A 112,141-nucleotide genomic window follows, 5' to 3' on the forward strand; every position below is an offset into this window, starting at 1 on the left:
GCAAGGCCTACGGAGGCGCCTACATCGTCATGGACTCCCAGTCCATCGGGGCCGACCTCACCTACGCCTGGCCCACCAACGAGATCGCGGTGATGGGCGCCGAGGGCGCGGCCAACGTCATCTTCCGCCGCCAGATCGCGGACGCCGAGGACCCCGAGGCCATGCGCGCCCGCATGGTCAAGGAGTACAAGGCCGAGCTGATGCACCCCTACTACGCGGCCGAGCGCGGCCTGGTCGACGACGTGATCGACCCCGCCGAGACCCGCGAGGTGCTCATCGCCTCGCTCGCCATGCTCCGCAACAAGCACGCCGACCTGCCGTCCCGCAAGCACGGCAACCCCCCGCAGTAGTCGCCCCGCAGCGGCGCGATCCGCCGCACGGTCCCTGACAGCTGCTGAGAAGACGGAGACACCCACCATGAGCCTCACCCCCGCCGAGTCCGTCCTGCGCGTCGAGAAGGGCCACGCGGCCCCCGAGGAGCTGGCGGCCATCACCGCCGTCCTGATGGCCCGTGCCGCCGCCCAGCCGGCCGCCCCCGCCCACCGGGGCCGCGACACCGCCGGCTGGCGCCGCCTGGAGCGCACCCCGGGCTTCCGCGCCCCGCACAGCTGGCAGGACTGACCACCCCGGCCGGACGTCACGCGAAGGGCCCCGCACTCCTCGGGAGTGCGGGGCCCTTTCGCGTACGGGACCGGCGGGGGGTCTAGCGCAGGCGTGCCATCAGGGCGTGCTCGACGAGCGTGATGAGCGCGCTCTTGGCGTCCGCGCGGTGGCGGGCGTCCGTCGTCAGGATCGGGGTGTCCGGTCCGATCTGGAGCGCTTCGCGGACCTCGTCGGGGGTGTAGGGCTGGTGTCCGTCGAAGCCGTTGAGGGCGATGACGAAGGGCAGCCCGCTGTTCTCGAAGTAGTCGACGGCCGGGAAGCAGTCGGCGAGACGGCGGGTGTCGACGAGGACGACGGCGCCGATGGCGCCGCGGACCAGGTCGTCCCACATGAACCAGAAGCGGTCCTGCCCGGGCGTCCCGAACAGGTACAGGATCAGGTCCTGGTCCAGGGTGATACGTCCGAAGTCCATGGCCACCGTCGTGGTGGTCTTGTCCCCGGTGTGGGTCAGGTCGTCGATGCCCGCCGAGGCGGACGTCATCACGGCTTCGGTGCGCAGCGGGTTGATCTCCGAGACGGCACCGACAAACGTGGTCTTACCCACGCCGAAGCCCCCTGCCACCACGATCTTCGCCGAGGTAGTGGAGCGGGCCGCTCCGCCGCTAGAGCTTGCGAAGTCCACTGAGCACCCTTTCGAGCAGTGTCACATCTGGCTGGCCGCCGGCGGCCTCGTCGCCGCCGGGCTGATGGATAGCGACGAGTCCGGCCTCGGCCAGGTCGGCGACGAGGATCCGGGCAACGCCGAGGGGGATCGAGAGAAGGGCCGAGATCTCGGCGACCGACTTGATCTCGATGCAGAGCCGGCAGATCCGCTGGTGCTCGGGCAACTGCCCTTGCAGCCGGGCCGGATCGGCCGTCGTGCTGACCAGTGCCTCGATGGCGAGCTGGTAACGCGGTCGGGTCCGGCCGCCGGTCATGGCGTACGGACGGACCAGCGGGTTGTGCGCTGCGGGCTTGGCGGGCTCGGGAGCCCGCCGCTGCTGCACCGGCTGGATGCGCTGCTGCTGGGACGTGTCGTGCCGCTGCTGCGGTTGCTGCGGCCATCCCTGGCCCGGCTGCTGCTGGGGCCACTCGGGCCCCGGGCCGCCGGGCACACCGTGCTGCTGGTGCTCCTGCTGCTGATATGGCTGATACTGCCCGGAACCCTGACCACCGGATGCGGCAGGGAAGCCGAAACGGTTGTCACCGTGCTCACCCGGAACCCTCTGGTCACCGTTGTATGAGTGCCCGCTTGTGGGTGCTGCCACGTTTCCTCCTCCGACTGCCGGTCGCCGATCCCAGTGGGGCCGCGCCACCGCACTTTATGGCGCGGTGGCGAGAAACGCACTGTCTGTCTACTAGTTAAGAAGACTTCCCTGAAGTTCGGCGCGGAGGTCCGGAGTCAGGACACTGCCCGCACGGTCCACCAGAAGGGCCATTTCGTACCCAACCAGACCGATATCGGCGTCCGGGTGGGCCAGAACGGCCAGCGAGGATCCGTCGGAGATGGACATGATGAAGAGGAATCCCCGCTCCATCTCCACAACTGTCTGATTCACGGCGCCGCCCTCGAAGATCCGCGAGGCGCCCGCGGTCAGCGACGTCAGACCGGAGGCGACGGCCGCCAGCTGGTCGGCGCGGTCGCGCGGGAAACCTTCGGACATCGCCAGCAGGAGTCCGTCGGCGGAGACCACCACCGTGTGCGACACCCCGGGGGTGTTGTCCACGAAATTGGTGATCAACCAGTTGAGATTCTGCGCCGCCTGGCTCATCGGGCTCACACTAACGCTCCTGGTTGTAGGTGGTACTGGTGTCCGACCCCGCGCTGCGTCCCCGCTGGATCCCCCGCCGCAGGTTGCTCAACCTGCCGCGGACGTCCTCGGGAGCGCGGGAGACCTGTGGGCCGCCCTGCTGGGTCTGCTCCGCCGTGCCCTCGACCAGGTTGGCCTTGGGTACGCGCCGGGGGAGACCGGAGGGGGTGATTCCGCCCGCCTTCGGCTCACGGAGCTTCTCGGCCCGCTCCCAGCGCTCGTCGTTCGTCGAGCGCCAGTCGTCGGAGCCGTCCCCGTCCGCCTGCGGGTCCTGCCGCTGTTCCTGCTGCGGGCCGGGCCGCTGGGCCGGAGCGGGCTGGTCGGTGCCGCGGCCGCCGGGACCGGGCTGCCAGTGCTGCTGACCGCCGCGGCGCGGCAGACCGGCTTCGGTCAGCTCGTGGCCGACGTTCGGGGTGGGTCCCGGACGGTCGAAGCCTACGCGCTCCGAAGACTCCGCGGGCGTGCTCGGAGCAGATTCCGCTTCGGCCTGGGCGATCGGCTCATAACCGTGTCGGAAACCGTCCTGAACAGGCCAGTCGTCCTGGTGGGACGGGTCCGCCGAGGCCGGGTACGCGTCGGCGTACTGACCCTGCTGACCCTCCGGGACCGCATATGCCGATTCCGCGTAGCCGTCCTGCGGCTGCTGTGCCTGCTGGTCCTGCTGCGGGTAGCCGTCCCCGGCGCCGTACTGCTGCTCGTACGATCCCTGGTACTGCTGCGGCTGCTGCTGCCCGTACTGGTCCTGGCCGTACTGCCCTTCGGCGTAGCCCTGCTGCGGATGCCGCTGGTCGCCGTACGGGTCGCCCGCGTACGACTCCGGTGCGTAGCCCTGCTGTTCCTGGGCGTTGTCCGGGAAGGGGCCGCCGGCGGCCGTCTGGGCCTCCAGGGCCGCCCTGCGCTCCTCGCGCATCAGCGAACGGTTGACCGGGTCCAGCTGACTCGGGTCCGCCGGGGTCTCGTAGCGCGAGTCGTCGAAGCCGAGCTCCGCCGCCGTACGCATCGGGGCCTGCTGCGGAGCCGGATCGAAGGCCGACTGCTGCTCGGGGATGATCGAGGAGACGGTGAAGTCGTCCTGGGCGCCCTGCGGATCGCCACCGCCACCGTGGGTGATGACGTCCGGCAGCATGATCAGCGAGGTGGTTCCGGCCTGTTCGCCCGAGGGACGCAGCTGGACCCGGATCCCGTGCCGGTCGGCCAGCCGGCCGACCACGAACAGGCCCATGCGCTGGGACACCGCGGCGTCCACGGTCGGCGGGTTGGCCAGCTTGTGGTTGATGTCGGCGAAGTCCTCGGCGGTGAGGCCGATTCCCTTGTCGTGGATCTCGACCATGACGCGGCCGTCGGGCAGCCGGGTCGCGGTGACCTTGACCTTGGTCTGCGGCGAGGAGAACGTGGTGGCGTTCTCCAGCAGCTCGGCGAGCAGGTGCACGAGGTCGGTCACGGCCCGGCCGTGGATCTCGGCCTCGGGGACGCCGGAGAGCTGGATGCGCTCGTAGGACTCCACCTCGGAGGAGGCGGCCCGCAGGACGTCCACCAGCGGCACCGGCTGGTCCCAGCGGCGGCCGGGCTCCTCGCCGGCGAGGACGAGGAGGTTCTCGCCGTTGCGGCGCATACGGGTCGCCAGGTGGTCCAGCTTGAAGAGGCTCTCCAGCTGGTCCGGGTCGGCCTCGTTGTTCTCCAGGTCGGTGATGAGGGTCAGCTGGCCCTCGATGAGCGACTGGTTGCGGCGCGAGAGGTTCGTGAAGATCGCGTTGACGTTGCCCCGCAGCATGGCCTGCTCGGCGGCGAGCCGGACGGCCTCGCGGTGCACCTGGTCGAAGGCGCGGGCGACCTCGCCGATCTCGTCCTGGGTGGTGATCGGGATCGGCTGCACCCGGGTGTCGACCCGGCCCGGGTCGGTACGCGAGAGCTGGTCGACGAGGGAGGGCAGACGCTGCTCGGCGATGCCGAAGGCGGCGGTACGCAGCTGGCGCATCGAGCGGCTCATCTGGCGGGCCATGAGCCCGGCCAGGATGAACGCGGCCAGCAGGGCGATGACGACGATGAGGCCGTCGACGATGGCGTCGGTCTTGGCGTCGGACGAGATGTTCGCCGCCTCGTTCACCGCCTTGGTGACCAGCTCGTCCTCGACGGTGGCGTACCCCTCGAACTTCGCGGTCGCCGCGGCCATCCAGGTCTCGGGCGTGATGCCCTTCTTCGCCAGCTCCGAGGGGTCCTGCCCCTTGCCGATCTCCTGGGCCATGCCGTCGAAGACCGAGCCGTCGATGCTCGGCGGCGCCACGAAGGGCTGGCCCGCGGCCTCGGCCTGCTCCTTGGCGGCCTTCAGCTGCTTGGCGCCCTCGGCGGCCTTGCCGGCCATGACCTGCTTGAGGCGGTCGACGTCGGCCTGGGTGCCACCGGAGTTGAACTCGCCGAGCGCGATCTGCTCCAGGTAGTTGTACGAGCCGAAGGCCTTGACCTGGGCGTCGTAGACGTCGGGCTTCTTGCTCGGGCGCACCAGGAGGTGCATGCCGATCGAGCGCTGAAGCGATTCTGCAGCCTTGGACAGCTCGATCGCGTAGACCGTCCGGCCGTAGCTGGTGATGTTGCCGGTGCCGAGGCCGAGCTCGTTGGAGAACTCCATCAGCGAGTGCTGGACCTGGACGTAGCCCTCTTCGGTCTTCACCGGGTCCAGGGCCTGCGAATAGGCGGCCTTGCGCAGCTCGGGAAGCTTGGGCTCCTCGCCCTTGAAGAGCTTCAGGCGGCGCTCCAGGCCGGGCTTGGACGGCATGTCCTTCACCGCGTCGTCGAACTTCCGCGCCGCCTCGTCCGTGGTGGCCCGGGCCTGCTCGACCACATCGGCGTCACGGTCGCCCGAGAGCAGCGGCTGGGCGGTGAGGTCCCGCTCGTTCAGCAGCGCCTGCCCGTAGTCGGACGCGGCGCGCACGACGACGGCGATCTTCTCGGCCTCCTGGGCCTCGCCCCACGTGTCGATGGAGCCCTTCACCTGGAAGCCGCCCATGACCAGGCCGACCAGCACCGGGATCAGGAGGATCGCGTTCAGCCGGGTGGCCACCCGCCAGTTGCGCGGGGACAGCCGACTGGCGCTGCCCGCAGCCGCGGACTCCGGGTCGGACACATCCGCAGGGGACGCCGCAGCGCGCGGCGGCGGGGTGAAGTTGCCCCGCTCGGGCTGCGCCGCGGAGCCCTCGTTGCTTCGCCTCACTCGACCAACAACCTCTCGGCGTCGGCACCTACGTTGTGCCGGATTATTTCGTTCAGGGCCGTACTACTGGGGAGTTCGTCGAATTGCAGCATGGGGACCGGCCCCGTTCCAAACACTCGGAATCGTTGATTCCGAGTGGCCCAGACCTCAGATAAATCGGGCATAAAGAGCGAGCCCCGTCAAAAGGCGGGGCTCATGTGAGCGCAGTGGCACCGAACGGATGCATCGGGTGGCGGTGCGGAGTCAATTCTCTGTCGAAACGTTATGAACGCGGGGGCGGATCGTGTCAAACGACACAGGCCGCCCCCGCGTGACTACTGCAACTTCCGTATACCGATATCGACTTGTGCCTGGTGGGGGAACTACTTCAGGCGTGCCATCAGAGCGTGCTCGACCAGCGTGATCAGGCCGCTCTTGGCGTCCGCGCGGTGCCGGGCGTCCGTGGTGATGATGGGCGCGTCGGGCCCGATCTGGAGCGCTTCGCGGACCTCGTCGGGGGTGTAGGGCTGGTGTCCGTCGAAGCCGTTGAGGGCGATGACGAAGGGCAGCCCGCTGTTCTCGAAGTAGTCGACGGCCGGGAAGCAGTCGGCGAGACGGCGGGTGTCGACGAGGACGACGGCGCCGATCGCGCCGCGGACCAGGTCGTCCCACATGAACCAGAAGCGGTCCTGACCGGGCGTACCGAAGAGGTACAGGATCAGGTCCTGGTCGAGCGTGATGCGGCCGAAGTCCATGGCGACGGTGGTCGTCGTCTTGTCCCCGGTGTGGGTCAGGTCGTCGATGCCCGCGGACGCCGACGTCATGACGGCCTCGGTGCGCAGCGGATTGATCTCCGACACGGCCCCGACGAACGTGGTCTTGCCCACGCCGAAGCCGCCCGCCACCACGATCTTCGCCGAGGTGGTGGCGCGGCCCGTACCGCCGTTAGAGCTTGCGAAGTCCACTGAGCACCCTTTCGAGCAGTGTCACATCCGGCGCGCCGCCGGCCTCTCCGTTGCCCGGCTGGTGGATGGCCACCATGCCGGCTTCCGCCAGGTCCGCCACCAGGATCCGGGCGACGCCGAGCGGCATCGACAGCAGCGCCGACACCTCCGCCACCGACTTGACCTCACGGCAGAGGTGGCAGATCCGCTGGTGCTCGGGGAGCAGGGTCCCCAGATGAGCGGGGTCTGCCGTCGTGCTGACCAGTGCCTCTATCGCGAGCTGATAGCGCGGCCGGGTCCGGCCGCCGGTCATGGCGTAGGGGCGAACCAGCGGCTGGTCGCCTTCCCCGTCGTACGACGCGTGGTGCAGTGCGCCGTACGGATCGGGTGAGGCGGGTGGCGGGGTCATGAATCCTCCGGGCGTGACAGCAGGTTCTCGGCTTGCCGTCTGCAAGGGGCCGGTGAGGGGACTAAAGCGGCCTGTCGGGTGAGGGTTGTGGGCATTACCTGGGGGGATCTTGTCGTGAATCCGCTGGATGGCCGTCTAGTGGAGCAGACTGCCTTGGAGCTCGGCGCGGAGATCGGGCGTGAGGACGGTGCCGGCACGGTCGACCAGGAGGGCCATTTCGTACCCGACCAGACCGATGTCGGCGTCCGGGTGGGCCAGAACGGCGAGCGACGAGCCGTCGGAGATGGACATGAGGAAGAGGAATCCCCGCTCCATCTCCACGACCGTCTGACTGACGGCGCCGCCCTCGAAGATCCGGGACGCACCCGCGGTCAGCGAGGTGAGACCCGACGCGACAGCGGCGAGCTGGTCGGCGCGGTCGCGCGGAAATCCTTCGGACATCGCCAGCAGCAGGCCATCCGCGGAGACCACCACCGTGTGGGACACCCCTGGGGTGTTGTCCACGAAGTTGGTGATCAGCCAGTTCAGATTCTGCGCGGCCTGACTCATGGGGCTCAACTAACGCTCCTGCTGGTGAGTGGGGCCGAGATGGAAACTGCCGGTCTGCGAGCCGTTGTTGTTGGCCTGCCGACCCTGCTGGATGCCCCGGCGGAGATTGGTCAGACGACCGCGCACGTCATCGGGCGCGCGCGAAACCTGAGGTCCGGACTGGTGATTCTGCTGCTGTGCGGTCCCCGGAACCAAATTGGCGCGGGGAACACGGCGAGGCAGCCCGGAAGTGGTGACCCCGCCGGCGGCGGGCTTCTTGACCCGCTCGGCCTGGCGTACGAGTTCGTCGTTGGGCGAGGCCCGCCACGAGCTGGTGACCGACGCGTCGTCCGAACCGCGCTGAGGCAGCGGCGGAACCGGCACCCCGGTGGGATCCGGAGCGGCCGGCGCCTGAGGTTCGGCGGGCGGCTGCTGACCGCCCTGGCCCGGACCGTGGAACCAGTTCGTCTCCAGCGTGTCGTACAGCGGCGTACGCCCGTCCCCGGGCCCGGCCGGCGGCAGGGCCTCCGGCTGCTGGGGCTGCTGAGGGAGCGCCGGGCGGTACGGCGCCTCGCCCGCCGGGGAGGCGGACGGACGCGGCGCGCCGAAGTCGTCGCCGCGCGACGCGGGCGGCTGGTGCCCCTGGCCCTGCTGGGGCTGGTGCGGGACACCGAAGTCCGGCCGGGCGAACTGTGCGGTGCTCGCCGGGTCCTGCCCCTGCGGAGCCTGCTGCGGGTACGAGCGGTCCTGCACGCCCCCCTGGCCCGGGAAGTCGGGCCGGGCGAACTCGGAGGTGGCCCCGGGACCCTGGCGGTCGTCGGCGGGCCGCTGGTTCGGCGGAGCGTTGAACGACGGGTCCTGGCCGGGGCCCGACGGACGGGCGAACTGCCCGGTCGCGTCGTGCTCCTCGTGACCGCGGGGTGCGTCGGCGCCCCAGCTGGTGGTGGCGGGACGCTGCGGCTGCGGGTTGCCCCCGGGCAGCTCGGCGCGCGGCCCACCGGGCGGCGGCAGCTGACGGCCGGGGCCGCCGGGCTGCTGGAAACCGCCCTGCTCCTGGCGGCCCTGGGGCTGCTGCGCCCCGGGACCCTGCTGGTCAGCCTGGCCGGGCTGGTTCGGCCGGCCGTTCTGGCCGCCCTGGCCCTGCTGGTTCTGCCAGCCGGAGGGAGCCTGCTGGTTCTGCGGGGCGAACTGGCCCTGGCGGCCGTTCTGCCCGGGGGACGCCGGAGCGCCGTGCCCGAACAGGTTGGGCTGGGCACCGTCACCGCGGCCGGGCACGTCGCCCTGCGGGCCGCGGGCGCCGAGCCGGGCGCTGTTGCCGAAGGCGCCCGCGAGGCCGCCGCCCTGGCGCTGCGGAGCCGGGCCCTGGCCCGGGAAGTCCTGGCCGGAGCCGCCGTTGTTCGGCTGGCCGCCGCCCTGCTGGTCCTGCGGCCGGCCCGCCGAGCCGTCCCGGGACGGCAGCGCCGCCCGGGGACCGGTGCCGGCGCCGACCTGGCCGCGCTGACCGCCGCCGAGGCTCTTGGCGCCCGGACCGCCCGGACCGCTGCCGAGGCCGGCACGCTGGGCGTTGCCCGCACCGTTGCCGTTGCCGTTGCCCGCGAGCAGACCGCCCGGGGCGCCGGGCTGCTGACCGGAGCCCTGCTTGGACGGCGGCTGCTTGCCACCGTGCGCGACGTCGACGGGCAGCATGACCAGCGCGGTCGTACCGCCGGAGTCGGAGGGGCGCAGCTGGATCCGGATGCCGTGACGCAGCGACAGCCGGCCGACCACGAACAGACCCATGCGGCGGGAGACGGAGACGTCCACCGTCGGCGGCTGCGCGAGCCGCTCGTTGATCGCCGCGAGGTCCTCGGGGGAGAGGCCGATGCCGGTGTCGTGGATCTCGACCAGGACGCGGCCGTCGGGCAGCGCGTGACCGGTGACCTTGACCTTCGTCTGCGGCGAGGAGAACGACGTGGCGTTCTCCAGCAGCTCGGCGAGCAGGTGCACGAGGTCGTTGACGACGCGTCCCGCGACCTCGGTGGCGGGCACCGCGGACAGTTCGATGCGCTCGTACTGCTCCACCTCGGACGCGGCGGCGCGGAGCACGTCGACCAGCGGGACGGGGCGGGTCCACCGGCGGCCCGGCTCCTCGCCCGCGAGGACGAGGAGGTTCTCGCCGTTCCGGCGCATACGGGTCGCGAGGTGGTCGAGCTTGAAGAGCGAGGACAGCTGGTCCGGGTCGGCCTCGCGCGACTCCAGCTCGGAGATGAGCGAGAGCTGGCGCTGGATGAGGCCCTGGGAGCGGCGCGAGAGGTTGGTGAACATCGCGTTGACGTTGCCCCGGAGGAGGGCCTGCTCGGCGGCGAGGCGGACGGCCTCGCGGTGCACGTCGTCGAAGGCCGCGGCCACCTGGCCGATCTCGTCCCGGGAGTGCACGCCGACCGACTCGACGGAGGTGTCGACGTCCTGCGGGTCGGTCTCGGAGAGCTGCTTGACGAGCTCGGGCAGCCGGTCCTGGGCGACGCGGGTGGCGGTGTCCTGGAGACGGCGCAAGGACCGGATCATGGAGCGGGCCACCACGAAGGCGCCGACGAGCGAGACGCCGAGCACGATGAAGATGACCACACCGTTGACGATCGCGTCGCGCTGGGAGGCCTGGCGCAGCTCGCGGGCCTTGGCCTCCATGTCGCTCAGGAGGGTGGCCTCGATCGTCTCCATGGCCTTGATCTTGATGGTGCTCTGGTCGTACCAGTCCAGGTACGACCGGACCTGCTTGCCCTCGATCCCGTTCGTGGTGTCCAGGATCCGCTTGGCGTACATGTTCCCGGCGTTGATCTCCGGGTTGCCGTTCTCCAGGGGCCCCATGAGCTCTTCGGCGCCCTGCCCGGTCGTCGCGTAGATCTGCTTGAACGACTTGAGGGCGCGGGACTCCTTGGCGAGCGCGTTGGAGCCGAACTGCCGGTCGTTCTGGTTCAGGTGCGGTTCCTTGACCGAACCGCCGGGCAGCGCCGCGGCGATGATCGCGCGCTGGACGGAGGCGTACTCCTTGGCGGAGGAGAACGCCGCCAGGGCCCGGGTCCGCTTGATCATGTCCGGGTTGCTGGTCGCCTGCGCCATGTCCTGCGAGAGGCTCAGCAGCGAGGTGATCAGCTGGCTGTACTGGTCGATCGTGTTGAGACTCGGTGCGCCTTCCTCGTACGCCGTCTTGCGGATCGTACGGATGGTGCCGAGCTGGGAGGCGATCGACGAGATGCTCGCGTGGATGCTCTCCAGCGACTCGTCGCCCTCGGAGTCACCGATCGTGTCGGTCTCGTCGAGGAAGGCGTTCTTGGCGCGGTCGGTCTTGTCCCGGGGCCCGGTGACCTTGTAGTCGGTGGGCTTGGACTTGTTCGACAGCGGACCGGCCGACTGGTCGCGTTCCACCTGAAGAGCATGGGCGAGCGAGGTCGCCTGCTTGGTCATCTTCGTCAGCAGCTGCATGTGCTCCAGCTGCTGCATGTCGGTCATCGACTCCTGGATCCGCAGACCGCCCAGGCTGGTCGCGGCGACCACCGGGAGGGCGAGGAGCGAGACCAGTCGCGTACTGATGCGCCAGTTACGGAGCGCTATTCGCGAGCCCGTGTCGACAGGGCCCCGCGGCTGTGCGGCCGTGTCCGGCTCCGCACCGCTCGTCGTGGAGCCCGGGCGCTGCGCACGGTCGCTGTTGTCGCCGGCAGCGGCCGGCCCGGGGTTCTGGGCGTGCTGGGGCGAGGAACCGCGGTCGGTCCCGCCGCGCGGCTCCTGTTCCGCCGGAGCGCTGCCATCCCTCTTGAAACGTCCCTGCACTAGCGTCGCAACCTCTGGACCAGGCGTCCCGCCCGCGTGTGCGGACAGGACGGTGTCGGCGTCGTGGGGCGCTGGACGCGCCCCATGGTGGTCGTGTGAGTGACCGGCGTACTTCCCCCTCCCGCCGCCACTCGGCGCTGCGTTGCGCCCCTGCGCGCCGGCCTGAAACCCGCGGCGGTGCGTGGAATTTCAGCACAGTGCAGGATCTCCAACAAGGCCCATGTACCGGGCTGTGACCTGCGTGACACGTTGTGATGAACGAGTAACAAGCAGTGGAGAGTGATCGTGGGTAAAGCGGACTATTGCGGAGGATTTGCCTAGGGGTGGGGGGTGTCCCAGTCGCGATGATCAGGAGCGGAATGGTGGATTCAGTGATGCAATGTCCGTTTCCGGGACCGCGATCCGCCGCCCGAAATGAGTCAATTGTCGATTAGTTCGTGAGCAAACTCACATGATGATCGTCGCCTCATCCCGGCTCCGGCGGGGAATCGGATGTTTAGCCTGACGCTTTACAGGGATGGCGAATCCGACAAGCCGGCGCCGCGACGAGCGACGCCCTCACCGACAGGGTCCTGACGGCAGATGAAGACGACGACGATGTTCCGCAACATTGCCAACCCCCGGCGCACCACGCTGGCGCACCTCAAGGACGCCGAAGCGCTGCAGACGCCGTTCCTGCCGGAGCACGCCGCCGACCTGCCCAACGTCACGGCCAACCCGCGCCGCACGATCCTCATGGAAGCCCCGGTCGCGGCCGCGCAGTAGGTCACCGGGCCATGCGCGAGGCTGCGCCCCCTCACGGCGTCGACGCCTCGCCCGGCCCGGACCGCCCCGTCGCGCCGTCCGGCACGCACGCTCGCGGCGTCGGCCGAACGCCCTGGTAGCTCCGCTGCGAGGGCCTCCGGCCGCCCTGCGATCGGACGCACGGGACGACGCTCCTTATCGGGGCGATCCGGGCCGGTCGAGGCGCTAGCCTGGAGCGTCAGTCTTCAGCCAGCCAGCAAGTGAGGGGCGACAGCATCCCGTGCGCATCGCCAGGTTCTCCATCGACGGCAATGTCGCCTTCGGCGCCGTCGAGGGGCAGGGCACCGTGGAATCCGGTGACCTCGTCCTCGACATCATCAAGGGCATCCCGTACGCCGACTTCGAGCTCTCGGGCACCAAGGTCCCGCTGAACAAGGTCCGGCTGCTGCCCCCCGTGCTCCCCAACAAGGTCGTGGCCATCGGCCGCAACTACGCGGAGCACGCCGCCGAACTCGGCCACGAGGTCCCCGAAGCGCCGATCACCTTCTTCAAGCCCACCACCTCGGTGATCGGCTCCGGCGACGCGATCGAGTACCCCTCCTTCTCCGAAGAGCTGCACCACGAGGCCGAGCTGGCCGTGGTCATCGGCCGCATGTGCCGCGAGGTCCCCCGCGAACGCGTGCGTGACGTCATCCTCGGCTACACCTGCGCCAACGACGTCACCGCCCGCGACGTGCAGAAGCGCGAGAAGCAGTGGGCCCGCGCCAAGGGCTTCGACACCTCCTGCCCGCTGGGCCCCTGGGTGGAGACCGACGTGGACCCCCACGACCTCACCATCCAGGCGACGGTCAACGGCGAGCAGCGGCAGCTCGGCCGCACCAGCGACATGGTCCGCTCCATCGAGGACCTGGTCGTCCACATCACGGAGGCCATGACCCTCCTCCCGGGCGACGTCATCCTCACGGGCACCCCCGCAGGGGTCGGACCCCTGCACGTCGGCGACGAGGTCGCCGTCACCATCGAAGGCATCGGCACTCTCACCAACAAGGTGATCAAGCGTGGCTAACGCATCAGTACGCGTCCGTTTCTGTCCCTCCCCGACCGGCAACCCCCACGTGGGCCTGGTCCGGACGGCCCTGTTCAACTGGGCCTTCGCCCGGCACCACCAGGGCACCCTGGTCTTCCGGATCGAGGACACCGACGCCGCGCGCGACTCCGAGGAGTCCTACCAGCAGCTGCTCGACTCGATGCGCTGGCTGGGCCTGGACTGGGACGAGGGCCCCGAGATCGGCGGACCGCACGCCCCCTACCGCCAGTCGCAGCGGATGGACCTGTACAAGGACGTCGCCGAGAAGCTCCTCGCCGCCGGGTACGCCTACCCCTGCTACTGCACCACCGAGGAGCTGGACACCCGCCGCGACGCCGCCCGCGCCGCCGGGAAGCCCTCCGGCTACGACGGCCACTGCCGCGACCTCACCGCCGAGCAGAAGGCGGCGTACGAGGCCGGGGGCCGCACCTCGATCGTCCGCTTCCGGATGCCCGACGAGGCCATCACCTTCACCGACCTCGTCCGCGGCGAGATCACCGTCCAGCCGGAGAACGTCCCCGACTACGGCATCGTCCGTGCCAACGGGGCGCCGCTCTACACCCTGGTCAACCCGGTCGACGACGCGCTGATGGAGATCACCCACGTCCTGCGCGGCGAGGACCTGCTCTCCTCCACCCCGCGCCAGATCGCCCTCTACCGGGCGCTCATCGAGCTGGGCATCGCCAAGGACACCCCCGCCTTCGGCCACCTGCCGTACGTCATGGGCGAGGGCAACAAGAAGCTGTCCAAGCGCGACCCGCAGGCCTCCCTCAACCTCTACCGGGAGCGCGGCTTCCTCCCCGAGGGACTGCTGAACTACCTCTCGCTGCTCGGCTGGTCGATCGCCGAGGACCGCGACATCTTCTCGATGGACGAGCTGATCGCCGCCTTCGACATCGGGGACGTCAACGCGAACCCGGCCCGCTTCGACCTCAAGAAGGCCGAGCACATCAACGCCGAGCACATCCGCATGCTCGACGTGAAGACCTTCACCGAGGCCTGCGGCCCCTGGCTGAAGGCCCCTTTCGCACCCTGGGCCCCCGAGGCCTTCGACGCGGAGAAGTGGACCCGGATCGCCCCGTACGCCCAGACCCGGGTCACCGTGCTCTCCGACATCACCGACAACGTCGACTTCCTCTTCCTCGACGAGCCGGTGGAGGACGAGGCCTCCTGGACCAAGGCCATGAAGGGCGATCCGGTGGCCCTGCTCACGACCGCCCGCGCCAACCTGGAGGCGGCCGACTGGAGCGACCCCGAGTCGCTGAAGAACGCCGTCCTGACCGCCGGTGAGGCCCACGGCCTCAAGCTCGGCAAGGCCCAGGCCCCGGTCCGCGTCGCCGTCACCGGCCGCACGGTCGGCCTGCCGCTCTTCGAGTCCCTGGAGATCCTGGGCCGCGAGAAGAGCCTGGCCCGGGTGGACGCCGCGCTGGCGAAGCTGGCCGGGTAACCGGACCGGACACCTCCGAGGAGGGCCGCAGCCGACCGGCTGCGGCCCTCCTCGTTTGCCCTCCGCCGCGGCCCGCCGACGGCTACCGTGAGATCCATGCCGATCCGCGCCGTGCTCTGGGACATCGACGACACGATCTTCGACTACGCGGGCGCCGACCGCACCGGCATGCGGCTCCACCTGGAGGGCGTGGGACTGCCCGAGGCGTACGCGTCGGTCGACGAGGCCCTCGACGCCTGGAAGGCGATCACCGTCCGGCACTGGGCGCGCGTCGCCGCCGGGGAGACCGACTTCCTCGGGCAGCGCCGGGACCGCGTGCGGGAGTTCCTCTCGCGGGCCCTGACGGACGCCGAGGCCGACGACTGGTTCGCCGGCCATGTGACCCACTACGAGGCCGCCTGGTCGCTCTTCCCGGACGTGTTGCCGGCCCTGGACCGCCTGGTGCCCGACTACCGGCACGCGATCCTCTCCAACTCCAGCACCGGTCACCAGCACCGCAAGCTCACCGCGCTCGGCGTCCGGGATCGCTTCGAGGCGATGGTCTGCGCCGTCGAACTCGGCATCTCCAAGCCGGAGGCCGGCGCCTTCCACGCGGCCTGCGAGGCGCTCGCGCTGGATCCGCACGAAGTGGCGTACGTGGGCGACGAGCCGGACATCGACGCGAGCGGCGCCGTCGCCGCCGGGCTCACCGGCATCTGGCTCGACCGGCAGGGCAGGGGCGGACGCTCCGATCTCGTGCGGATCACCGGGCTCGACCAGCTGCCGGGGCTGCTGGCAGGCGATACCCGTTTTGGAGCGCCGGACACCTTCGGGTAATGTTCTTTCTGCGCCGCCCGAGCGGGCCGAAAGATCCGGCCGGGAAGCGCAGACAGAAGTGAAGCCCCCGCCAGGGGTTGCATTTCAGTGGGCTATGGTGTAATTGGCAACACTACGGTTTCTGGTACCGTCATTCTAGGTTCGAGTCCTGGTAGCCCAGCGCAGTACAGCAAGACCAGCAGTATCCAGCAGGACAAGCCCCCGTTGTGTAGCGGCCTAGCACGCTGCCCTCTCACGGCAGTAGCGCCGGTTCGAATCCGGTCGGGGGTACAGATCCTTCCCGCGAGAACATCATGGGTCGCACCCATCGCTCTCGATGCAGGATCGCTAGGGCCCCCGTTGTGTAGCGGCCTAGCACGCTGCCCTCTCACGGCAGTAGCGCCGGTTCGAATCCGGTCGGGGGTACTTGTCTCACCATGGGCTATGGTGTAATTGGCAACACTACGGTTTCTGGTACCGTCATTCTAGGTTCGAGTCCTGGTAGCCCAGCGCAAGTCAGCAGTAACCACGCCCCCGTTGTGTAGCGGCCTAGCACGCTGCCCTCTCACGGCAGTAGCGCCGGTTCGAATCCGGTCGGGGGTACAACAGAGCAGTACGGAAAGGCCCTTCACCTCAATGAAGGGCCTTCTTCGTTGTCACAAGCCGTACCGGCGGGCCGACTCCTCGCTCTGCGCCAGCCGCCGCAGGGACATCAGCAGCGGCTCGTACAGCACCGCCGACGCGACGGCCTTCTCGACCTGCTCGGCCTCCGAGTCGTACGTCTCCATCTCGTCCAGATCGTGCACCGCGGCCTGCTCCATGATCCGGGCCTGCCGGGTCAAGTAGCCGATGTCACACGGATATCCGAGCCGTACGAGCGTGGCCACGGACGCGACCAGCGACCGGTGGACCGGGGAGAGGTCGCCCAGCTCCAGGACGGTCGACCACCCCAACTCCGTGAGCAGCTCGGTCACATGGGCGCGGGCGAGGGCGGTCTCCGGGGCGTCCTCGTCCGGTGACGGACCGTGCGGCAGGGCCCACAGCGCCGCCCCCAGACGGATCGTGCGGCCCAGCGACTCGTCGTCGACATGGGTGAGCACCTCGCGGGCCGTCGCCACCGGGAGCCGCCCCACCTGGATCAGCGCCCGGACCAGCCGGAGCCGCCGCAGATGGCCCTCGTCGTACTCCGCCTGCGTCGCGCTCACCCGCAGCCCGGCCGGCAGCAGCCCCTCCCGCAGGTAGTACTTGATCGTCGCCGTGGAGACACCGCTCCGCTCACTGAGTTCCGAGAGTCGCATCCGCCGCACCTTCCCTTGCGCCCCGCCTTGGGCAGTGACACTATCCCACCATTGGATAGCGCCACTCTCCAACGAATCGGGGTACGACATGTTCGCGAAACCGATACCGGGCCGGATGACGGCGGCGGCCGAGGGCGACGCCGTCGTCCTGCTGATCGGGATGCGCATCAACCACTTCCGGGGCGTGCACCACTGGCTGCCGGTCCTCGCGGCGATGCTGCGGATGCTGCGGGAGCTGGGCAGGAACAAGGACCGGGGGCTGCTCGGCTGCACGCTGCTCACCGGCTCGCCCCGCACGTACCACGTCGTCCAGTACTGGGAGTCGAAGGAGAAGCTGTACGCCTACGCGGCGGCTCCCGACATGTTCCACCGCAAGGCCTGGGCGATCGTCAATCGCAAGGAGAAGAAGTCCCGGCAGCACGTGGGGTTGTGGCACGAGACCTACGTGGTGCCCGAGGGCGGCTACGAGTGCATCTACGCCGACATGCCGGCCTCCGGTCTGGCCGCGGCCACCGGGGTGCTGCCGATCGCCGCGCGGGGCCGCCGGGGTGCGGACCGGCTCGCTCACCGGTCCTCCGCGCGGCGGTCCGGCTGAAAGAAGGCTGCGGGTAAGGAACCGGGTGAAGAAGAGGGCCGCCACGACGCTGGAGCGGCCTGCTGGAGAGGGGAGGGGGAGTGCGGTGGCGGGCGGGGTCAGCCGCTGCGGCGCAGGGCCTCGGTCAGCCGTGCCGCCGAGTCGATGACCGCCTGGGCGTGCATCCGGCCCGGGTGGCGGGTCAGCCGCTCGATGGGCCCGGAGATCGAGACCGCGGCGACCACCCGGTTCGACGGGCCGCGCACCGGGGCCGAGACCGAGGCGACGCCCGGCTCCCGCTCGCCGATGGACTGGGCCCAGCCCCGCCGCCGTACGCCGGAGAGCGCCGTCGCCGTGAACCGGGCCCCCTGGAGGCCCCGGTGCAGGCGCTCCGGCTCCTCCCAGGCCATCAGGATCTGGGCGGAGGAGCCCGCCTTCATCGTGAGCGTGGAGCCGACCGGCACCGTGTCCCGGAGTCCGGACAGCCGTTCCGCCGCCGCCACGCAGATGCGCATGTCGCCCTGCCGGCGGTAGAGCTGCGCGCTCTCGCCGGTGATGTCGCGCAGGTGGGTGAGCACCGGTCCGGCCGTGGCCAGCAGGCGGTCCTCGCCCGCCGCGGCTGCCAGTTCCGACAGCCGGGGGCCGAGAATGAACCGGCCCTGCATATCCCTCGCCACCATCCGGTGGTGTTCCAGTGCCACGGCCAGTCGATGGGCCGTGGGCCGTGCGAGCCCGGTCGCCGCGACCAGCCCGGCGAGGGTGGCCGGACCGGACTCCAGGGCGCTCAATACCAGAGCTGCCTTGTCGAGAACGCCGACGCCGCTAGAGTTGTCCATACGACGATACTCCCGTCTCACTCTGTGAAACGCAAGTTCAATTTCCGGCGGAAGTTGCGAACCTGTGGGGGCGGCCGCACAACGGCTCGTAGCCACCGCCCCGCACGGGGGTCCGGACGGAGGCGCACCGATCTCTAGTTGGGCCGGCGAAGACGCCGGCCGGAGGGAAAGCGATGGGTAGGACACTCGCGGAGAAGGTCTGGGACGACCATGTCGTCCGGCGCGCGGAGGGCGAGCCCGACCTCCTCTTCATCGATCTGCACCTGCTGCACGAGGTGACCAGCCCGCAGGCCTTCGACGGACTGCGGCAGGCCGGACGTCCGGTGCGGCGCCTCGACCTCACCATCGCCACCGAGGACCACAACACCCCGACCCTCGACATCGACAAGCCGATCGCCGACCCCGTCTCGCGCGCCCAGCTGGAGACGCTGCGCAAGAACTGCGCGGAGTTCGGCGTCCGGCTGCACCCGCTGGGCGACGTCGAGCAGGGCGTCGTGCACGTGGTCGGCCCGCAGCTGGGGCTGACCCAGCCCGGCACCACCGTGGTCTGCGGCGACTCCCACACCTCCACGCACGGCGCGTTCGGGGCGCTGGCGTTCGGCATCGGCACCAGCCAGGTCGAGCACGTCCTGGCCACGCAGACACTGCCGATGGCCCGCCCGAAGACCATGGCCATCACGGTCGAGGGCGAACTGCCCGACGAGGTCACCGCGAAGGACCTGATCCTGGCGATCATCGCCCGGATCGGCACCGGCGGCGGTCAGGGCTACATCCTCGAATACCGCGGCTCCGCCATCGAGAAGCTCTCGATGGAGGCCCGGATGACCATCTGCAACATGTCGATCGAGGCCGGCGCCCGCGCGGGCATGATCGCCCCCGACGCCACCACCTTCGACTACCTCAAGGGCCGCGACCACGCCCCCGAGGGTGAGGAGTGGGACGCCGCCGTCGCGTACTGGAAGACCCTGCGCACGGACGACGACGCGGTGTTCGACGCCGAGGTCGTCATCGACGCCGCCGAACTCGCCCCGTTCGTCACCTGGGGCACCAACCCCGGCCAGGGCGCGCCGCTGTCGGCGAGCGTCCCCGACCCGGCTTCGTACGAGGACGCCTCGGAGCGCCACGCCGCCGAAAAGGCCCTGGAGTACATGGGGTTGACCGCCGGACAGCCACTGCGCGAGATCAACGTCGACACCGTCTTCGTAGGTTCGTGCACCAACGGCCGCATCGAGGACCTGCGCAACGCCGCCGCGATCCTGGACGGCCGCAAAGTCGCCGACGGCGTACGCATGCTGGTCGTCCCCGGCTCGGTGCGGGTCGCCCTCCAGGCCGTTTCCGAGGGCCTGGACAAGGTCTTCACCGAGGCCGGCGCCGAATGGCGGCACGCCGGCTGCTCGATGTGCCTCGGCATGAACCCCGACCAGCTGGCCCCCGGCGAGCGCTCCGCCTCCACCTCGAACCGCAACTTCGAGGGCAGGCAGGGCAAGGGCGGCCGCACCCACCTGGTCTCGCCCCAGGTCGCCGCCGCCACCGCGGTGCTGGGCCATCTGGCCTCGCCCGCCGACCTGTCCGACGCCCGTACCCCCGCCGGAGTCCGATAGCCATGGAAGCCTTCACCACGCACACCGGCCGGGTCGTCCCGCTGCGCCGCAGCAACGTCGACACCGACCAGATCATCCCCGCCCACTGGCTGAAGAAGGTCACCCGCGACGGGTTCGAGGACGGCCTCTTCGAAGCCTGGCGCAAGGACGAGAACTTCGTCCTCAACCGCCCCGAGCGCCAGGGCGCCTCCGTCCTGGTCGCCGGCCCCGACTTCGGTACCGGCTCCTCCCGCGAACACGCGGTCTGGGCCCTGCAGAACTACGGCTTCAAGACGGTCATCTCCTCCCGCTTCGCCGACATCTTCCGGGGCAACTCGCTGAAGAACGGCCTGCTCACGGTGGTTCTGGAGCAGAAGGTCGTCGACGCCCTCTGGGAGCTGACGGAGGCCGACCCGACCGCCGAGGTGACCGTCGACCTGGAGGCCCGGCAGGTCCGCGCCGAGGGCGTCACCGCCGGCTTCGAGCTGGATGAGAACGCCCGCTGGCGGCTGCTGAACGGCCTCGACGACATCAGCCTCACCCTTCAGAACGAAGCGGACATCGCCGCGTACGAGGCGTCCAGGCCCACCTTCAAGCCGCGTACCATTGCCGCCTGAGCAGCGCTTTTCCAGGACTGCGCCCCCTGCCTCCCGGCAGGGGGCGCAGTCGCTTGTTGAGACCCCGTCGGGCGACAACTCGCCCCAGATGGCACAATCGGTGCATGGAACGCGACAGCCAACTCAAGCTCTATGGCCAAGTCGCCGACCAACTGAAGGAAGCGCACGCGAAGGTGCGTGCACTGCAAGTCCCGGAGGGCGTACGGATGGCGCTGACCCGGAAGCTGTTGGTCGTCACGGCCGCGGCGAAGCACGATCTCCCGGACGCGGCAAGGCGTCTGGACCGGTTGATGAAGGACCTCGATGAGGGCCGATTCCCCGAAGGTGACTGACACGTGGAACTGCGCATCGGTCGACTTCGTTGCGGCACTAGGGTGATTAGCCCGTTTCGTGTTTGATTTGCGGTATATATCTGCCTAACGTGCGAAAAAGCTTGAACACTTTCGTTCTGGCAATGTCTCCGAAGGGGAAGACGTGAACAAGGCGCAGCTCGTAGAAGCGATTGCCGACAAGGTCGGCGGCCGTCAGCAGGCCGCGGACGCCGTCGACGCGGTGCTCGACGCGATCGTCCGTGCCGTTGTCGCCGGGGACCGTGTCTCGGTCACCGGCTTCGGTTCGTTCGAGAAGGTCGACCGCCCCGCCCGGTACGCCCGCAACCCGCAGACGGGTGAGCGCGTCCGGGTCAAGAAGACCTCGGTGCCCCGCTTCCGCGCGGGCCAGGGGTTCAAGGACCTGGTGAGCGGCTCGAAGAAGCTCCCCAAGAACGACGTGGCCGTCAAGAAGGCCCCCAAGGGCAGCCTCTCGGGCGGATCTTCCGCCGCCCGTACGACGGTGAAGGCCGCCGCCGCCAAGAAGTCGGCCGCCAAGAAGGCCACCGCGAAGAAGGCGACCGCCAAGAAGACGACGGCGGCGAAGACCACCGCCGCGAAGAAGACCACGGCCAAGAAGACGACCGCGACGGCGAAGAAGACGTCCGCGGCCGCGAAGAAGGCCACCCCGGCCAAGAAGGCCACGGCCACCGCCAAGAAGACCGCGCCCGCCAAGAAGGCCACGGCGAAGAAGGCGCCCGCGAAGAAGACCACGGCGCGCAAGACCACGGCCAAGAAGGCCACCGCACGCAAGAAGTGAGCCCCGGGCATCCGCCCGCCTCTCACAACGCGCCGGGCCGGGCTCCCCCACTGGGGGAGCCCGGCCCGCGGGCTGTCCGGACCCGTCCGGCCGGTGAACCCCTACTAGAACGTCTGCAACGTCACCAGGGTGATCCGCAGGGCCGCCCCCTCGCCCTCACCCTCGATGCGCACCCGCTGCCCCGGGCGCAACAGCAGCAGACCGCCCGCGTCGAAGGCCGCGGCGTCGAACTCCACCGGGGTGCCGTCGTCCAGCAGCACACTGCCGCCACGGGTCTCGGGGTCGTACGTGTACGAGGTCGCCTGCATGGGGCGCAGCCTATCGGTCACGGGCGAAGGCGGGCACGGCCGCGAGCCGCGCCGTGTGCGGCCCCACCCCCAGGGCCAGGGCGACCCGCAGGTCCTCGCCCGTGTCCACGTCCCGGCGCACCGAGTCGACACCGGACAGCGCTATTTCCACCGCCCCCGACGCCCGATGCCGTGACCCGGACGGACCCCCGAAAGCCGGACGGAATTCCGCACCGCTCGCCGCGGCCAGAAATGTCGTCCCGATTCCCGCCGCGTCCCGGAGAAAAGAGCTGGGAAAAGCGGAGGAGAAATCGAGCACCCGCGCCAATTCATCGGTGCGCAGCGCCGGCAGGTCCGCGTTGAGCGCGGCCACCGCGGCGGCGGGCCGCAGGGCCCGCACCGAGCGCGCGCCGTGGGCCAGCGCCGCGTTGAGCCCGGCCCCCGGGGCGTCCGGCACGATCCGTGCCCCGAGCGCCCCCAGGGCCGCCGCGGCCACGGCGTCGTCCGTGACGACCACCACATCCCGCACCCGGGAACAGGCCAGTGCCGCGGCCACCGTGTCCTGGGCGAACGCCAGGGCCAGCAGGGGCCGGGCATCCTCGCCCGCCGCCCGCCCTAGGCGGCTCTTGGCCCGGGCGAGCGGCTTCAGCGGAACGACCAGGGACCAGGGCCCGGCCGGATCGGTGTTCGTGGCGATCTCCCCCTCCGTACGCGTCAGGACCTATTCTCGCCTGCCGGTACGACAACCCGGAGGTCCACCGCCGGACGTGAGGCGTACGGTGTTCTCGACAGAGCAGGGCCCTGGGGCGAGACTTGACCGTCAGTAGCCGGGCCGCAGGTTGACATCCTTAAGGAAGGTATCCACGTGTCCCGCCGCAGAATCGGCTTCTGGTACCGCCTGGCGGCGGTCATCGCCAAGCCGCCACTGGTGGTTCTGTTCAAGCGCGACTGGCGGGGGATGGAGCACGTTCCGGCCGACGGCGGATTCATCAGCGCCGTCAACCACAACTCCTATCTGGACCCGCTCTCCTACGGTCATTTCCAGTACAACACCGGGCGGGTGCCCCGGTTCCTGGCGAAGGCCGGCCTCTTCCGCACCCCGTTCGTCGGGATGATGCTGCGCGGCACCGGACAGATCCCCGTCTACCGCGAGACCACCAACGCCCTGGACGCCTTCCGGGCCGCCGTGGAGGCCATCGAGCGCGGCGAGTGCGTCGCCTTCTACCCCGAGGGCACCCTCACCCGGGACCCCGACATGTGGCCGATGGCCGGGAAGACCGGGGCCGCCCGGGTCGCCCTGATGACCAAGGCACCCGTCATCCCGGTCGCCCAGTGGGGCGCGAACGAGGTGATGCCGCCCTACGCCAAGGAGAACAAGCTCCGGTTGTTCCCCCGCAAGACGCTGCGGGTGCAGGCCGGACCGCCCGTCGACCTCAGCCGCTTCCACGGTCTGGAGCCGACGCCCGAGGTGCTGCGCGAGGCGACCGAGGCCATCATGGCGGCGGTCACCCGCCAGCTGGAGGACCTGCGCGGCGAGAAGGCGCCCGCCGAGCTCTACGATCACCGCAAAGCCCGTGCTGAACAACGGCGCAAGGCCCAGGGAAAGGGACCCACGTGACGCACCCCGTAAAAGCGGCCGTCTTCGGAACCGGCTCATGGGGTACGGCCTTCGCCGTGATCCTCGCCGACGCGGGCTGCGACGTCACTCTCTGGGGCCGTCGCGCCGAGGTCGCCGAGGCCATCAACACCACGCACACCAACCCGGACTACCTCCCGGGCATCGCGCTCCCCGACACCATCCGCGCCACCACCGACGCCGCCGAGGCCCTGCGCGGCGCGGAGTTCGCCTTCCTCGTCGTGCCCTCCCAGACGCTGCGCGCCAACCTCGCCGACTGGGCCCCGCACCTGGGGCCGGACACCGTCCTGGTCTCCCTGATGAAGGGCGTCGAACTGGGCACCGCCGAGCTGATGAGCGAGGTCATCGCCGACGTCACCAAGGTCTCCGCCGACCGCATCGCCGTCGTCTCGGGCCCCAACCTGGCCAAGGAGATCGCGGAGCGCCGCCCCGCCGCGGCCGTCGTCGCCTGCTCCGACGAGTCCGTCGCCCAGCGCCTCCAGGCCGCCTGCCACACCGCCTACTTCCGGCCGTACACCAACACCGACGTGGTCGGCTGCGAGCTCGGCGGCGCCGTGAAGAACGTCATCGGCCTCGCCGTCGGCATCGCGGACGGCATGGGACTCGGCGACAACACCAAGGGCTCCCTCATCACCCGGGGCCTCGCCGAGACCACCCGGCTGGGCCTGGCCATGGGCGCGGACCCGTTGACGTTCTCCGGCCTCGCCGGCCTCGGCGACCTGGTGGCCACCTGCTCCTCGCCGCTCTCGCGGAACCACACCTTCGGCACCAACCTCGGCCGCGGCATGACGCTCCAGGAGACGATCGCCGTCACCAAGCAGACCGCCGAGGGCGTCAAGTCCTGCGAATCGGTCCTCGACCTGGCCCGCAGGCACGGGGTCGACATGCCCATCACCGAGACCGTCGTCTCGATCGTCCACGAGGGCAAGTCCCCGGTCGTCGCCGTCAAGGAGCTGATGTCGCGGAGCGCCAAGGCCGAGCGACGCTGACGCCGCTCTTACCAGCAGGTACGCTCATCGCGATATGAGCAGCGAGAACCTCCCCCAGAGCCCTGAGCGCGCCGAGAGCCCTGAGCAGCAGCGCCGCAAGCCGCGTGTGGCCGTCGTGTTCGGCGGCCGCAGCTCCGAACACGGCATCTCGGTCGTCACGGCCGGCGCCGTCATGAAGGCCATCGACCGGACGAAGTACGACGTCCTGCCGATCGGCATCACGGCGGACGGCCGCTGGGCGCTCACCGCCGACGAGCCCGAACGCATGGCCATCACCGACCGCAAGGTCCCCGACGTGGACCTGCTCACCGGGGCCGCCGAGGGCAGCGTCGTGCTCTCCGTGGACCCGGGCAGCCGCGAGGTCGTCTACACCGAGCCCGGCGCGGTGCCCAAGGCGCTGGGCGAGGTCGACGTCGTCTTCCCCGTGCTGCACGGCCCGTACGGCGAGGACGGCACCCTCCAGGGCCTTCTCGAACTCTCCGGTGTGCCCTACGTCGGCGCGGGCGTCCTCGCCTCCGCCGTCGGCCAGGACAAGGAGTACATGAAGCGCGTCTTCATCTCCTACGGGCTGCCCGTCGGACCCTACGAGGTCGTCCGGCCCCGCGAGTGGGACAACGACCCCGCCGCCGCCCGCAAGCGGATCGTGGACTTCGCCGGCGAGCACGGCTGGCCGCTGTTCATCAAGCCCGCCCGCGGCGGCTCCTCGATGGGCATCACCAAGGTCGACGACCTCGCCGGCCTCGACGCGGCGATCGAGGAGGCCCGCCGCCACGACCCGAAGTTCCTCGTCGAGGCGCTGCTGCGCGGCCGGGAGATCGAGTGCGGGGTGCTGGAGTTCGAGGACGGCCCGCGCGCCAGTGTGCCCGCCGAGATCCCGCCGGTCACCGCGCACGACTTCTACGACTTCGAGGCCAAGTACATCGACTCGGCCACGGGTCTCGTGCCGGCGCCGCTCACCGAGGAGCAGACCGCCGAGGTGCAGCGGCTCGCCGTCGCCGCCTTCGACGCGGTCTCCTGCGAGGGCCTGGTGCGCGCCGACTTCTTCCTCACCGAGGACGGCTCCTTCGTCATCAACGAGATCAACACCCTGCCGGGATTCACCCCGATCTCCATGTACCCGCGCATGTGGCAGGAGAGCGGCGTGAGCTATCCGGAACTGGTCGACCGGCTGATCCAGGCCGCGTTGACCCGCTCCACCGGACTGCGCTGACGACGCCGGGGACGGGACTCAGAATTTCCCGGGAACCGTCTTCGAGACGGGACCGGCGAACGAGGCCAGCGGCGTGATGTCGTGGGCGTACGTCGAATCCAGCGTGACCTCGACGTACGCCTTGCGGTACGTGGTGGTGAACCGCGGACCGGAGCCCTCGGGCTCCTCCAGCATCCACTGCACCCCGTCCGCCTCGACGCCCTCGGACTGCGGGTCGTCCATCTTCGCGGGCCGGGGGACCCCGCAGCGCAGTACGATCGCCCCGTCCCCCCAGCCGGCGGTCAGCTCCGAATCCGGGGAGGGATCACTGCGTTCCAGTTCGAGGATCGTCTCCGGCAGTTCCTCGTGCAGGGCCTCGCAGTACGCGGCGGCCTCCGCGGACGGTGTGGGAACCGGGACCGACGGCTGGGCGTCGCTGAGAGAACAGCCCGCCGCGGCCAGCACGAGCACGGCAGCGGACGGACCGAGGAATATCGAGCGGGGGGAACGGCGGGCGGATGACGTCACCGGCCCAGCCTAGACGGGGGTCAGAGGTGGACAACCGGGCAGGTCAGCGTCCGTGTGATGCCGTCCACCTGCTGCACCTTGGCGACCACCATGCGGCCGAGCTCGTCGACCGTCTCTGCCTGGGCCCGCACGATCACGTCGTACGGACCGGTGACGTCCTCTGCCTGGATGACTCCCGGAATCTTGGAGATGGTCTCGGCGACGATCGACGCCTTGCCCACCTCGGTCTGGATGAGGATGTACGCCTGTACCACGGAACCTCCAGGGCGGCCACGAGGATCATGTGGGGGAAAGGGACGCCACGTTATCGCGTTGCCGCGGGCCGCGGGGAGACCTACGGGCCGGATGCCGCCCACAGCGTGGCGTACAGGGCGCAGAAGTTGACGTATCTCTTGACGGTACCGACAGCACAGACGGCTCGCGACCGGGGGCCCGGACGGGTGTCCGGGGCGATAAAGGAGAGGTGAGACTCGGTGAAGGGAACCGTGGGCGAGTTGGGGGAGTTCGGGCTCATCAGAGAGCTCACGTCCCGGCTCACCACCACTCCGGCGGTACGGCTGGGGCCCGGCGACGACGCCGCGGTCGTGGCCGCCCCCGACCGCAGGGTCGTGGCCAGTACGGACATCCTGCTGGAAGGGCGGCACTTCCGCCGTGACTGGTCGACGGCGTACGACGTCGGCCGCAAGGCAGCCGCCCAGAACCTCGCCGACATCGCGGCGATGGGCGCGGTGCCCACCGCGCTGCTCCTCGGCCTCGTCGTCCCCGCCGACCTCCCCGTCACCTGGGCCGCCGAACTGATGGACGGCCTGCGCGACGAATGCCAGGTGGCGGGCGCGGCCGTGGTCGGCGGCGACGTGGTGGGCGGCGACACGATCACCGTCTCCATCACCGCACTCGGCGACCTGCGCAACCACGAACCGGTCACCCGCGCCGGCGCACGCCCCGGCGACGTTGTCGCGGTCACCGGCTGGCTCGGCTGGTCGGCGGCCGGTTACGCGGTGCTCTCCCGGGGCTTCCGCTCGCCCCGCGCCTTCGTCGAGGCCCACCGCCGCCCCGAGCCGCCGTACCACGCGGGCCCCGCAGCGGCCGGACTCGGCGCCACCGCGATGACCGACGTCAGCGACGGCCTCGTCGCCGACCTCGGGCACATCGCGGAGGCCAGCAAGTGCCGGATCGACCTGCGCTCCGGGCTCATCGACATCCCCTCGCAGATGTCCGACATCGGCCAGGCCGTCGGCGTCGACCCGCTCCAGTGGGTGCTGACCGGGGGAGAGGACCACGCGATCGTGGCGACCTTCCCGCCCGACGCGAAGCTCCCCGCCCGCTGGAAGGTGATCGGCGAGGTCCTCAACCCCTCCGCCCTGCCCCAGGTCACCGTCGACGGCGCCCCCTGGACCAGCAAGGGCGGCTGGGACCACTTCGGCTCCATCGAGGACACCCAGCCGCGCGGCTGACCACTAGGGCCTTTCGTTTGGATCAGGTCGGATCAGGGAGCGGGGTCCGGTGCGTGCAGGTGCAAGGCGGAGGATTGAGGCAACGCGGAGCGTTGGTGATTGACGACAACGCCGCAGATGCGCGTGCCGGACCCCGCGAGCCCGACACGATCCAAACGAAAGGCCCTAGATTGCTGCGTATGCCCCTACGTACCGCTGTACCGCCCCGCGTGCTCACCGTCGCCGGATCCGACTCCGGCGGCGGTGCGGGGATCCAGGCCGACCTCAAGACGATGCTCGCCCTCGGCGTGCACGGCATGAGCGTGCTCACCGCAGTCACCGCACAGAACTCCCTCGGCGTCCAGGGCGCGTGGGAGCTTCCGGTGGACGCCGTACGCGCCCAGTACCGCAGCGTCGTCGACGACATCGGCGTCCAGGCCGTGAAGACCGGCATGCTCGCCTCCGCCGCCCTCGTGGAGACCGTCGCCGAACTCCTCGCCGGAACCGACGCCCCCGTCGTCGTCGACCCGGTCGGCGTCTCCAAGCACGGGGACGCGCTGCTCGCCGCCGAGGCCCTCGACTCCGTACGGACGAAGCTGCTGCCCGTCGCCACCGTCGCCACCCCGAACCTCGACGAGGTGGCCCAGCTCACCGGCGTCCGGGTCACCGACGAGAGCGGGATGCGCCGGGCCGCCGAGGAGGTCCTCGGCTTCGGGCCGCGCTGGGTCGTGATCAAGGGCGGCCATCTGCCCGGGGAGGCGGTGGACCTGCTCACCGACGGGAGCGCGGAACACTGGCTGCGCGCCCCCCGCCACGACAACCGCCACACCCACGGCACCGGCTGCACGCTGGCCTCCGCCATCGCCTCCGGGCTCGCGCTGGGGATGGACGTACCCACGGCCGTCCAGGGCGCGAAGACGTACGTCACCGGCGCGATCGAGGCCGGGTTCCCGCTCGGCGACGGTATCGGCCCGGTCGACCACGGCTGGCTGACCCGCCCGGCCGACTGACGACGGGCCTCCGGGCGCACCGGCCCCGGAGCACACGGGCCCCGGGCGCACCGGCCCCGAGCACAGCAAAAAGCCGGTCCACCGAGGTGGACCGGCTTTTTGGGCAACCGGAAGGCTGCGCTACGACGGGGACGTCAGCGCGCGACCTTGCCGGCCTTGATGCACGAGGTGCAGACGTTGAGCCGCTTCGGCGTCCGACCGACCACGGCACGCACGCGCTGGATGTTGGGATTCCAGCGACGAGACGTACGGCGGTGCGAGAACGAAACGCTGTTGCCGAAGCTCGGCCCCTTGCCGCAAACGTCGCAGTTGGCAGCCACGGGTCACTCCAAAGACTTCAGATGCACTTACAGTGAATTCCGGCGCGCCGGAATCAGTTGGACTGAAGTGGCGGTACCGGGGGAATGTCCCGACTCTCATCGGGCAACCGGAGCAGCATACAACGCCTGCTTCGGAGATACGAAACTACCACGGCTCGGCCGCCCGCCCTCCCGCCCCCTGTCCCTGCCGGGACCCCCGAGGGCGGGCTAACCTGCGGTGCAGCCCGTTGCCACGGCCGCTCAAGGAGGACCATCGGTGCCGCAGCCCCCCGACGACCTGGACGCCGTCGCGGTACGCACGTGGTGCTCACTGGCCCTGGAGGCACTGGGCCGGGAGCGCGCGGAGATCGACGCGATCAACGTCTATCCCATCGCCGACGGGGACACCGGCACCAACCTCTACCTGACCGTCGAGTCCGCGGCGGCCGCCGTCGAAGCGGTCTTCGCCGCCCACGAGACCGGCACCACGAAGCCCGCCACCGCCGACGCCGTACGCGCCATGGCGCACGGCGCCCTGATCGGCGCCCGCGGGAACTCCGGCACGATCCTGGCCCAGCTGCTGCGCGGTATGGCCGGGGTGCTGGCCGACGGCGGCGACGCCGCTCACCTGCGCCTCGCCCTCACGAGCGCCGCCGACGCGGCCCGCCAGGCCGTCGCCCACCCCGTCGAGGGCACCGTGCTCACCGTCGCCGCCGAGGCCGCCGATGCCGCCCGGGGCGAGGACCCCGACCTGCGCACCGTGGTCACCGCCGCCTACGAGGGGGCGCGGGCCGCCCTCGCGCGCACCCCCGAGCAGCTGGCCGTCCTCGGCCGGGCGGGCGTGGTCGACGCCGGGGGCCGGGGCCTGGTGGCGGTGCTGGGCGCGCTGGTGGAGACGGTGACCGGACAGGCTCCCGCGCGAGGACCCCGTACCGCTTCCGGGAACGCCGCGCAGGCGCCCGTGACCGTGGACGGGGGATCCGTCGTGGGACTGCCGGTGGGCGGCACCCCGGTGGAGGGCGTCACGGAGGCCGCCGGGGAGGGGGGCCCTCCCGCGGGCGCTCCGGTGGACGGGCCGCTCGACTGCCCCGAGGACGGCGGCGCCGGCCCCGCGTTCGAGGTGATCTACCTCCTGGAGGCCCGCGACGAGCAGGTGGCCCGGCTGCGCACCCGGCTCGACGCGCTCGGCGACTCCCTGGTCGTCGTCGGCGGCGACGGGCTCTGGCACGTCCACGTCCATGTCGACGACGCCGGGGCGGCCGTCGAGGCGGGCGTCGAGGCCGGGCGGCCGTACCGGATCCGGATCACCCACTTCGCCACCGAGAGCGGCCACGACGTCCGCGTCCAGGCCGAACCCGCCCAGCGCGCCGTCGTCGTCGTGGTCCCCGGCGACGGCCTGGCCGGGCTCTGCACCGAGGCCGGCGCCACCACCGTGATCGCCCGCCCCGGTGAACCGCCCGCCAGCGGCGAACTGGTCGACGCCATCCGGCGGGCCCACGCCCGCGAGGTGGTCCTGCTGCCCAACGACGCGGCCCTGCGCCACACCGCGGCCGCCGCCGCCGAACAGGCCAGGACCGAGGGGGTCCGGGTCGCCCTCGTCCCCACCCGCGCCGCCGTCCAGGGCATCGCCGCGCTCGCCGTCCACGAGCCCGGCCGCGGCTTCGACGAGGACGTGGTCGCCATGACCGCCGCCGCCGGGGCCACCCGCTACGCCGAACTGGCCGTCGCCGAGCGCCAGTCGTGGACCATGGCGGGCATCTGCCAGGCCGGGGACATCCTCGGGCTGATCGACGGCGACGTCGCCGTGATCGGCGCCGACGTCCCGGGCACCGCCCGCACCGTGCTCGACCGGATGCTGGCGGCGGGCGGCGAACTCGTCACCCTCGTCCTCGGCGAGGACGTCCCGGACACGCTCGCGGACGCCCTGGAGGAACACGTACGGGAGGGACACCTCGCCGTGGACACGGTGGTCTACCGGGGCGGCCACCAGCGCGCACCGCTGCTGATCGGCGTCGAGTAGCCGTCGGAGTGGTGTCGTCGTGCCCGGCGGACAGCTGTCAGTGCCGTGGTGTGCAATGGATCGCGTGTCCTCGTTCGATGAACCCCTGAAGAAGCTGCTCGGCGGAGCCACCGCGAAGGTGATGGCCGAACACCTCGACCTGCACACGGTCGGTGATCTGCTGCACCACTACCCGCGGCGGTACGAGGAGCGCGGCAAGCTGACCGCGCTGGCCGACCTCCCGCTGGACGAGCACGTCACGGTTGTCGCCCAGGTCGCCGACGCCCGGATCCTGACGTTCAACAACGGCCGGGGAAAGCGCCTGGAGGTCACCCTCACCGACGGCAGCGGCCGCCTCCAGCTGGTCTTCTTCGGCCACGGCGTCCACAAGCCGCACAAGGAGCTGCTGCCGGGCCGTCAGGCGATGTTCGCGGGCAAGGTCTCCGTCTTCAACCGCCGGATGCAGCTGGCCCACCCCACGTACCAACTGCTCGACGTCTCCGACGCCGACGAGGCCACCGAGGCCGTGGACGCCTTCGCCGGACGGCTGCTGCCGATCTACCCCGCGTGCAAGCAGCTCGACTCCTGGCGGATCGCCAAGGCCGTGGACGCCGTCCTGCCCAGCGCGCAGGACGCGGTGGACCCGCTGCCCGCCTCCCTGCGCGAGGGGCGCGGCTTCACCCCGCTGCCCGAGGCGCTGCTCAAGGTGCACCGGCCGCAGACCAAAGCGGACATCGAGGACGCCAAGGCCCGCCTCAAATGGGACGAGGCGTTCGTCCTCCAGGTCGCCCTGGCCCGCCGCCGGTACGCCGACACCCAGCTGCCCGCCGTCGCCCGCCGCCCCGTCGCGGACGGCCTGCTGGACGCCTTCGACGCCAAGCTGCCCTTCACCCTCACCGAGGGACAGGAGAAGGTCAGCAAGGAGATCTTCGACGACCTCGCCACCGAGCACCCCATGCACCGGCTCCTCCAGGGCGAGGTGGGTTCGGGCAAGACGATGGTGGCGCTGCGCGCGATGCTCACCGTGGTCGACGCGGGCGGCCAGGCCGCGATGCTCGCCCCCACCGAGGTCCTCGCCCAGCAGCACCACCGCTCGATCACCGAGATGATGGGCGAGCTGGCCGAGGGCGGCATGCTGGGCGGCTCGGAGCAGGGCACCAAGGTCGTCCTGCTCACCGGCTCCATGGGCACGGCCGCCCGCCGTCAGGCCCTGCTCGACCTGGTCACCGGCGAGGCCGGGATCGTCATCGGCACCCACGCCCTCATCGAGGACAAGGTCCAGTTCCACGATCTCGGCCTGGTCGTCGTCGACGAACAGCACCGCTTCGGCGTCGAACAGCGCGACGCACTGCGCTCCAAGGGGAAGCAGCCGCCCCACCTGCTCGTCATGACCGCCACACCCATTCCCCGTACCGTCGCGATGACGGTCTTCGGCGACCTGGAGACCTCCGTCCTGGACCAGCTCCCGGCCGGACGCTCCCCGATCGCCAGCCATGTCGTCCCCGCCAAGGACAAGCCGCACTTCCTCGCCCGCGCCTGGGAACGCGTCCGCGAGGAGGTGGAGAACGGCCACCAGGCGTATGTGGTCTGCCCCCGCATCGGCGACGACGCGGAGGAGGCCGAGGGGAAGAAGGGCAAGGCGAAGAAGAAGACCGCCGAGGAGGACGGCGACAAACGCCCACCGCTCGCCGTCCTGGAGATCGCCGACGAGCTGCGCAGGGGCGCGCTGGCCGGGCTGACCGTCGAGGTGCTGCACGGCCGTATGCACCCCGACGAGAAGGACGACGTCATGCGCCGGTTCGCCGCCGGGGACGTCGACGTCCTGGTCGCGACCACCGTCATCGAGGTCGGCGTCAACGTCCCCAACGCCACCGCCATGGTGATCATGGACGCCGACCGCTTCGGCGTCTCCCAGCTCCACCAGCTCCGCGGCCGCGTCGGCCGGGGCTCCGCCCCCGGACTCTGCCTGCTGGTCAGCGAGGCCCACGAGGCGAGCCCCGCCCGCGCCCGCCTCTCCGCCGTCGCCGCCACCCTCGACGGCTTCGAGCTCTCCCGGATCGACCTGGAGCAGCGCCGCGAGGGCGATGTGCTGGGCCAGGCCCAGTCCGGGGTGCGCTCCTCGCTGCGGATGCTCACCGTCATCGACGACGAGGAGGTCATCGCCGCCGCCCGCGAGGAGGCCGTGGCGATCGTCGCCGCCGACCCGGAGCTGGAACACCTGCCGGAGCTGCGCACGGTGCTGGCCGCCCTGCTGGACAAGGAGCGCGAGGAGTATCTCGACAAGGGGTGAGCCCGGGGGCCGCCCTGCCGGGTGCACGGGCCCCGGGGCCGTCCTGCCGGTGCGGGCCGTACGCCATATCGTGGACGCACGGCCCGCGCTCACCGCAGGCCCCCGGCACGCCCCCGACCCCGAGGACCTCACACCCATGACCCGCGTGATCGCCGGCTCGGCCGGCGGACGCCGCCTGGCCGTCCCGCCCGGCACCGGCACCCGCCCCACCTCCGACCGTGCGCGCGAGGGACTCTTCTCCACCTGGCAGGCGCTCCTCGGCACCCTGGAGGGGACCCGGGTCGCCGATCTGTACGCCGGATCCGGCGCCGTCGGCCTCGAAGCGCTCTCCCGCGGCGCGGTCCACGCCCTGCTCGTGGAGGCCGACCCCAAGGCCGTCCGCACCGTCCGCGACAACGTCCGCACCCTCGGCCTCCCGGGCGCCGACGTCCGTACCGGCAAAGCCGAACAGATCGTGACAGGACCGGCGCCCGCCGACCCGTACGACATCGTCTTCCTCGATCCGCCGTACGCCGTCACCGACGACGATCTTCGCGAGATCCTGCTCACACTCCGTGCTCAGGGGTGGCTCGCGGAGGATGCGCTCGTCACCGTGGAACGCAGCACCCGGGGCGGAGAATTCGGCTGGCCCGCCGGATTCGAGCCACTGCGGTCCCGTCGCTACGGCGAGGGAACGCTTTGGTACGGTCGCGCCGCCGCTACGTGCGAAGACGCACGATGACCGGACCGGAGAGCGAGGGAATCACAGTGCGCCGCGCCGTCTGTCCGGGGTCGTTCGACCCCATCACCAACGGACATCTCGACATCATCGGACGAGCCTCCAAGCTGTACGACGTGGTGCACGTGGCGGTGATGATCAACCAGTCCAAGAAGGGGCTGTTCACCGTCGACGAGCGGATCGAGCTGATCCGCGAGGTCACCGCCGACTTCGGCAACGTCGAGGTGGAGTCCTTCCACGGCCTGCTGGTGGACTTCTGCAAGCAGCGGGAGATCCCGGCGATCGTGAAGGGCCTGCGAGCCGTCAGCGACTTCGACTACGAGCTGCAGATGGCCCAGATGAACAACGGCCTCTCCGGCGTCGAGACGCTCTTCGTGCCGACTAACCCGACGTACAGCTTCCTGTCGTCCTCGCTGGTCAAGGAGGTGGCGACCTGGGGCGGCGATGTCTCCCACCTGCTGCCGCCCACCGTCCACGAGGCGCTCGTGAAGCGGCTCGGCGAACGCTGAGGCGCTGACGGGCCGTCACCAGGTGTCGGGCGGCGGCCGACTGGCCTTACAGTCGTCCCGTCCGTCTCCAACGGAGCAGCAGCTTCAACAGAGCAGCAGAGAGTGGCGAGCACACGGTGGACGTGCAGAAGAAGCTCGACGAGATCGTCGAAGCGGTCGGGAGCGCCCGATCCATGCCCATGTCGGCCTCGTGCGTGGTCAACCGCGCCGAGCTGCTCGCCATGCTCGAAGAGGTGCGCCAGGCCCTGCCCGGCTCTCTCGCCCAGGCACAGGAGCTGATCGGCGGCCAGGAGCAGTTCGCCGAGCAGGCCCGCCAGGAGGCCGAGCGGATCATCGAGTCGGCCCACGCCCAGCGCGCCTCGCTGATCTCCGAGACCGAGATCGCCCGGCAGTCGCAGAGCGAGGCCGACCGGATCCTCTCCGAGGCCCGCCGGGAGGCCGAGGAGGTCCGGGCCGAGGCCGACGACTACGTCGACAGCAAGCTCGCCAACTTCGAGGTCGTCCTCACCAAGACCATCGGCTCCGTGGACCGGGGCCGCGAGAAGCTCCTCGGCCGCGGTCAGGGCCTGGACGAGCAGGGTTACGAGGACCCCGACTTCACCGAGGCCCCCGAGCGCAGCGCCGATCCCGAGACGCTGAAGCAGCGGGCCGACGCGTACGTGGACGCCAAGTTCGGCGCCTTCGAGGCCGTCCTCGCCAAGACCCTGGAGGCGGTCGGCCGCGGCCGGCAGAAGCTGCACGGCCGGGTCGCCACCGACGACCTCGGCGCGCACATCGCCGCCCAGGACGCCGCGGCCGGCCAGGGCCACACCAGCGACGCCGACTACCTGGCCGGTCTCGCCGAGCTGGCCGCCCCCGAACCGCAGCAGGCGCCCCAGCAGCCCGCCTACCCGGCGCAGCCGTCGGCCGAGCCGAGCTACGCGCAGGCGGCGTACGGCTACCAGGAGCAGCCGGTCCAGCAGGGCGTGCAGGACGCGTACGGCTACCAGCAGCCCGACCCGTACGCGGCGTACCCGCAGCAGGGCGGCTACGACCCCAACGGCTACCCGCCCCAGCCGACCGGCCAGCCCGACTACGGATGGCAGCAGCAGCCTCAGCAGCACGAGCAGGGGCACGAGCAGGGACACGGGCAAGGCCAGGCGCCCGGCGGGCAGGGCGGCGGCGCGCTGGACGAGACCAGCCTCTTCGACACCAGCATGATCGACCTGGAGCAGCTGCGCCGGTACGAACAGGGCCGCTGACCCCGGCGGTGCTGCGCGGGGCTGCCCCGATTGGGTGCTGAGCGGTCCGTCCAGTATCCTGAATCCTCGGTCGCACATAGGTCCGCGATTCCGGCTGCCCGCTTCGTCCACGAACCGGGGCCATTTGACTCCGGACCGTAGACGGCCCCTCCTTCGCAGGACGACACCCATGATTTCGAAAGCAGGAAAAGCCCTGAACGGCCACCTCGACCACCGCAACCCTCTCGTGTTCGATACGCACGAGCTGGGCCGGCGTCCCGGTGCCATGAAGCGGCTGTCCCGCTCGGTGGAAGCACCCGGTTCACCGGTCCTGGGCATCGACGGCGTCATCGGCGTGCCGGAAGGCGCACCCGTGGAGCTGGACCTCCGCCTCGAATCGGTCATGGAAGGGGTGCTTGTCACAGGCACCGCCCGTGCCACCGCCGAGGGGGAGTGCGTAAGGTGTCTGGAGCCGCTGACCGTAGAGGTCGACGCGGACTTCCAGGAAATGTTCTCGTACCCTGACGCCGATGACCGGGGCCGCAGCAGTGCGGCGGAACCGGCCGACGACGCCGAGGACGACGAGGACAGGTTCTTTCTCGAGGACGGCTTGTTCGACCTCGAACCCATGCTGCGTGACGCGGTAGTGCTCGCACTGCCCATGCAGCCGGTGTGCTCGGAGGACTGCGCCGGTCTGTGTTCCGAATGCGGAATCAGGCTGGACGAGAATCCTGGCCACCACCACGACGCCGTCGACATCCGTTGGGCGGCACTGCAAGGACTCGCCGAGACCGTTCAGGACGGCGAGAAGGACAACATGGGCGGCGCCGAACCGGGCGTCGACGAGAAGCAGGAGAAGTAGCCGTGGCTGTTCCGAAGCGGAAGATGTCGCGCAGCAACACGCGCCACCGCCGGTCGCAGTGGAAGGCTGCGGTCCCCACCCTGGTTTCGTGCGAGCGTTGCCAGGAGCCCAAGCTCCAGCACATTGCGTGCCCGAGCTGCGGCACCTACAACAAGCGCCAGGTCCTCGAGGTCTGAGCGGCTGGTGAGAGGCCCGATGTCTGAGTTGTCCAACGCCAAGAAGCAGGCAGACAACGTCAACACAGCCTCGTCCCACACGCTTCTGGAAGGGCGGCTCGGGTATCACCTCGAGTCCGCCCTTCTGGTGCGTGCGCTGACCCACCGTTCGTACGCGTACGAGAACGGCGGCCTGCCCACCAACGAGCGGCTCGAATTCCTCGGGGATTCGGTGCTCGGCCTGGTGGTCACGGACACGCTGTACCGCACCCACCCCGACCTGCCCGAAGGCCAGCTGGCCAAGTTGCGGGCCGCGGTGGTCAACTCGCGTGCGCTGGCGGAAGTGGGCCGCGGCCTCGAACTCGGCTCCTTCATCCGGCTCGGCCGCGGTGAAGAGGGCACGGGGGGCCGGGACAAGGCTTCCATCCTCGCCGACACACTGGAAGCAGTGATCGGCGCGGTCTATCTCGACCAGGGCCTCAGCGCGGCCTCGGAGCTGGTTCACCGGCTCTTCGACCCGCTGATCGACAGGTCCTCGAACCTCGGCGCCGGCCTGGACTGGAAGACCAGCCTCCAGGAGCTCACCGCGAGCGAGAGCCTCGGAGTCCCCGAGTACCTCGTCACGGAGACCGGCCCGGATCACGAGAAGACCTTCACTGCTGCCGCTCGCGTCGGTGGTGTCTCGTACGGCACCGGCACCGGCCGTAGCAAGAAGGAAGCGGAGCAGCAGGCGGCCGAGTCCGCCTGGCGCGAGATCAGCGCCGCCGCAGAGGCGCGGCAGGCCGCGGAGAAGTCCGCGGCCGACGGAGGGGCCGCCGACACCCCTGCCGACCCGTCGCCGAACACGGACGCCGCTCCGGCCTGAAGCTGTACGAGAACCCCTCGGTGCCCTGCGCACCGGGGGGTTTTCCCTGTCCAGGGGCGGCTCCGGCGGTCACCGCGGTCTCCGTGTCCGCCCGCCCCGCCCCCCCCGTACTACCGTCGATGTGTCTGGAGTGGTGCACCGTGCCCGAGCTGCCCGAGGTCGAAGTCGTCCGCAGGGGACTTGAGCGCTGGGTCAGCGGGCGCACCGTCACCGAGGTCGAGGTGCTGCACCCGCGCTCGGTCCGCCGGCACCTCGCGGGCGGCGTCGACTTCGCCGCCCGGCTGCGCGGGGCCCGCCTGGGAGCGGCGATGCGGCGCGGCAAGTACCTCTGGGTGCCGATCGAGGAGGCCTCCGCCTCGCTGCTGGGCCACCTCGGGATGAGCGGACAGCTGCTGGTGCAGCCCGCGGACGCGCCCGACGAGAAGCACCTGCGGATCCGGATGCGGTTCGACGACGCGCTCGGCACCGAACTGCGCTTCGTCGACCAGCGCACCTTCGGCGGACTCTCGCTGCACGCCAACACCCCCGACGGACTGCCCGACACCATCGCGCACATCGCCCGGGACCCCCTCGACCCGCTCTTCGACGACGCCGCGTTCCACACCGCGCTGCGGCTGCGCCGCACCACCGTCAAGCGCGCCCTGCTCGACCAGTCGCTGATCAGCGGCGTCGGCAACATCTACGCGGACGAGGCGCTCTGGCGGGCCAAGCTGCACTACGACCGGCCGACCGCGACCCTGATCCGTCCCAAGTCCGCCGAACTGCTCGGCCACGCCCGCGACGTCATGAACGCGGCCCTCGCCCAGGGCGGCACCAGCTTCGACAGCCTGTACGTCAACGTGAACGGCGAGTCCGGCTACTTCGACCGGTCGCTCGACGCGTACGGCCGGGAGGGCGAGCCCTGCAACCGGTGCTCCACCCCGATGCGCCGCCGCGCCTGGATGAACCGCTCCAGCTACTACTGCCCGCGCTGTCAGCGGCCGCCGCGCGCCTCGTCGTAGCGCGTCCGGGCGGCCAGGACCTCGTCCATCCGCCCCTCGACGCAGTGAATGAGCCCGAGGAGCTTCTCCGCGACCTCGCGCCCGAACGGGGTGAGCTCGTAGTCCACCCGGGGCGGGTTCACCGGCTGGGCCTCCCGCAGGACGATCCCGTCCCGCTCCAGGGCGTGCAGGGTCTGGGAGAGCATCTTCTCGCTGACCCCGTCGACCCGGCGGCGCAGCTCGTTGAACCGGAGGCTCTCCTCGTACAGCGCGCCGATCGTCAGACCGCCCCAGCGCCCGGTGACGTGCTCCAGCGTCGAGCGCGAGGGACAGGCGCGGGAGAAGACGTCGAAGGCGAGGCCGTCGAAGCTGTCCGTCTCTGTGCCTGTGTCTGTATGTGCATCGCTGGCCATACCAAAAGCTTACTCCCGCGCAGTGCTCACCCCGAGGGAGCGCTGTACGGGAGCAAGGGGGCGGCCCCGCCCGCCGTGCGAGAAAAGGTTTTCGATGTGGCCTTCTCCGGCACGGGGTTGCTTCGTTGACTGGTGCCTTCCGATAGGGAGGCATGACATGGTGTTGGCAAAGATCAAGCGAAAGGCCGCAGTGGCCACGGCGGTTGCCGTGAGCGGTATGACGCTGGCGGCGATTTCCCCGTCCCCGGCGTCCGCCGCAGCAGCCTCTGTGCCGAGCTGCGTCACAACAATCGTGATGCCCGAGGTGTTCGGCTCCATGGGCGTCGCGATCACCAACAACTGCGAGAGCGTACAGCGGGTGAAGCCGACCTTCCAGTCGGTGATCGAGTCGTCGCAGATCCGGTGTGACACCCTGCAGCCGGGTCAGGAAGTGACCCAGTGGGTCAGGCCGGCCGCCCCGTTCAACAAGTTCCTGGGCCTGGTCAGCTGCTGAGCGGCTTCAGACGCAGTCGCCCCCGTGCTCCGCGCGCCGCGCGGAGCATGGGGGCGAGCGTGCTCTCCGGGGTCAGAAGCCGAAGAAGTGACGGGCCAAGTCAGTGACCTGCGGCCATGTAGTCGATCAACGCTGCGACCTGCGACATAGCTGTCGGTGGTTGTCAGCGTTGGTCGCCATTGAGCAACCCCTGACGGCCCTGAGACGGCCCGTGGTACGAGGCCCCGCGCGCGTGTGTGCCTGACGAGATGACTGGGAAGGGGCTACTGACCGTTTGGGTCTAGGGCGAAGTGACTGAACCTGCTAGCTTTGCAACTAGCCCTTAAATCTGGTGGATGTCCAGAGTCGAGCGACGATCTGCTCCTCTGAAACTCGGGCTAGTAGTGACTCTCCGTTAAGAGGAGAAGTGTCCATGATGCCCGGCGTGCTACGCTCCGTCGCTATGCTGATCTTCGATCACGGAGCGTAGCACGCCGGGCATCATGGACAACTCGTCATGCGTTTTCTTTGCTATAGCTTTACCTTAAGCTTGCCTGTTCGAAGAGAGGTAAGCGGCGCTAGAGGGTGCGCTGAGCCGCTTAGTCCCGTACTCTTACCGCATGACGACTCTGATGGATCCGCAGGTACGCGAACGTACCCGTGCGCGCCGGGTCGAGCTCTCGAAGGGTATTGGGGAGCCGACGGCCGGCGAGCGTCGTGCGCGCGAAGAGATCAGGGCTTCCTTTGACCGCCTGGATGGCAGTGATGGTGCATACCTCGCTCTGCTGACAGGGGCGTCAATCGAGGACCTTCGTCGCGTCGGTGCTGCCTGAGCGGAGTCTGTGAGTACGTGACCAGGCCTCGCCTTCGTCCCACTCTGCGTTGCGTGCAAGAGGACCTTGACCTTGATCTTCCGCCGATAGCGACTCCACTGCACGAGTTGGATCATCCTCTCGTCTCTCGCGCGCAACAGCAGGCTGATGTGGCGCCTACGGAGAAGATCGCCAGCATTGATGATGTAGTGCTGCTGAAGTGCAAGCCTGGTGGCTCGCGCTGGCGCGCGGCGGTCTGGGAAGACCAGGGTCAGGCCTTCGGGTGGCTCGTAGCTGCCGGGCAGCGAACCGCTGGAGCTCGGGACGACTTCTACCGTCAGCTGAGTGACAGGTGCATGCGAAAGCGCACTGCTCTCAACCGCGCTGGCGAGGACTTGGAGCCGGGCAAGCGGACGTACAGCAAGCATCTGCTGCCGCACGACGATGACCGACTTCGCTTGGAGGCTGAGCAGGCCTATCGACTCCTGCAGGATGCGCGCGAGAGTGTCCCACAGCTGGTCAAGGAAGCGAGAGGGAGCGCTGGGAGGCCCGTTCGTATCGAGGTCTTCGGCACAGCAGTCGAGGCGGTTGTGTACACCGTCGTCGGCAGCTTCGATGAGCTCTACCTTGGCTTGAGGGTCGTTGGCTCCGCGCCGGAGGGCGTTCATCACCTCATCTTGCAGCTAGCGGTACCCGAGGCTCTAGCTGATGACTGGGAGCCGATTGAGGCTCCACACAGGCCTGGCGAGTCTGGTGAGATCTTCTACTACACGCTGCTTGAAGTCCCAAAGCTGCGCGGCTGACTCGCAGCCCGTAGACGCTACTAAGCGCCAGTGGATGTGCCCGAGAGAGCTCCTTGCGGCCATCGTCCCACCACTCGCCCCGGTTCCCATCCCGTCCGCCTTCGACCCACACTTTGTGGAGCGGTCGTGGTTCAGGGCGTCAAGGTGAGCGCGCCACTGTACGAACGACCTTGACGCCCTGGGCCGCGACTGCTCGGCTCTGCCTGGGTCGAAGGTGGTCGGGATGGGAGCCCCCACGACGCTCGCCACGCTCCGGCCGGCACTCGCGAACGGTGCCCCGTCCATCCCGGAGTCTGAGCGCCCCCGCCGGGGGCATCCTCTTGAAGCCGCGGGCTTGGTTCTCGTCTCATGCCCCCGGGCCTATCCAGTTGTGGGCGCGCGTCGGCGGCGGCAGCGCCGAGCGGGCCGAAGGCAGGAGCGCGGGCGCAGCCGGGTGCCTTGATGAGGTAGAGAAACCTGTAACTTCCCAGCTAGCTGGCGGGCCAGACGTAGCACTTGGCGGGGATCTGCTGACCGTCTCCGAATTGGTGCGTGGCTCCACCGATGAACTGCCAGCCCAAGCGTTCGTAGAGGCGAATGGCTGCCTCATCCTTGTCCATCACGTCGAGCACAAGGCGTAGGCCGTTCTCCTCGGCGTAGTCCATGGCTGTGCGCATGAGGCTTTCGCCCACGGCGTGCTTCCGCGCAGATCGCACCACGAACAGCCGGGCCAGTACACCGATGCGGGATTCATCCTCTCCGCTCTGCTGCTGCCAGAGGGTGACGGCCTTCTCCCCCTCCGCCTTCATGATCGCGATATGCCCCACCAAGCCGTCCCGGTGAGCTACCCACGCCTTCACGACTCCCGGCGGCGTGATCCATGCCTCGGGGTCATCCACTCCTTCAACCGGATATCCGTCCGTCGAGTGGACGTCGATCAGGGCTGCCGCCGCTCCGGGAACGTCGGCATCTTCGATAGGGCGAATGCTGGTGTCAGCCACGCGAGTCCTCCAGCGGAGCAGTGGGCTAGGAAACGGGCAGCTCGTAGAGGAGCCCGGTTTGATCGGCGCGGTGCACGTATCGGGACACCTCGAAAGGCTCCGAGTTCTGATCCAGGCTCGTGTGGAGCACTTCGAGTACGGGCACCCCTGGCAACAAGTCGAGTACCCGGGCCTCTTCGGGTGAAGGCATCCGAGCACTGATCTCGTCGCGCACCCGCGTCATCACGTGGCCCAGCTCCTCCAGGCGGCCGTAGATCCCGTTCGGCCCTGACTTCGCCTGCATGAGGAGAGTCCCCTCCGCCTCTTCCCAGCGCAGATAGGTGGAGACGATCTGGACCGGCTCATCGTCCGCGAAGTAATGGTTCTCGCGGTGAACGACGCTCTCGCTGTCGGCCGGGACCTGGAGCCGCTCGGCAACATCAGGAGGCGGCACCTCGCGGGTAATGCTCAGGACGTCGATGCGCGGGACCTTGCCCTGCTTTTTGGCTTCCAGGCGGAACGGGGTGAGTCCGGTCTCCCGGTTCGCAAGTGAGTACCGGTCGCTACCGAAGCGGAAGAGGCGTTGCGGCTCGCGCACGAACACGCCGCGACCGTGCTTTGCAGTCACTAGCCCCTGCTCAGCCAGGAGGCGAATCGCTTCTCGCGCGGTGTTGCGCGCCGCTCCGTACTGCTCAGCCAAGGCTCGCTCGGATGGGAGCTTTTGGCCGGCCTCCAGCTCGCCCCGCTCGATCGAGGCGCGGAGTGCGTCAGCGATTCGGCGGCTGGCTGGTTGCTGGGAGGGGCGGTCGGATGCGGTCATGAGCCGAGCATACCAACTGGCTTAAGCCAGTAAGTGGCTCAAGCCAGTTGGGGGCGGTGTCCTACCGCCAAGCAGACACACCGCCCCCCTGTCCCATCAGGGAGCTTCCATCATGACTGCTTCTGCTGTGGTTGTGCGTCGTTCGGTGCTGGGTCGGGCCTGCCCGGCATGCGCGGAGTTGCGGTGCGCCGATCCGGCCGAGTGCCTGCACTTCCTGACCGCCCACCCGTGGGCGGACTGCTCGGAGTGCGCCGGGTCGGGCTGGGCCGGTGAGGACGACCACCTGTCGGTGTTCTGCTGGGCCTGCAACGGTTCCGGCCTGGAGGAGCACTCCGCCCGCTCCATCGCGCACGCGACCGTCAGCCCCCGGGCCCGCGTCCGCCACCAGGCCCACGTCGAGCGCCTGACCGCCCTGGTCTCCGGGTCCTCCGTGGCGGTGGCCGCGTGAGCTTCCCGGACGACGCCCTGCACGCGGCCGAGTGGGCCGATGAGATGCGTACCGAGCAGATCGGCATGTACCTCGACGCTCACGACGTCCGCCCCTACACCCGGTTCTTCACCGTGGTCGATGACGCGCACTACGCCGAGGAAGACGCCAAGGTGCGCGGCCTCTACCCGCCGATCGGCCACGGCTACCCGAAGGAGGACGACCAGTGACGTCCTTCCCCGTAGAGCCCTCGGCCGTGGCCGGTACCGCCGCGATCGTGGGCACCGACCCCCTGACCCTGGCGGACCTCTTACGGGTCGCCAACGCCCCCGGCTTCGACCGGTGGCAGGAGCAGGTCCGCCGTACCGGTGGCTGCTCGGACCCGATCCACCTGGAAGGCATGACCACCACCCGCGACGCCAAGTCCGGGCAGGTGCTCTACTCCTACAACACCCAGGGCGAACCCGGCGGTCGCCTCCGGGTCGCCTGCGGGAACCGGCGGGCCTCCCGCTGCCCCTCCTGCGCCTGGACCTACGCCGGAGACACCTTCCACCTCATCCGCGCCGGACTCACCGGTGACGTGGCCAAGGGGACCCCGGTCACGGTGCGCACGCACCCCAAGGTCTTCGCCACCCTCACCGCCCCGAGCTTCGGCCCGGTCCACAACCGGCCCACCAAGGGTGTCTGCCGGTGCGGCACCGACCACCCCGACGACTCCCCGCTCCTTGGCACCGCCCTGAACCCGACCACGTACGACTACGCGGGCGCGGTGCTGTGGAACAACCACGCCGGGGACCTCTGGCGACGGTTCACCATCTACCTCCGCCGGGAGGTCGCCGCCCGCGCCGGCCTTTCCCAGAAAGCCGCCGCCGAGGTCTGCCGGGTCTCCTTCGGGAAGGTCGCGGAGTTCCAGAAAAGGGGCGCGGTCCACTTCCACGCCATCGTCCGCCTCGACGGCCCCGAAGGCCCCGACACCCCGCCCCCCGGCTGGGCCAGCACCACCCTCCTCACCGACGCGATCCAGGCGGCTGCCGCCCGCGCCACGCTCCCCCTCCCCGCCTCCGGCGACCACCCCGCCCGGACCCTCGACTGGGGCACCCAGGTAGACGTACGGCCCATCGGCGCCGGGAGCGCGAACGACGACCTGTCGGAGGAAGCGGTGGCCGCGTACGTGGCGAAGTACGCCACCAAAGCCGCCGAGACCACCGGCACCGTCGACCGCCGCATCGGGGAGCTGGGCGAGCTGGACAAGCTCACCGACCTGCCCGACCACGCCCGCCGCCTGATCGAAGCCTGCTACGCCCTGGACGACGCCTACCCGGACCGGATGCTGTGGCGCTGGGCCCACATGCTCGGCTTCCGCGGGCACTTCTCCACCAAGTCCCGCGCTTACTCCACCACCCTCGGCGCACTGCGCCAGGTGAGGGCCGACTACCGGGCCCGCCAGGAACGCCGCGAACGGGGCCTGCCTGATCCGGACGACGCCCCGGAGGGCTCCACACTGACCCTCGCCCACTGGACGTATGCCGGGCACGGCCACACCCCCGGCGAGTCCTGGCTCGTTGCCACGATCGCCCGCGATATCCAGACCGGCCGCACCACCGCCCGCGAGGCTCGGGCGGAACTCGAAGACCTGGACCACCTCGACGCGGCGGAGGTGTGGGCGTGAGGCGACCGCTGCCCGACCGCTACCTGACCCCGCTCGACCTGGCTGACCTCCTGGGCGTGCCCGTCGAGACGGTCTACCAGTGGCGCCGTAAGGACACCGGTCCCCGCGGCTTCCGCGTCGGCCGACACCTGCGCTACGACCCCGAAGACGTCCGCACTTGGGTCGCCACCCTCATGGACAAGGAAGCCGCCTGATGGCCGGACACATCCAAGACCGCTGGTACAAGACCCAACCCGGACCGAGCGGCAAGGCCGTGCGGGTCAAGACCGACCGCCACGGCGTCGGCCTGCGCTACCGCGCCCGCTACATCGGCCCCGACGGCACCGAGAAGTCCAAGAGCTTCCCCGACAAGCAGAAGCGCAAGGCTGAGACCTGGTTGTCCAACGTCGAAGCCGACATGTCCCGTGGCGACTACATCGCGCCGGAGGCAGGCAAGGTCACCTTCGAGCAGTACGCGACGCGGTGGATGAAGACGCAGATGACCGACCCGGCGACCCGTGAAGCCGTCGAGATGCGGTTGAGGCTGCACGCCCTCCCGCATATCGGTAAGCGGCCTATCGGGTCGTTCAACCCGACGCACCTTCGTCTCTGGATGCGGGGCCTGGAAGACGCGGGCCTGTCCGCCGCGTACCGGCGCGGGATCTTCGCTCATGTATCGACGGTCTTCACGGCCGCAGTCGAGGACCGAGTCATCCGGGCGAATCCGTGCTCGGCGCGATCGGTCAAGGCTCCCCGTCTCGATCCCCGAAAGATCAAGCCCTGGCCCTCCGAGCGCGTCAAGGCTGTTCGGGAAGCGCTGCCGGAGAAGTACCGCGCAATGGTGGACCCCGCTGCCGGATGCGGCCTGCGTCAGGGGGAGGTGTTCGGGCTCGCGGTTGAGGACGTGGACTTCCTCGGTGGCGTCCTCCACGTGGTCCGGCAAGTCAAGCTGCTCCGGGGGCGACCCGTCTTCGCTCCGCCCAAGGGAGGGAAGGAGCGGGACGTTCCTCTGCCCGAGTCCATCGCCTTCGGGTTGGCCGGCCACCTGACGCGGATGCCTGCTGCCGAGGTGACGTTGCCGTGGAAGATGTTGGATGGCCCGCCGGTCACTGCGGCGCTGATCTTCCGGAGCTCTGAGGGGCACGCGCTGAACCGCAACAAGTTCAACGATCGTCAGTGGCGGCCCGCTCTGCGTGCTGCTGGTGTGGCTGAGGGGCGGGACAACGGGATGCACGCGCTACGGCACTTCTACGCGTCGGTGCTCCTGGACGCGGGGGAGAGCATCAAGGCTCTGAGCGAATACCTGGGGCATCACGACCCCGGTTTCACGCTGCGGACCTACACCCACCTGATGCCGTCGAGCGAGACCCGCACGCGCGCCGCCGTAGACGCAGTCTGGGCCGCCCCGGTCACCGATGACGGCCCGGAGACGGCCCAGAAGGGGCTATAGGTCGTTGACCTGCGGGATTCTCAGAAGCCGAAGTTCTGGACCCACCACGGTCCGCCGGAGCCCTCGTGGACACCGATGCCGATGGTCTTGTAGTCGCAATTGAGAATGTTCGCCCGGTGGCCTTCGCTGTTCATCCAGCCCTCCATCACGGCCCGGGCGTCCGCCTGCCCGCGGGCGATGTTCTCCGCCGCCAGCCCCTGGACGCCCGCCTGCGCGGCACGGTCCCACGGGGTGTCGCCGTCCGGGTCCGTGTGGTCGAAGAAGCCGCGGGCCGCCATGTCCTCGCTGAAGTTCTGGGCGAGGGAGGTCAGCGGGGCGCTGGTGGACAGCGGTGAGCAGCCGACCTTCGCGCGCTCCTGGTTCACCAGGGCCAGCACCTCGCTGCGTGCGGAGGCGTCGGTCGGGGAAGGGCTCGGCTTCTTGCTGGGCGGCGGGGCGGTGGAGGTCTTCGGGGGCGCCGGGGTCTTGCTCGCCGGGGCGGAGCTCTTCTCCGGGGCCGAGGTGGGGGCCTGCGACTTCTTCGACGGGGTGGCGGCCGGCTTCTTCGACGTGGAGGGCGCGGCCGACTTCGACGGTGCCTTGGAGGTCTTCGAGGGCGACGGCGTCTTGGACGGGGTCTTCGACGGCGACTTGCTCGGCGCCTCCGGACGCTCGCTGCCCCGGCTGGCGGGGGCGGAGGACCGGTCGGCCGGCGCGGTGGAGCTGCCGCCCTGCGTCAGCAGGTCCGGCGCACCGCCCGTGCGCACCTGGTCGGCGGCGGTGGGGGAGCCGGTGGTGTACGTGTCGCCGCCGGGGACCAGACCCGAGGCGACGGCCACGGCGCCGACTGCCACGGCCGCTGAGACGCCGAGGAGCCCGGTCCGGATCGGCACGGCGGACTTCTTCCGGCGTGTGCCCCGGCCCCGGGAAGCGGATCCGGCCGCGGGCTGCTCAGCGGCGGGGCCTGCGGCGGATCGTCGGTGGCGTCCCATGCGCTGTGCCTTCCTGATTCTCCGGACGTCGTTGCGACGTCACGCGACTGCCCCGTTTGCTGAAGCTGAACGGCCCCGATGATCGAATGCGACCCGGCGGGAAGCGAATGATGCTTGATCGACTTTTCGGTCGACGCCCGTCACTCTTCCGGTACTCACTCGTCCGGTACTCACCCGATCGAGTGAGGCTGTTGCGACGGGACTGTAGCCCATGAGTGAAAGGGGGCGGCGTGCTTTTTGAGCAATTGGCCGGTTAGCGTTCGGGCATGAACGAAGAAGCACGCCTCGTCGTCTGGGTACGCGGCCGAGTACAGCAAGTAGGCTTCCGTTGGTTCACCAGGGCAAACGCTTTGGAGATCGGCGGGCTCATCGGGTTCGCCCTCAATCTCGACGACGGCAGAGTGCAGATCGTGGCCGAAGGGCGGCGTGAGAATTGCCACCGTCTGCTGGACTGGCTGCGGTCCGACGACACACCCGGGCGCGTGGACGGCGTCACTGAGATCTGGGACACCCCGCGCGGTGGATACGACGGGTTCGCCATCCGCTGATCCGGCTCGGAGCGACCCCTTCCGATCCGCTCCGTGAACGCCCTGCGCCGAACCGTCACCGGAACCCCGCCCTCGCCTCCGCCCGGCCCTCGCACCCGAAATGACCTGCGGCGGGACCCGGAGGAGACCGATGGTTGCCAGATGCGGAATGTCGTGCAAGGCTGCGGCATTGACGAAGATCCGCGCACCCCTCGGGGTCCCGCAGGAGAGCCGCGCCGCAAGATCGTCCAGCCGCGCGCCCCCGGGACACCCGGGCACACAGGGTGTGATCGTGTTGACCGTCAAACTTTTTGGTGAGACGCTGAAAACCCCGCGCACCTTAGCTGTTCGGTAGAGCTGATTAGCAGCAGAACCGCAGTGGTGACAGAGCCCTGCCGAGCACCGCGGGTGCGATTCCCTGACGACCCACACCGCATCGGTCGGTCACTCATTGTGGAGGACCATCCATCATGGCAAAGGCGCTTCTCGGTTACGTCGGCGGTTCCGACCCGCGACTCCTCGCCGAGATGCGACGGCTCCAGCAGCGCGTCCAGGACCTGGAATCCGAGCTCACCCGGATCCAGGACGAGAACGACGCGCTCAACGCCGCCGCCCAGCACCAGGAGTCGCTGCTCGACAGCATCGACATCGACGTACCCCAGGGCGAGCCTGCACTGACCTGACCGTGACGGACCCTTCGGGCCGGTCGGGCCGGGCACGCTCAGTAGCCTCGGAATCTCTTTGATCCGTCCTGCGTCACGGATCGCCGTCCCCGAACACCGGGGTCCCCGCACCGCCGGGGATGCTGATGTCCGGTCGTACGACGATGCACGGCGCGGGCCACCGTTGGATGAACGGCGACGCCGGCAGCACAGCGGAGCCGACAAGATTCACAGGGACGCTTCGGCGTCCCTTTTTCTTTGCCCGACGGTCTTCCTTGCCCGACGGCCACCCCCGGGCCTGCCCCCCTTCGCTTACCGTCTGATGTGCCCTGCACCTTCATCAGCGAAACCGAGAGCGAAAGGTAGAGTCCGGCGGCGTGCACCTCAAGGCCCTGACCCTGCGTGGTTTCAAATCGTTCGCGTCCGCCACCACCCTGCGGTTCGAACCGGGGATCACCTGCGTCGTCGGACCCAATGGATCCGGCAAATCCAATGTGGTGGACGCGCTCTCCTGGGTCATGGGGGAACAAGGGGCCAAATCCCTGCGCGGCGGCAAGATGGAAGACGTGATCTTCGCCGGGACGACCGGGCGACCGCCGCTCGGCCGCGCGGAAGTGTCACTGACGATCGACAATTCCGACGGCGCATTGCCCATCGAGTACGCCGAGGTGACGATCACTCGGATCATGTTCCGCAATGGCGGCAGCGAATACCAGATCAACGGCGACACCTGCCGGCTGCTCGACATCCAGGAACTCCTCTCCGACTCCGGTATCGGGCGCGAGATGCACGTCATCGTCGGACAGGGCCAGTTGGACTCCGTCCTGCACGCCGACCCGATGGGCCGCAGGGCCTTCATCGAGGAAGCCGCGGGCGTGCTCAAGCACCGCAAGCGGAAAGAGAAGGCGCTGCGGAAACTCGACGCGATGGGCGCCAATCTGGCCCGCGTCCAGGACCTCACCGACGAACTGCGCCGCCAGCTCAAACCGCTCGGCCGGCAGGCCGCCGTCGCCCGCCGGGCCGCCGTCATCCAGGCCGATCTGCGCGACGCCCGGCTCCGGCTCCTCGCCGACGACCTGGTGACCCTGCGGGACGCGCTGCGCGACGAGATCGCCGACGAGGCCGAGCTGAAGAAGCGCAAGGACGCGGCCGAGGCCGAGCTGAGGACGGCGCTCGCCCGGGAGGCCGAGCTGGAGGGCGAGGTGCGCCGCCTCGCGCCCCGGCTTCAGCGCGCCCAGCAGACCTGGTACGAGCTCTCCCAGCTCGCCGAGCGGGTCCGCGGCACGATCTCGCTCGCCGACGCCCGGGTCCGCAGCGCCTCCCAGGCGCCCGCCGAGGAGCGCCGCGGTCGCGACCCCGAGGACCTGGAGCGCGAGGCGGCCCGGATCCGCGAGCAGGAGGCGGAGCTGACGGCGTCCCTGGAGGCGGCCGAACACGCGCTGGAGGACACCGTCGCCCACCGCGCCGATCTGGAACGCGAACTGGCCGCCGAGGAACGCCGGCTCAAGGACGCGGCCCGCGCCATCGCCGACCGGCGCGAAGGGCTCGCCCGGCTGAACGGCCAGGTCAACGCGGCCCGCAGCCGGGCCGGTTCGGCCCAGGCCGAGATCGACCGGCTGGCGGCCTCCCGCGACGAGGCCCAGGAGCGCGCGGTCACCGCCCAGGAGGAGTACGAGCAGCTCAAGGCCGAGGTCGAAGGGCTGGACGGCGTCGACGAGGAACTGACCGCCCGCCACGAGGAGGCCAAGCGGGCCCTGACCGAGGCCCAGGCCGCCCACAGCACGGCCCGCGACGAGGCCACCGCGGCCGAGCGCAGGCGGGCGGCGGTCGCGGCCCGGCACGAGGCACTGGCCCTCGGGCTCCGCCGCAAGGACGGCACGGGCGCGCTGCTCGGCGCCCGTGACCGGTTGGCCGGACTCCTCGGCCCCGCCGCCGAACTGCTGACCGTCGAGCCCGGGTACGAGATCCCGGTCGCGGCCGCCCTCGGCACGGCGGCGGACGCGGTGGCCGTCACGGACCCGGCCACCGCCGCCGCCGCGATCCGGCTGCTGCGCGAACGGGACGCCGGGCGCGCGGCGATGCTGCTGGGTGGGGAGCCGGTGCCCGTACCGGGGCAGGGCGGCGAACAGGTGCCGGGCGCGGAGTGCGCCGCCGCCCAGCTGCCCGCGCAGAGCGGTGTGCCGGGCGGTGCGGAGAGCGGTGTGCCGGGCGGTACGGAAGCTGGTGTGCCGGGCGGCATGGAGAGCGGTGTGCCGGGCGGTGCGGAAGCTGGTGTGCCGGCCGGTTCGGAGACCGGTGTGCCGGGCGGCACGGAAGCCGGTGTGCCGGGTGGTACGGATGCCGGTGTGCCGGCTGGTACGGATGCCGGAGCCGGTGCCCACGGCCGTACCGGGAGCGCCACCCTCACCACCACCGCGCCCGCCGTCGCCGACCTCGTGCGCGGGCCCGCCGCGCTGGTCGGGGCTGTCCGCCGCCTCGTCGCGGACATGGTGGTCGTCGCGACGCTGGAGGACGCCGAGGAACTGGTCGCCGCACACCCCGGGCTGGCCGCGGTGACCGGGGAGGGGGACGTGCTCTCCGCCCACTTCGCGCACGGCGGGTCGGCCGGGGCGCCCAGCCTGCTGGAGGTGCAGGCATCCGTCGACGAGGCCGCCGCCGAACTGGCCGAGCTGGCCGTACGGTGCGAGGAGCTGGCCGAGGCCCAGCGCCGGGCGGGGCAGCGGCGCACCGAGCAGGCCGCGCTCGTCGAGGAGCTGGGGGAGCGCCGCCGGGCGGCCGAGCGGGAGAAGTCCGGCTTCGCCCAGCAGCTCGGGCGGCTCGCCGGGACGGCCCGGAGCGCGGCGGGCGAGGCCGAGCGCATGACCGCCTCCGCCGCCCGCGCCCAGGAAGCCCTGGAGCGGGCCACCGAGGAGGCCGAGGAGCTGGCCGAGCGGCTGCTGGTCGCCGAGGAGACGCCGGCCGAGGAGGAGCCCGACACCTCCGTACGGGACCGGCTCGCCGCCGACGGCGCCAACGCCCGCCAGACCGAGATGGAGGCCCGGCTCCAGGCCCGTACGCACGAGGAGCGGGTCAAGGCGCTGGCCGGGCGCGCCGATGGGCTGGACCGGGCCGCCCGCGCCGAACGCGAGGCGCGCACCCGTGCCGAACAGCGCCGCGCCCGCCTGCGGTACGAGTCCGAGGTCGCCTCCGCCGTGGCCTCGGGCGCCCGTCAGCTGCTGGCGCACGTCGAGGTGTCCCTCGTCCGGGCCGACCAGGAGCGGACGTCGGCCGAGGCGGCGAAGGGCGAGCGGGAGCGCGAGCTGGCCGTCGAGCGCGACCGGGGCCGGGAGCTGAAGGGCGAGCTGGACAAACTCACCGACTCGGTCCACCGGGGCGAGGTGCTGGGTGCGGAGAAGCGGCTGCGGATCGAGCAGCTGGAGACGAAGGCCCTGGAGGAGCTGGGCGTGGAGCCGGCGGGGCTGATCTCCGAGTACGGGCCCGATCAGCTGGTGCCGCCGTCGCCCGCCGCCGAGGGCGAGGAGCTGCCGGAGGATCCGGAGCACCCGCGCAACCAGCCGAAGCCGTACCGGCGGCCCGAGCAGGAGAAGCGGCTGCGCTCGGCCGAACGGGCGTACCAGCAACTCGGGAAGGTGAATCCGCTCGCGCTGGAGGAGTTCTCGGCGCTGGAGGAACGGCACAAGTTCCTGTCCGAGCAGCTTGAAGACCTGAAGAAGACCCGGGCCGATCTGCTCCAGGTGATCAAGGAGGTCGACGAGCGGGTCGAGCAGGTCTTCACCGAGGCCTACCACGACACCGCCCGGCAGTTCGAGGGCGTCTTCTCCCGGCTCTTCCCCGGCGGCGAGGGCCGGCTCATCCTCACCGACCCGGACAACATGCTGACCACCGGCGTGGACGTCGAGGCCCGCCCGCCGGGCAAGAAGGTGAAGCGGCTCTCCCTGCTGTCGGGCGGCGAACGCTCCCTGACGGCGGTGGCGCTGCTGGTCTCGATCTTCAAGGCCCGGCCCAGTCCGTTCTACGTGATGGACGAGGTCGAGGCCGCGCTCGACGACACCAATCTGCAGCGGCTGATCCGGATCATGGAGGAGCTCCAGGAGAGCTCGCAGCTGATCGTGATCACCCACCAGAAGCGGACGATGGAGGTCGCCGACGCGCTGTACGGCGTGTCCATGCAGGGCGACGGGGTCTCGAAGGTCATCAGCCAGCGGCTGCGCTGACTCTTTACCGAATCATCAGAGGTTCAACGCACCTTTTGCGCACCTCGGGGTACACGGCACCAGACCCGCTGTTTGACTTCGTTTCTTGAACGCATACCCTCTGCAAAGTTGACTTGGTCTTCAAGTGGTGGCGAGACCGATGGTGTGCGCCACTGGGAAGGCTCACACCCCACGTCTGCCCCCCGGCCAGGCATCAGGAGTTCACGTGACCAGCAGCACAGCGAACGGACCCGAGTCCGGGGCGAGGGCGGCCCACCCGGAGCACCTCGGCCACGTCATCTTCATCACCGCGGCCGCGGCGATGGGCGGCTTTCTCTTCGGCTACGACAGCTCCGTCATCAACGGCGCCGTCGAGGCGATCCGCGACCGGTACGACATCGGATCCGGAACGCTCGCCCAGGTCATCGCCATCGCGCTGATCGGCTGTGCGATCGGCGCCGCCACGGCCGGCCGGATCGCGGACCGGATCGGCCGCATCCGCTGCATGCAGATCGCCTCGGTGCTCTTCACCGCCAGCGCGATCGGCTCCGCACTGCCGTTCGCGCTCTGGGACCTGGCGATGTGGCGCATCATCGGCGGCTTCGCCATCGGCATGGCCTCCGTGATCGGCCCGGCCTACATCGCCGAGGTCTCCCCGCCCGCCTACCGCGGTCGGCTCGGCTCCTTCCAGCAGGCCGCGATCGTCATCGGCATCGCCGTCTCCCAGCTGGTCAACTACGCCGTCCTCCAGATCGCCGACGGCGACCAGCGCGGCGAGATCCTGGGCCTGGAGGCCTGGCAGTGGATGCTCGGCGTGATGGTCGTTCCGGCAGTCCTCTACGGGCTTCTCTCCTTCGCCATCCCCGAGTCCCCGCGCTTCCTCATCTCGGTCGGCAAGAAGGCCGAGGCCCGCAAGATCCTCGAAGAGGTCGAGGGCGACAAGATCGACCTCGACGCGCGCGTGACCGAGATCGAGACGGCCATGCACCGCGAGCACAAGTCCTCCTTCAAGGACCTGCTCGGCAACCGCTTCTTCTTCCTGCCGATCGTCTGGGTCGGCATCGGCCTCTCGATGTTCCAGCAGCTCGTCGGCATCAACGTGGCGTTCTACTACTCGGCGACGCTGTGGCAGTCCGTCGGCATCGACCCGACCGACTCGTTCTTCTACTCGTTCACCACCTCGATCATCAACATCATCGGCACGGTGATCGCGATGGTGCTGGTCGACCGGGTGGGCCGCAGGCCGCTCGCCCTCGTCGGCTCCATCGGCATGGCGGTCGCGCTCGCCGTCGAGGCCTGGGCCTTCTCCGCCGACCTCGTCGACGGCAAGCTCCCCACCGCCCAGGGCGCGACGGCGCTGGTCGCCGCCCACGTCTTCGTACTCTTCTTCGCCCTGTCGTGGGGCGTCGTCGTCTGGGTCTTCCTGGGTGAGATGTTCCCCAACCGCCTGCGCGCCGCCGCCCTCGGCGTCGCCGTCTTCGCGCAGTGGATGGCCAACTGGGCGATCACCGCCAGCTTCCCGAGCCTGGCCGACTGGAACCTCTCGGGGACGTACATCATCTACGCCTGCTTCGCCGTGCTCTCGATCCCCTTCGTGCTCAAGTTCGTGAGGGAGACCAAGGGCAAAACGCTGGAGGAGATGGGCTGACCCTCCCCCGTACGGGAGGAGACGGGCTCATCCCCGCTGCCCCTCTCCTTCTTCACCGGCGGCCCCGGCTCACGCCTGAGCCGGGGCCGCCGGCCTTTCCCGGGCCAGGGCGTCGCAGAACAGCCGCAGACTCCGCCACCCCTCCTCCACCGGCATCCCGCCGCACAGCGGATGCAGCACCAGGCTCTCGGCGCCCGGCCCCGCCAGCTCTCCCGGCGTGACGATCCGGTACACCCCCTCCTCGCGCAGCTCCGCCACCGTCGTCGCCGCCGAGCGCACCGCCGAGCGGATGTCCTCGGACTGCCAGGAGGCGTACGTCCGCGCCTCGTGGAGCAGGTGCTCCCCGTACAGCGCCCACGTCCGCTCCGGGTCCTCGGAGACGTGCAGCAGCGGGGTGCGCTCCGCGGGCATCATGCAGAAGCCCCCCGTCCCGTGGGCCGCGCACCGCTCCCGGTAGTACGCCTCCAGCTCCGGCAGATGCGCGCTCGGGAACAGCGGCAGCCCCAGCCGGGCCGCCCGCCGCGCCGCCGCCCGCGAGCTGCCGCCGACCAGCAGCATCGGGTGCGGCCGTGTGTACGGGCGCGGGGTGACGCGTACCGTACGGCCCCGGTACGGGAACGGCTCACTGGTCCACGCCGCCAGCAGGGTCTCCAGCAGCTCGTCCTGGAGCCTGCCGCGCCGGCCCCACTCCGCCCCGGCCCGCTCGTACTCCTCCGGGCGGTAGCCGATCCCCGCCACCGTCACCAGCCGGCCCGCGCTGAGCAGGTCCAGCACCGCGATGTCCTCCGCGAGCCGCAGCGGATCGTGCAGCGGCCCGATGATCGCCGAGACGGTCACCGCGATCCGGCGGGTGGCGCCGAAGACCGCTCCGGCGAAGGTGAACGGGGACGGCAGCCAGGAGTCCGCCACCCCGTGGTGCTCCTCGGTCTGCACCGTGTCGACGCCGTGCTCGTCCGCGTACGCCGCCATCTCCAGGGCGGCGCGGTAGCGGGCCGAGAGCGATACGGGGGTGGCGTCGGGCTCGACGAGATTGAACCGGACCACTGTGAAGGCCATCGGGGGCGTCCCTTCGCCGGAGCGGGCGGCTGTACGGGCAGGCGGGCGGACTGCGCGATCGGGCGGCCGCACCGTACCTGACGGGGCGTCAGAAGTGTAGGGGTCCATGTCTGCATTACGGCCAAAAGGTGCATAGAGGGGCCATCGGATCGCCGGGGGACTCCGGGGCAGCGCCCGCGGGACGGCCGTGGCCGATACTGGACGGGTTATGGAACTCGTCGAAATCGTCATCCTCGCTGTAGTCATCGCCCTGGTCGCTGTCGGCCTGGTCGGCGGGCTCGTGGTCGGCAGCCGCAAGAAGAAGCAGCTGCCGCCCCCGCCCCCGAGCACGCCGACCATCACCCCTCCCGCCGAACCGCAGGTCGGCGAGGAGGCCGAGACGCCGCGCGACGAAGCGCGGCGCACCATCGACGAAGTCGGCCTCCCGGACGCCACCGCGCCCGTGGAGGAGGAGGCTCCGGTCGCCGAGGCCCCCGCGCTGGAGGTCCCCGAGCCCACCGCCGGCCGGCTCGTCCGCCTGCGCGCCCGGCTCGCCCGCTCGCAGAACTCGCTCGGCAAGGGGCTTCTCACCCTGCTCTCCCGGGACAACCTCGACGAGGACACCTGGGAGGAGATCGAGGACACCCTCCTCACCGCCGACGTCGGCGTCGCCCCCACCCAGGAGCTGGTCGAGCGGCTTCGTGAGCGCGTCCGCGTGCTCGGCACCCGTACCCCGGAAGAGCTGCGCACCCTGCTCCGCGAGGAGCTGATCACCCTGCTCGGCCCGGACTTCGACCGCGAGGTCAAGACCGAGGGCGGCGCGGAGACCCCCGGCGTCGTCATGGTCGTCGGCGTCAACGGCACCGGCAAGACCACCACCACCGGCAAGCTGGCCCGGGTGCTCGTCGCCGACGGCCGCAGCGTGGTGCTCGGCGCGGCCGACACCTTCCGCGCCGCCGCCGCCGACCAGCTCCAGACCTGGGGCGAGCGCGTCGGGGCCCGTACGGTCCGGGGTCCCGAGGGCGGCGACCCGGCGTCGATCGCCTACGACGCGGTCAAGGAAGGCATCGCCGAGGGCGCGGACGTCGTCCTCATCGACACCGCGGGCCGGCTGCACACCAAGACCGGCCTCATGGACGAGCTGGGCAAGGTCAAGCGCGTCGTGGAGAAGCACGGCCCGCTGGACGAGGTGCTCCTCGTCCTCGACGCCACCACCGGCCAGAACGGTCTCGTCCAGGCCCGGGTGTTCGCGGAGGTCGTGGACATCACCGGCATCGTCCTCACCAAGCTCGACGGCACCGCCAAGGGCGGCATCGTCATCGCGGTCCAGCGCGAGCTGGGCGTACCGGTGAAGCTGATCGGCCTCGGCGAGGGTCCGGACGACCTCGCCCCGTTCGAGCCGGGCGCCTTCGTGGACGCCCTGATCGGCGACTGAACCGCCCCGCATCCGGTACGGCGGACGGGCGGCGGCTCCCGCGAGGAGCCCGCCGCCCGTCCGCCGTTTCCGTGTCCGCTCAGGGCGCTACGAGCGGTGACAGACGTACGCCAGGGTCCCCAGCAGCAGCCGCGCCTGCGGGGGAGCGGCCGCCGTGTCCAGCACCGGGGACCGCAGCCAGCGGACCGGGCCGAGGCCGCCGAGGTCGGACGGCGGGGCGGTGATGTGCGTCCCCGGGCCCAGGGCGCGCAGGTCCAGGCCCGCGTCGTCCCAGCCCATCCGGTAGAGCAGCTCGGGCAGCTCGGCGGCGGCCCCGGGAGCGACGAAGAACTGCGCCCGCCCGGTCGGCGTCACCGTGACCGGGCCCAGCGGCAGCCCCATCCGCTCCATCCGCACCAGCGCCCGCCGCCCGGCCTGCTCCGCGACGTCCAGGACGTCGAAGGAGCGTCCCACCGGCAGCAGCATCGCGGCCCCGGGCGTCCGGGCCCAGGCGTCCGCCGCCCGGTCCAGGCCGGTGCCCGCCGGAACCTCCCCGGCGAAGCCCAGGGGGTGGGCGCCGGGGGAGGGGCACACCGGATCGCCGCACGAGCAGGCGCCGGCCTCGGCCCGCGCTCCGGGCGCCACCGCCCAGCCCCACAGCCCTGTGTACTCGGCCACCGCCGTGCCCTCGGTGCCGCGGTGGCGTCGCCGCGCACCGGATCGCATCTCCCGGATGCCGCCGATCGTGAAGCCCATGCCCCCTCCAACGGGTACGGCTCGCCGGTGGTTACGACCCGCGTCGCTCGGGTAACCCTCCGTCGCTGCTACTCGATCGAGTGGTGTGCGCGGTGGTGCGAAAGGGAGTGCGACACGGTGTACGCGCCCCCGAGTGCTTCCGTGCGCTCGCCCTCGGTCGCTGATCCCTCAAGTCAAGCGCGCACAGCGGCAGTCGGGTTCATTCGAAGGGGTGGCGAATGGTGGCGTTTTCCCAATCCCCCTCGCGAGAGGGGTGATCGTAGGATTACCGTCGGTACACGGACTCTGGGAGTATGTGCACCCACGGGTATGCCGCAGGCAACCCGATTTCCTGTTCGAGGGCAGCCAACTCCCTTACGGACAGCACCGATGCACGGCATTCTGACAACGGTTCGCGCGATGAGGTTTCAGCGGGATGGGGGCGTTCCAGTGAGTGGCAGCGGCGCAGGCGACACGGATGCCGGAAAGCGTCCCAACGAGCAGTTGGGCTCGTGGTTCGTGCGCAGTGGCTGGTCCAAGGGCGAGCTGGCGCGCCAGGTCAACCGGCGGGCCCGGCAGATGGGCGCCCACCACATCAGCACCGACACCTCCCGGGTGCGGCGCTGGCTCGACGGCGAGCAGCCCCGGGAGCCGATCCCGCGCATCCTCTCCGAGCTGTTCTCGGAACGCTTCGGCGCCGTCGTCGCCGTCGAGCAGCTGGGACTGCGCACCGCCCACCAGTCACCCTCGGTGGCCGGCGTCGACCTCCCCTGGGCCGGCCCGCAGACCGTCGCCCTGCTCAGCGAGTTCTCCCGCAGCGACCTGATGCTCGCCCGGCGCGGCTTCCTCGGCAGCTCGCTGGCGCTGGCCGCGGGGCCCGCGCTCATCGAGCCGATGCAGCGCTGGCTGGTGCCCGTACCCGTACAGGGGACCGGCGAACCGGAGGCGCCGGCCGCCGACCACCGCCCCTCCCGGCTCTCCCGGCCCGAGCTGGACCTGCTGGAGTCGACCACCGCGATGTTCCGGCAGTGGGACGCCCAGTGCGGCGGCGGACTGCGCCGCAAGGCCGTCGTCGGGCAGCTGCACGAAGTCACCGACCTGCTCCAGGAGCCCCAGCCCGGCCCCACCGCCCAGCGGCTCTTCCGCTGCGCCGCCGAACTGGCCGAGCTGGCGGGCTGGATGAGCTACGACGTCGGCCTCCAGCCCACCGCCCAGAAGTACTTCGTGCTCGCCCTGCACGCCGCCAAGGAGGCGGGCGACAAACCGCTCGGCAGCTACATCCTCTCCAGCATGAGCCGCCAGATGATCCACCTCGGCCGCCCCGACGACGCCCTGGAGCTGATCCACCTCGCGCAGTACGGCAGCCGCGACTGCGCCACCTCCCGGACCCAGGCCATGCTGTATGCGATGGAGGCCCGCGCCTACGCCAACATGGGGCAGCCCAGCAAGTGCAAGCGGGCCGTCCGGATGGCCGAGGACACCTTCCTGGACGCCGGTCTCGACGGCGAGCCCGAGCCCGACTGGATCCGCTTCTTCTCCGAGGCCGAGCTGAACGGGGAGAACGCCCACTCCTACCGTGACCTGGCCTATGTCGCCGGGCGCAGCCCCACCTACGCCTCGCTCGCCGAGCCCGTCATGGAGAAGGCCGTCGAACTGTTCGGCGAGGACGACGAGCACCAGCGCTCCTACGCGCTCAACCTCATCGGCATGGCCACCGTCCATCTCCTCCAGCGCGAGCCGGAGCAGTCCACCGTGCTCGCCGGCCAGGCCCTGAAGATCGCCAGGAAGGTCCGCTCCGAGCGGGTCAACACCCGCCTGCGCAAGACCGTCGACACCGCTGCCAGGGACTTCGGCGATGTCGCCGACGTCGCCCGGCTCACCGAGCTGCTCCACGAACAGCTGCCGGAGACCGCCGAAGCGGTCTGACCGGCACCCGAGGCCCCGGCCGCGGCGCCCCTTCCGTACACCCCGACTCGGCTCCCCCATCGCCTGGTCACACGGAGGGTCGCCGTGGCCGGTTTCGTGCTTTCCGGGCCGAAGGACCGCCCCCGCAGGCGTTTCGACCGCACCGTATGCGGCGTGCGCCGCAGGATAGGCAGCGCACCGGACGCGCCACCCCGGATTCATTCGGCCGTAACACGCGACCCCTCTTCGTCACGCTCACGAAACATCGTGCGGCATCCCATGAAACGGCCCTCCGTCAACCTCGTGGCTCATAACCGGCCCGCACCTGTTCCCCAGTGGTCCCGCAGCATTCCCCCGCACGCCGCGGCCGCACCGACGACGAGGAGACGCCGATGCCCCCAGGCATCACGACGCTTGCCGCAGACGCCCCTGAGCTGTCTGCCGCCAACACCGGGTTCATGCTCATCTGCACGGCCCTGGTGATGCTCATGACCCCCGGCCTGGCCTTCTTCTACGGAGGCATGGTCCGCGTCAAGAGCACCCTCAACATGCTGATGATGAGCTTCATCAGCCTCGGGATCGTCACGGTCCTGTGGGTGCTCTACGGATTCAGCCTGGCCTTCGGCTCCGACGTCGGCTCCGTCGTCGGCTGGAGCTCCGACTACGTCGGCCTGAGCGGCATCGGCCTGAACGAGCTGTGGGACGGCACCACCATCCCCGTGTACGTCTTCGCCGCCTTCCAGCTGATGTTCGCCGTGATCACCCCGGCCCTGATCAGCGGTGCGCTCGCCGACCGCGTCAAGTTCACCGCGTGGGCGCTGTTCATCGTCCTGTGGGTCACCGTCGTCTACTTCCCCGTGGCCCACTGGGTCTGGGGCTCCGGCGGCTGGCTCTTCGAGATGGGCGTCATCGACTTCGCCGGTGGTACGGCCGTCCACATCAACGCCGGTGCCGCCGCCCTCGGCGTCATCCTGGTCATCGGCAAGCGCATCGGCTTCAAGAAGGACCCGATGCGGCCGCACAGCCTGCCGCTCGTCATGCTCGGCGCCGCCCTCCTGTGGTTCGGCTGGTTCGGCTTCAACGCCGGATCCTGGCTCGGCAACGATGACGGCGTCGGCGCGGTCATGTTCCTGAACACCCAGGTCGCCACCGCCGCGGCGGTCCTCGGCTGGCTGATCTACGAGAAGCTGCGCCACGGCTCCTTCACCACGCTCGGCGCCGCCTCCGGCGCGGTCGCCGGCCTCGTCGCCATCACCCCGGCGGGCGGCTCCGTCTCCCCGCTCGGCGCCCTCGCGATCGGCGTCATCGCCGGTGTCCTGTGCGCCATGGCGGTCGGCCTCAAGTACAGGTTCGGCTACGACGACTCCCTGGACGTCGTCGGCGTCCACCTCGTCGGCGGCATCCTCGGCTCCGTCCTGGTCGGCTTCTTCGCCACCGGAGGCGTCCAGTCCGACGCCGCGGGCCTCTTCTACGGCGGCGGCGTGGAACAGCTCGGCAAGCAGGTCGTCGGTGTCGTCGCGGTCCTCGCGTACTCTCTCGTCGTCTCCGCGGTCATCGCCCTGGCCATCCACAAGACGATCGGGATGCGGGTCTCCGAGGACGACGAGATCTCCGGCATCGACCAGGTCGAGCACGCCGAGACGGCGTACGACTTCAGCGGCACCGGCGGCGGCTCGGTCTCCCGCACCACCGCCCCCGCCCCCGACACGACGGCAGCACCGAAGGCAAAGAAGGTGGACGCATGAAGCTCATCACCGCGGTCGTGAAGCCCCACCGGCTGGACGAGATCAAGGAGGCCCTCCAGGCCTTCGGCGTCCAGGGGCTCACCGTCACCGAGGCCAGCGGTTACGGGCGGCAGCGCGGCCACACCGAGGTCTACCGGGGCGCCGAGTACACCGTCGACCTGGTCCCCAAGATCCGCATCGAGGTCCTCGTCGAGGACGAGGACGCCGAAGAGCTCATCGAGGTCGTCGTCAAGGCCGCCCGGACCGGCAAGATCGGTGACGGGAAGGTCTGGAGCGTTCCGGTCGACACCGCCGTCCGGGTCCGGACCGGCGAACGCGGCCCGGACGCCCTCTGACAGACGGCCCACGAACGGAAGGCAGCTGGGTGACGCGTACCGAAGTGACCACCGAAACCGAAGGCTCGGGACCCAGCGGCTACGCGGCGGCCCGGCTGCGCCTCCTCCAGCAGGAGGCGCGGTCCGGGCCGCCGCGCCGTGCGGCCCTCGCCCGCCTCACCGACGACTGGCTCACCGGCCTGTTCACCGCCGCCGCGACCCGGGCCGGGGTACGCGGCGCCGCCCTCGTCGCCGTCGGCGGCTACGGCCGCGGCGAGCTCTCCCCGCGCAGCGACCTCGACCTGCTCCTCCTGCACGACGGCAGCGCCGACGCGGCCGCCGTCGCCGCCCTCGCCGATGCCGTCTGGTATCCGGTCTGGGATCTGGGCCTGGCCCTCGACCACTCCGTCCGCACCCCCGGCGAAGCCCGGAGGACGGCGGGGGAGGACCTCAAGGTCCAGCTCGGCCTGCTGGACGCCCGCCCGGTCGCCGGAGACCTCGGGCTCGTCGCCTCCCTGCGCACCGCGATCCTCGCCGACTGGCGCAACCAGGCACCCAAACGCCTCCCCGCCCTCCACGAGCTCTGCCAGGAACGCGCGGAGCGGGCCGGCGAGCTCCAGTTCCTCCTGGAACCCGACCTCAAGGAAGCCCGCGGCGGCCTCCGCGACGCCACCGCCCTGCGCGCGGTCGCCGCCTCCTGGGTCGCCGACGCACCCCGCGAAGGACTCGCCGAGGCCCGCCGCACCCTCCTCGACGCCCGCGACGCCCTCCACCTCACCACCGGGCGCGCCACCGACCGCCTCGCCCTCCAGGAGCAGGACCAGGTCGCCGCCGCCCTCGGCCTCCTCGACGCCGACACCCTGCTGCGCCAGGTCTACGAGGCCGCGCGGACGGTCTCGTACGCCACCGACGTCACCTGGCGCGAGGTCAACCGGGTGCTGCGCGCCCGCTCCGCCCGCCCGAGACTCCGCGCCCTGCTCAGCGGAGGCCGCGGTACCAAACCCACCCCCGAGCGCACCCCGCTCGCCGACGGCGTGGTGGACGCGGACGGCGAGGTGGTCCTCGCCCGCGCCGCCCGCCCCGAACGCGACCCGGTCCTCACCCTGCGCGCCGCCGCGGCCGCCGCCGAGGCCGGACTCCCGCTCTCCCGCCACCTCGTACGCCACCTCGCGGCCACCGCCCGGCCGCTGCCGGTCCCGTGGCCTCCCGAGGCCCGCGAGGAACTGGTCACCCTGCTCGGCGCGGGCGAGGCCACCGTCGGCGTCTGGGAGGCGCTCGAAGCGGAAGGGATCGTCACCCGGCTGCTGCCCGACTGGGAACGCGTCCACTGCCGCCCCCAGCGCAACCCCGTCCACACCTGGACCGTCGACCGGCACCTCGTGGAGACCGCCGTCCGCGCCGCCTCCCTCACCCGCCGCGTCCACCGCCCCGACCTCCTCCTGGTCGCCGCCCTCCTGCACGACATCGGCAAGGGCTGGCCCGGCGACCACTCCGTGGCCGGCGAGGTCATCGCCCGGGACATGGCCACCCGGATCGGCTTCGACCAGCACGACGTGGGCGTCATCGCCACCCTCGTACGCCACCACCTGCTGCTCGTCGACACCGCCACCCGGCGCGACCTCGACGACCCCGCCACCGTCCAGGCCGTCGCCGGGGCCGTCTCCAACGCCTCCACCCTGGAGCTGCTGCACGCCCTCACCGAGGCCGACGCGCTGGCCACCGGCCCCGCCGCCTGGTCCGCCTGGCGGGCCTCTCTCGTCGCCGACCTGGTCAAACGGGTCGGAGCCGTGCTCGCCGGGGAGTTCCCCGAGGAGCCCGACGACGAGGCCCCCAGCGCCGAACACGAACGCCTCGCCATCGAGGCCCTGCGCACCGGCGAACCCGTCCTCGCTCTGCACACCCAGCCCGAGGAGCCCGCCGGGGACGGTGAAGTGGAACCCGTCGGCGTCGAACTCCTCATCGCCCTGCCCGACCGCCCCGGCGTCCTGCCCGCCGCCGCCGGAGTCCTCGCCCTGCACCGCCTCACCGTGCGCGCCGCCGACCTGCGCGCGGTGGAGCTGCCCAACGAGGTGGGGGAGAGGGCGGACCTGCTGCTGCTCAGCTGGCGGGTCGCCGCCGAGTACGGATCCCTCCCGCAGGCCGCCCGCCTGCGTGCCGACCTCGTACGCGCCCTCGACGGCTCCCTGGACATCCGGGCCCGCCTCGCCGAGCGTGAGGCCGCCTATCCGCGCAGGCGAGGCGTCAAGGCCCCGCCGCCACGGGTCACCGTGGCGGCCGCGGGCTCCCGGCGCGCCACCGTCATCGAGGTCCGCGCCCAGGACGCCCCGGGCCTGCTGCACCGCATCGGCAACGCCCTGGAACGCAGCGCCGTACGCGTGCGAAGCGCCCATGTCTCCACGCTCGGCGCCAACGCCGTGGACGCCTTCTACGTCACCGGGACCGACGGCGACCCCCTCTCCCCGGCCCGGGCCTCCGAGGTCGCCCGGGAGGTCGAGAAGGCCCTCGGCTGACGCGGAGGACGCCTCCGCACGGCCCTCGCCCGGCACCGGATCCGGGCGAGGGCTTGGTGTTCTCCGGGGGACGGATACCCTGGAGGGCGACTGACCTGCCCCGCCCCCGACCCTGAGGACCGACGAGCGCCGTGTTCGATACTCTCTCCGACCGCCTTAGCGCGACTTTCAAGAACCTCAGGGGCAAGGGCCGCTTGTCCGAGGCCGACATCGACGCCACGGCACGCGAGATCCGTATCGCCCTGCTGGAAGCCGACGTCGCCCTGCCCGTGGTCCGGGCCTTCATCGCCAACGTCAAGGAGCGGGCGCGCGGCGCCGAGGTCTCCCAGGCGCTGAACCCCGCCCAGCAGGTCGTCAAGATCGTCAACGAGGAGCTCGTCGCCATCCTCGGCGGCGAGACCCGGCGGCTGCGGTTCGCCAAGACCGCGCCCACCGTGATCATGCTCGCCGGCCTCCAGGGCGCCGGTAAGACGACGCTGGCCGGAAAGCTCGGCCTCTGGCTCAAGGGCCAGGGACACTCCCCGCTGCTCGTCGCCTGTGACCTCCAGCGCCCCAACGCCGTCAACCAGCTGAGCGTCGTCGCCGAGCGCGCCGGCGTCGCGGTGTACGCCCCCGAGCCGGGCAACGGCGTCGGCGACCCGGTCCAGGTCGCCAAGGACTCCATCGAGTTCGCCAAGGCCAAGGTCCACGACATCGTCATCGTGGACACCGCCGGCCGCCTCGGCATCGACCAGGAGCTGATGCAGCAGGCCGCGGACATCCGCGACGCCGTCAGCCCCGACGAGATCCTCTTCGTCGTCGACGCGATGATCGGTCAGGACGCGGTCAACACCGCCGAGGCCTTCCGCGACGGCGTCGGCTTCGACGGCGTGGTCCTCTCCAAGCTCGACGGCGACGCCCGCGGTGGTGCGGCCCTGTCGATCGCCCATGTCACGGGCAAGCAGGTCATGTTCGCGTCGAACGGCGAGAAGCTGGAGGACTTCGACGCGTTCCACCCGGACCGGATGGCCTCCCGCATCCTCGACATGGGTGACCTGCTCACCCTGATCGAGCAGGCGGAGAAGACGTTCAGCCAGGAAGAGGCCGCCAAAATGGCCTCGAAGCTCCAGTCGAGCAAGGGTGGGAAGGACTTCACCCTCGACGACTTCCTGGCCCAGATGGAGCAGGTCCGCAAGATGGGCTCCATCTCCAAGCTGCTCGGCATGCTGCCCGGCATGGGGCAGATCAAGGACCAGATCAACAACATCGACGAGCGCGACATCGACCGCACCGCCGCGATCATCAAGTCGATGACGCCCAAGGAGCGCGCCGAGCCGACGATCATCAACGGTTCGCGCCGGGCCCGTATCGCCAAGGGTTCGGGCGTCGAGGTCTCCGCGGTCAAGAGCCTGGTGGAGCGCTTCTTCGAGGCCCGCAAGATGATGTCGAAGATGGCCCAGGGCGGGGGCATGCCCGGGATGCCGGGGATGCCGGGCATGGGTGGCGGACCCGGCCGGCAGAAGAAGCAGGTCAAGCAGGCCAAGGGCAAGCGCAAGAGCGGCAACCCGATGAAGCGCAAGGCCGAGGAGCAGGCCGCTGCGGCGCGCCGCGAGCAGGCGGCGGCCCAGGGCGGCGCGTTCGGTCTTCCCGCCCAGGACGGCGGCAAGGACTTCGAGCTCCCGGACGAGTTCAAGAAGTTCATGTAAGCGAGCACCGCACGTGTAAGGGGCGCCCTTGAGAGAGGGCGCCCCTTACACGCATCGTGATCAGGTCACGCAGACCAGATAGCGGAAGACGTTCGGCATCCACACCGTGCCGTCCTCCCGCCGGTACGGATGGAGAGCCTCCGCGACCTCCTTCTCCACCTGGGAGCGGTCCGTGGCCCGTACGGCGGCATCGAAGAGCCCGGTGGACAGCAGCCCGCGCACCGCGCTGTCCACGTCGGCGTAACCGAACGGGCAGGACACCCGCCCCGAACCGTCCGGCTTCAGCCCGGCCCGCGCCGCCACGTCCTCCAGATCGTCCCGGAGCGTCGGCCGCCACCTGCCCGGCTCCGTACGCGGCGGGCGAGCGGTGTCCGCGAGGCGGGCGGCCACCTGAAGCACCGCCGCCGTGGCGCAGCGCTCCGGCGGACCCCAGCCGGTCAGCACCACCGCCGCGCCCCGGACGGCCAGGGGCACGGCAGAGCGCAGCGCCGGCACCAGCCCCTCGGAGTCCCCGGCCGCGCAGCCGATCGGCTCGAAGACCGTGATCAGGTTGTACGGAGCACCGTCAGCGCCGACGGGCGCGGGCCCCCCGTCCGCCACCAGCCGGGCCCGACGGCGGGCCGGGTGCGGGGAGTGCGCGGGCGCGTCGTCCCAACCGGCGTCGGGCAGCAGCCGCGCGCGGGCCAGCGCCAGGCGCTCCCGGTCGGAGTCCACACCCGTGACGTGCGCCCCCCGGGCCGCCGCGACGAGCATCGCGAGGCCCGAACCGCAGCCGAGGGACAGCATCCGGGTGGCCGCCCCGATCTCCATCCGGTCGTACACCGCCTCGTAGAGCGGCGCGAGCATGCGTTCCTGGATCTCGGCCCAGTCGCGTGCGCGGGTACCGGCGTCCGCCGGCGCGGAGGAGTCCGCGCCCAGCTGGTTCCGGACGAGCGTTGGTGTCATGGAAAGTGCCCCAATCCGCCAAGAGGTCGGTCGTGCCCGAGTGGACGTCCCCCGTGTGCGCGTGTTCCGCACCCCCGTAGCCAGAGAACTGCGCATCCGCCGTTCCGTCCAGGGGTTGTGGAGCAGTGCTTGCGTGCCCCGGTCGTGCGCCCCGTCCCACGTCTGCTCTCCGACCAGTCTTACCCGACACCCCGCACCGGGCACGTCGAGCGCGGAGGAGGGTAGTCTTCCGGGCGGATTCGTCAGGACCGCGCGCCGCACGCGCACCTGACAGCCGCGGCCGCCGGGCGCACCGCACGCTGTGCACCACCTTGGTGCGAGCTGTGCGTCTTCTCCGCAGTTCTGCGTACCCGCCCTCGTCCGGATGCATCAACGGCAACTGACTGGTACGTGCAAATTATTTGGGATGCCCCGGAATAGGAACACCACGGCACTCGGGCTCGTTGTCACGACGTGAGCACGACACCACCTGTACTTGCCGCAGAGCTGGCACAGGCGTGGGCCGACATTCAGCGGTACCACCCCGAGCTGCCCGATCTGGCCGCGCCCGAGTCCCTGATCGGAGAGTCCTCGTCCGCCTGTGGCGCCGAGCTCTCCTTCGAGCGACTGCTCCACGAGGCAGTCCACGGCATCGCCGCCGCGAGAGGAGTCAGAGACACCTCCCGCGCCGGCCGCTACCACAACCGACGCTTCCTCGCGATCGCCGAGGAGCTGGGCCTCGATCATGCCGAGGAACCCCACCCCAGCAGCGGATTCTCGCTGGTCACGCTGAATCCGGAAGCCAAGCGCCGGTACCGTCCGACCACCGAACGGCTGCAGCGCGCCCTCAAGGCGCACACCGTCGCCACCGCCGCCGACACCAAGCGCTCCTTCCGCGGACCTGCCGCCCGGCACGGTTCCTCCGGGGGAGGCGTGCGGGTCAAGGCCGTCTGCGACTGCGGACGCAACGTCCGCGTCGTCCCGTCGGTCCTGGCGCAGGCGCCGATCGTCTGCGGCGGCTGCGGCAAGCCGTTCCGGATTCCGGAAGCGGCGGTCGCGGTGGGGTGAGCCGATGCGGTGTGGCACAATGGCTAGCTGTACTCGACAGTCGCACAGGACCCCTCTCTCCTCCGGCTGACGCGTCCATCGGGCACACGAGTACCGCAACCCCACGTGGCATCTTCGTTGTGCCCAACCACGTCAGAGACCAGGAGACACCACTTCCGTGGCAGTCAAGATCAAGCTGAAGCGTCTGGGCAAGATCCGTTCGCCTCACTACCGCATCATCGTCGCCGACTCCCGTACCCGCCGTGACGGCCGGGCCATCGAGGAGATCGGCCTGTACCACCCGGTGCAGAACCCCTCGCGCATCGAGGTCAACTCGGAGCGCGCGCAGTACTGGCTGTCCGTCGGCGCCCAGCCGACCGAGCCGGTCCTCGCGATCCTGAAGCTCACCGGTGACTGGCAGGCCCACAAGGGTCTCCCGGCCCCCGCGCCGCTGCTGCAGCCGGAGCCCAAGGCTGACAAGCGCGCGCTGTTCGAGGCGCTGTCCGCGGACGGCGACGAGGCCAAGGGTGAGGCCATCACCCCCAAGGCCAAGAAGTCCGACAAGAAGGCGGACGAGGCGGCTGACGCTGCCGAGTCCACCGAGTCGACCGAGGCCTGAGCATGCTCGAGGAGGCTCTCGAGCACCTCGTGAAGGGCATCGTCGACAACCCCGACGACGTGCAGGTTGCCGAGCGCACCCTGCGTCGCGGGCGCGTGCTGGAGGTCCGGGTCCACCCCGACGACCTCGGCAAGGTGATCGGCCGTAACGGCCGCACCGCCCGCGCCCTGCGTACGGTCGTGGGTGCCATCGGCGGCCGCGGTATCCGTGTCGACCTCGTCGATGTGGACCAGGTTCGCTGATCAGCGAGTTGAACACCGGCCAGGGCCGGGGAGGGCCTTCGGGCCGTCCCCGGCCTTTGTCGTCGGCCACCCGGACGTCTCCCCCTCCCCGTCCGCACCCCATCAATCGGAGAACAGCGTGCAGTTGGTAGTCGCGCGGATCGGCCGCGCCCACGGCATCAAGGGCGAGGTCACCGTCGAGGTACGAACGGACGAGCCGGAGCTGCGGCTCGGCCCCGGCGCCGTCCTGGCCACCGAACCGGCGGCGACGGGTCCGCTGACGATCGAGACGGGCCGGGTCCACAGTGGCCGGCTCCTGCTGCGCTTCGAGGGCGTACGCGACCGCAGCGCCGCCGAGGCCCTCCGCAACACCCTCCTGATCGCCGAGGTGGACCCGGACGAACTGCCCGAGGAGGAGGACGAGTTCTACGACCACCAGCTGATCGACCTCGACGTGGTGCTCGCCGACGGCACGGAGATCGGCCGGATCACCGAGATCTCCCACCTGCCCTCGCAGGACCTGTTCATCGTGGAGCGCCCCGACGGCAGCGAGGTGATGATCCCCTTCGTCGAGGAGATCGTCACCGGGATCGACCTGGAGGAACAGCGCGCGGTCATCACCCCGCCGCCCGGTCTGATCGACGAGAGCGAAGCCGTGATCGCCTCCTCCCGCGACGAGGAGACCGGTGAGACGGCCTCCGGCGATGCGGCCGGGACGCCGAAGGGCGACGCCTGATGCGGCTCGACGTCGTCACCATCTTCCCCGAGTACCTGGAACCGCTGAACGTCTCCCTCGTCGGCAAGGCCCGCGCCCGCGGCGTGCTGGACGTCCACGTCCACGACCTGCGGCAGTGGACGTACGACCGGCACCACACGGTCGACGACACCCCCTACGGCGGCGGACCCGGCATGGTCATGAAGACCGAGCCCTGGGGCGACGCCCTGGACGAGTCCCTGGCCGACGGCTACGAGGCCGGGGCACACTCCCCGGTCCTCGTCGTGCCCACGCCCAGCGGCCGGCCGTTCACCCAGGAACTGGCCGTCGAGCTCTCCGCCGAGCCCTGGCTGCTCTTCACCCCGGCCCGGTACGAGGGCATCGACCGCCGAGTGATCGACGAGTACGCCACCCGGCTCCGGGTCGTCGAGGTCTCCATCGGGGACTACGTGCTGGCCGGCGGGGAAGCGGCCGTCCTGGTGATCACGGAGGCGGTGGCCCGGCTGCTGCCCGGCGTCCTCGGCAACGCCGAATCCCACCAGGACGACTCCTTCGCCCCGGGCGCCATGGCCAACCTCCTGGAGGGGCCCGTCTACACCAAGCCGCCCGAGTGGCGCGGCCGGTCCATCCCGGACGTCCTGCTCAGCGGCCACCACGGGAAGATCGCGCGCTGGCGGCGCGACCAGGCCTTCGCCCGTACCGCCCTCAACCGCCCCGATCTGATCGAGCGGTGCGAGGCGAGCGCCTTCGACAAGAAGGACCGCGAGATCCTCTCCATCCTCGGCTTCGCACCGGAGCCCGGCGGCCGATTTTGGCGCAGGCCCACCGCCGTGGAAGAATAGGCCGCTGCTGTACGTCCGGTGTGCGCCCCTGCCACAGGGGGAAAGACGCCCGCCCGACGCGATCAGCGCTCCGAACTCTTCAACGACCTTCCCGTCGATGACCTGTGGCATCGGCGAAGAAAGCAGAAACCATGGCTTCCCTGCTCGATGACGTCAATGCCGCGACCCTGCGGTCGGACGTCCCGGCGTTCCGCCCCGGTGACACCGTCAACGTCCACGTGCGCGTGATCGAGGGCTCCCGCTCCCGTATCCAGCAGTTCAAGGGTGTTGTCATCCGCCGCCAGGGCGCGGGCGTCAGCGAGACCTTCACGGTCCGCAAGGTCTCGTTCTCCGTCGGCGTCGAGCGCACCTTCCCGGTGCACAGCCCGATCTTCGAGAAGATCGAGCTCGTCACCCGCGGTGACGTCCGCCGCGCCAAGCTGTACTTCCTCCGTGAGCTGCGCGGCAAGGCCGCGAAGATCAAGGAGAAGCGCGACAACTGAGCTGTCGCCCGGTCATCCCCCTGCGGGTGACCCGTCCACAGCCTGGCCGGATAGGCTTCGGCCGCGATGGACACACAAGCACAGCACTCGGAGCGCGACCGCTCCCCGGAACCCGACGCGGGGTCCGGGGAGGGGTCGCGCTTTTCGCGTACGCGGGCCCGCCTCGCCTCGGTGCTGTCCTGGCGGCGGGTGCTCGCCGGGGCGGTCCTGGCCACCGTCGCCCTGCTGCTGTTCAGCTCCTACGTGGTCCAGCCCTTCCTGATCCCCAGCCGCTCGATGGAGCCCACGCTGCAGGTCGGCGACCGGGTGCTCGTGAACAAGCTGGCGTACCGTTTCGGCGCCGAGCCACAGCGCGGCGACGTGGTGGTCTTCGACGGGACCGGATCGTTCGTGCGGGAGGACCTCGACGCGAACCCCCTGACCGGACTGGTGCGCGGGGCGGCCGCCTCCCTCGGGCTCGTGGAGCCCGCCGACACCGACTTCGTGAAGCGGGTGGTGGGCGTGGGCGGCGACCGGGTCGTGTGCTGCGACGCGGAGGGGAGACTCGCGGTCAACGGCACCGTGGTGGACGAGCCGTACCTCTACCCCGGTGACACCGCTTCCCGGGCGCCCTTCGACATCGTGGTGTCCGCCGGCACCCTCTGGATGATGGGCGACCACCGCAGCCGCTCCAGCGACTCCCGGGACCGCCTCGGATCGCCCGGCGGCGGGATGGTCCCCGTCGAGCGGGTGACCGGCCGGGTGGACTGGCTGGGCTGGCCGCCCGCCCTGGTCGGCTCGCTGGCCGGGACCGGTGCCTTCGGTGACGTACGGGCACCTGGCGCGGCGCATGGGTAACCGCGGACGCCCGCGCGGCGCGACCGACCCCCGCGCGTCCCTGCCGACCGGGACCAGGCCGACCGGGCCGCGCCCGCTGCCCACCCGGGCGGAGCGCCGCAGGCTCGCCAAGAAGGTCCGGCGCAAGCGCCGCAGGTCCGCCGTGAAGGAGATACCCGTCCTCGTCGTCGCGGCGCTGCTGATCGCGCTCGTCCTGAAGACGTTCCTGGTGCAGGCGTTCGTCATTCCGTCCGGGTCGATGGAACAGACCATCCGGATCGGCGACCGGGTGCTCGTCGACAAGCTGACCCCGTGGTTCGGGTCCGAGCCGCAGCGCGGCGACGTCGTGGTCTTCAAGGACCCCGGTGGCTGGCTCCAGCAGGAGGAATCCGCCCGGAAGGACGACCCGCCGATCGGCGTCAAGCAGGCCACCGAACTGCTGACCTTCATCGGGCTCCTGCCGTCCGACGACGAGCAGGACCTGATCAAGCGGGTCATCGCGGTCGGCGGCGACACCGTGAAGTGCTGCGGCGAGGACGGCCGGGTCACCGTCAACGGCGTACCGCTGGCCGAGACGTACCTCCACCCCGACGACCGGCCCTCGACCATCTCGTTCGAGGTGAAGGTCCCCGAGGGGCGGCTCTTCGTGATGGGGGACCACCGGTCCGACTCCGCCGACTCCCGCTTCCACCTCGACGAACCCGACCGGGGCACGGTCGCCGAGGAGGAGGTCGTGGGGCGGGCCGTCGTGATCGCCTGGCCGTTCGGCCACTGGAGCACCCTGGAAGAGCGCGACGCCTTCCGCGCGGTCCCGGACTCGCGCGCATCGAAGGCGGCTGGCGGGGCACCGTCGAATAGTCTGGCACCTCCGGATCGCGACGGAATGGTCCGGCTCCCGACCCCTGCGGAACTCCCGCTCGTTATGGGAGTGGTGGGCCTGCGTCTGATGGGGCGCGGGCAGTGGCACGTATTGAGGAGTGGATGTGGGGGATTTGGCGGTCGGCGCACGATCCGGACACGACGAACCCGAGGACCGGCCGGAGCGCGACGAGTCTCCCGCGGGCGGGGCGGCGGTCCCGCCGGAGGGCGAGGGCGACGCCCCGGGCGGCGGTGAGCCCCCGAAGGCCAAGAAGCAGCGCTCCTTCTGGGTGGAGCTGCCGCTGCTCATCGGTATCGCTCTCATCCTGGCGCTGCTGATCAAGACGTTCCTGGTGCAGGCGTTCTCGATCCCCTCGGACTCCATGCAGAACACGCTGCAGCGGGGCGACCGGGTGCTGGTCGACAAGCTGACCCCGTGGTTCGGCTCGGAGCCGGAGCGCGGCGAGGTCGTGGTGTTCCACGACCCGGGCGGCTGGCTGGAGGACACCGCGACCCCGGAGCCGAACGCGGTGCAGAAGTTCCTGAGCTTCATCGGCCTGATGCCGTCCTCCGAGGAGAAGGACCTGATCAAGCGGGTCGTCGCGGTCGGCGGCGACACGGTGGAGTGCAAGGAGAACGGCCCGGTCACCGTCAACGGGAAGAGCCTGGACGAGAAGTCGTTCATCTTCCCGGGGAACACCCCGTGCAACGACAAGCCCTTCGGCCCGATCAAGGTGCCCGAGGGCCGGATCTTCGTCATGGGCGACCACCGGCAGAACTCCCTGGACTCGCGCTACCACCAGGAGCTCCCGGGGCAGGGCACGGTCTCCAACGACGAAGTCGTCGGCCGTGCCGTCGTCGTCGCCTGGCCGCTGGGCCGCTGGGCGACCCTGCCGGTGCCCGACACCTTCGACCAGCCCGGTCTGAACGCGGCCGCCGCGATGGCGCCGGCGGCACTGGGCGTAGCCGGAGCGGTGCCCCTCGTGTTGTGGCGCCGCCGGAGGCTGACCGCCCGGCGTACCGCCGGGTAGGGTGCCGACTCGGATCAGCGATTGTCGATCTCCGACGGGGGAGCGCTGGGATGAGCGGTACAGGAAGCAAGGGAGACGGCCGCGGCCGGCTCGGCGCCATGGTGTCGGGCCTCGCCGTGGCCGTCGGCTGTGTGCTCTTCCTCGGCGGTTTCGCCTGGGCGGCAGTGGTCTACCAGCCGTACACGATCCCGACCGACTCCATGGCCCCGACGGTGAACCCCGGCGACCGGGTGCTCGCCGAGCGGATAGACGGGGCCGACGTCCGGCGCGGTGACGTGGTGGTCTTCACCGACGAGGTCTGGGCCGCCACACCGATGGTGAAGCGCGTCGTCGGGGTCGGCGGCGACGAGGTGGCCTGCTGCGACAAGGACGGCCGCCTCACCGTCAACGGGACCCCCGTCGACGAGCCGTACGTCGCCCAAAGCCCGACGGCCGGCGGCGGGAAGGCCCCCGCCTCGCCCCAGGAGTTCTCCGCCACCGTGCCGCGGGGCAAGCTCTTCCTCCTCGGCGACGAACGGGCCACCTCCCTGGACTCCCGGGTCCACCTCCAGGACGCCGGCCAGGGCTCCGTAGCGCTGAGCGCCGTGCAGGCCCGGGTGGACGCGGTGGCCTGGCCGATGAACGGCATGATCGACCGGCCCGCCTCATTCGCCGCGCTGCCCGGCGGGGTGTCCGCCGCCGGGCCCCTGCCGCTCCAGCTGGGCGCGATCCTGGTGGGGGCCGCCCTGATCCTCGGTGGGGCGGTGTACGGGCCCGTGGCGGCGTGCCTGGGCCGACGGAAGGCGTCTGCCGGAGGGGCCCGGTGACCTCCGGAACCCGTAAGGTCGCCCGCGTGGTCCTGCTGGACCCCGACGACCGCGTCCTGCTGCTGCACGGCCATGAGCCGGACGATCCGGCCGACACCTGGTGGTTCACCCCGGGCGGCGGGCTGGAGGGCGACGAGACCCGGGAGCAGGCCGCCCGCCGGGAGCTCGCCGAGGAGACCGGGATCACGGACATCGAGCTTGGCCCGCTGCTCTGGACCCGGATCTGCTCCTTCCCGTTCGACGGGCGCCGCTGGGACCAGGACGAGTGGTACTACCTGGCCCGTACGGCGCAGACCGCCATCGCCCCGCAGGGCCTCACCGACCTGGAGCTGCGCAGCGTCGCCGGTCTGAGGTGGTGGACTTCCGCCGAACTGCTCGCGACGCGTGAGACGGTGTACCCGACCAGACTCGCCGAGCTGCTGCGCACGCTCCTCGACGAGGGCCCCCCGTGTGATCCGCTCGTTCTGGCCCCCGAAATCGTCTAATCGTTCAGGGGCGCCGAAGGCTGACGCACAATGGGGGCACGCACGGCTGAAGGGGAAACATGCCATGAGCGCCGAGGACCTCGAGAAGTACGAGACCGAGATGGAGCTGAAGCTCTACCGGGAGTACCGCGATGTCGTCGGTCTGTTCAAATATGTGATCGAGACCGAACGGCGCTTCTACCTCACCAACGACTACGAGATGCAGGTGCACTCCGTCCAGGGTGAGGTTTTCTTCGAGGTGTCCATGGCGGACGCCTGGGTCTGGGACATGTACCGGCCTGCCAGGTTCGTCAAGCAGGTCCGCGTGCTGACCTTCAAGGACGTCAACATCGAAGAGCTCAACAAGAGCGATCTGGAACTTCCGGGAGGCTGACCCCAGGGCGGCCCCCTGGAGCCGGGGCCGCCGACACGCGCGCTGCAGGAAGAAGCCCGGTCACCCGTGTGGGTGGCCGGGTTTTCCACATCCGCGGAGTTGTCCACCAAGATCCACATCTTTCGGCGGGCCGGGTCACAGTCGGTGCCGGAGGTGGTGCCGATATGAACGCACGGGGGGCACTCGGGCGGTACGGCGAGGATCTGGCGGCGCGACTGCTGGCGGACGCCGGGATGACCGTGGTCGGGCGGAACTGGCGCTGTCGTGCCGGCGAGATCGACATCGTGGCCAGGGACGGGGACGCGCTGGTTTTCTGCGAGGTGAAGACGCGCAGGTCGGACGGGTTCGAACATCCCATGGCCGCGGTCGGCCCGGCCAAGGCGGCCCGGCTGAGACGGCTCGCCGAGATCTGGCTGGAGCGGCACGGCGGGCCACCGCCGGGCGGGGCCCGCATCGATCTGGTCGGGGTGACGGTGCCCCGGCGCGGGGCCCCGGTCACGGAGCACGCCCGGGGGGTGTCCTGATGGGCTTCGCACGCGCGTGTTCCGTGGCGCTGGTCGGCGTCGAGGGTGTGGTGGTGGAGGTCCAGGCGGACCTGGAGCCGGGGGTCGCGGCCTTCACCCTGGTCGGGCTGCCGGACAAGAGCCTGGTGGAGAGCCGGGACCGGGTGCGGGCGGCCGTCGCCAATTCCGGGGCCGAGTGGCCGCAGAAGAAGCTCACCGTCGGGCTCTCCCCGGCCTCCGTCCCGAAGAGTGGTTCGGGTTTCGACCTCGCCGTGGCGTGCGCCGTGCTCGGCGCGGCGGAGCGGATCGACCCAGCGATGATCGCCGACGTGGTGATGATCGGCGAACTGGGCCTGGACGGCCGGGTGCGTCCGGTACGGGGCGTGCTGCCCGCGGTCCTGGCGGCGGCCGAAGCGGGGTACGAACAGGTCGTCGTTCCCGAGCAGACGGCCGGGGAGGCGGCCCTGGTGCCGGGGGTCTCGGTCCTCGGCGTCCGGAGCCTGCGGCAGCTCATCGCCGTCCTGTGCGACGAACCGGTGCCCGACGAGCCCGTCGGCGGCGAGGGACGCCCCGACGCCATGCTGGCCGGGCTCATGATCCCCGGCACCGGCCTCGGTACGGGGCTCGCACCGGCCGCAGCGCGGGGCGAGGGGCACCGGCCGGACCTGGCGGACGTCGCGGGGCAGCCGGGCCCGCGCCAGGCGTTGGAGGTGGCCGCGGCCGGCGGGCACCACCTGCTCCTCTCGGGTCCGCCGGGCGCGGGCAAGACCATGCTGGCCGAGCGGCTGCCGGCGGTCCTGCCCCCGTTGTCCCGGCAGGAATCCCTCGAAGTGACGGCGGTCCACTCCGTGGCGGGCATCCTCCCCCCGGGTGAACCGCTCGTCTCCCGGGCGCCCTACTGCGCCCCGCACCACTCGGCGACCATGCAGTCCCTGGTGGGCGGCGGCAACGGAGTCCCGAGGCCGGGGGCGGTCTCGCTGGCCCACCGCGGCGTGCTCTTCCTCGACGAGGCCCCCGAATTCTCGGGCAAGGCCCTGGACGCGCTGCGCCAGCCGTTGGAGTCGGGCCATGTGGTGGTCGCGCGGGCGGCGGGGGTGGTGCGGCTGCCCGCCCGCTTCCTGATGGTGCTGGCCGCCAATCCGTGCCCCTGCGGCCGGCACACGCTCACCGGCGCGGGCTGCGAGTGCCCGCCCTCGGTGGTCCGCCGCTACCAGGCGCGACTGTCCGGTCCCCTGCTCGACCGGGTGGACCTGCGGGTCGAGGTGGAGCCGGTCGGCCGCGCGGACCTCCTGGGGCAGGGCGGCCGGGGCGAGTCGACGGCGGTCGTCGCCGCACGGGTACGGGACGCCAGGGCCCGGGCGGCCGAGCGGCTGGCCGGCACCCCGTGGACCACGAACAGCGAGGTCTCGGGCCACGAGCTGCGAACCCGCCTGCTGGTGGCCCCCGGGGCACTGGCGGCGGCGGAACGGGACCTGGAACGCGGCATCCTCACGGCCCGCGGACTGGACCGGGTGCTGAGGGTGGCCTGGACGGTGGCGGACCTACGGGGCGCGGACCGCCCGGACGCCTCGGACGTGGCGGTCGCCCTGGAGCTGCGGACGGGCATCCAGCGCGGGGTGCCGATGGAGGTGGGGGAGCGGTGACCGGGGTCACGGGGGCACGGGGAAGGCGGTCGGGGCCGGGCCCCGGGCCTGGGTACGGCGGGGCGCCCGGGGCGGACCCGGCATGCTGGCCGGATCGCGCGGATGGGACGGAGCGGGGCGGGAAGCCTGACTCCGACCGGGGCTGTGGCCCGGAGCGGGGTCCCGGCGCGGACCGGGAGCGCGCCCCGGACACCGGGCACGGGCCTGATCACGGGGACGGCCCCGACCGGGCGCGTGACGGGGGCCGGGACCGGGAAACGGAGGCGTGGGACCGGGATCGCGAGGCCCAGCGGGTGGCCAGGGCCGCGTTGACCCGGGTGCTGGAGCCGGGGGACGAGCGCGCGGGGCGATGGCTGCGGCTCACCGGGCCGGTCGAGCTGATGCGGAGGCTCACCGTCGAGGACGGCTCCGCCGAGAAGCTGCCGGGCATGACCGCCGCGCGGCTCGGGGGCTACCGCCTGCGGGCGGCCGCCGCGGAGCCGGGGCGGGACCTGGCCGCGGTCGCCGCGGTGGGCGGGCGCTTCGTCTGCCCGGGCGACCGGGAGTGGCCGAGCCAGCTGGACGATCTGGGTGACGCGCGGCCCGTCGGGCTCTGGGTGCGGGGGCGGCCCGACCTGCGGCTGTGGTCCCTGCGCTCGGTCGCGGTGGTCGGCGCGAGGTCCTGCACCCCGTACGGGGCCCACATGGCGGCCACCCTCGGCTCCGGGCTCGCGGAGCGCGGCTGGGTGGTGGTGTCGGGGGCGGCGTTCGGGGTGGACGGGGCCGCCCACCGGGGCGCGCTGGCCGCGCGCGGGGCGACGACGGCGGTGCTGGCGTGCGGTGTCGACGTACCCTACCCGCGCGGGCACGCCGAGTTGCTCGGTCGCCTGGCCGAACAGGGGCTCGTCGTAGCCGAGTTGCCGCCGTCCTCCCACCCCACCCGCAGCCGGTTCATTCTGCGCAACCGCGTCATCGCGGCGCTGACCAGAGGCACGGTCGTCGTCGAGGCCCAATACCGCAGCGGATCGCTGGTCACCGCCCGCCAGGCACAACGTCTCGGCCGCTTCTCGATGGGCGTGCCGGGGCCGGCCACCAGTGGGCTGTCCGCAGGGGTGCACGAGCTGTTGCGCGGCGAGGGCGTGCTCGTCACCGACGCGGACGAAGTCGTCGAGCTGGTCGGGGACATCGGCGACCTTCCGCCGGCCCGCCGCGGCCCGGTGCTGCCCAGGGACCACCTGGACGCGACCACCGCACGGGTTCTCGACGCGCTCCCTTACCACGGGGTCACCCACCCCCGTGACCTCGCACGCACCGCGGGGACCTCGGCCGACGAAACGCTCGGTCGACTGTACGAACTCCACTCACTGGGGTTCGTCGAACGCGAAGGCGACGGCTGGCGGTTGACGCTTCCTTCGGCACGCAACGACGACGCGCGGCGAGGCGGTACTTGACCTGGAGCATTCGGGTGAAAAGGTAAGGCCGATGACCTCGCACGATCGATCGGTGACCTGTCCGGGGCCCGCGCAGGCGGCGACGGCCCCGGGCCCGGGCGGGCGCGGACGACGTAAGAGGCGCCAGGCAATCGCGCGGCGGCGAACTCCCGTCCTGCGCGGACTGCGACGCCGCAGTCACGCTACGCTCACAAGGATTCCGCTTCAGACGCAAGTCCCCCAGCACTTCACGGCAGAACGGCTCAAGGCACCACATGCCCCAGCACACCTCCGGGTCTGACCGCGCGGCGAAACCACCGGTTGCGCGTGGCACTGTGCGCCCTCCCGCTCCCTCCTCCCTCGACGAATTGTGGCGTTCCTACAAGACCACGGGCGACGAGCGGCTGCGGGAGCAGCTGATCCTGCACTACTCGCCGCTCGTGAAGTACGTCGCCGGCCGGGTGAGCGTGGGGCTGCCCTCCAACGTCGAGCAGGCCGACTTCGTCTCCTCCGGGGTCTTCGGACTGATCGACGCCATCGAGAAGTTCGACATCGAACGGGCCATCAAGTTCGAGACGTACGCGATCACCCGGATCCGCGGCGCGATGATCGACGAACTCCGGGCCCTGGACTGGATCCCTCGGTCCGTCCGGCAGAAGGCGCGGAACGTCGAGCGCGCGTACGCCACGCTGGAGGCGCAGTTCCGGCGTACGCCCTCGGAGGCCGAGGTCGCCTCGGAGATGGGCATCGCCCTGGAGGAACTGCACGCCGTTTTCAGCCAGTTGTCGCTGGCGAACGTGGTCGCCCTGGAGGAGCTGCTGCACGTCGGTGGCGAGGGCGGCGACCGGCTGAGCCTGATGGACACCCTGGAGGACACCGCCGCCGACAATCCGGTGGAGGTCGCCGAGGACCGCGAGCTGCGAAGACTGCTCGCGCGGGCCATCAACACCCTCCCCGACCGCGAGAAGACCGTGGTGACCCTCTACTACTACGAGGGCCTCACCCTCGCGGAGATCGGCAACGTCCTCGGGGTGACCGAGAGCCGGGTCAGCCAGATCCACACCAAGTCCGTGCTCCAGCTGCGGGCGAAGCTGGCCGACGCGGGCCGCTGACCTCCCGCCGGTATCCCCTTCCCGGCCCTCTCCGGCCGTCCGATCGGTGGCTGTGCCCTTCCTCCACGCGGCCGCCGCCGTAGAGTGGATGCGTGCCCAGGATTCGAGCGGCCTCCGTGGCCGAGCACCGGACCATGCAGCGCGGCGCCCTCCTGGACGCCGCGCGCTCCCTGCTGTCCGAGGGCGGTACGGAAGCGCTGACCTTCCCCGCACTCGCCGAGCGCACGGGCCTCGCCCGGTCCTCCGTGTACGAGTACTTCCGCTCCCGCGCCGCCGTCGTCGAGGAGCTGTGCGCCGTCGACTTCCCCGTCTGGGCGGCCGAGGTCGAGAACGCCATGCAGCGCGCCGAGACGCCCGAGGCGAAGATCGAGGCGTATGTGCGCCGCCAGCTCGACCTCGTCGGCGACCGCCGCCACCGCGCGGTCGTCGCGATCTCCGCGAGCGAGCTGGACGCCGGCGCCCGGGAGAAGATCCGGGCCGCGCACGGCGGGCTGATCGCCATGATCGTCGAAGCGCTCGGCGACCTGGGCCACGCCCAGCCGAGGCTGGCCGCCATGCTCCTGCAGGGGTCGGTCGACGCCGCCGTACGACGGATCGAACTGGGCGTCGCCGAGGAGCCGGGTGTCATCGCGGACACCGCCGTCGCGATGGTCCTGCGCGGTGTGAGCGGCTGACCCTGCCCCACCCCTCGCGGAACGCCTGTGCCGGTGCGCCCGGCTCCGGCACACCGAACACCGGCAGCAACCGCGAAGGTCCCCTCCGCAGCAGTGCGGGCGGCAGCAGCGAGAGCGGGTCCAGATAGGCGTCCCCGCGCCGCAGCCCCCAGTGCAGGCAGCCCGCCTCGCAGTGGAACGGCCCCGCCTCCAGCACCCCGACCGGCTGTCCCGCGCGCACGTCCGCGCCCTCCTCGACCAGCGGCCGCACCGGCTCGTACGTGGTGCGCAGCGGCGGTGAACCGCTGCCGGCCACCTCGATGGCCAGCACCCCGCGTCCCGCCACCCGCCCCGCGAACGACACCCGGCCGTCGGCGGCCGCCAGCACCCGGGCGCCCGGACCCGCCGCGAGGTCCACGCCGCGGTGCCCGGGCCCGTACGGACCGGCGGGCGGCTCCCACCCCCGCAACAGCGCCGGCCTCCCCGCCAGCGGCCAGCTCCGGATCCCGCCGCCCGTGTCCCCGCCGGCATCCGGGCCGAGGAGAGACGCCGACGCCCCGGCCGGCACGGCAGCCGGGTCCGGCACGGGCACTCCTGCCGGTCCCGCCGGACCGGGCGGAAGCAGCACGTACAGCAGGAGCCCCAGGAGCCCCAGGGGCAGGAGCGGCAGCAGGGGACGACGGGCGGGGGAGCGGCGTGGGCCGGGCTGGTGGCGCATGCCCGCCACGATGTCCCGGAGGCCGGGGTTCCGGGGATCATGGGCCGTTCCTGTGGACTGCTCGCCCGTTGTGGACATCCCCGTCACCCGGCCGTGGCACTGCGGTCACGTGGCCATGGACGTTGCCGTGGCACTAGCGTCACGCGGTCATGGATGTTGCCGTCCACTGCCGTAACCCGGCCATGGACGTTGCCGTGGCATTGCCGTCACCCGGCCATGGACGTTGCCGTGGCACTGCGGTCACCCGGCCATGGACGTTGCCGTCACCCGGCACTCAGCCGGTCCCGTACACTTCTTACGGCGATCCGGGTCACCGGGTCGACTTCGCACGCCCCGCCACCTTCCTCATTCTCGAAGGTGGCCGCGCTCCTCGGTCCCTCGTGGCACGGCGCGTCGGGGCGTCAGGCGCGAACGCAAACCTGCGGTCGCGATAACCGAGTACCTCAAGGAGTACGGCCATGGCCGTCGTCACGATGCGGGAGCTGCTGGAAAGCGGCGTCCACTTCGGTCACCAGACCCGTCGCTGGAACCCGAAGATGAAGCGCTTCATCTTCACCGAGCGCAACGGCATCTACATCATCGACCTGCTCCAGTCGCTGTCGTACATCGACCGCGCCTACGAGTTCGTCAAGGAGACCGTCGCCCACGGCGGCTCCATCATGTTCGTGGGTACGAAGAAGCAGGCCCAGGAGGCCATCGCCGAGCAGGCGACGCGCGTCGGCATGCCGTACGTCAACCAGCGTTGGCTCGGTGGCATGCTCACCAACTTCTCCACCGTCTACAAGCGCCTCCAGCGCCTGAAGGAGCTGGAGCTCATCGACTTCGAGGACGTGGCCGCCTCCGGCCTCACCAAGAAGGAGCTCCTGGTCCTCTCGCGCGAGAAGGCCAAGCTGGAGAAGACCCTCGGTGGTATCCGCGAGATGCAGAAGGTGCCCAGCGCCGTCTGGATCGTCGACACCAAGAAGGAGCACATCGCCGTCGGTGAGGCGCGCAAGCTCCACATCCCGGTCGTCGCGATCCTCGACACCAACTGCGACCCCGACGAGGTCGACTACAAGATTCCGGGCAACGACGACGCGATCCGCTCCGTCACCCTGCTCACCCGCGTGATCGCCGACGCCGTCGCCGAGGGCCTCATCGCCCGCTCCGGTGCCGCCACCGGTGACTCGAAGCCGGGCGAGAAGGCCGCCGGCGAGCCGCTGGCCGAGTGGGAGCGCGACCTGCTCGAGGGCGACAAGAAGGACGAGACCGCGGCTGCCGCCGAGGTCCAGTCCTCCGCCGAGACCGAGAAGGTCGCCGACGCCGAGAAGCCGGCCGAGGCCGTCGCCGAGGCCGAGGCTCCGGCCGCGGATGCCGAGCAGGCCTGACACCCGTCACGGCTGCTGACGGCGGGGGCCGACGCCACGAGCGTCGCCCCCGCCGTTCACCCGTAGATCTTTCAGACTTCGAGAGAGACATACAGACTCATGGCGAACTACACCGCCGCTGACGTCAAGAAGCTCCGCGAGCTCACCGGCGCCGGCATGATGGACTGCAAGAAGGCGCTCGACGAGGCCGACGGCAACGTCGACAAGGCCGTCGAGGCGCTCCGTATCAAGGGCCAGAAGGGCGTCGCCAAGCGCGAGGGCCGTTCCGCCGAGAACGGTGCCGTCGTCTCCCTCGTCTCCGAGGACCAGACGTCCGGCGTCATCCTCGAGCTGAAGTGCGAGACGGACTTCGTCGCCAAGGGCGAGAAGTTCCAGGACGTCGCCAACACGCTCGCCGCGCACGTCGCCGCGACCTCCCCGGCCGACATCGACGCGCTGCTCGCCTCCGAGATCGAGGCCGGCAAGACCGTCCAGGCGTACGTCGACGAGGCCAACGCCAACCTCGGCGAGAAGATCGTCCTGGACCGCTTCGCGCAGTTCACCGGCGCGTTCGTCTCCGTGTACATGCACCGCACCATGCCCGACCTGCCCCCGCAGATCGGTGTTCTGGTCGAGCTCGACAAGGCCGACGCCGACCTGGCCAAGGGCATCGCGCAGCACATCGCCGCCTTCGCCCCGAAGTACCTGTCCCGCGAGGACGTCCCGGCCGAGGTCGTCGAGGCCGAGCGCCGCGTCGCCGAGGAGACCACCCGCGCCGAGGGCAAGCCCGAGGCCGCCCTCCCGAAGATCGTCGAGGGTCGGGTCAACGGCTTCTTCAAGGAGGCCACCCTCCTGGGCCAGCCGTACGCGCTGGACGCCAAGAAGTCCGTCCAGAAGGTCCTGGACGAGGCCGGTGTCACCCTGAAGCGCTTCTCGCGCATCAAGGTCGGCATCTGAGTCCGTCCGGGCGAACAGCGTCGGACCCGATAGGGTCTGACGCAGTCGACGGCCGCACGCACGCCGGACGACCGCAGATCTGACGAGGAGGCCATTGCCGCTGTAGGGACACCAGACCCACCGGCAATGGCCTTCTTCGTATGTGCACGAGGAGAATTTCCATGGACAAGGGCGCGGACGCCATTCCGGCCGACGACAAGCGCGACGACGACAAGGGGTCCGGGCGCTTCATGCTGAAGCTCTCCGGTGAGGCATTCGCCGGCGGCGGCGGTCTCGGCGTCGACCCCGACGTCGTGCACACCATCGCCCGCGAGATCGCCGCCGTCGTCCGCGACGGCGCCCAGATCGCGGTGGTCATCGGAGGAGGCAACTTCTTCCGTGGTGCCGAGCTCCAGCAGCGCGGCATGGACCGGGCCCGGTCCGACTACATGGGCATGCTCGGCACCGTCATGAACTGCCTGGCGCTCCAGGACTTCCTGGAGAAGGAGGGCATCGACTCGCGCGTCCAGACCGCCATCACCATGGGCCAGGTCGCCGAGCCGTACATCCCGCTCCGTGCCGTACGGCACCTGGAGAAGGGGCGCGTGGTGATCTTCGGCGCCGGTATGGGCATGCCGTACTTCTCCACCGACACCACCGCCGCGCAGCGCGCCCTGGAGATCGACGCCGAGGCGCTGCTCATGGGGAAGAACGGTGTGGACGGGGTCTACGACTCCGACCCGAAGACCAACCCCGGCGCGGTGAAGTTCGACGCACTGGAGTACGGCGAGGTGATCGCCCGCGACCTGAAGGTCGCCGATGCCACCGCCATCACGCTCTGCCGCGACAACCAGCTGCCGATCCTCGTCTTCGAGCTGACCGCCCTGGGCAATATCGCCCGCGCGGTCAGGGGTGAGAAGATCGGCACGCTCGTGAGCGACGAGAGCACCCGGGCCTGACGGCCCCCAGGATGGACAACGGCCTGCCGGTCGGACACCGTGCAGGTGAGGACGCGACGCAGGACCCGCAGGGCGCGGCGATGACGACGCCGGGCCCGCCCAAGACACGCAGGAGCACGTGGTGATCGAAGAAATCCTCCTCGAGGCCGAGGAGAAGATGGAGAAGGCCGTTGTCGTCGCGAAAGAGGACTTCGCCGCGATCCGTACCGGCCGCGCGCACCCGGCGATGTTCAACAAGATCGTCGCCGACTACTACGGCGCGCTGACCCCGATCAACCAGCTGGCCTCGTTCTCGGTTCCCGAGCCGCGGATGGCCGTTGTGACGCCGTTCGACAAGACCGCGCTGCGCAACATCGAGCAGGCGATCCGCGACTCCGACCTCGGCGTCAACCCGAGCAACGACGGCAATATCATCCGGGTGACCTTCCCCGAGCTCACCCAGGACCGCCGCAAGGAGTACATCAAGGTCGCCAAGACCAAGGCCGAGGACTCCAAGATCTCGATCCGCTCCATCCGCCGCAAGGCCAAGGAGAACCTCGACAAGCTCGTCAAGGACAAGGAGTCCGGCGAGGACGAGGTGCGCCGCGCCGAGAAGGAGCTCGACGACACCACCGCGAAGTACGTCGCGCAGGTGGACGAGCTGCTCAAGCACAAGGAAGCCGAGCTGCTCGAAGTCTGATGAACGACTCTTCCTGGGGCGCCCCGCAAGGAGCCGGATACTGGGGCACGCCCGAGATGAGGGCTGCCCCGGCGGGTCCTGCCCACGATGTGCACGGCGCCCAGCAGACTCGGCCCATGCGCATCGTGCCGGACGTTCCCGACGCAGGTAGAGACGCAGACAGAGAGCCGCAGAGCCGCGACGAACGGGACGGGGACGCCGCTCGCATCAGCGGCCCCCTGTTCCGTGACGAGATGCCGCAGGAGCCCATGTCCACCCCGCCGCCGTCCCCGCCGCGCAAGAAGCGCGCGGGGCGCGATCTGCGCGCCGCCATAGGGGTCGGCGTGGGCCTCGGCGCCGTCATCGGCGTCTCGCTGTTCATCGTGAAGGCCGTCTTCATCGGCGTCATAGTGATCGCCGTCGTCGTCGGCCTCTGGGAGCTCACCTCGCGTCTCCAGGAGCGCAAGGGCATCAAGGCGCCCCTGATCCCGCTGGCCGTCGGCGGAGCCGCGATGGTCGTCGCCGGGTACGCCCGGGGCCCCGAGGGCGCCTGGGTCGCCATGGCCCTGACCGCCCTCGCGGTGCTGGTCTGGCGGATGACCGAGCCACCGGAGGGGTATCTCAAGGACGTCACGGCCGGGGTCTTCGCGGCGTTCTACGTCCCGTTCCTGGCCACCTTCGTCGCCCTGCTGCTGACGGCGGACGACGGGTCGTGGCGGGTGCTGACCTTCCTCGTCCTCACGGTGGTCAGCGACACCGGGGCGTACGCGGTCGGCTGGCGCTTCGGCAAGCACAAGCTCGCCCCGCGCATCAGCCCCGGCAAGACCCGCGAGGGCCTGCTCGGGGCGGTCGGCTTCGCCATGGTGGCCGGCGCGCTCTGCATGGAGTTCCTGATCGACGGCGGCGCCTGGTGGCAGGGCCTGCTGCTCGGCCTGGCGGTCGCGGCCAGCGCCACCCTGGGCGACCTGGGCGAGTCGATGATCAAGCGGGACCTCGGGATCAAGGACATGGGCACCCTGCTCCCCGGCCACGGCGGCATCATGGACCGGCTGGACTCGCTCCTGCCGACCGCGCCGGTGGTGTGGCTCCTGCTGGTGCTGTTCGTCGGCTCCGGCTGACCGCCCCAGCACCCCGGGACCCCCGTCCCACCTGCACGTTCCCCGAGTGAGGGTCCGTCGTCCACAGGGCGGCGGGCCCTCACCCGTATGTCTGCGACACTGGATGAACCATGCCTAAGCCCGGAGAACTCACTTTCGTCGCGCCCCGCGGAGCCAAGAAGCCGCCGCGGCACCTCGCCGACCTCACGCCCGCCGAGCGCAAGGAAGCGGTCGCCGCGACCGGCGAGAAGCCGTTCCGCGCCCAGCAGCTCTCGCAGCACTACTTCGCGCGGTACGCGCACGACCCGGCCGAGTGGACCAACATCCCGGCCGCGTCGCGGGAGAAGCTCGCCGAGGCGCTGTTCCCCGAGCTGATGTCCGTGATCCGGCACATCAGCTGCGACGACGACACCACCCGCAAGACCCTGTGGAAGCTGCACGACGGGACGCTCGTCGAGTCCGTCCTGATGCGCTATCCGGACCGCGTCACGATGTGCATCTCCTCGCAGGCCGGCTGCGGAATGAACTGCCCCTTCTGCGCCACCGGGCAGGCCGGCCTCGACCGCAATCTGTCGACCGCCGAGATCGTGCACCAGATCGTCGACGGCATGCGCGCCCTGCGCGACGGCGAGGTGCCCGGCGGTCCCGCCCGGCTCTCCAACATCGTCTTCATGGGCATGGGTGAGCCGCTCGCCAACTACAAGCGGGTCGTCGGCGCCATCCGCCGGCTCACCGACCCCGAGCCGGACGGCCTCGGTCTCTCGCAGCGCGGGATCACCGTCTCCACCGTGGGCCTCGTCCCGGCCATGCTGCGCTTCGCCGACGAGGGCTTCAAGTGCCGCCTCGCCGTCTCGCTGCACGCCCCGGACGACGAGCTGCGCGACACCCTGGTCCCCGTCAACACCCGGTGGAAGGTCCGCGAGGTCCTGGACGCCGCGTGGGAGTACGCGGAGAAGTCCGGCCGCCGGATCTCCATCGAGTACGCCCTGATCCGGGACATCAACGACCAGGCCTGGCGCGGCGACCTGCTCGGCCGGCTGCTCAAGGGCAAGCGGGTGCACGTCAACCTGATCCCGCTGAACCCCACGCCCGGCTCCAAGTGGACCGCCTCGCGCCCCGAGGACGAGAAGGCGTTCGTCGAGGCCATCGCGGCCCACGGCGTGCCCGTCACCGTCCGGGACACCCGCGGTCAGGAGATCGACGGGGCCTGCGGTCAGCTGGCGGCCTCCGAGCGATAGGGCCGCGTAGGAGGTTCCCGGGCGGGCGGCCGAAAACCGCCGGTGTAGCCTGGGCCCGAAATCAACTTCATATTCCGACAGGGGAGCGCCACAGCGCTGAGAGTGCGGCACCAAGGACAGGTTGGCCGCAGACCCTCTGAACCTCGCCCGGGTCATTCCGGGTAGGAAGTTCGGACCTTACTCAAGCTGTTGCGCCCTGCCCGCTTCCGGTTCGCCGGACAGCGGGCGGGGCCGCGTCTCTTCCTGGTCACCCCCAGGAGGAATCACATGAACACCACCACGAAGTACGCGGCGACCGCGCTCGCGGCGGCGCTCGGCGTCACCGTGCTCGCCGGCTGCGGCAGCGACGACGGCTCGGCGGGCTCCGGGGCGTCCAAGGGCAGCGGATCCAAGACCGTGACCCTGGTCAGCCACGACTCCTTCAACGTCTCGCAAGACGTGCTGAAGGCCTTCACGAAGGAGACCGGCTACACGGTCAAGACCCTCAAGAGCGGTGACGCCGGGGCCGCGCTCAACCAGGAGATCCTGACCAAGGGCTCCCCGCGCGGTGACGTCTTCTTCGGCGTCGACAACACCCTGCTCTCCCGTGCCCTCGACAACGGCCTCTTCACCGCGTACGAGGCCAAGGGCCTGGAGCGCCTCGCGCCGGACACGCAGACGGACGAGAAGCACCGCGTCACGCCCGTCGACACGGGTGACATCTGCGTCAACTACGACAAGAAGTACTTCGCCGACAAGAAGCTCGCCCCGCCGCAGACCTTCGCGGACCTGATCAAGCCCGCGTACAAGAACCTCCTCGTCACGGAGAACGCGGCCAGTTCCTCGCCCGGTCTCGGCTTCCTCCTCGGCACCGTCGCCGCCGAGGGCGAGGACGGCTACGAGGCGTACTGGAAGAAGCTGAAGGCCAACGGCGTCAAGGTCGTCGACGGCTGGGAGCAGGCGTACAACGAGGAGTTCTCCGGCTCCGCCGGCGGCAAGAAGGCCAAGGCCGACCGGCCGCTCGTCGTCTCCTACGCCTCCAGCCCGCCCGTCGAGGTGCTCTACGCCGACCCGCAGCCGAAGGAGGCCCCCACCGGGGTCGCCACCGGCACCTGCTTCCGGCAGACCGAGTACGCCGGGCTGCTCACCGGGGCGAAGAACGAGGCGGGCGGCAAGGCGCTGCTGGACTTCATGATCAGCAAGACGTTCCAGGAGGACATGCCGCTGAACATGTTCGTCAACCCGGTCGTGACGGACGCCGAGCTGCCGGAGCTGTTCACGGAGCACGGCGAGAAGGTCGACACGCCTCCCACCGTCGCGCCCGAGAAGATCGCCGCCAACCGTGAGCAGTGGATCCAGTCGTGGCAGTCGCTGGTCCTGAAGTAGGGATCGAGAAGAAGGCCGTCCGGCCCGCCGGCAGCGGGTCCGGGCGGCGGTCCGGACGGCGCGGAGCCGCCGTGCGGCTCGGCCTGATGGCCGTGCCCGTCGCGTTCTTCGCGGTGTTCTTCGCCTATCCCGTGACCGCCATCGTCGGCCGCGGGCTCAAGGCGGAGGGCGACTGGCAGTTCGGGCGGATCGGCGAGGTGCTGAGCCGCCCGGACATCCTCGACGTCCTCTGGTTCACCACCTGGCAGGCCCTCGCCTCGACCGCGCTCACCCTGCTGATCGCCCTGCCCGGGGCGTATGTCTTCGCCCGCTTCGACTTCCCGGGCAAACAGGTGCTGCGGGCGGTCGTCACCGTGCCGTTCGTGCTGCCCACCGTCGTCGTCGGCACCGCGTTCCTGGCGCTGCTCGGGCGCGGCGGTCTCCTCGACGAGCTGTGGGGCGTCCGCCTCGACACCACCGTGTGGGCGATCCTGCTGGCCCACGTCTTCTTCAACTACGCCGTGGTCGTCCGGACGGTGGGCGGGCTCTGGTCCCAGCTCGACCCGCGCCAGGAAGAGGCCGCCCGGGTGCTGGGGGCCGGGCGGTTCGCCGCGTTCCGCCGGGTGACACTGCCCGCGCTGGCCCCGGCCGTGGCCGCCGCCGCGCTGATGGTCTTCCTCTTCACCTTCACCTCCTTCGGCGTCGTACAGATCCTCGGCGGACCGGCGTACTCCACCCTGGAGGTGGAGATCTACCGGCAGACCGCGCAACTGCTGGACCTGCCGACCGCCGCCGTGCTGACCCTGGTGCAGTTCGCCGCGGTCGGCGGAATCCTCGCCGTGCACGCCGCGACCGTACGCCGCCGGGAACGGGCGCTGAAGCTCGTCGACCCGGCGCAGACCTCCCGCCGGCCGCGCGGAGCCGGACAGTGGGCGCTGCTCGGCGGCGTACTGCTCACGGCACTGCTGCTGATCCTGCTGCCGCTCGGTGTGCTGGTGGAACGGTCCTTCGATGGCCCTGGGGGTTACGGCTTCGGCTACTACGAGGCCCTCCAGACGGTCGGGGCGGGCGGCTCCTCCACCTTCCTGGTGCCGCCGCTGGAGGCCGTCGGCAACTCCCTGCGGTACGCGCTCGTCGCGACGCTCATCGCCCTCGTCGTCGGCGGGCTCGCGGCGGCGGCCCTGACCCGGCGGGCCGGACGGCTGGTCCGGGGCTTCGACGCGCTGCTGATGCTGCCCCTCGGGGTCTCCGCCGTGACCGTCGGCTTCGGCTTCCTGATCACCCTGGACAAGCCGCCGCTGGACCTGCGGACCTCCTGGATCCTGGTCCCGCTGGCCCAGGCGCTGGTCGGCGTCCCCTTCGTCGTCCGGACCATGCTGCCCGTGCTGCGGGCCGTCGACGACCGGCTGCGGGAGGCGGCCGCCGTGCTGGGGGCATCCCCGCTGCGGGCCTGGCGGGAGGTCGATCTGCCGCTGGTCCGGCGGGCGGTGCTGGTCGCGGCGGGCTTCGCGTTCGCCGTCTCCCTCGGGGAGTTCGGCGCGACGGTCTTCATCGCCCGGCCCGACAACCCGACCCTGCCGGTCGCCGTGGCCCGGCTGCTGGGCCGGTCGGGGGAGCTCAACTACGGGCAGGCGATGGCCCTGAGCACGATTCTGATGCTGGTGTGCGCGGTGTCGCTGCTGCTCCTGGAGCGCATCCGCACCGACCGATCCGGGGAGTTCTGAACGACATGCTGAGCTTGCAGGCCGCCACCGTACGGTTCGGGGAGCGGGCCGCGCTCGACGCGGTCGACCTGGAGGTCGACGACCACCGGATCGTCTGTGTGCTGGGGCCCAGCGGCAGCGGGAAGTCCACCCTGCTGCGGGCCGTCGCCGGGCTCCAGCCCATGGACGGCGGCCGGGTCCTGCTGGCCGGACAGGACCAGGCGGGCGTCCCGGTGCACCGGCGCGGGCTCGGCCTGATGTTCCAGGACCACCAGCTCTTCCCGCACCGGGACGTCGGCGCCAACGTCGCCTTCGGGCTGCGCATGCACGGCACCGGACGGGCCGAGACGAACGCCCGGGTCCGTGAACTCCTGGAGCTGGTCGGCCTGCCGGGCGCGGAACGCCGGGCCGTGGCGGCCCTCTCCGGCGGCGAACAGCAGCGCGTCGCCCTGGCCCGCGCGCTCGCCCCGCGCCCGAAACTGCTGATGCTCGACGAGCCCCTCGGTCAGCTCGACCGGAGCCTGCGCGAACGGCTCGTCGTGGAACTCCGGACGCTCTTCCAAGAGTTGGGTACGACCGTGCTGGCCGTCACGCACGACCAGGGCGAGGCGTTCGCGCTCGCCGACCGGGTCGTCGTCATGCGGGACGGCCGGATCGCGCAGGAGGGCACCCCGCTGGACGTCTGGCAGCGCCCCGCCTCCGCGTTCGTCGCCCGGTTCCTCGGCTTCGACAACGTCACCCCGGCGACGGTCACCGGCCAGGCGGCCGCCACCGCCTGGGGCAAGGTCCCGGTGCCCGAGGGCTCCCCGCAGGGCGAGGCCGACCTGCTGGTCCGGCCCGCCGGGGTCCGGATCGGCGCTCCCGAGGACGGCCTGCGCTGCACGGTCGGCGTCCGCACCTTCCGGGGGAACCACGTGACCGTACGGCTGCTGCCCGAGAACGCGCCGGTGCTGGAGGCCGAATGCGCCCTGCGGGACACCCCGGACGAGGGCGCGGTCGTGGGCGTCCGCTTCGACGCGGCGGAGACGGTGGTGCTGGCAGGGGCCGGGAAGCCTTCAGGGGCCTGAGGTCCCCGCCACCACCAGACCCAGTTCGTACGCCAGGATCACCGCCTGCGCCCGGTCCCGCAGCCCCATCTTCGCGAACAGCCGGTTGATGTGGGTCTTCACCGTGTGGTCGGTGATGGTCAGCCGGTCGGCGATGTCCGCGTTGGACAGCCCCCGGGCGATCAGGACGAGCACCTCGGCCTCGCGCGCGGTCAGCCCCTCGATCGAGCGCTTCGGCGGAGCGCTGACCCGCTGCCGGGCGAACTCCGCGATCAGCCGCCCGGTGATCTCGGGAGCCAGCAGCGCGTGGCCCTCCGCCACCACCCGTACGGCGTGCAGCAGTTCGGGAAATGTCGCGTCCTTCAGCAGGAAGCCGCTGGCTCCGGCGGTGAGGGCGTCGTACACGTACTCGTCCAGGCCGAACGTCGTCAGCATCAGCGCCCTGGTCGCCCCGTTCGACGCCGCGACGATCTCGCGCGCCGCGTCGATGCCGCCGAGCCGGGGCATCCGGATGTCCAACAGAGCCACATCGGGCCGCAGTTCGGCCGCGCCGAGCACGGCCTGTTCGCCGTCCTCCGCCTCCCCGACCACCTCGATGTCGTCCTGCGTGTTCAGCAGACCGGAGAACGCCGTCCGGACGACGGCCTGGTCGTCGGCCACCAGCACCCGGATCACCACGGCAGCTCCGCCTGCACGAGAAAGCCGCCGGCCGGGCCCCGAGCGGTGGTGAGCGCCCCTCCGAGCAGGGAGGCCCGTTCGGCCATGCCCACCAGCCCGTGCCCCGCCCGCCCGGTGTCACCCGACGGCTCGGGTCCCGGTCCGTCATCGCTCACGCGTACCGTCAACAGGCGCGTTCCGTAGTGGAGTTCCACGACCGAATGCGCACCCGGGGCGTGCCGCCGGGCGTTCGTCAGGGCCTCCTGGACGATCCGGTACGCCGACAGCTCCCAGGACGCGGGCAGCGGGACCCGCTCGCCGCTGATCCGCAGCTCGGCCGCGCCGCCCACCGCCCGGTGCTGGCCGAGGAGGTCGTCGAGACCCGCCAGCGAGGGCTGCGGGGCGGTGAGCGGGGCCGGTGACGTGTCGTCGCCCGTCCGCAGCACCCCCAGCAGCCTCCGCAGCTCCGCCATCGAGGAACGTGCGGTGCCCGCGATCTCCTGGAAGGCGTCCCGCGCCGGGGGTGAGAGGTCCGGGGTCGTGTACGTGGCGCTCTCGGCCCGCACCGCGATCACCGACACCGAATGGGCGATCATGTCGTGCAACTCCCTCGCGATCGCCGCCCGTTCCGCCTCGGCCGCCTGCCGCCGCTCCATCTCCAGCAGCCGGGACTGGGCGGCCGCCCGGGTGTGCCGGGTCTCCTCGCGCGCCCGCACCGCGTCCCCGGTGCTCACCGCGCCCAGGACCATCACCGTGAGCACCAGTGTCTCGGCGTACAGCCCGAGACTGAACCGGTCGGTCCCCTGGAGCGCGGGCAGCCCGGGTGAGCCGTCCCGGGCCCACCGGTCGATGTGCACCAGGTTGACCGTCAGCGCCGCCAGCGAACCGGCCAGCACGAGCATCGCCGGATGCTGCACCCGGTGCCGCCCCAGGGTGTAGCAGCCGATCAGGGACCCGGTGATGGTCGCGTACGCCATGTTGCCGTCGGTCGCGAAGCTCAGCAGGGCCGCGCCCACGGTCAGGAACCCGACGGCGGGCCAGGTCGCCCGCAGCGCCAGCGAGGCCGTACAGACCACCACCCCGAACGCCGTGACCGCCGAACCCGGTACGAGGGCCAGCTCCACCACGGCGAAGAGCGTCAGCCCCGCCGCGGTCAGCCAGGCGTACGAGGGGGCCGCCGCCCAGTGCCGCAGCCGTCGCCGCACCCCGCGGACCGGCGGCGGGGCTTCGGGGGTGGCGGCCGGGCGGTCCGGCGTGATGGTGCGCGTCATACGGAGATTCTTCGTCACCGCCGGGCCGGGCGCATCGGAGCACGGGTGGAATTGCCCGGGCCCCGTCATGCCACGGGTTGAGCCCGAGGACCGGAGGGTGGTGTGACGATCCGTGAACGGCCCGTTCCTAGCCTCGGATCCATGGCAACGACCACGCCCCTCACCCCTCCTGACCAGCGCAGAAAGCCGCCACCGATCCCCTCCGGCGCTCTCTGGTGGGCGGTGTGCTCGGCCGCCGCCCTGGGGCTCGCCGCCTGCTCCTCGCTCGGCCCGCACCGCGTCTGGGGAGCCACCGCCGCGCTCGGCTACCTGTCCGCCGCGCTGCTCTCCGTAGGCGGGCGGAGCCCCCGTGCGGCCGGCGCGGTCGCCGTCGCCGGGTCGGTTCTGCTGCCGCTGCTGTGGCTTCTCGCCGTGGAACGGGCCCAGTTGGAGGTGCGGGTGGTCGCGCGATCGGCCGGGCTCCTGCTCGCCGAGGGGACACCGTACCTCCAACGGCCGCTGGTGCCGGAGGACTTCAACCCGTATCTCCCGGGCATGGCCGTCTTCGGGCTGCCGGAGGCCGTGGCCGGGACCGGTCCGGTCACCGACCCCCGGTTGTGGATGGGCGCGGCGTTCCTCGCGGCGTTCGCGCTCGCTCTTCCGGCCGGGTCCCGGAGCGCGCCGCTGCGGTGGATCGCCGCCTGCCCGCTGGTCGCGCTGCCGCTCGCGGTCGGGGGCGTCGATCTGCCGGTGGCCGGGCTGATGTGCCTCGGGCTCGCCCTCGCCGGGCGGGGGAGAGCGGGCGCTGCCGGGGTGGCCCTCGGTGTGGCCGCCGCCCTCAAATGGACGGCGTGGCCCGCGATTCCGGTGGCCCTGGCCCTGCTGGCGGTGGCCTCCCGGGCGGATCGCGGGGAGGGCCGCCGCCCGGCCGAACGCGCCGCCCGGCGCTGCGGGCTCGTCGCCCTGCTCACCGCCGCCGCCCTCGTCCTGCCCGCAGCGCTGCGCGCCCCGGCCGCTTTCCGGGCCCATGTCGTCGAGTTCCCGCTCGGGCTGACCGACGCGGTCTCGTCCGCCGCGAGCCCGCTCCCCGGCCATCTGCTGGCCACCCACGTCCCCGGCGGCCGCACGCTCGCCCTTCTGCTGCTCGGGGTGAGCGCCCTCCTCCTCGCCCTCTCTCTTCTCCTCCGGCCCCCGGAGACACCGGCGGACGCGGCGGCGAGGCTCGCGCTCGGGCTGCTCCTGGCCATCGCGTTCATGCCCGCGAGCCGGTTCGGCTATCTGGTGCACCCGCTGGTCCTCGCGGTGTGGGCGGCGGTCCGGGAGACACCCGGCCGCCCCTGGCTCCTCCGCGTACGGAAGCGGGTGTCCCGATGACCGGCCGCCGCACCCTCGTGGTGACCAACGACTTCCCGCCGCGCCAGGGCGGCATCGAGACCTTCGTCCGGGCGATGACCGACCGGTTCCCCGCGGACTCCGTCGTCGTCTGCACCTCCGCCGAACCCGGAGCCGCCGCCCCTGACGCGGCCCTGCCCTACCCGGTGTTCCGGGATCCGGCCCGGACGCTGCTGCCCGTCCCGCGTGTCGCCGCCCGCGCCGCCGAACTAGCCCGCCGCCACGGCTGCGACAGCGTCTGGTTCGGGGCCGCCGCCCCGCTCGGGCTCATGGCGGACCGGCTGCGCAGGGAGAGCGGGGTGCGGCGGGCCGTCGCCACGACGCACGGGCACGAGGTGTGGTGGGCCCGGACCCCGGGGGCCCGGGCCCTGCTGCGGCGGATCGGGGAGCGTACGGACGCGGTGACCTACCTGGGCGCGGCGACCCGTCCGCCTACCGCCGCCGCGCTCGGCCCGGCCGCCGCCCGCCGCATGGTGCGACTGGCACCGGGCGTGGACGCGAAGGCCTTCGCCGTACGGCCGGGAGCGCGCGACGCCGTACGCGAACCGGCACGCGACGGCGTACGGGAAGGGCCGCTCGATCCGGTCTGCGGCATCCGCGAGCGGTACGGGCTCGGCGGGCGGCCGGTGATCCTCTGCGTGGCGCGGCTCGTCCCACGCAAGGGGCAGGACACCCTGATCCGCGCCCTCCCCGCCGTCCTGCGCGCGGTGCCCGACGCCGTACTCCTGCTGACCGGCGACGGACCGTACGCCCGGACCCTGCACCGGCTCGCCGCCGCCACCGGGGTCGCGGACGCGGTGGTCCTCGCCGGCGGACGCCCGCACCCGGAGATGCCCGGGCACTACGCCGCCGCCGACGTCTTCGCCATGCCCTGCCGCACCCGCAGGGGCGGCCTGGAAGTGGAGGGACTCGGGATCGTCTTCCTGGAGGCGGCGGCGGCCGGGCTGCCGGTTCTCGTCGGCGATTCGGGCGGCGCGCCGGACGCCGTACGGGACGGGGAGACGGGGTACCTGGTCGACGGACGGGACACGGCCGCCGTCGCGTACCGGCTCGTCACGCTGCTGCGGGACCGGGCGGCGGCCGCGGCGATGGGGGATAAGGGCCGGGCCTGGGTCCGCGAGGCGTGGGGGTGGGACGGCGCGTACGAGACCCTGGCCGGGCTGCTGCGGCCCTGACCGCGTGCCGTACGCCGCGACAGCGCGCCCCGGGCCCGGCAAGCTGGAGGTCCGGAGCTTCTGAACCCGTACCCGTACGCCGTACGGCACCGACAGTGACAGCGACGAAGGACCGTGAACCATGACCGGTGGCACCCGCGAGGGCATCGACCTCACCCGCGTCCTCGACGCCCCGCAGCAGCGGGTCTTCGCGGCCTGGACGTCACCGGAGGACTTCGCCGCCTGGTACGGAGGCGAGGCGGACGTCCCGCTGGACCGGGTGGCGATGGACGTACGGCCCGGGGGCTCGTGGAGCCTGGTCATCGTGATGCCGGGCGTCGAGATGCCCTTCCACGGGGTCTATCGCGAGGTGAGCGAGCCCGACGGGCTCGTCTTCACGCTGAAGGACGGCTCCGCCCCCGAGGACGCCGAGGGCGAGACCGTGACCGTCACCTTCAGCGACCTCGGGGGCGGCCGGACCGAGCTGGCCTTCCAGCAGCGCGGCGGGAACCTCACCGCCGAGCAGTACGCGGCGGCCGAGGACGGCTGGGAGTCCTTCTTCGACGCCCTCGCCGCCCGACTCGCGGCCCGCCCCTGACGCGGTTCCCTACGCCAGCGGAAGCGCCGCGAGCTGCGCGATCACCCAGGTCAGCGGGGCGAACAGGGCCAGCAGCGCGCCCGCCCGCAGCAGCGTCGCCCGGCGCAGCGTGGCCGCCGGGGCGCCCATCCTGAGCAGCGCCCGCGCCGTGTGGGCCCGGGCGTGCTTGGCCTCCAGCGCCGAGGTCAGCAGCGTCGCCGTCGTACAGCCGAGGACCAGTACGGCGCCGAGTGCGGTGAGCGGACCGTACGGGCGCTCATCGCCCCCGTACAGCGCCGAAGCGGCGACCGCGGCGGACACCACCGCGCAGACGATGCCGAGCGGGCGGCCGATCCGGCGCGCCTCGTCCATCAGCACCCGGCCCGCCAGCAGCCGTACGGCCCCGGGGCGCACCGCCTGCAAGGCACGGCCGCACAGATACGTCAGGCTCGGTCCGGCCATCGCCAGCCCGACCGCGGTCAGCGTCCACCCGACCAGCACCGCCACCGGGGTGGAGTCGTACCGTCCGGGCAGCGGGAACGCGTTCCCGGACGGACCCCGGGAGGCGATCGCCTCGACCGCGAGTCCGGCCGCCGTCAGCGCCACGCCCCAGGGGAGCCCGGCGGGGGCCGGTGCGGGCTCCGGGAGCTCCTCGGAGCCGAAGGTGTCCCGCGCCGGGTCGGGCCGCGACCGCAGCGCCAGCGCGCTCGCCGTCGACGCGGCCACCGGCACGAGCGCCAGCAGCATCAGGGCGGCGGCCAGCGGCAGCGGCGTGCCCGCGCCGAGGAACTCCGCCGCGCCCCCGTCGAACGGCATTCCGGTCAGATCGCCGCGCAGATGCAGGAAGAAGAGCAGCGCCACGGCGGAGCCGAGCGTGGTGGAGACGGCCGTGGAGACCGCGGCCAGGGCGGACAGCCGGACCGGGCCGAGGCCCAGCGAGGAGAGGCCCGGCCGGGGCCGGGTGCTCGGGTCGGTCCGGGCCACCGCCACGGCGAACTGCACGGTGGCGGCCAGCGGCACGAAGCACCACAGCAGCCGCAGCACCGAACCGGCGGACGCCGGGTGCGCGGCGGCGTACCCGAGGGCGCACAGGAGGAGGAATCCGACACCGGCCGACGCGGCGGCCACCAGCAGCCGCCGGACCAGGACGAGGGGATGGGAACCGCGGGCTAGACGGAGAGCGAGCACGCCGCGCGGCCCTCCGCTTCCGGTTTCGAAGGCAGGGTGACGGTGGCGACGCAGCGGCCGTCCAGCAGGGGCACGGTGCGGTCGGCGAGCGCCGCGACCTCCGCGTCATGGGTGGCCAGCACGACGGTGATGCCGTGCGAGCGGGCCGCCGTGGTGAAGGTGCGCAGCACCTGGGCGCGGTCCGCGCGGTGCAGGGTCGCGGTGGGCTCGTCCGCGAAGATCACGGTCGGTGCGCCGCACAGGGCGCGGGCCACGGAGATCCGCTGGCGCTGCGCCTGGAGCAGGGCGTGCGGCCGCTTCTTGGCGAACGGGGCGATGTCCAGGCGCTCCAGCCACTCGGTGGCGGCCTTCCTGGCGGCCCGGTGCGAGACGCCGCGCAGCAGCAGGGGCAGCGCGGTGTTCTCCCAGACGGTCAGCTCCGGGACCAGCTCGGGATCGGCGGAGATCCAGCCGAAGCGTTCCCGGCGCAGCTGTTCGCGGACCCGGGGGGCCATGGTGTGGACGGGGACGCTGTTGAACCAGACCTCGCCCTCCTGGGGCACGAGCCGGCCCGAGAGGCAGTGCAGCAGCGTCGTCTTGCCGCTGCCGCGCGGGCCGGTGACGGCGAGGATCTCCGCGTCCCGGACGCCGATGGAGACACCGCCGAGACCGGGCGATCCGTTGTGGGAGTGGTGCAGTGAACGCGCCCAGATCACGTCGTTGTCCGGCGGGGCCACCATGGCGTACACCTCGGTTCAGGTCAGATTTCCCGTCCCCCGTACGGGGGAACGAAGACGCGGCCGATCGGTCACTGGGCACCGTAGATAGTCGGACCGGTCCGGGAGCACGGCACGCGGCCCGGATACGCCCCTTGTCACTCGAAGGGGCGTATCCGGGCCGCGTGGACCGATGAAATGACCGCTGGGCGGCTATCGGCCGGGGGACCTGGTGGCGGTCAGAGCTTCGTCCAGGCCTCCGTGAGGACGGCCCGCAGGATGCCCTCGATCTCGTCGAACGTCGACTGGTCCGAGATCAGCGGCGGGGCGAGCTGGATGACCGGGTCGCCGCGGTCGTCGGCCCGGCAGTAGAGGCCGTTCTCGAACAGCGCCTTGGAGAGGAAGCCGTACAGGACGCGCTCGGTCTCCTCGTCGGTGAACGTCTCCTTGGTCGCCTTGTCCTTCACGAGCTCGATGCCGTAGAAGTACCCGTTGCCGCGGACGTCGCCGACGATCGGCAGGTCGTGCAGCTTCTGGAGCGTGGTGAGGAAGGCGTTCTCGTTGTCGAGGACGTGCTGGTTGAGGTTCTCGCGCTCGAAGATGTCGAGGTTGGCCAGGCCCACCGCGGCGGAGACCGGGTGGCCGCCGAAGGTGTAGCCGTGCAGGAAGGTGTTGCCGCCCTCGTAGAACGGCTCCGCGATCCGGTCGGAGACGATGCAGGCTCCGATCGGGGAGTAGCCCGAGGTCATGCCCTTGGCGCAGGTGATCATGTCCGGCACGTAGCCGAACTTGTCGCAGGCGAAGATCGTGCCGAGTCGGCCGAAGGCGCAGATGACCTCGTCGGAGACGAGCAGCACGTCGTACTTGTCGCAGATCTCGCGGACCCGCTGGAAGTAGCCGGGCGGCGGCGGGAAGCAGCCGCCCGCGTTCTGCACGGGCTCCAGGAAGACGGCCGCGACGGTCTCGGGGCCCTCGAAGAGGATCTCCTGCTCGATCTGGTCGGCGGCCCAGCGTCCGAAGGCCTCCGGGTCGTCGCCGAAGAGCGGGGCGCGGTAGATGTTGGTGTTCGGCACCTTGTGCGCGCCGGGGACCAGCGGCTCGAAGGGGGCCTTCAGGGCCGGCAGGCCGGTGATGGACAGCGCGCCCTGCGGGGTGCCGTGGTAGGCGACGGCACGCGAGATGACCTTGTACTTGGTCGGCCGGCCCTTGAGCTTGAAGTACTGCTTGGCCAGCTTCCAGGCGGTCTCGACGGCCTCGCCGCCACCGGTGGTGAAGAAGACCTTGTTGAGGTCGCCCGGGGCGTAGTCGGCGAGCCGCTCGGCCAGCTCGACGGCCTTCGGGTGGGCGTAGGACCACACCGGGAAGAAGGCGAGCTCCTGGCCCTGCTTGTACGCCGTCTCGGCGAGCTCGTGACGACCGTGACCGGCGTTGACCACGAACAGGCCGGAGAGGCCGTCCAGGTAGCGCTTGCCCTTGTCGTCGAAGATGTACGTTCCCTCGCCACGCACGATGGTGGGAACGGGCGCGTTCTCGTAGTCCGACATGCGGGTGAAGTGCATCCACAGGTGGTCGTACGCGGTTCGGCTGAGGTCCTTGCTCACGGCTATCGGGTTCCCCACATATAGGTCTGCTTCTTGAGCTTCAGGTAGACGAAGCTCTCGGTGGAGCGCACGCCGGGAAGGGTCCGGATGCGTTTGTTGATCGTCTCCAGCAGGTGGTCGTCGTCCTCGCAGACGATCTCCACCATCAGGTCGAAGGAGCCCGCGGTCATGACCACGTACTCGCACTCGGCCATGGCCGACAGGGCTTCGGCCACCGGGTCGAGGTCACCCTCGACATTGATGCCGACCATCGCCTGGCGCCGGAATCCCACGGTGAGCGGGTCCGTGACGGCGACGATCTGCATCACGCCCTGGTCGAGCAGCTTCTGGACGCGCTGACGCACGGCCGCTTCGGAGAGGCCCACGGCCTTGCCGATCGCGGCGTACGGACGCCGTCCGTCCTCCTGGAGCTGCTCGATGATCGCGAGGGAGACGGCATCGACCGCCGACGGTGATCCGTTCCCTGTTCTGGAGTCTGCGCTGCGACTGGCCACGCATCCACCATGCACCGCTCCTCGTCTGTCTCGCAACCCCAGATCGATGAAATTCGTTGAGTGAACGCTTGGATGCGACTGAATCCGAAGTTGCGGGCTGTTGGGTATGTCGAAAGCGTCGCCGAAGCGATTAGGGTGGGTGTCTCACCCATCGGACAGCCGACAGGAGGGGTGGTTGTGACCACCGAGGTGCGCCGTCTGCGCAACTACATCAACGGAGAGTTCCGGGACGCCGCGGACGGGCGGACCATCGATGTGGTCAGCCCGGTGACGGAAGAGGTCTACGCAACCTCGCCGCTCTCGGGCCAGGCCGATGTCGATGCCGCCATGGAGGCCGCAGCGGCGGCCTTCCCCGCCTGGCGTGACACCACGCCCGCCGAGCGCCAGAAGGCCCTGCTCAAGATCGCGGACGCCTTCGAGGAGCGGGCCGAGGACCTCATCGCCGCCGAGTCGGAGAACACCGGCAAGCCGATCGGCCTCACCCGCAGCGAAGAGATCCCGCCGATGGTGGACCAGATCCGCTTCTTCGCGGGAGCCGCCCGGCTGCTGGAGGGCCGCTCGGCCGGCGAGTACATGGAGGGCCTGACCTCCATCATCCGCCGCGAGCCGGTCGGCGTCTGCGCCCAGGTCGCGCCGTGGAACTACCCGATGATGATGGCCGTGTGGAAGTTCGCCCCGGCGCTCGCCGCGGGCAACACGGTCGTCATCAAGCCGTCCGACACCACCCCGGCGTCGACGGTCCTCATGGCCGAGATCATCGGGCAGATCCTGCCCAAGGGCGTCTTCAACGTCCTGTGCGGCGACCGGGACACCGGCCGCGCCATGGTCGAGCACCCGACCCCGGCGATGGCCTCCATCACCGGTTCGGTACGGGCCGGCATGCAGGTCGCCGAGTCCGCCGCCAAGGACGTCAAGCGCGTCCACCTGGAGCTCGGCGGCAAGGCGCCCGTCGTGGTCTTCGAGGACGCCGACATCGCCAAGACGGTCTCGGGCGTCTCCGAGGCGGGCTTCTTCAACGCGGGCCAGGACTGCACGGCCGCCACCCGCGTGCTGGTCCACGAGTCGATCCACGACGAGTTCGTCACCGCGCTCGCCAAGGCCGCCGCCGACACGAAGACCGGGCAGCCGGACGACGAGGACGTGGCGTACGGCCCGCTCAACAACGCCAACCAGCTCAAGCAGGTCAGCGGCTTCATCGAGCGGCTCCCCGCCCACGCCAAGGTCGAGGCGGGCGGCCACCGGGTCGGCGACAAGGGCTACTTCTACGCCCCGACCGTCGTCTCCGGCCTGAAGCAGGACGACGAGATCATCCAGAACGAGGTCTTCGGCCCCGTCATCACCGTCCAGTCCTTCAGCGACGAGGACCAGGCCGTCACGTACGCCAACGGCGTCGAGTACGCGCTCGCCTCCTCGGTCTGGACGCAGAACCACTCCCGCGCCATGCGCATGTCCAAGAACCTCGACTTCGGCTGTGTGTGGATCAACACCCACATCCCGCTGGTCGCCGAGATGCCGCACGGCGGATTCAAGAAGTCCGGCTACGGCAAGGACCTCTCCGCGTACGGCTTCGAGGACTACACCCGCATCAAGCACGTCATGACGTCCATCGAGGACTGATCCCGGAATCGTCGTCGCGGTCGTACGGCCCCGGGCTCCGGCCCGGGGCCGTACGCGTGTCTGGACAAGGTGTGCGGGGCGGACCGGCTCGGCTGGACGCTTGGTCCATTGTCCGCGCCGGCGCCGACCGGCATTCTGCGCGGGTGCGAGCGATCAGGAAGAACCCCATGTCCCGCCGTTCCCTGCTGCGCGCCCTCGGGGCGGGAGCGGCCGGTGCCACCCTGGCCGGCTGCGGGGTGCCCGCGGCGTTCGTCGAGCCGGGGGACCGGGCCGGGCACGACAGTTCGGCCACCGACCCCACCCTGCACTTCGCCAACTGGCCGCTCTACATCGACACCGACGACGAGGACGAGTCGAAGCGCCCCACCCTGGACGCCTTCTCGCGGCGGACGGGGATCTCGGTGACGTACACCGAGGAGATCAACGACAACGACGAGTTCTTCGGGAAGATCAGCCCCGCGCTGATGAACCACCAGCAGACCGGCCGGGACCTGATCGTCATCAGCGACTGGATGGCCGCCCGCTTCGTCCGCCTCGGCTGGGTCCAGGAGATGGACCGGGCGAAACAGCCCAACGTCGCCACGTACCTCGACCCCCAACTGCGCACCCCCGCCTTCGACGAGGGGCGCCGCCACAGCGTCCCCTGGCAGTCCGGCATCACCGGCATCGCCTACAACCGCAAGAAGCTCGGCCGCGAGATCCGGTCCACGGGCGACCTGTGGGCGGACGACCTGCGCGGCCGGGTCACCCTGCTCTCCGGGCTCGACGAGTCGTTCGCCCTGCTCATGCAGGGCAATGGCGTCGACATCACCCGCTGGACGGCCGACGACTTCCACGAGATCTGCGAGCAGACCGAGAAGCGGGTCCGCGCCAAGCACATCCGCCGCTTCACCGGCAACGACTACATCAAGGACCTCGCCACCGGCGATGTGCTCGCCTGCCAGGCATACTCCGGCGACGTCATCCAACTCCAGGCCGACAACCCGGACATCGAGTTCGTCGTCCCCGAGGAGGGGGCCGAACTATGGGCGGAATCCCTGATGATCCCCAACCTCGCCCGCCACAAGCGCAACGCGGAGCGCCTGGTGGACCACTACTACGACCCCGAGGTCGCCGCCGAACTCGCCGCCTGGGTCAACTACGTCTGCCCGGTCCCCGCCGCCCGGGACGTCCTCGCCTCCGCCAAGGACGAGGAGACGGCCGCACTCGCCGAGGATCCCCTGATCTTCCCCGACGACGCGATGCGCGAACGGCTCGCCATCGCCCGCGACATCACCTCCGAGGAGCGGATGGACTTCACCAAGAAATGGAACGGCATCGTCGGCTTGTGAAGCGCTGACAGGGGTGCCGTAAAGAGGCGGTAAACACGGGCGTACGCTGCGGATATGAGCGAAAGACAGGCCCTCACACGGGGGATACGCAGGTGGCTGGTCTTCTTCATCGTCTGTCTGGTGCTGAGCGGGCTCACGGCCTTCCCGCTCGTCACCGAACTCCGCTGGACACAGGAGCTGCTGAGCGCCTCCGCCTCCCCGGTCCCCGAGCACTTCCCCGGTCTGATGGAGTGGATCACCCGGGTCAGCGAAGGTCTCGACACCATCGACCGCGAGCAGCCCTTCATGCTGTACGGCACCGACTGGCTGGCCTTCGCCCACCTGGTCATCGCGGTCGCCTTCTACGGCCCCTACCGCGACCCGGTCCGCAACATCTGGGTCATCGAGTTCGGCATGATCGCCTGCGCCGGGATCATCCCGCTCGCCCTGATCTGCGGCCCGATCCGCGGGATCCCGTTCTGGTGGAGCGTCATCGACATGTCCTTCGGGGTCTTCGGAGTCGTCCCGCTGCTGATCGTCCGCCGCATGATCAAGCGGCTGGAGGTGCTGGAGCGGGCGGCCGCCGCGAACCCGGCGCCCGTTCCCGCGGCCACCTGAGCCTCACGGCTTCCGGGCCACCGCACCGAACTGCGCGACCTCCGGCTCCCGCGGGTTCGTCCGCCAACGGGAGCAGGAGACGATCCCCGGCTCCATGATCTCCAGACCGTCCAGGAACGAGGCGAACTCCTCGCGGCTGCGGGCGGTGATGGGCGGGGTGGCGTTCTCGTTCCAGAAGCGCATCGCGGCCTCGTTGCCCCCACCGCCCAGCTCCAGCGTCGGATGCGTCAGCACCAGATGGCTGCCCGACGGCACGGCCGCCATCAGCGTCCGCACGATGGACCGGGCCTCGTCCGTGTCCAGCACGAAGTTCAGGATGCCGAGCATCATCACCGCGACGGGCCGCCCCAGGTCCAGGGTGGGCTGGGCGGCCCGCAGGATCTGCTCGGGGCGGTGCGCGTCCGCGTCGACGTACTCGGTCGCGCCCTCCAGCGAACTGGTCAGCAGGGCGCGGGCATGGGCCAGCACGATCGGATCGTTGTCGACATAGACGATGCGCGCGTGCGGTGCGGTGTGCTGCGCGATCTCATGGGTGTTGTTCCCGGTCGGCAGCCCGGTGCCGACGTCGAGGAACTGGTCGACTCCCACGTCGCCCGCCAGATGGCGCACCGCCCGGCCGAGGAACGCCCGGTCCGCGCGGGCCACTTCACCGATGCTCGGATACATCCCGGTGACCCGGTCGCCCACGGCCCGGTCCACCGGGTAGTTGTCCTTGCCGCCCAGCCAGTAGTTCCACACCCGCGCGTTGTGCGCGATGTCGGAACGTATCCGGGCGGGGGCTGTCTGCGGGCGGGGGTCCATGGCGGCTGCTCCTCGATGGCAAAGAGGCCCGCATGCCGCGGGGGTGGCGCGGCCGGCGGGCGGTGCGGGCTCTGGTGTGGTCCTGCGGACCCTCCATCATGCCGGACCGATCAAGAGCCCCCGCGCCCGGGCGAGTTGGCGAGCAACCGGTGGAGGGTGTCGATCCGGTTGGTGGTGATCGAGTCGACGCCCCGGTCGATCAGCCGACGCATCGTGCGCTTCGTGTCGGCCGTCCACGCGGAGACGAGCAGCCCGTCCCGGTGCGCCCGGTCCACCAGCTCACGGCTGATCAGCCCGAAGCGGTAGTTCAGCCAGCGCGGCCTCACCGCGGCCAGCAGCTCCGGGCGCGGCGGGGCCAGCGTGGTCCAGGTCAGGGCGATCTCGGCGGACGGGTCGGCGGCGCGCACCCGCAGCATCGCTTCCGAGTTCGCGCAGTAGTAGGCCCGCTCGCCCGCCCCGCACTCGCGGACCGTCCCCACGATCTTCCTCACCGAGGCGTCCGTGGAGCCGGGCAGATCCACCATCACCCGGTGCGCCCCGGCGGCGAGCAGCGCCTCGCGGAGCGTGGGCACCCCGCCGCCGGTCAGCTCCTTCAGCTCCGCGTGGTCGATCGTCTCCAGCCGCCGGTCATGGCCCCACAGCCGCTCCAGCGTCGCGTCGTGCAGCAGGACCGGCACCCCGTCGCGGGTCACCCGTACGTCGATCTCGACCGCGTCCGCCCCCCGTTCGAGGGCGGAGCGGATCGAGGGCAGGGTGTTCTCGCGGGCGAGATACGGGTCGCCGCGGTGGGCCACGGCGGTGACGCGGGTTTCGGTGTCGGCCATGAGGCCATTGTGACGACCGGGGTCAGCGGCCGGGGGGCCGGAGCCAGTTCGCCGTGTACGTGTCGATCTCCTCGGCCAGCTTCCGCTTGCCCGTCGGGTCCAGGAACGAGGCCTCCACGGCGTTCTTCGCGAGGTCCGCGATCCCGCGCTCGTCCAGCTCCAGCAGCCGGGCGGCCACCGCGTACTCGTTGTTGAGGTCGGTGCCGAACATCGGCGGGTCGTCGCTGTTGACCGTCACCAGCACGCCCGCCCGGACCATCTCGCGGATCGGGTGGCGCTCGATGTCGGTGACCGCGCGGGTGGCGATGTTCGACGTCGGGCAGACCTCCAGGGCGATCCGGTGCTCGGCCAGGTGCTCCAGCAGCTTCGGGTCCCGCACGGAGCTGGTGCCGTGGCCGATGCGCTCGGCGCGCAGCGCGGTCAGCGCGTCCCAGATCGTCTGCGGCCCGGTGGTCTCCCCGGCGTGCGGCACGGAGTGCAGGCCCTCGGCGATGGCCCGGTCGAAGTAGGGCTTGAACTGCGGGCGGTCCACCCCGATCTCGGGCCCGCCGAGCCCGAAGGAGACGAGCCCCTCGGGCCGGTGCTCCACCGCGAGCCGCACGGTCTCCTCGGCCGACTGGAGCCCGGCCTCGCCCGGAATGTCGAAGCACCAGCGCAGGACCACGCCCAGCTCGGCCTCCGCGGCCTTGCGGGCGTCCTCGATGGCCTCCATGAACCCGGCCTCGGGGATGCCCCGGCGCGTCGAGCTGAACGGGGTCACGGTCAGCTCCGCGTACCGGATGTTCTGCCGGGCCATGTCCCGCGCCACCTCGAAGGTGAGCAGCCGGACGTCCTCCGGGGTGCGGACCAGGTCCACCACCGACAGGTAGACCTCGATGAAGTGCGCGAAGTCGGTGAAGGTGAAGTAGTCGACCAGCGCCTCCGGGTCCGTGGGGACCTTGGAGTCCGGGTGGCGGGCGGCCAACTCCGCGACGATGCGGGGCGAGGCCGACCCGACGTGGTGGACATGGAGCTCGGCCTTGGGCAGCCCGGCGATGAAGGGGTGCGGATCGGTCATCGGAAATCTCCAGGTTCGGCGTGACGTCGGCCGGGCGTACCGGCCGCACCGATCATCGCAGGCGGGGTCCGGGCCCGTCGGGCCTGGCCGTAGCATGACGGGACCACGATGGGGGAGGCCCATGTCAGACAACACAGAGCAGCCCGGGGGCGGGGCCGCGCCGCGCGATCCGTGGGCACCGCCGGACAGCACCAGGGTGGATCTGGGCAAGCAGGGCGGACAGACGCCGCCACCCGCGTCACACACGCCGCCGCCCGCCGCACACACGCCACCGCCCGCGGTCCACGACCAGCCGACCGTGACGTCGATGCCGAGCGCCGGACCGGGGGACGGCACCGGCCCGATACCCCAGGCCGGCGGCTACGGGCCGGCGCCCTCGGACGTACCGCCGCCGCCGATCGGTCCGAACGGCCCCGGCCACGCGGCTCCACCGCCCGCCGCGCACTACGGCTATCCGGCCCCGCCCGCGCAGCCGTACGGCGGATACCCCGGCTACGGCGCCTACGGCGTCGGTCCGGCCGCCTGGGGCCCGGCGCCCAACAACGGTCTGGGCACGGCCGCCATGGTGATCGGCATCATCTCCGTGGTCGGCTTCTGCCTCTACGGCCTCAACATCATCCTCGGCATCCTCGCGCTGATCTTCGGCATCATCGGCCTCGGCCGTGCCAAGCGCGGCGAGGCCACCAACCGGGGCATGGCGCTGGCCGGGGTCATTCTCGGCTCCGTCGGCATCGTCGTCGGCGCGGCGATCCTCGGTGTGCTCATCTGGGCCGCCACGACTGCCGAGAGCGACGGCGATCGGGACTACGAGAGCGACTACGACGACCCGTTCGCCACGTCGCTGGTCGTCGAGGACAGGTCCTAGGACCTCGAACCTCGCCGTTACGACTACCGGCCGGGCAGGGAGCGATCCCCGCCCGGCCGGTAGTCGTATCGGCCCGGTTGATGCGTGGCGGAGGCGTCCCGGCGGGCACGGCTCCGGGCCTCGGCCCGACGTCCGCCTGCCCGCATCGGTGCAGCCCGACGCCTCACCCCGTCGCGCCCGCCCGCAGCTTCTCCCGGGCCTCCATCAGCGCGAAGCCCAGCAGATTCAGTCCCCGCCACTCCTGCGGCCGCTCCGCCCGCTCGTCGTCCGCCGCGAGCCCGATGCCCCAGATCCGGTCCACCGGGGACGCCTCCACCAGCACCCGGTCCCCGGTGGCCAGCAGATAGCCGGCCAGCTCCGGGTCCTGCCCGAACTTGTGCACGCTGCCCGCCACCACCAGGGCGAACCGCTCCCGTATCCACACGTCCTCGTCGAAGCCGCGCACCAGCCGCCCGGCCTTCTTCGCCGCGGCCGGGCTCTTCGCGGTCACCGCCGCCGCCTCGGCCTCCGGATCGCCGAAGAGCCGCGCCTTGCCCGCCATCATCCAGTGCTCGGCGCTCGCATACGTCACCCCGTCCACCGTGAACGGCGACGGCCACCACTGGCTCAGGCAACCGGCTCCCAGCCGTCCGTCCGGGCGCGGGCGGTGCCCCCAGAACGGCAGGTACTTCACCCGCTTGCCCCGCGCCACGTCCGCCAGAAGCTCATCGATCGATCCCATGCATGTGAGTGTGGCATCCGCCACTGACACTCCGTACGGGGATTTCCGCACCGACACGACACATGGTCGACAGATTCCGTCGCGTAACCAAAAGGCAACAACGGAATCACTTGTTGGGCGTGGACCCCTCTGTCAGGATCGGCACTCAATTCACGAAGGAGCTACGCCGACCCCGCCCAGCGGGTACAGCGGCGGAGGAGAGCGTCATGAGCAACGGCTTCCAGGTTCAGGACCGCTTCGCGGAAGGTGCGCAGTACATCGGCGGCAAGCTGCTCCCCGGCACGTCCGGCCGCCACCACGACATCGTGAACCCGGCGACCGGCGAGAGCGTGCTCCGCTACGAGCTGGCGGGCACCGAGGACGTGGACGCGGCCGTCGGCGCCGCCCGCGCCGCCTTCCCCGGCTGGTCCGGCGCCACCCCAGGCGAGCGCTCCGACGCCCTGCACCGCTTCGCCGCCGTTCTCGCCGAGCAGGCCGACGACTTCGCGTACGCCGAATCGCTCCAGTGCGGCAAGCCGATCAAGCTGTCCACCGAGTTCGACGTCCCCGGCACCGTCGACAACGCCGCCTTCTTCGCGGGCGCGGCCCGCCACCTGGAGGGCAAGGCCGCCGCCGAGTACGACGGCGACCACACCTCCTGCGTACGGCGCGAGGCGATCGGTGTCGTCGGCTCCATCGCCCCCTGGAACTACCCGCTCCAGATGGCCGCCTGGAAGATTCTCCCGGCCGTGGCGGCGGGCAACACCATCGTCCTCAAGCCCGCCGAACTCACCCCGCTCACCTCGCTGATGTTCGCCCAGGCCGCCACCGAGGCCGGTATCCCCGACGGCGTGATCAACATCGTCACCGGCGCGGGCAAGGAGGCCGGCGAGCACCTCGTCGGCCACCCCGACGTCGTGATGACCTCCTTCACCGGCTCCACCGCCGTCGGCAAGCGGGTCGCGGAGATCGCCACCGCCACCGTCAAACGCCTCCACCTGGAGCTGGGCGGCAAGGCCCCCTTCGTGGTCTTCGACGACGCCGACCTGGAGGCCGCCGTCCACGGCGCGGTCGCCGGATCGCTCATCAACACCGGCCAGGACTGCACCGCCGCCACCCGCGCCTACGTACAGCGCCCGCTGTACGACGCCTTCGTCCGCGATGTCGCCGCGCTCATGGAGACCGTCCGGCTCGGCGAGCCCTTCGCCGCCACCACCGACCTCGGCCCCCTCATCAGCCACGCCCAGCGCGACCGCGTCGCCGCCTTCGTCGAGCGCGCCCGCGGCTACGCCCGGGTCGTCACCGGCGGCGAGGCCCCGGGCGGCGACCTCGCCGACGGCGCGTACTACCGGCCGACCCTCATCGCGGACGCCGCCCAGGACAGCGAGGTCGTCCAGTCGGAGATCTTCGGCCCGGTCCTGGTCGTCCTCCCCTTCGACACCGACGACGAGGGCATCGCGCTCGCCAACGACACCCCGTACGGACTGGCCGCCTCCGCCTGGACCCGCGACCTGTACCGCGCGAACCGCGCCACCCGCGAGATCCAGGCGGGCTGTGTGTGGGTGAACGACCACATCCCGATCCTCTCCGAGATGCCGCACGGCGGATACAAGGCCAGCGGCTTCGGCAAGGACATGTCTGCGTACTCCTTCGAGGAGTACACGCAGGTCAAGCACGTCATGTACGACAACACTGCGGTCGCCCGCAAGGACTGGCACCGCACGATCTTCGGGGACCGATAGCAACTGCCGCACCAGCGGGGCCCCGTCCACCGCGACGGGCCCCGGCGGCCTCCCACCCGAAAGGGCACACAGCGTATGGAGAGTTACGAGCCCGAGCGCCTCACGCCGGTCCAACTGGCGGCCATGAGGCGATCCCTGACCAGCGGACGCGGCGCCCTCACCCGCCGCTCCCTGCTGCGCGCCTCCGGCATGGGCGCGCTGGCCGTCGGCGGCATGGCCGCCCTCGGCGCGTGCGGCATCCCGCCCGCCAAGCGCGCCGACGCCGGTACGGCCTCCGACGACCACTCGGACAAGGAGAAGGAGGTCGCCTTCTCCAACTGGACCGAGTACATGGACGTCAGTGAGGACGAGAAGAGCCGCCCCACCCTCCAGGCGTTCACCAAGCGCACCGGGATCAGGGTCAAGTACACCGAGGACATCAACGACAACGTCGAGTTCTTCGGGAAGATCAAACCGCAGCTCGCGGCCGGCCAGAACACCGGGCGCGACCTCATATGCGTCACCGACTGGCTCGCCGCCCGCATCATCCGGCTCGGCTGGGCGCAGAAGCTCGACCCCTCGAACCTCCCGCACGCCTTCGCCAACGTCTCATCCCAGTTCCGCACCCCCGACTGGGACCCGGGCCGCGCCTACTCCTATCCCTGGACCGGCATCCCCACGGTCATCGCGTACAACATCAAGGCGACCGGCGGCCGCAAGGTCGACTCCGTCACCCAGCTCCTCGACGACCCGAAGCTCAAGGGCCGTGTCTCCTTCCTCTCCGAGATGCGCGACTCCATCGGGATGACCCTGCTCGACCAGGGCAAGGACCCGGGGAAGTTCACCGACGCCGACTTCGACGGCGCGATCGGCCGGCTCCAGAAGGCTGTCGACAAGAAGCAGATCCGCCGCTTCACCGGCAACGACTACACCGCCGACCTCAGCAAGGGCGACATCGCCGCCTGCGTCGGCTGGGCCGGGGACATCATCCAGCTCCAGGCCGACAACCCGGACATCAGGTTCGCGATCCCGGCCGCCGGTTACATCACCTCCAGCGACAACCTCCTGGTCCCCGCGCAGGCCCGGCACAAGAACAACGCCGAGAAGCTCATCGACTACTACTACGAGCCGCCGGTCGCCGCCCAGCTCGCCGCGTACATCAACTACGTCTGTCCGGTCGACGGCGTACGCGAGGAGCTGGCGAAGATCGACGAGTCGATGGCTTCCAACACCCTGATCCTTCCCGACAAGGAGATGGCGGCGAAGTCCCGCTCCTTCCGCTCCCTGAGCACGGAGGAAGAGACGGCGTACGAGGAGAAGTTCGCCAAGCTCATCGGCGCCTGACCCGGCGGCCACCGGAACCCCACCGGCCCCGCCCACTCCGAACTCCCCCCGAACACACTGGGACTGCGACCCATGACACAGCAGCAGCAGACCGCGGGCGGCGATGTCCGCCTCGCCGGGATCAGCAAGACCTACGGCTCCTTCACGGCCGTGCACCCGCTCGACCTGACCGTGCCCCAGGGATCCTTCTTCGCCCTGCTCGGCGCGTCCGGCTGCGGCAAGACCACCACCCTGCGGATGATCGCGGGCCTGGAGGAGGCCACGACCGGCACGGTCTTCCTCGGCGACCGGGACATCACCGATCTGCCCCCGTACAAGCGGCCCGTCAACACCGTCTTCCAGAGCTATGCGCTCTTCCCGCACCTGGACATCACCGAGAACGTGGCCTTCGGGCTGCGGCGGCGCGGCATCAAGTCGGTGAAGAAGCAGGTCGACGAGATGCTGGAGCTGGTTCAGCTCGGCGACTTCGCCCGCCGCAAGCCGCACCAGCTCTCCGGCGGCCAGCAGCAGCGCGTCGCCGTCGCCCGCGCCCTCATCAACCACCCGCAGGTCCTGCTGCTCGACGAACCGCTCGGCGCCCTCGACCTCAAGCTCCGCCGCCAGATGCAGCTGGAGCTGAAGCGGATCCAGACCGAGGTCGGCATCACCTTCGTGCACGTCACCCACGACCAGGAGGAGGCCATGACCATGGCCGACACCGTCGCGGTGATGAACGGCGGCCGCGTCGAGCAGCTCGGCGCCCCCGCCGACCTCTACGAGAACCCGCGCACCACCTTCGTCGCCAACTTCCTCGGCACCTCCAACCTCATCGAGGGCGAGATCGTCTCCACCGGCGGCGATCTGGTGGTGGCCGCGGGCGGCGGAAAGCTCACGCTGCCCCGCGAACGGTGTTCGGCCTCCTCCACCAGCAGCGGCGGCCGTCTCCTCCTCGGCATCCGGCCCGAGAAGATATCCCTCGCCCACGCGGACGACGCCGACGCCATCGCCGCGGGCCGCAACCGCGTCACGGGCCGCGTCACCGACTCCAGCTTCATCGGCGTCTCCACCCAGTACGTGGTCGAGAGCCCGGCCGGCGCCGCCCTCCAGGTGTACGAGCAGAACATCGAACGCGACACCCGTCTGGTCCCCGGCGCCGAGGTCGTCCTGC

At 71.0% G+C, this 112,141-nt stretch carries 112 protein-coding genes and 5 tRNA genes (1 of these 117 cut by a window edge); 84 read left to right on the forward strand and 33 right to left on the reverse strand.

Translation table 11 applies throughout. The features are described 5' to 3' along the window. Nucleotides 1-350 (forward strand): carboxyl transferase domain-containing protein (locus IE145_RS15360; RefSeq protein ID WP_308427814.1); only part of this gene is annotated, 350 nt, incomplete at its 5' end. A gap of 67 nt (nt 351-417) precedes the next feature. After that, on the forward strand, nt 418-621 hold the full coding sequence (locus tag IE145_RS15365) for an acyl-CoA carboxylase subunit epsilon (protein ID WP_189525625.1): 204 nt from the start codon (nt 418-420) through the stop codon (nt 619-621). Between the two features lie 82 nt (nt 622-703). Here the strand turns inward: IE145_RS15365 and IE145_RS15370 are convergent, their stop codons facing one another. The 8 genes from IE145_RS15370 to IE145_RS15405 form a co-directional block, all read right to left on the reverse strand. Continuing rightward, nucleotides 704-1,285: a GTP-binding protein gene (locus tag IE145_RS15370; protein ID WP_014048542.1), complete on the reverse strand. Its 582-nt coding sequence runs from the start codon at nt 1,283-1,285 to the stop codon at nt 704-706. Then, nucleotides 1,266-1,910 carry a DUF742 domain-containing protein gene (locus IE145_RS15375; RefSeq protein ID WP_189525626.1) on the reverse strand — a complete coding sequence of 215 codons (645 nt, stop codon included), beginning with the start codon at nt 1,908-1,910 and terminating at the stop codon, nt 1,266-1,268. Before IE145_RS15375 ends, IE145_RS15370 begins: the two co-directional genes overlap by 20 nt. 90 nt (nt 1,911-2,000) lie before the next feature. Next, a complete protein-coding gene (locus IE145_RS15380; RefSeq protein ID WP_006127847.1) occupies nt 2,001-2,414 on the reverse strand; it encodes a roadblock/LC7 domain-containing protein in 414 nt (137 codons plus the stop codon). A 10-nt stretch (nt 2,415-2,424) separates the two neighbouring features. Beyond that, complete coding sequence (locus IE145_RS15385; RefSeq protein ID WP_189525627.1) at nt 2,425-5,658, reverse strand: sensor histidine kinase; 3,234 nt, start codon at nt 5,656-5,658, stop codon at nt 2,425-2,427. A 362-nt stretch (nt 5,659-6,020) separates the two neighbouring features. After that, a complete protein-coding gene (locus tag IE145_RS15390) occupies nt 6,021-6,602 on the reverse strand; it encodes a GTP-binding protein (protein WP_073213974.1) in 582 nt (193 codons plus the stop codon). Next, on the reverse strand, nt 6,583-6,990 hold the full coding sequence (locus tag IE145_RS15395; RefSeq protein WP_003966010.1) for a DUF742 domain-containing protein: 408 nt from the start codon (nt 6,988-6,990) through the stop codon (nt 6,583-6,585). Before IE145_RS15395 ends, IE145_RS15390 begins: the two co-directional genes overlap by 20 nt. A gap of 135 nt (nt 6,991-7,125) precedes the next feature. After that, nucleotides 7,126-7,539, reverse strand: a complete 414-nt coding sequence (locus IE145_RS15400; RefSeq protein ID WP_006127850.1) for a roadblock/LC7 domain-containing protein — start codon at nt 7,537-7,539, stop codon at nt 7,126-7,128. Nucleotides 7,540-7,548: 9 nt separating this feature from the next. Beyond that, nucleotides 7,549-11,322: a sensor histidine kinase gene (locus tag IE145_RS15405; protein ID WP_189525628.1), complete on the reverse strand. Its 3,774-nt coding sequence runs from the start codon at nt 11,320-11,322 to the stop codon at nt 7,549-7,551. A 582-nt stretch (nt 11,323-11,904) separates the two neighbouring features. On the opposite strand from IE145_RS15405, the gene IE145_RS15410 reads away from it, so the two are divergent. The 9 genes from IE145_RS15410 to IE145_RS15450 all read left to right on the forward strand — a co-directional run bounded on the left by IE145_RS15410 (nt 11,905) and on the right by IE145_RS15450 (nt 15,998). Then, nucleotides 11,905-12,087: a hypothetical protein gene (locus tag IE145_RS15410; protein WP_189525629.1), complete on the forward strand. Its 183-nt coding sequence runs from the start codon at nt 11,905-11,907 to the stop codon at nt 12,085-12,087. Nucleotides 12,088-12,346: 259 nt separating this feature from the next. Then, nucleotides 12,347-13,132 carry a fumarylacetoacetate hydrolase family protein gene (locus tag IE145_RS15415; protein ID WP_030715514.1) on the forward strand — a complete coding sequence of 262 codons (786 nt, stop codon included), beginning with the start codon at nt 12,347-12,349 and terminating at the stop codon, nt 13,130-13,132. After that, the gene (gene gltX / locus IE145_RS15420; protein ID WP_189525630.1) at nt 13,125-14,600 is read left to right on the forward strand and encodes a glutamate--tRNA ligase; all 1,476 of its coding nucleotides are present in this window, start codon (nt 13,125-13,127) and stop codon (nt 14,598-14,600) included. The genes IE145_RS15415 and gltX overlap by 8 nt, the downstream gene beginning before the upstream one ends. 96 nt (nt 14,601-14,696) lie before the next feature. Next, nucleotides 14,697-15,416 (forward strand): HAD family hydrolase, encoded by a 720-nt coding sequence (locus IE145_RS15425; protein ID WP_189525631.1) that lies wholly within the window; start codon nt 14,697-14,699, stop codon nt 15,414-15,416. An 88-nt stretch (nt 15,417-15,504) separates the two neighbouring features. Further along, nucleotides 15,505-15,576, forward strand: a tRNA-Gln gene (locus tag IE145_RS15430). A 37-nt stretch (nt 15,577-15,613) separates the two neighbouring features. After that, nucleotides 15,614-15,686 (forward strand) — tRNA-Glu (locus tag IE145_RS15435). A gap of 62 nt (nt 15,687-15,748) precedes the next feature. Continuing rightward, nucleotides 15,749-15,821 (forward strand) — tRNA-Glu (locus tag IE145_RS15440). 12 nt (nt 15,822-15,833) lie between these two features. Then, nucleotides 15,834-15,905: transfer RNA gene (locus IE145_RS15445), tRNA-Gln, on the forward strand. A gap of 20 nt (nt 15,906-15,925) precedes the next feature. After that, nucleotides 15,926-15,998: transfer RNA gene (locus tag IE145_RS15450), tRNA-Glu, on the forward strand. A gap of 53 nt (nt 15,999-16,051) precedes the next feature. On the opposite strand, the gene IE145_RS15455 is transcribed toward IE145_RS15450, so the two are convergent. Continuing rightward, nucleotides 16,052-16,693, reverse strand: a complete 642-nt coding sequence (locus tag IE145_RS15455) for a MerR family transcriptional regulator (protein WP_189525632.1) — start codon at nt 16,691-16,693, stop codon at nt 16,052-16,054. Between the two features lie 88 nt (nt 16,694-16,781). Between IE145_RS15455 and IE145_RS15460 the strand changes: the two genes are divergently transcribed. Next, a complete protein-coding gene (locus tag IE145_RS15460; RefSeq protein WP_189525633.1) occupies nt 16,782-17,288 on the forward strand; it encodes a DUF4188 domain-containing protein in 507 nt (168 codons plus the stop codon). Nucleotides 17,289-17,386: 98 nt separating this feature from the next. On the opposite strand, the gene ndgR is transcribed toward IE145_RS15460, so the two are convergent. After that, nucleotides 17,387-18,103 (reverse strand): IclR family transcriptional regulator NdgR, encoded by a 717-nt coding sequence (gene ndgR / locus IE145_RS15465; RefSeq protein WP_006127859.1) that lies wholly within the window; start codon nt 18,101-18,103, stop codon nt 17,387-17,389. A 173-nt stretch (nt 18,104-18,276) separates the two neighbouring features. Between ndgR and leuC the strand changes: the two genes are divergently transcribed. The 4 genes from leuC to IE145_RS15485 all read left to right on the forward strand — a co-directional run bounded on the left by leuC (nt 18,277) and on the right by IE145_RS15485 (nt 21,428). Beyond that, nucleotides 18,277-19,704, forward strand: a complete 1,428-nt coding sequence (leuC, locus tag IE145_RS15470; RefSeq protein ID WP_189525634.1) for a 3-isopropylmalate dehydratase large subunit — start codon at nt 18,277-18,279, stop codon at nt 19,702-19,704. A gap of 2 nt (nt 19,705-19,706) precedes the next feature. After that, the gene (gene leuD, locus IE145_RS15475; protein WP_189525635.1) at nt 19,707-20,300 is read left to right on the forward strand and encodes a 3-isopropylmalate dehydratase small subunit; all 594 of its coding nucleotides are present in this window, start codon (nt 19,707-19,709) and stop codon (nt 20,298-20,300) included. Between the two features lie 104 nt (nt 20,301-20,404). Then, the gene (locus IE145_RS15480; protein ID WP_006127861.1) at nt 20,405-20,632 is read left to right on the forward strand and encodes an SCO5555 family protein; all 228 of its coding nucleotides are present in this window, start codon (nt 20,405-20,407) and stop codon (nt 20,630-20,632) included. A 142-nt stretch (nt 20,633-20,774) separates the two neighbouring features. Then, nucleotides 20,775-21,428 carry an HU family DNA-binding protein gene (locus IE145_RS15485; RefSeq protein WP_032770149.1) on the forward strand — a complete coding sequence of 218 codons (654 nt, stop codon included), beginning with the start codon at nt 20,775-20,777 and terminating at the stop codon, nt 21,426-21,428. A 104-nt stretch (nt 21,429-21,532) separates the two neighbouring features. Here IE145_RS15485 and IE145_RS15490 read toward each other — a convergent pair whose 3' ends face one another. After that, nucleotides 21,533-21,736, reverse strand: a complete 204-nt coding sequence (locus IE145_RS15490; protein WP_010062008.1) for a hypothetical protein — start codon at nt 21,734-21,736, stop codon at nt 21,533-21,535. Between the two features lie 10 nt (nt 21,737-21,746). Then, entirely contained in the window at nt 21,747-22,433 is a 687-nt protein-coding gene (gene cofC, locus IE145_RS15495; RefSeq protein WP_189525745.1) for a 2-phospho-L-lactate guanylyltransferase, read from the reverse strand. Between the two features lie 147 nt (nt 22,434-22,580). Here cofC and IE145_RS15500 point away from each other — a divergent pair, with 147 nt between their 5' ends. The 3 genes from IE145_RS15500 to IE145_RS15510 are packed head-to-tail and all read left to right on the forward strand — an operon-like array spanning nt 22,581 to nt 25,550. Continuing rightward, nucleotides 22,581-23,333 carry a lysophospholipid acyltransferase family protein gene (locus IE145_RS15500; RefSeq protein ID WP_189525636.1) on the forward strand — a complete coding sequence of 251 codons (753 nt, stop codon included), beginning with the start codon at nt 22,581-22,583 and terminating at the stop codon, nt 23,331-23,333. Then, entirely contained in the window at nt 23,330-24,340 is a 1,011-nt protein-coding gene (locus IE145_RS15505; protein WP_189525637.1) for an NAD(P)H-dependent glycerol-3-phosphate dehydrogenase, read from the forward strand. Before IE145_RS15500 ends, IE145_RS15505 begins: the two co-directional genes overlap by 4 nt. Nucleotides 24,341-24,374: 34 nt before the next feature. Continuing rightward, on the forward strand, nt 24,375-25,550 hold the full coding sequence (locus IE145_RS15510; RefSeq protein ID WP_189525638.1) for a D-alanine--D-alanine ligase family protein: 1,176 nt from the start codon (nt 24,375-24,377) through the stop codon (nt 25,548-25,550). 18 nt (nt 25,551-25,568) lie between these two features. On the opposite strand, the gene IE145_RS15515 is transcribed toward IE145_RS15510, so the two are convergent. Next, entirely contained in the window at nt 25,569-26,057 is a 489-nt protein-coding gene (locus IE145_RS15515; RefSeq protein ID WP_189525639.1) for a DUF3515 domain-containing protein, read from the reverse strand. Between the two features lie 20 nt (nt 26,058-26,077). Continuing rightward, nucleotides 26,078-26,311: an Lrp/AsnC family transcriptional regulator gene (locus tag IE145_RS15520; protein ID WP_189525640.1), complete on the reverse strand. Its 234-nt coding sequence runs from the start codon at nt 26,309-26,311 to the stop codon at nt 26,078-26,080. 219 nt (nt 26,312-26,530) lie between these two features. Between IE145_RS15520 and IE145_RS15525 the strand changes: the two genes are divergently transcribed. Beyond that, entirely contained in the window at nt 26,531-27,511 is a 981-nt protein-coding gene (locus IE145_RS15525; RefSeq protein ID WP_189525641.1) for a thiamine-phosphate kinase, read from the forward strand. A 179-nt stretch (nt 27,512-27,690) separates the two neighbouring features. After that, entirely contained in the window at nt 27,691-28,500 is an 810-nt protein-coding gene (thiD, locus tag IE145_RS15530) for a bifunctional hydroxymethylpyrimidine kinase/phosphomethylpyrimidine kinase (RefSeq protein ID WP_189525642.1), read from the forward strand. A 134-nt stretch (nt 28,501-28,634) separates the two neighbouring features. Here the strand turns inward: thiD and rpmB are convergent, their stop codons facing one another. Continuing rightward, nucleotides 28,635-28,820, reverse strand: a complete 186-nt coding sequence (rpmB, locus tag IE145_RS15535) for a 50S ribosomal protein L28 (RefSeq protein WP_006127872.1) — start codon at nt 28,818-28,820, stop codon at nt 28,635-28,637. 256 nt (nt 28,821-29,076) lie between these two features. Here rpmB and fakA point away from each other — a divergent pair, with 256 nt between their 5' ends. The 9 genes from fakA (at nt 29,077) to mutM (ending at nt 38,418) form a co-directional block, all read left to right on the forward strand. Beyond that, nucleotides 29,077-30,819 (forward strand): DAK2 domain-containing protein, encoded by a 1,743-nt coding sequence (fakA, locus tag IE145_RS15540; protein WP_189525643.1) that lies wholly within the window; start codon nt 29,077-29,079, stop codon nt 30,817-30,819. A gap of 55 nt (nt 30,820-30,874) precedes the next feature. Next, nucleotides 30,875-33,088: an ATP-dependent DNA helicase RecG gene (gene recG, locus IE145_RS15545; RefSeq protein ID WP_189525644.1), complete on the forward strand. Its 2,214-nt coding sequence runs from the start codon at nt 30,875-30,877 to the stop codon at nt 33,086-33,088. Nucleotides 33,089-33,224: 136 nt separating this feature from the next. Further along, on the forward strand, nt 33,225-33,809 hold the full coding sequence (gene rsmD / locus IE145_RS15550; RefSeq protein ID WP_189525645.1) for a 16S rRNA (guanine(966)-N(2))-methyltransferase RsmD: 585 nt from the start codon (nt 33,225-33,227) through the stop codon (nt 33,807-33,809). Between the two features lie 26 nt (nt 33,810-33,835). After that, on the forward strand, nt 33,836-34,315 hold the full coding sequence (coaD, locus tag IE145_RS15555) for a pantetheine-phosphate adenylyltransferase (RefSeq protein WP_007448181.1): 480 nt from the start codon (nt 33,836-33,838) through the stop codon (nt 34,313-34,315). 116 nt (nt 34,316-34,431) lie between these two features. Beyond that, nucleotides 34,432-35,556 (forward strand): F0F1 ATP synthase subunit B, encoded by a 1,125-nt coding sequence (locus IE145_RS15560; RefSeq protein WP_189525646.1) that lies wholly within the window; start codon nt 34,432-34,434, stop codon nt 35,554-35,556. A gap of 169 nt (nt 35,557-35,725) precedes the next feature. Further along, a complete protein-coding gene (locus IE145_RS15565; protein ID WP_032789164.1) occupies nt 35,726-36,397 on the forward strand; it encodes a YceD family protein in 672 nt (223 codons plus the stop codon). Between the two features lie 2 nt (nt 36,398-36,399). Further along, nucleotides 36,400-36,573 (forward strand): 50S ribosomal protein L32, encoded by a 174-nt coding sequence (gene rpmF / locus IE145_RS15570; protein WP_003965982.1) that lies wholly within the window; start codon nt 36,400-36,402, stop codon nt 36,571-36,573. Nucleotides 36,574-36,592: 19 nt separating this feature from the next. Next, the gene (rnc, locus tag IE145_RS15575; protein ID WP_006127880.1) at nt 36,593-37,417 is read left to right on the forward strand and encodes a ribonuclease III; all 825 of its coding nucleotides are present in this window, start codon (nt 36,593-36,595) and stop codon (nt 37,415-37,417) included. 140 nt (nt 37,418-37,557) lie between these two features. Then, on the forward strand, nt 37,558-38,418 hold the full coding sequence (gene mutM, locus IE145_RS15580) for a bifunctional DNA-formamidopyrimidine glycosylase/DNA-(apurinic or apyrimidinic site) lyase (RefSeq protein WP_189525647.1): 861 nt from the start codon (nt 37,558-37,560) through the stop codon (nt 38,416-38,418). On the opposite strand, the gene IE145_RS15585 is transcribed toward mutM, so the two are convergent. Beyond that, on the reverse strand, nt 38,391-38,810 hold the full coding sequence (locus IE145_RS15585; RefSeq protein WP_189525648.1) for a winged helix-turn-helix transcriptional regulator: 420 nt from the start codon (nt 38,808-38,810) through the stop codon (nt 38,391-38,393). The two genes, mutM and IE145_RS15585, sit on opposite strands and share 28 nt — an antisense overlap. A 157-nt stretch (nt 38,811-38,967) precedes the next feature. Here IE145_RS15585 and IE145_RS15590 point away from each other — a divergent pair, with 157 nt between their 5' ends. From IE145_RS15590 to IE145_RS15600, 3 genes are all read left to right on the forward strand, one after another. Beyond that, complete coding sequence (locus IE145_RS15590) at nt 38,968-39,303, forward strand: alpha-amylase inhibitor (RefSeq protein WP_189525649.1); 336 nt, start codon at nt 38,968-38,970, stop codon at nt 39,301-39,303. 599 nt (nt 39,304-39,902) lie between these two features. Continuing rightward, complete coding sequence (locus IE145_RS15595) at nt 39,903-40,115, forward strand: hypothetical protein (protein WP_189525650.1); 213 nt, start codon at nt 39,903-39,905, stop codon at nt 40,113-40,115. Nucleotides 40,116-40,168: 53 nt separating this feature from the next. Continuing rightward, nucleotides 40,169-40,897: a hypothetical protein gene (locus IE145_RS15600; protein ID WP_189525651.1), complete on the forward strand. Its 729-nt coding sequence runs from the start codon at nt 40,169-40,171 to the stop codon at nt 40,895-40,897. A gap of 470 nt (nt 40,898-41,367) precedes the next feature. On the opposite strand, the gene IE145_RS15605 is transcribed toward IE145_RS15600, so the two are convergent. Together IE145_RS15605 and IE145_RS15610 are read right to left on the reverse strand one after the other, a co-directional pair. Then, nucleotides 41,368-41,877, reverse strand: a complete 510-nt coding sequence (locus IE145_RS15605) for a GNAT family N-acetyltransferase (RefSeq protein ID WP_229825576.1) — start codon at nt 41,875-41,877, stop codon at nt 41,368-41,370. Nucleotides 41,878-41,902: 25 nt separating this feature from the next. Then, nucleotides 41,903-42,676, reverse strand: coding sequence for a GntR family transcriptional regulator (locus IE145_RS15610; RefSeq protein WP_189525652.1), 774 nt, complete (start codon nt 42,674-42,676; stop codon nt 41,903-41,905). 112 nt (nt 42,677-42,788) lie between these two features. Between IE145_RS15610 and IE145_RS15615 the strand changes: the two genes are divergently transcribed. The 5 genes from IE145_RS15615 to IE145_RS15635 are packed head-to-tail and all read left to right on the forward strand — an operon-like array spanning nt 42,789 to nt 46,201. After that, a complete protein-coding gene (locus tag IE145_RS15615) occupies nt 42,789-43,124 on the forward strand; it encodes a hypothetical protein (RefSeq protein WP_229825577.1) in 336 nt (111 codons plus the stop codon). Further along, on the forward strand, nt 43,121-43,333 hold the full coding sequence (locus tag IE145_RS15620) for a hypothetical protein (protein WP_189525653.1): 213 nt from the start codon (nt 43,121-43,123) through the stop codon (nt 43,331-43,333). Before IE145_RS15615 ends, IE145_RS15620 begins: the two co-directional genes overlap by 4 nt. Nucleotides 43,334-43,359: 26 nt before the next feature. Continuing rightward, on the forward strand, nt 43,360-44,772 hold the full coding sequence (repSA, locus tag IE145_RS15625) for a replication initiator protein RepSA (RefSeq protein WP_189525748.1): 1,413 nt from the start codon (nt 43,360-43,362) through the stop codon (nt 44,770-44,772). After that, nucleotides 44,769-44,966 (forward strand): helix-turn-helix transcriptional regulator, encoded by a 198-nt coding sequence (locus IE145_RS15630; protein WP_189525654.1) that lies wholly within the window; start codon nt 44,769-44,771, stop codon nt 44,964-44,966. Before repSA ends, IE145_RS15630 begins: the two co-directional genes overlap by 4 nt. Then, nucleotides 44,966-46,201, forward strand: a complete 1,236-nt coding sequence (locus IE145_RS15635) for a tyrosine-type recombinase/integrase (protein WP_189525655.1) — start codon at nt 44,966-44,968, stop codon at nt 46,199-46,201. Before IE145_RS15630 ends, IE145_RS15635 begins: the two co-directional genes overlap by 1 nt. Nucleotides 46,202-46,221: 20 nt before the next feature. Here IE145_RS15635 and IE145_RS15640 read toward each other — a convergent pair whose 3' ends face one another. Further along, the gene (locus IE145_RS15640) at nt 46,222-47,172 is read right to left on the reverse strand and encodes a CAP domain-containing protein (RefSeq protein WP_189525656.1); all 951 of its coding nucleotides are present in this window, start codon (nt 47,170-47,172) and stop codon (nt 46,222-46,224) included. 266 nt (nt 47,173-47,438) lie between these two features. On the opposite strand from IE145_RS15640, the gene IE145_RS15645 reads away from it, so the two are divergent. The 4 genes from IE145_RS15645 to IE145_RS15660 all read left to right on the forward strand — a co-directional run bounded on the left by IE145_RS15645 (nt 47,439) and on the right by IE145_RS15660 (nt 54,202). After that, the gene (locus IE145_RS15645) at nt 47,439-47,720 is read left to right on the forward strand and encodes an acylphosphatase (RefSeq protein WP_065478485.1); all 282 of its coding nucleotides are present in this window, start codon (nt 47,439-47,441) and stop codon (nt 47,718-47,720) included. A 449-nt stretch (nt 47,721-48,169) separates the two neighbouring features. Then, nucleotides 48,170-48,382 carry a hypothetical protein gene (locus IE145_RS15650; RefSeq protein WP_006127885.1) on the forward strand — a complete coding sequence of 71 codons (213 nt, stop codon included), beginning with the start codon at nt 48,170-48,172 and terminating at the stop codon, nt 48,380-48,382. 356 nt (nt 48,383-48,738) lie between these two features. Continuing rightward, nucleotides 48,739-52,575 carry an SMC hinge domain-related protein gene (locus tag IE145_RS15655; protein ID WP_189525657.1) on the forward strand — a complete coding sequence of 1,279 codons (3,837 nt, stop codon included), beginning with the start codon at nt 48,739-48,741 and terminating at the stop codon, nt 52,573-52,575. Between the two features lie 205 nt (nt 52,576-52,780). Further along, nucleotides 52,781-54,202, forward strand: coding sequence for a sugar porter family MFS transporter (locus tag IE145_RS15660; protein WP_189525658.1), 1,422 nt, complete (start codon nt 52,781-52,783; stop codon nt 54,200-54,202). A 69-nt stretch (nt 54,203-54,271) separates the two neighbouring features. On the opposite strand, the gene IE145_RS15665 is transcribed toward IE145_RS15660, so the two are convergent. Next, entirely contained in the window at nt 54,272-55,258 is a 987-nt protein-coding gene (locus tag IE145_RS15665; RefSeq protein WP_189525659.1) for an LLM class flavin-dependent oxidoreductase, read from the reverse strand. Between the two features lie 208 nt (nt 55,259-55,466). Here IE145_RS15665 and ftsY point away from each other — a divergent pair, with 208 nt between their 5' ends. Continuing rightward, nucleotides 55,467-56,672 (forward strand): signal recognition particle-docking protein FtsY, encoded by a 1,206-nt coding sequence (ftsY, locus tag IE145_RS15670; protein WP_032770125.1) that lies wholly within the window; start codon nt 55,467-55,469, stop codon nt 56,670-56,672. Between the two features lie 87 nt (nt 56,673-56,759). On the opposite strand, the gene IE145_RS15675 is transcribed toward ftsY, so the two are convergent. Then, nucleotides 56,760-57,407, reverse strand: coding sequence for a bifunctional DNA primase/polymerase (locus IE145_RS15675; RefSeq protein WP_189525660.1), 648 nt, complete (start codon nt 57,405-57,407; stop codon nt 56,760-56,762). Between the two features lie 429 nt (nt 57,408-57,836). On the opposite strand from IE145_RS15675, the gene nsdA reads away from it, so the two are divergent. From nsdA to ffh, 5 genes are all read left to right on the forward strand, one after another. After that, nucleotides 57,837-59,312, forward strand: a complete 1,476-nt coding sequence (gene nsdA, locus IE145_RS15680; RefSeq protein ID WP_093442728.1) for a transcriptional repressor NsdA — start codon at nt 57,837-57,839, stop codon at nt 59,310-59,312. Between the two features lie 371 nt (nt 59,313-59,683). Next, entirely contained in the window at nt 59,684-61,036 is a 1,353-nt protein-coding gene (locus IE145_RS15685; protein ID WP_189525661.1) for an ammonium transporter, read from the forward strand. Then, nucleotides 61,033-61,371, forward strand: a complete 339-nt coding sequence (locus IE145_RS15690; protein WP_189525662.1) for a P-II family nitrogen regulator — start codon at nt 61,033-61,035, stop codon at nt 61,369-61,371. Before IE145_RS15685 ends, IE145_RS15690 begins: the two co-directional genes overlap by 4 nt. A gap of 29 nt (nt 61,372-61,400) precedes the next feature. Beyond that, nucleotides 61,401-63,860 carry a [protein-PII] uridylyltransferase gene (locus IE145_RS15695; RefSeq protein WP_189525663.1) on the forward strand — a complete coding sequence of 820 codons (2,460 nt, stop codon included), beginning with the start codon at nt 61,401-61,403 and terminating at the stop codon, nt 63,858-63,860. A gap of 131 nt (nt 63,861-63,991) precedes the next feature. Next, the gene (gene ffh, locus IE145_RS15700; RefSeq protein ID WP_065478511.1) at nt 63,992-65,545 is read left to right on the forward strand and encodes a signal recognition particle protein; all 1,554 of its coding nucleotides are present in this window, start codon (nt 63,992-63,994) and stop codon (nt 65,543-65,545) included. Between the two features lie 60 nt (nt 65,546-65,605). Here the strand turns inward: ffh and IE145_RS15705 are convergent, their stop codons facing one another. Further along, the gene (locus IE145_RS15705) at nt 65,606-66,490 is read right to left on the reverse strand and encodes a methyltransferase domain-containing protein (protein WP_189525664.1); all 885 of its coding nucleotides are present in this window, start codon (nt 66,488-66,490) and stop codon (nt 65,606-65,608) included. 453 nt (nt 66,491-66,943) lie between these two features. Here IE145_RS15705 and IE145_RS15710 point away from each other — a divergent pair, with 453 nt between their 5' ends. From IE145_RS15710 to IE145_RS15790, 17 genes are all read left to right on the forward strand, one after another. Continuing rightward, the gene (locus tag IE145_RS15710) at nt 66,944-67,537 is read left to right on the forward strand and encodes a hypothetical protein (protein WP_003965961.1); all 594 of its coding nucleotides are present in this window, start codon (nt 66,944-66,946) and stop codon (nt 67,535-67,537) included. Between the two features lie 157 nt (nt 67,538-67,694). Further along, on the forward strand, nt 67,695-68,135 hold the full coding sequence (gene rpsP, locus IE145_RS15715) for a 30S ribosomal protein S16 (protein WP_189525665.1): 441 nt from the start codon (nt 67,695-67,697) through the stop codon (nt 68,133-68,135). A gap of 2 nt (nt 68,136-68,137) precedes the next feature. Beyond that, complete coding sequence (locus IE145_RS15720) at nt 68,138-68,377, forward strand: RNA-binding protein (RefSeq protein ID WP_003965959.1); 240 nt, start codon at nt 68,138-68,140, stop codon at nt 68,375-68,377. A 118-nt stretch (nt 68,378-68,495) separates the two neighbouring features. Further along, a complete protein-coding gene (gene rimM, locus IE145_RS15725) occupies nt 68,496-69,092 on the forward strand; it encodes a ribosome maturation factor RimM (RefSeq protein ID WP_189525666.1) in 597 nt (198 codons plus the stop codon). Continuing rightward, a complete protein-coding gene (gene trmD / locus IE145_RS15730; RefSeq protein ID WP_189525667.1) occupies nt 69,092-69,913 on the forward strand; it encodes a tRNA (guanosine(37)-N1)-methyltransferase TrmD in 822 nt (273 codons plus the stop codon). Before rimM ends, trmD begins: the two co-directional genes overlap by 1 nt. 131 nt (nt 69,914-70,044) lie before the next feature. Then, nucleotides 70,045-70,395: a 50S ribosomal protein L19 gene (rplS, locus tag IE145_RS15735; RefSeq protein WP_032770115.1), complete on the forward strand. Its 351-nt coding sequence runs from the start codon at nt 70,045-70,047 to the stop codon at nt 70,393-70,395. 66 nt (nt 70,396-70,461) lie between these two features. Then, nucleotides 70,462-71,232, forward strand: coding sequence for a signal peptidase I (gene lepB / locus IE145_RS15740; protein WP_189525668.1), 771 nt, complete (start codon nt 70,462-70,464; stop codon nt 71,230-71,232). Beyond that, a complete protein-coding gene (lepB, locus tag IE145_RS15745) occupies nt 71,225-72,325 on the forward strand; it encodes a signal peptidase I (protein WP_229825579.1) in 1,101 nt (366 codons plus the stop codon). Before lepB (IE145_RS15740) ends, lepB (IE145_RS15745) begins: the two co-directional genes overlap by 8 nt. 34 nt (nt 72,326-72,359) lie before the next feature. Next, nucleotides 72,360-73,100, forward strand: coding sequence for a signal peptidase I (lepB, locus tag IE145_RS15750; RefSeq protein WP_229825588.1), 741 nt, complete (start codon nt 72,360-72,362; stop codon nt 73,098-73,100). A 50-nt stretch (nt 73,101-73,150) separates the two neighbouring features. Next, nucleotides 73,151-73,906, forward strand: a complete 756-nt coding sequence (gene lepB / locus IE145_RS15755) for a signal peptidase I (protein WP_189525669.1) — start codon at nt 73,151-73,153, stop codon at nt 73,904-73,906. Continuing rightward, nucleotides 73,903-74,391: an NUDIX hydrolase gene (locus IE145_RS15760; RefSeq protein WP_189525670.1), complete on the forward strand. Its 489-nt coding sequence runs from the start codon at nt 73,903-73,905 to the stop codon at nt 74,389-74,391. Before lepB (IE145_RS15755) ends, IE145_RS15760 begins: the two co-directional genes overlap by 4 nt. A gap of 64 nt (nt 74,392-74,455) precedes the next feature. Beyond that, nucleotides 74,456-74,764: a DUF2469 domain-containing protein gene (locus tag IE145_RS15765; RefSeq protein ID WP_003965949.1), complete on the forward strand. Its 309-nt coding sequence runs from the start codon at nt 74,456-74,458 to the stop codon at nt 74,762-74,764. 164 nt (nt 74,765-74,928) lie between these two features. Then, a complete protein-coding gene (locus IE145_RS15770; RefSeq protein ID WP_189525671.1) occupies nt 74,929-75,288 on the forward strand; it encodes a YraN family protein in 360 nt (119 codons plus the stop codon). Beyond that, nucleotides 75,288-76,910 (forward strand): YifB family Mg chelatase-like AAA ATPase, encoded by a 1,623-nt coding sequence (locus tag IE145_RS15775; RefSeq protein ID WP_189525672.1) that lies wholly within the window; start codon nt 75,288-75,290, stop codon nt 76,908-76,910. Before IE145_RS15770 ends, IE145_RS15775 begins: the two co-directional genes overlap by 1 nt. 317 nt (nt 76,911-77,227) lie before the next feature. Continuing rightward, complete coding sequence (dprA, locus tag IE145_RS15780; protein WP_189525750.1) at nt 77,228-78,340, forward strand: DNA-processing protein DprA; 1,113 nt, start codon at nt 77,228-77,230, stop codon at nt 78,338-78,340. 254 nt (nt 78,341-78,594) lie between these two features. Next, on the forward strand, nt 78,595-79,431 hold the full coding sequence (whiG, locus tag IE145_RS15785) for an RNA polymerase sigma factor WhiG (RefSeq protein ID WP_006127910.1): 837 nt from the start codon (nt 78,595-78,597) through the stop codon (nt 79,429-79,431). Between the two features lie 116 nt (nt 79,432-79,547). Then, the gene (locus IE145_RS15790) at nt 79,548-80,105 is read left to right on the forward strand and encodes a TetR/AcrR family transcriptional regulator (protein ID WP_069740216.1); all 558 of its coding nucleotides are present in this window, start codon (nt 79,548-79,550) and stop codon (nt 80,103-80,105) included. Here the strand turns inward: IE145_RS15790 and IE145_RS15795 are convergent. Next, complete coding sequence (locus IE145_RS15795; protein ID WP_189525673.1) at nt 80,056-80,802, reverse strand: murein hydrolase activator EnvC family protein; 747 nt, start codon at nt 80,800-80,802, stop codon at nt 80,056-80,058. The genes IE145_RS15790 and IE145_RS15795 overlap by 50 nt on opposite strands. Before the next feature lie 458 nt (nt 80,803-81,260). On the opposite strand from IE145_RS15795, the gene rpsB reads away from it, so the two are divergent. The 9 genes from rpsB to IE145_RS15840 all read left to right on the forward strand — a co-directional run bounded on the left by rpsB (nt 81,261) and on the right by IE145_RS15840 (nt 91,150). Beyond that, nucleotides 81,261-82,169: a 30S ribosomal protein S2 gene (gene rpsB, locus IE145_RS15800; protein ID WP_019766411.1), complete on the forward strand. Its 909-nt coding sequence runs from the start codon at nt 81,261-81,263 to the stop codon at nt 82,167-82,169. 99 nt (nt 82,170-82,268) lie between these two features. After that, on the forward strand, nt 82,269-83,105 hold the full coding sequence (gene tsf, locus IE145_RS15805; RefSeq protein ID WP_189525674.1) for a translation elongation factor Ts: 837 nt from the start codon (nt 82,269-82,271) through the stop codon (nt 83,103-83,105). A 161-nt stretch (nt 83,106-83,266) separates the two neighbouring features. After that, entirely contained in the window at nt 83,267-84,043 is a 777-nt protein-coding gene (pyrH, locus tag IE145_RS15810) for a UMP kinase (RefSeq protein ID WP_189525675.1), read from the forward strand. 121 nt (nt 84,044-84,164) lie between these two features. Further along, nucleotides 84,165-84,722 (forward strand): ribosome recycling factor, encoded by a 558-nt coding sequence (gene frr / locus IE145_RS15815; protein WP_006127917.1) that lies wholly within the window; start codon nt 84,165-84,167, stop codon nt 84,720-84,722. Continuing rightward, nucleotides 84,722-85,819 carry a phosphatidate cytidylyltransferase gene (locus tag IE145_RS15820; protein WP_189525676.1) on the forward strand — a complete coding sequence of 366 codons (1,098 nt, stop codon included), beginning with the start codon at nt 84,722-84,724 and terminating at the stop codon, nt 85,817-85,819. Before frr ends, IE145_RS15820 begins: the two co-directional genes overlap by 1 nt. A gap of 110 nt (nt 85,820-85,929) precedes the next feature. Beyond that, nucleotides 85,930-87,036 carry a dual-specificity RNA methyltransferase RlmN gene (rlmN, locus tag IE145_RS15825; RefSeq protein ID WP_030715656.1) on the forward strand — a complete coding sequence of 369 codons (1,107 nt, stop codon included), beginning with the start codon at nt 85,930-85,932 and terminating at the stop codon, nt 87,034-87,036. A 267-nt stretch (nt 87,037-87,303) separates the two neighbouring features. Next, nucleotides 87,304-88,401, forward strand: coding sequence for a thiamine ABC transporter substrate-binding protein (locus tag IE145_RS15830; protein WP_189525677.1), 1,098 nt, complete (start codon nt 87,304-87,306; stop codon nt 88,399-88,401). An 86-nt stretch (nt 88,402-88,487) separates the two neighbouring features. Continuing rightward, entirely contained in the window at nt 88,488-90,104 is a 1,617-nt protein-coding gene (locus tag IE145_RS15835) for an ABC transporter permease (protein WP_189525751.1), read from the forward strand. 5 nt (nt 90,105-90,109) lie between these two features. Then, nucleotides 90,110-91,150: an ABC transporter ATP-binding protein gene (locus IE145_RS15840; RefSeq protein WP_189525678.1), complete on the forward strand. Its 1,041-nt coding sequence runs from the start codon at nt 90,110-90,112 to the stop codon at nt 91,148-91,150. Here the strand turns inward: IE145_RS15840 and IE145_RS15845 are convergent. After that, nucleotides 91,139-91,807 (reverse strand): response regulator, encoded by a 669-nt coding sequence (locus IE145_RS15845; RefSeq protein WP_189525679.1) that lies wholly within the window; start codon nt 91,805-91,807, stop codon nt 91,139-91,141. The genes IE145_RS15840 and IE145_RS15845 overlap by 12 nt on opposite strands. Further along, entirely contained in the window at nt 91,801-93,057 is a 1,257-nt protein-coding gene (locus tag IE145_RS15850) for a sensor histidine kinase (RefSeq protein ID WP_189525680.1), read from the reverse strand. The genes IE145_RS15845 and IE145_RS15850 overlap by 7 nt, the downstream gene beginning before the upstream one ends. A 141-nt stretch (nt 93,058-93,198) precedes the next feature. Here IE145_RS15850 and IE145_RS15855 point away from each other — a divergent pair, with 141 nt between their 5' ends. The 3 genes from IE145_RS15855 to IE145_RS15865 all read left to right on the forward strand — a co-directional run bounded on the left by IE145_RS15855 (nt 93,199) and on the right by IE145_RS15865 (nt 96,180). Beyond that, the gene (locus IE145_RS15855) at nt 93,199-94,410 is read left to right on the forward strand and encodes a glycosyltransferase 87 family protein (RefSeq protein WP_189525681.1); all 1,212 of its coding nucleotides are present in this window, start codon (nt 93,199-93,201) and stop codon (nt 94,408-94,410) included. Further along, a complete protein-coding gene (locus IE145_RS15860) occupies nt 94,407-95,603 on the forward strand; it encodes a glycosyltransferase family 4 protein (protein WP_189525682.1) in 1,197 nt (398 codons plus the stop codon). Before IE145_RS15855 ends, IE145_RS15860 begins: the two co-directional genes overlap by 4 nt. A gap of 121 nt (nt 95,604-95,724) precedes the next feature. Beyond that, on the forward strand, nt 95,725-96,180 hold the full coding sequence (locus IE145_RS15865; protein WP_189525683.1) for an SRPBCC family protein: 456 nt from the start codon (nt 95,725-95,727) through the stop codon (nt 96,178-96,180). A 9-nt stretch (nt 96,181-96,189) separates the two neighbouring features. Here the strand turns inward: IE145_RS15865 and IE145_RS15870 are convergent, their stop codons facing one another. The 4 genes from IE145_RS15870 to IE145_RS15885 all read right to left on the reverse strand — a co-directional run bounded on the left by IE145_RS15870 (nt 96,190) and on the right by IE145_RS15885 (nt 100,137). Further along, nucleotides 96,190-97,347, reverse strand: a complete 1,158-nt coding sequence (locus IE145_RS15870) for a hypothetical protein (RefSeq protein WP_189525684.1) — start codon at nt 97,345-97,347, stop codon at nt 96,190-96,192. Further along, nucleotides 97,329-98,066, reverse strand: a complete 738-nt coding sequence (locus tag IE145_RS15875; RefSeq protein ID WP_069739313.1) for an ABC transporter ATP-binding protein — start codon at nt 98,064-98,066, stop codon at nt 97,329-97,331. Before IE145_RS15875 ends, IE145_RS15870 begins: the two co-directional genes overlap by 19 nt. Before the next feature lie 215 nt (nt 98,067-98,281). Further along, entirely contained in the window at nt 98,282-99,661 is a 1,380-nt protein-coding gene (locus IE145_RS15880; protein WP_148902098.1) for an aspartate aminotransferase family protein, read from the reverse strand. Then, on the reverse strand, nt 99,646-100,137 hold the full coding sequence (locus IE145_RS15885; RefSeq protein ID WP_006127933.1) for an Lrp/AsnC family transcriptional regulator: 492 nt from the start codon (nt 100,135-100,137) through the stop codon (nt 99,646-99,648). The genes IE145_RS15880 and IE145_RS15885 overlap by 16 nt, the downstream gene beginning before the upstream one ends. Nucleotides 100,138-100,314: 177 nt before the next feature. Between IE145_RS15885 and IE145_RS15890 the strand changes: the two genes are divergently transcribed. The 3 genes from IE145_RS15890 to IE145_RS15900 all read left to right on the forward strand — a co-directional run bounded on the left by IE145_RS15890 (nt 100,315) and on the right by IE145_RS15900 (nt 103,682). Further along, nucleotides 100,315-101,754, forward strand: coding sequence for a gamma-aminobutyraldehyde dehydrogenase (locus tag IE145_RS15890; protein ID WP_189525685.1), 1,440 nt, complete (start codon nt 100,315-100,317; stop codon nt 101,752-101,754). A gap of 167 nt (nt 101,755-101,921) precedes the next feature. Beyond that, nucleotides 101,922-103,085 carry a polyamine ABC transporter substrate-binding protein gene (locus IE145_RS15895; RefSeq protein ID WP_189525686.1) on the forward strand — a complete coding sequence of 388 codons (1,164 nt, stop codon included), beginning with the start codon at nt 101,922-101,924 and terminating at the stop codon, nt 103,083-103,085. Between the two features lie 54 nt (nt 103,086-103,139). Beyond that, entirely contained in the window at nt 103,140-103,682 is a 543-nt protein-coding gene (locus IE145_RS15900; protein ID WP_189525687.1) for a hypothetical protein, read from the forward strand. A 3-nt stretch (nt 103,683-103,685) separates the two neighbouring features. On the opposite strand, the gene IE145_RS15905 is transcribed toward IE145_RS15900, so the two are convergent. From IE145_RS15905 to IE145_RS15915, 3 genes are all read right to left on the reverse strand, one after another. Next, the gene (locus IE145_RS15905; protein WP_189525688.1) at nt 103,686-104,483 is read right to left on the reverse strand and encodes an SAM-dependent methyltransferase; all 798 of its coding nucleotides are present in this window, start codon (nt 104,481-104,483) and stop codon (nt 103,686-103,688) included. A gap of 110 nt (nt 104,484-104,593) precedes the next feature. After that, the gene (locus IE145_RS15910; RefSeq protein WP_189525689.1) at nt 104,594-105,307 is read right to left on the reverse strand and encodes a glycerophosphodiester phosphodiesterase; all 714 of its coding nucleotides are present in this window, start codon (nt 105,305-105,307) and stop codon (nt 104,594-104,596) included. A 22-nt stretch (nt 105,308-105,329) separates the two neighbouring features. Next, the gene (locus tag IE145_RS15915) at nt 105,330-106,364 is read right to left on the reverse strand and encodes an adenosine deaminase (protein WP_189525690.1); all 1,035 of its coding nucleotides are present in this window, start codon (nt 106,362-106,364) and stop codon (nt 105,330-105,332) included. Between the two features lie 121 nt (nt 106,365-106,485). Between IE145_RS15915 and IE145_RS15920 the strand changes: the two genes are divergently transcribed. Further along, nucleotides 106,486-107,229 carry a DUF4190 domain-containing protein gene (locus IE145_RS15920; RefSeq protein ID WP_189525691.1) on the forward strand — a complete coding sequence of 248 codons (744 nt, stop codon included), beginning with the start codon at nt 106,486-106,488 and terminating at the stop codon, nt 107,227-107,229. Between the two features lie 163 nt (nt 107,230-107,392). On the opposite strand, the gene ybiA is transcribed toward IE145_RS15920, so the two are convergent. Next, nucleotides 107,393-107,950, reverse strand: a complete 558-nt coding sequence (ybiA, locus tag IE145_RS15925; RefSeq protein WP_189525692.1) for a riboflavin biosynthesis intermediates N-glycosidase — start codon at nt 107,948-107,950, stop codon at nt 107,393-107,395. Between the two features lie 206 nt (nt 107,951-108,156). Between ybiA and IE145_RS15930 the strand changes: the two genes are divergently transcribed. From IE145_RS15930 to IE145_RS15940, 3 genes are all read left to right on the forward strand, one after another. After that, complete coding sequence (locus IE145_RS15930) at nt 108,157-109,671, forward strand: gamma-aminobutyraldehyde dehydrogenase (protein ID WP_189525693.1); 1,515 nt, start codon at nt 108,157-108,159, stop codon at nt 109,669-109,671. Between the two features lie 75 nt (nt 109,672-109,746). Next, nucleotides 109,747-110,994 carry an ABC transporter substrate-binding protein gene (locus IE145_RS15935; protein WP_189525694.1) on the forward strand — a complete coding sequence of 416 codons (1,248 nt, stop codon included), beginning with the start codon at nt 109,747-109,749 and terminating at the stop codon, nt 110,992-110,994. 72 nt (nt 110,995-111,066) lie between these two features. After that, nucleotides 111,067-112,141, forward strand: partial view of an ABC transporter ATP-binding protein gene (locus IE145_RS15940; RefSeq protein WP_189525695.1) — the 5' portion only. The gene runs 83 nt beyond the window's last position; only the first 1,075 of its 1,158 coding nucleotides appear in the window; the start codon lies at nt 111,067-111,069; its stop codon lies off the right edge, out of view.

Origin of the sequence: Streptomyces sindenensis (assembly GCF_014649035.1) — a bacterium.
Lineage (GTDB): Bacteria > Actinomycetota > Actinomycetes > Streptomycetales > Streptomycetaceae > Streptomyces > Streptomyces sindenensis.

Excerpts from the sequence above, each read along its gene's own strand:
- ybiA (WP_189525692.1), bottom strand. The coding sequence starts at position 107,950 with ATGGGATCGATCGATGAGCTTCTGGCGGACGTGGCGCGGGGCAAGCGG.
- lepB (WP_229825579.1), top strand. The coding sequence starts at position 71,225 with ATGGGTAACCGCGGACGCCCGCGCGGCGCGACCGACCCCCGCGCGTCC.
- IE145_RS15875 (WP_069739313.1), bottom strand. The coding sequence starts at position 98,066 with ATGGTGGCCCCGCCGGACAACGACGTGATCTGGGCGCGTTCACTGCAC.
- IE145_RS15765 (WP_003965949.1), top strand. The coding sequence starts at position 74,456 with ATGAGCGCCGAGGACCTCGAGAAGTACGAGACCGAGATGGAGCTGAAG.
- IE145_RS15380 (WP_006127847.1), bottom strand. The coding sequence starts at position 2,414 with ATGAGCCAGGCGGCGCAGAATCTCAACTGGTTGATCACCAATTTCGTG.
- IE145_RS15400 (WP_006127850.1), bottom strand. The coding sequence starts at position 7,539 with ATGAGTCAGGCCGCGCAGAATCTGAACTGGCTGATCACCAACTTCGTG.
- whiG (WP_006127910.1), top strand. The coding sequence starts at position 78,595 with ATGCCCCAGCACACCTCCGGGTCTGACCGCGCGGCGAAACCACCGGTT.
- IE145_RS15895 (WP_189525686.1), top strand. The coding sequence starts at position 101,922 with ATGTCCCGCCGTTCCCTGCTGCGCGCCCTCGGGGCGGGAGCGGCCGGT.
- IE145_RS15410 (WP_189525629.1), top strand. The coding sequence starts at position 11,905 with ATGAAGACGACGACGATGTTCCGCAACATTGCCAACCCCCGGCGCACC.
- rplS (WP_032770115.1), top strand. The coding sequence starts at position 70,045 with ATGGCTTCCCTGCTCGATGACGTCAATGCCGCGACCCTGCGGTCGGAC.
- IE145_RS15460 (WP_189525633.1), top strand. The coding sequence starts at position 16,782 with ATGTTCGCGAAACCGATACCGGGCCGGATGACGGCGGCGGCCGAGGGC.
- IE145_RS15860 (WP_189525682.1), top strand. The coding sequence starts at position 94,407 with ATGACCGGCCGCCGCACCCTCGTGGTGACCAACGACTTCCCGCCGCGC.
- IE145_RS15690 (WP_189525662.1), top strand. The coding sequence starts at position 61,033 with ATGAAGCTCATCACCGCGGTCGTGAAGCCCCACCGGCTGGACGAGATC.
- IE145_RS15425 (WP_189525631.1), top strand. The coding sequence starts at position 14,697 with ATGCCGATCCGCGCCGTGCTCTGGGACATCGACGACACGATCTTCGAC.
- IE145_RS15865 (WP_189525683.1), top strand. The coding sequence starts at position 95,725 with ATGACCGGTGGCACCCGCGAGGGCATCGACCTCACCCGCGTCCTCGAC.
- thiD (WP_189525642.1), top strand. The coding sequence starts at position 27,691 with ATGCCCCTACGTACCGCTGTACCGCCCCGCGTGCTCACCGTCGCCGGA.
- IE145_RS15905 (WP_189525688.1), bottom strand. The coding sequence starts at position 104,483 with ATGGACCCCCGCCCGCAGACAGCCCCCGCCCGGATACGTTCCGACATC.
- IE145_RS15795 (WP_189525673.1), bottom strand. The coding sequence starts at position 80,802 with ATGCGCCACCAGCCCGGCCCACGCCGCTCCCCCGCCCGTCGTCCCCTG.
- IE145_RS15395 (WP_003966010.1), bottom strand. The coding sequence starts at position 6,990 with ATGACCCCGCCACCCGCCTCACCCGATCCGTACGGCGCACTGCACCAC.
- IE145_RS15775 (WP_189525672.1), top strand. The coding sequence starts at position 75,288 with ATGGGCTTCGCACGCGCGTGTTCCGTGGCGCTGGTCGGCGTCGAGGGT.
- rpsB (WP_019766411.1), top strand. The coding sequence starts at position 81,261 with ATGGCCGTCGTCACGATGCGGGAGCTGCTGGAAAGCGGCGTCCACTTC.
- recG (WP_189525644.1), top strand. The coding sequence starts at position 30,875 with ATGGATCGCGTGTCCTCGTTCGATGAACCCCTGAAGAAGCTGCTCGGC.
- IE145_RS15835 (WP_189525751.1), top strand. The coding sequence starts at position 88,488 with ATGGCCGTGCCCGTCGCGTTCTTCGCGGTGTTCTTCGCCTATCCCGTG.
- IE145_RS15820 (WP_189525676.1), top strand. The coding sequence starts at position 84,722 with ATGAACGACTCTTCCTGGGGCGCCCCGCAAGGAGCCGGATACTGGGGC.
- rsmD (WP_189525645.1), top strand. The coding sequence starts at position 33,225 with ATGACCCGCGTGATCGCCGGCTCGGCCGGCGGACGCCGCCTGGCCGTC.
- IE145_RS15920 (WP_189525691.1), top strand. The coding sequence starts at position 106,486 with ATGTCAGACAACACAGAGCAGCCCGGGGGCGGGGCCGCGCCGCGCGAT.
- rlmN (WP_030715656.1), top strand. The coding sequence starts at position 85,930 with ATGCCTAAGCCCGGAGAACTCACTTTCGTCGCGCCCCGCGGAGCCAAG.
- IE145_RS15915 (WP_189525690.1), bottom strand. The coding sequence starts at position 106,364 with ATGACCGATCCGCACCCCTTCATCGCCGGGCTGCCCAAGGCCGAGCTC.
- IE145_RS15595 (WP_189525650.1), top strand. The coding sequence starts at position 39,903 with ATGACGACTCTGATGGATCCGCAGGTACGCGAACGTACCCGTGCGCGC.
- IE145_RS15480 (WP_006127861.1), top strand. The coding sequence starts at position 20,405 with ATGGAACGCGACAGCCAACTCAAGCTCTATGGCCAAGTCGCCGACCAA.
- ndgR (WP_006127859.1), bottom strand. The coding sequence starts at position 18,103 with ATGGACAACTCTAGCGGCGTCGGCGTTCTCGACAAGGCAGCTCTGGTA.
- IE145_RS15720 (WP_003965959.1), top strand. The coding sequence starts at position 68,138 with ATGCTCGAGGAGGCTCTCGAGCACCTCGTGAAGGGCATCGTCGACAAC.
- IE145_RS15615 (WP_229825577.1), top strand. The coding sequence starts at position 42,789 with ATGACTGCTTCTGCTGTGGTTGTGCGTCGTTCGGTGCTGGGTCGGGCC.
- leuD (WP_189525635.1), top strand. The coding sequence starts at position 19,707 with ATGGAAGCCTTCACCACGCACACCGGCCGGGTCGTCCCGCTGCGCCGC.
- IE145_RS15685 (WP_189525661.1), top strand. The coding sequence starts at position 59,684 with ATGCCCCCAGGCATCACGACGCTTGCCGCAGACGCCCCTGAGCTGTCT.
- IE145_RS15830 (WP_189525677.1), top strand. The coding sequence starts at position 87,304 with ATGAACACCACCACGAAGTACGCGGCGACCGCGCTCGCGGCGGCGCTC.
- leuC (WP_189525634.1), top strand. The coding sequence starts at position 18,277 with ATGGGTAGGACACTCGCGGAGAAGGTCTGGGACGACCATGTCGTCCGG.
- IE145_RS15635 (WP_189525655.1), top strand. The coding sequence starts at position 44,966 with ATGGCCGGACACATCCAAGACCGCTGGTACAAGACCCAACCCGGACCG.
- IE145_RS15930 (WP_189525693.1), top strand. The coding sequence starts at position 108,157 with ATGAGCAACGGCTTCCAGGTTCAGGACCGCTTCGCGGAAGGTGCGCAG.
- IE145_RS15590 (WP_189525649.1), top strand. The coding sequence starts at position 38,968 with ATGGTGTTGGCAAAGATCAAGCGAAAGGCCGCAGTGGCCACGGCGGTT.
- trmD (WP_189525667.1), top strand. The coding sequence starts at position 69,092 with ATGCGGCTCGACGTCGTCACCATCTTCCCCGAGTACCTGGAACCGCTG.
- IE145_RS15910 (WP_189525689.1), bottom strand. The coding sequence starts at position 105,307 with ATGGCCGACACCGAAACCCGCGTCACCGCCGTGGCCCACCGCGGCGAC.
- IE145_RS15455 (WP_189525632.1), bottom strand. The coding sequence starts at position 16,693 with ATGCGACTCTCGGAACTCAGTGAGCGGAGCGGTGTCTCCACGGCGACG.
- IE145_RS15850 (WP_189525680.1), bottom strand. The coding sequence starts at position 93,057 with ATGACGCGCACCATCACGCCGGACCGCCCGGCCGCCACCCCCGAAGCC.
- IE145_RS15840 (WP_189525678.1), top strand. The coding sequence starts at position 90,110 with ATGCTGAGCTTGCAGGCCGCCACCGTACGGTTCGGGGAGCGGGCCGCG.
- IE145_RS15565 (WP_032789164.1), top strand. The coding sequence starts at position 35,726 with ATGATTTCGAAAGCAGGAAAAGCCCTGAACGGCCACCTCGACCACCGC.
- ftsY (WP_032770125.1), top strand. The coding sequence starts at position 55,467 with ATGGAACTCGTCGAAATCGTCATCCTCGCTGTAGTCATCGCCCTGGTC.
- lepB (WP_189525669.1), top strand. The coding sequence starts at position 73,151 with ATGAGCGGTACAGGAAGCAAGGGAGACGGCCGCGGCCGGCTCGGCGCC.
- IE145_RS15645 (WP_065478485.1), top strand. The coding sequence starts at position 47,439 with ATGAACGAAGAAGCACGCCTCGTCGTCTGGGTACGCGGCCGAGTACAG.
- IE145_RS15935 (WP_189525694.1), top strand. The coding sequence starts at position 109,747 with ATGGAGAGTTACGAGCCCGAGCGCCTCACGCCGGTCCAACTGGCGGCC.
- IE145_RS15855 (WP_189525681.1), top strand. The coding sequence starts at position 93,199 with ATGGCAACGACCACGCCCCTCACCCCTCCTGACCAGCGCAGAAAGCCG.
- IE145_RS15610 (WP_189525652.1), bottom strand. The coding sequence starts at position 42,676 with ATGACCGCATCCGACCGCCCCTCCCAGCAACCAGCCAGCCGCCGAATC.
- IE145_RS15365 (WP_189525625.1), top strand. The coding sequence starts at position 418 with ATGAGCCTCACCCCCGCCGAGTCCGTCCTGCGCGTCGAGAAGGGCCAC.
- IE145_RS15770 (WP_189525671.1), top strand. The coding sequence starts at position 74,929 with ATGAACGCACGGGGGGCACTCGGGCGGTACGGCGAGGATCTGGCGGCG.
- IE145_RS15510 (WP_189525638.1), top strand. The coding sequence starts at position 24,375 with ATGAGCAGCGAGAACCTCCCCCAGAGCCCTGAGCGCGCCGAGAGCCCT.
- IE145_RS15900 (WP_189525687.1), top strand. The coding sequence starts at position 103,140 with ATGAGCGAAAGACAGGCCCTCACACGGGGGATACGCAGGTGGCTGGTC.
- IE145_RS15650 (WP_006127885.1), top strand. The coding sequence starts at position 48,170 with ATGGCAAAGGCGCTTCTCGGTTACGTCGGCGGTTCCGACCCGCGACTC.
- IE145_RS15665 (WP_189525659.1), bottom strand. The coding sequence starts at position 55,258 with ATGGCCTTCACAGTGGTCCGGTTCAATCTCGTCGAGCCCGACGCCACC.
- IE145_RS15490 (WP_010062008.1), bottom strand. The coding sequence starts at position 21,736 with ATGCAGGCGACCTCGTACACGTACGACCCCGAGACCCGTGGCGGCAGT.
- rnc (WP_006127880.1), top strand. The coding sequence starts at position 36,593 with ATGTCTGAGTTGTCCAACGCCAAGAAGCAGGCAGACAACGTCAACACA.
- IE145_RS15640 (WP_189525656.1), bottom strand. The coding sequence starts at position 47,172 with ATGGGACGCCACCGACGATCCGCCGCAGGCCCCGCCGCTGAGCAGCCC.
- IE145_RS15705 (WP_189525664.1), bottom strand. The coding sequence starts at position 66,490 with ATGACACCAACGCTCGTCCGGAACCAGCTGGGCGCGGACTCCTCCGCG.
- lepB (WP_189525668.1), top strand. The coding sequence starts at position 70,462 with ATGGACACACAAGCACAGCACTCGGAGCGCGACCGCTCCCCGGAACCC.
- IE145_RS15675 (WP_189525660.1), bottom strand. The coding sequence starts at position 57,407 with ATGGGCTTCACGATCGGCGGCATCCGGGAGATGCGATCCGGTGCGCGG.
- pyrH (WP_189525675.1), top strand. The coding sequence starts at position 83,267 with ATGGACAAGGGCGCGGACGCCATTCCGGCCGACGACAAGCGCGACGAC.
- tsf (WP_189525674.1), top strand. The coding sequence starts at position 82,269 with ATGGCGAACTACACCGCCGCTGACGTCAAGAAGCTCCGCGAGCTCACC.
- IE145_RS15585 (WP_189525648.1), bottom strand. The coding sequence starts at position 38,810 with ATGGCCAGCGATGCACATACAGACACAGGCACAGAGACGGACAGCTTC.